Consider the following 115,343-nt stretch of genomic DNA (forward strand, 5'->3'; position numbering starts at 1 on the left):
CGCGGCGCGCCAGCCGCACGAGGTGCTGCGCATGCTGATGGCCATTCCGGATCGTTCCTCCCGAAACACCGCTCCCCAGGCGCCGGCCCGTCAGGACTTCGCAGCATGAGCAAACCGTCAGGCGTCGCCAGCATCCCGGATTCCAGGCAGGCACCTGACGCAGGCGCAATTTCCAGGCAGGCGCCTGACACGGGCGCAGTTTCCACGAAGACGCCAGACGCAGGCGCGGTTCCCGACGCGGGGGACATTCTCAACGTCATGCCGGCGCCGATCATGACCGTCGGTCCGGGCAACCGCGTGCTGTATGTCAATGTGGCTGCGGAGGATTTCTTCGAGCAGAGTCGCGCCGTGCTGCAACGCCGCACGCTGAACCAGGTGTTTCCATTCGGCTCGCCAGTTCTGGCGATTGTCGAGGATGCGCGCCAGCGCAAGACCAGCGTTAACAGCTATGGCGTGGCCATTGAGCGGCCCTGGTCGCCCCGGGTGCGGGTGAGCGATATTTTCGCAGCGCCGATGCCGGACAATGATGAAAATATCATCATTGTGCTTCAGGAGCGGACAATTGCCGAAAAATTGGACAGGCAATTGACCACGCGCAGCGCAGGGCGCTCGATGAGCGTGCTGGGATCAATGCTGGCGCATGAAATCAAGAACCCGCTTTCTGGCATTCGCGGCGCGGCGCAACTTCTCGAACAGTCGGCAAGCGAAGAGGACCAGGAGCTGACCCGCCTGATCTGCGACGAGGCTGATCGCATCGTCAAGCTGGTCGAGCGCATGGAGTTTTTCAGCGACGAGCACCCGGCCAGCCGTGAGCCGGTCAATATTCACGGCGTGCTCGACCATGTGCGCAAGCTGGCGCTGAGCGGGTTTGCCCGCCACATCCGCATCAACTGCCACTACGATCCGTCGCTGCCGCCCGTCTACGCCAACCGGGACCAGCTGATTCAGGTGTTCCTCAACCTGGTCAAGAACGCCGCCGAGGCCATTGGCCGGGACGCGCAGGACGGCGAGATCAACCTGACCACGGCCTTCCGCGCCGGCATTCACATCCAGACGCCGGGATCACGGCAGAAAACCAGCCTGCCGCTGGAATTCTGCGTCACCGACAATGGTCCGGGCGTGCCGCCCGACATGCTGCCAGACCTGTTTGATCCCTTTGTCACCACCAAGATGCAGGGAAGTGGCCTGGGTCTTGCATTGGTGGCGAGGATCATCGGCGACCATGGAGGCGTCGTTGAATGTGAATCGGTGGCGCACAGGACCGTGTTTCGTGTCCTGATGCCCATGTACTCGGCCCATGACGGCCGGGGGACGGAGGCTTGAACCCATGGCTCGCGGACAAATCCTGCTCGCTGACGACGACGCCGCAATCAGGACCGTGCTGAACCAGGCGCTGACGCGGGCGGGCTACGAGGTGCGCGCCACCGGCCAGGCCTCGACCCTGTGGCGCTGGGTGGAGCAGGGCGACGGCGATCTCATCATCACCGACGTGGTGATGCCGGACGAGAACGCCCTAGACGTGCTGCCGCGCATCAAGAAGCTGCGGCCGGACATGCCGATCATCGTCATGAGCGCCCAGAACACCTTCATGACGGCGGTGCGCGCCTCCGAGCGCGGCGCCTATGAATATCTGCCGAAGCCTTTCGACCTGAAAGAGCTTGTCGCCATTGTCGGCCGGGCCATTTCGCGGCCGCGCGGCCAGGGCCTGGCGACCCAGAACCAGGATGGCGACGACATTCCGCTGATCGGCCGCTCCGCCGCCATGCAGGAAATCTACCGCGTGCTGGCGCGGCTGATGGCCACCGACCTCACCGTGATGATCACCGGCGAATCCGGCACCGGCAAGGAATTGGTGGCGCGGGCGCTCCACGACTACGGCAAGCGCAAGGGCGGCCCGTTCGTCGCCGTCAACATGGCGGCGATCCCGCGCGACCTGATCGAGGCCGAACTGTTCGGTCACGAGAAAGGCGCCTTCACCGGCGCCGCCCAGCGCAGCGCCGGCCGCTTCGAGCAGGCCGAGGGCGGCACGCTGTTCCTCGACGAGATTGGCGACATGCCAATGGAGGCGCAGACCCGCCTGCTCAGGGTGCTGCAGCAGGGCGAATACACCACTGTCGGCGGCCGCACGCCGATCCGCGCCAATGTCCGCATCGTCGCCGCCACCAACAAGGATCTGCGCGGCTCAATCCAGTCCGGCCATTTCCGCGAGGACCTGTATTTCCGCCTGAACGTGGTGCCCCTGCGCCTGCCGCCGCTGCGCGAGCGTCTTGAGGACATTCCGGACCTGATGCGGCACTTCTTCTCGCTGGTGGAGAAGGAAGGGCTGCCGCGCAAGCAGATCGACGCCGAAGCCATGGACCGGCTGAAGCGCTACCGCTGGCCCGGCAACGTGCGCGAACTTGAAAACCTGGTGCGGCGCCTGGCGGCGCTGTATCCACAGGACATCATCACCGCGCCGATCATCCAGGCGGAGCTTGAGCCGACGCCAGCGGCCACGGCAGGCGCTCCGGCCCCGCAGCACCAGCAGGCGCCGGTCATGTCGGCCCCCGCCATTGTCGCCACCGTTGGCGGGGACAATCTGTCGGCCTCGGTGGAGCAGCACCTGGTCAATTATTTCTCGGGGTTCCGTGATGGATTGCCGCCGCCTGGCCTCTATCACCGCATCCTGCGCGAAGTCGAAGGACCACTGATCGGCGCGGCGCTCTCCGCCACGCGCGGCAACCAGATCAAAGCCGCCGAATTGCTGGGCCTCAATCGCAATACCCTGCGCAAGAAGATCCGTGATCTGGACCTGCAACTGGTTCGCTCTGCGCGGGTGCGCTAGGGCTGGCGCCGCCGCCGGGGAAGGGGTGGCTGGCGGCAAAATGGTCAACCCGTTGTCAGAGGGCGGGACGGATGTTCCCGCTGCCTCCAGAATGTCGTATTTCAACAACACTGTGATGATTGTGCCGACACACTGATTCCGCCGGCCGCATCGGCGGCGCGGCGGTCTGTCTGTCTGTCGTGTTTTCCGGCGCAAGGCTGGGGAGTGGCTGTCGCGCCTGTCCAGATCGCCATGCCTGTCCAGGTTGCCATGCCTGTCCAGGTCGTCGCGTGGGTGTTGCTGAAGGGGCGTGCTTGAGCATCGACAATACGGCGCATACGGACATCGCCGCGGGCGCGCGGCAGACTGCCTCGCGCGGATCTGAGCCGGGGCAGCGCGTTTCCGGCGTGCTTGGCGTCATCCTCGTTGTCTGTGCGCTGACCTGCGCCTTTTCCACCTTCCTTGTTCTGGCCGGCATGACGCCGATCCTGCCCACCCATGTGGTGGTGGCGTGGATGCTGGGCGTCAATGCGGCGCTCGTGGTGGCGCTGCTGGTTGTCGTGCTGGCCCAGACCGTCAGCCTGTGGCGGGCCCGGCGGCGCGGCGCGGCGGGCGCCGGGCTGCATGTCCACATCGTCAGCCTGTTCTGTTTCGTCGCGGCCGTTCCGGTGATTCTCGTGGCCGTGGTGGCCTCGATCACCCTGGAGCGTGGGCTCGACCCCTGGTTCATCAGCTCGATCAAGGCGCTGATGTCCAATACGGTGGAGATCGCCAAGGAGTATCGCGACGCCCAGTGCCGGACCGTGGTGCGCGAAGCCAATCTGATGGCTGGCGACCTGAACCGGGCCCGGGTGCTCTACGACGCCGACCGGAAGCTGTTTCACGACTTTCTGCAATCACGCTCGGCTTTTCTCGGTTTCCCGATCACCATCCTGATGACTGTGGACGGCTCGGTGGTGGAGCGCTTCGACAGCGGCCAGATTCTCAATGTTCCCTTGCCGACGCGCGAGGATCTGCAGAACGCCACCGACAGCGACGCCACCTGCCTGATCCCTGGCAACCGCAATGTGTTCGGCGCGGTTCAGAAAGTGCCGGAACTGAACGGCATGGTTCTGTTCGTCGCCCGCACCGTCGACCCCAAGGCCGTCGCCTTTTTGCCCATGGCCGAGGCGGGCGTCGCCTATTACCAGGTGCTTGAAGAGAAGAAGCTCGGCATCCAGATCGCTTTCGCCTCGATGTTCGCGCTGGTGGCGCTGATCGTGCTGCTGTCGGCGCTGTGGTTCGGCATGAGCTTCGCCAACCGGCTGGTGACGCCGGTGCGCCGGCTGATCCACGCCGCCGACCAGGTGGCGAGCGGCAACTATTACGTCCAGGTGCCGGCGCAGAAGTCTGGCGACGATCTTGGGCACCTTGGCGAAACCTTCAACAAGATGACCGGGCAGTTGCGTCGTCAGCACGATGGGCTGGTTTCCGCCACCGAGGTGATGGACCGCCGCCGCCGTTTCATGGAGGCGGTGCTGGCGGGCGTGTCGCCCGGCGTGGTCGGCGTCGACGCCGCCGGCGTCATCACCATCGTCAACCCCTCGGCGGAGGCGTTGCTGCGGGCCGGCGCCGGTGAACTGGTTGGCCAGCCGATCCGCCAGGTTCTGCCCGAGGTGAGCGGACTGTTGCAGGAGGTGGGCGAGGGCCGCAGGCTGGTCCAGCGCCAGATCGCCATTGACCGCGACCAGCGCGAGCGCATGCTGAACGTGCGCGTCACTTCCGAGCAGGGCGATGTCAGCAGCGGCGGCGTTGTGGTGACGCTTGATGACATCACCGATCTGGTCAATGCCCAGCGCACGTCCGCCTGGGCGGACGTGGCGCGGCGCATCGCCCACGAAATCAAGAACCCGCTGACGCCGATCCAGCTTTCGGCCGAGCGGATTCGCCGGAAATATGGCAAGGTGATCGTGACCGATCGCGAGGTCTTCGACCAGTGCACGGCGACGATCATCCGTCAGGTCGATGACCTCAAGCAGATGGTCGACGAGTTCTCTTCATTCGCCCGCATGCCGGCTCCGACGATTGATGAGGATGATATTGCCTCGACCATCCGCGAGGTCGTGTTCCTCATGCGGGTGGGCAATCCGGACATCAAATTTGTCGAGGACATGCCGGCCGGGGCGCTCAGGGTGCGCTATGATCGGCGGCTGGTCTCGCAGGCGGTGCAGAATATCGTCAAGAACGCCACGGAAGGCATCAAGGGCATGGCTGATCCGGATGACCGGGCGGCCGGCAAGGTGGAGATCTCCCTGCGCGAGGAGGGAGGCAAGATCGTGATCGACGTCACGGACAATGGCGTGGGCTTTCCCCGTGAGCACCGTAGCCGGCTGCTCGAGCCTTACCAGACGTCGCGCGAGGGCGGCACGGGCCTTGGCCTGCCGATCGTCCTGAAGATCTTTGAGGAGCATGGCGGCGGGCTTGAGTTGCTCGACGCACCCGCGGTCGCCGAAGGCGGCCACGGCGCCCGCGTGCGGTTGTGGTTCCCGCTTGAGGGGGCCGGCGCACGCGCCAGTGAGAAAGCACAAACAGGGAGCCAGACAATATGAGCGCCGACATTCTCGTCGTAGACGATGAAGGCGATATCCGCGATCTGGTGGCGGGCCTTCTGGAGGACGAAGGCTATCGTTGCCGCACGGCGGCGAATTCCGATGAGGCGCTGGCGCTGCTTGAGGCGCGCCGTCCCTCGCTGGTGTTTCTGGATATCTGGATTCAGGGCAGCCGCCTTGATGGCCTGCAACTGCTCGACATCATCAAGGAGCAGCACCCTGAATTGCCGGTGGTGATGATCTCTGGCCACGGCAATATCGAAACCGCCGTCACCGCCATCAAGCGCGGCGCCTATGATTTCATCGAGAAGCCGTTCAAGGCGGATCGCCTGATCCTCGTCGCCGACCGGGCGCTGGAAGCCTCGCGGCTGAAGCGTGAGGTGAAGGAGCTGCGCTCCCATTCGGTGCAGGCCAGCCGGATCGTTGGCAAGTCCGCGCCGGTGAATCATTTGCGACAGGTCGTCGAGCGCGTCGCGCCCACCAATGCCCGGGTGATGATTCTCGGCGCGCCTGGGGTGGGCAAGGAGCTGGCGGCCCGCACCCTGCACCAGCTTTCCGGCCGCGCCTCCGGGCCGTTCGTGGTGGTGAATTCCGCCACGATCACGCCGGAGAACATGGAGAGCGAACTGTTCGGCGTCGAGGGGCAGGACGGGCGCGGGCGCCGCGTCGGCGCCCTCGAGGAGGCGCATGGCGGCACGCTGTATTTCGACGAGATCGCCGACATGCCGATGGAGACGCAGGGGCGCATCCTGAGGGTTCTGGTGGACCAGAACTTCCAGCGCGTTGGCGGCTCCACCCGGGTCAATGTCGATGTGCGGATCATCTCCTCGTCCAGCCGCGATCTGAATGCGGAAATTGCCGCCGGCCGCCTGCGGGAGGATCTCTACCACCGGCTTGGCGTGGTGCCGATCCGCGTGCCGGCCCTGTCCGAACGGCGCGAGGACGTGCCGGAGCTGATCGGCTTCTTCATGGAGCAGATCTCTGTCACCACGGGTCTGCCGAAGCGGGTGATCGCCGAAGACGCCATGGCGGTGCTGCAGTCGCACGACTGGCCAGGCAACGTGCGCCAGCTGCGCAACAATGTGGAGCGTCTGATGATCCTGGCCGGCGGCGACGCCGGAACGGAAGTGGACGCCTCGATGCTGCCGGCGGAAATCGGCTCGCTGGTGCCGAGCACGCCCAATGGCGCGGGCGGTGAAAAGCTGATGGGGCTGGCGCTGCGCGAAGCGCGCGAAATCTTCGAGCGGGAATACCTCACGGCCCAGATCAACCGCTTCTCCGGCAATATCTCCCGCACGGCCGAGTTCATTGGCATGGAGCGCTCGGCCCTGCACCGGAAGCTCAAGTCGCTGGGCATTGGATCTTGAGCCGGGTCGCGTGGGTTAACGGACGTTTCCGCCCGCGTCCGCAGGCGGCCGTCTCGATTGATGATCGCGCCGTGCTGTTCGCGGACAGCGTCTATGAGGTGTGTGAGGTGTTTGGCGGGGCGCTGGTCGACCTCACCGCGCACCTCGAACGGCTTGACCGCTCGTTGTGTGAACTGGCGATGGCCGCGCCGATGGGGCGCCGGGCGCTGACCGTGGTGATGCGCGAGACGGCGCGCCGCAACCGCGTGCGCGACGGCATGGTGTATGTCCAGGTCTCGCGGGGGGCCGCGCCGCGCGATTTCCTGTTCCCGGATCCGCCGGCGAAGCCGACGCTGATTGTCACCGCCCGCAGCATTGACCGCGCCGCGGCTGAGGCGCGCGCCGTCCAGGGCATGGCGGTGATCACCGCGCCAGACATCCGCTGGGGCCGCGTTGACATCAAGACCACCGGCCTGCTGCCCAATGTTCTGGCCAAGGAAGCGGCCCGCGTCCGGGGCGCCCGCGAAGCGTGGCTGACGGATCGCGACGGCTTCATCACCGAAGGCGGTTCCAGCAACGCCTGGATCATCACCCAGGCCGGCGCGCTGGTAACCCGCCCGGCGGACGGCGGCATCCTGCGCGGGGTGACCCGGGGTACGCTGCTGCGCCTGGCGCAGGAGATGGGGCTGGCCGTGGAGGAGCGCCCGTTCACTCGTGTGGAAGCGCTGGCTGCGCGCGAAGCCTTTGTCACAGCCGCGACGACGCTGGTGGCGCCGGTGATCCGCATCGACGATGAGCCGGTTGGCGACGGCAGGCCCGGCGCGCTGACGCTTGAGCTGCGCCGGCGGCTGCATGACGTCGCCGAGATCTCCGCATGATCGTAAAATGGCGCGGGACAGGCGGCGTTATTCTCGCATAATTCTCCCATAATCCCTGCATAACCCTTGCAATTCAAGGCGTTCTGCCTTGTAATACGGAAACCGGTCGAGCCTCCTCCGCAAGCTGATCTGCGGGGCAACAATAAGCTGTAGTCCGTTGCATGGCCGGTTGCGACGCACTCACGAGGTAGAACAATGGCGGGCGATCGCGCGCAGAACCTCCAGGACACTTTTCTTAATCACGTACGCAAGAGCAAAATTCCGCTGACCATCTTTCTGGTCAATGGCGTGAAACTGCAAGGTGTTGTGACGTGGTTCGACAACTTCTGCGTCCTGTTGCGCCGGGACGGTCATTCCCAGCTTGTCTACAAGCACGCCATTTCGACCATCATGCCGGGCCATCCCGTGCAATTGTTTGAACCCGCGGATGAGGCCGACAAGGCCTGACATCTGTCGCGCCTGACGATTTGGCCGGCCGGGGCGAACTGGCGCCGGCGCCGCGGGTTTTGCCCTCCATGGGCTTCGCGCTCCATAGGCTCCGTGCTCCAGGCGCTTCATGCTCCAAGGGCTTCGCGTTTTCGGTCGGGCGCTACGTCCGGTCCGGATGACGGGGGCTCTGTGGCCAGGGCGGGGTGATGCATGGACGTGGCGCGGCTGGTCATTATGTGCAGGACATGACGTGCTGGACGCGGCGTGACTTGGGGTGACTTGGGCGTGGTGATGTTGGCGCCGCTTTGGGGAGTGGCCGGATATCCCGGCGTCAATGCGCCAGGCTTTGCGCTCCTGAATGGCGTTCTTTCTGGAATGGCCTTCACCCGGAAATAATCCGGAGAACTTCGCCCCGCTGCCTCGCCCCCGGCGGCGGCCGCTATTGGCCGTACCCTTCCGCGCGCCCGCATCATTGCGCTGATCCCCACATTGCGTTGATCCAGATATGGAGCCAGCGCGACGTGTTCGCGTAAGGCGCGCAGTCCGGAACCCGACATGGCGCGCCGTCGGCGCACTGCCCCAGCGCTGGCCTCCAGGGCGCCGCCATGGGGGATGGCGGAATAGCGGGGCGCTGGCAGCTGGCGCGCGCCGTCACATTTTCTGTCGCATTGTCATTTCAGGGTGATGCGACGGCGTTTACATTCGCCTTTGCAGCCCCCATCTGATGGCAAGGAAGCAAGGCTTCCCCAAAGGGTTCCCATGTTGCGTCCCGACGGCCGCGTCTGTTGCGGCGAAGGGGCGCGGGAACCAGGAACCGCTCAAATCAGGGAGTTCAGCCACGACCGAGCTGACGAAAGGCCCCGACGCCAAGGCGTTCGAGGCGGAAAAAATCATCGCCGCCCAGGCGCGGACCCTCGTGATCGGCCCTTATCAGAGTGACCGGGCCCGACTGGCGCGGGCTTCCGCAGCGCAAGGCCAGCCGGGCGGCGCGGTCGCTGGCGTGGTGCTGCGCGAGAACGCGGCGCGCCTTGAGGAAGCTGTGGGACTGGCGGCTGCGATCGATCTGACGATCGTGAAGTCGATGATCGCCACCGTGTCGGAGGTGCGGCCCGCCACCTGGTTTGGCAAGGGCAAGATTGCCGAACTGGCGCAGATCATCGCCGATGAGCACATAAGCCTGGTGGTGATGGATTGCGCCCTGTCGCCCGTGCAGCAACGCAATCTGGAGCGTGAGCTGCGCTGCAAGGTCATCGACCGCACCGGCCTGATTCTGGAGATTTTCGGCCGGCGGGCGCATACGCGCGAAGGCGCGCTGCAGGTTGAGCTGGCGCATCTGGAATACCAGCGCAGCCGCCTGGTGCGGTCATGGACTCACCTTGAGCGGCAGCGCGGCGGCTTCGGCTTCCTCGGCGGTCCTGGCGAAACCCAGATCGAGGCTGACCGCCGGCAGATTCGCGACCGCATGGCGCGCATCCAGCGCGATCTCGACCAGGTGCGCCGCACCCGCGGGTTGCACCGGCAGAACCGCAAGCGGGCGCCCTGGCCGACCGTTGCCCTTGTCGGCTACACCAATGCCGGGAAATCGACCCTGTTCAACCGGCTGACCCGCGCCCAGGTGATGGCCGAGGACATGCTGTTCGCCACCCTGGACCCGACGGCGCGCCTGGTTGAGCTGCCGCGCGGCGCCCGGGCAATCCTCTCCGATACGGTCGGCTTCATTTCCGAACTGCCAACCATGCTGGTGGCGGCGTTCCGCGCCACGCTGGAGGATGTGATCGAGGCTGACATCATTCTGCACGTGCGCGACATTTCCCATGAGGACAGCGCCGCCCAGGCCGCCGACGTCATCGCCATCATGGCCGAGCTTGGCGTTGGCGCTCAGGAGACGTCGCGCATCATCGAGGTGTGGAACAAGGCAGACCTGCTGTCGCCGGACGAGCGTCTGCGCCTCGAAACCCTGGCGGCGAACCAGCCGGACGGCGAGCGCCCCGTGCTGGTCTCCGGCGAAACCGGCGAGGGCGTCGAGCGTCTGCTGGCGGCCATCGAGGATCGCATGGCTGGCCGTCGGGCGGTTTATCGCGTCACCCTCGATCCGGCGCGGGGCGCTGACATCAGCTGGCTGCATGAGGAGGCGGAAGTGCTGGACCGGCGGATGGATGAGGACGGCCAGATGGTCATGGCCGTGCGCATCGCCGCCGAGAAGGAGCCGCGCCTGCTGCGCCGCATCAATAACGCCCGCCTCATTCGCGGCGCCGCCGCCCACGCGCCGCGCAACGAGGGCGACGCCAACGCCAGCGAGGAAGAGGTTCAGCGCAAGGGCGACCTGAAGCCCTGGCGCGGCGCGCAGTCCGCCTGAGCGGCTTCGCGCCTGGCAGGCCGTTTGGCCGGCATTTGAGCCGGTTGCGTGAAGGCAATCTCTGCCCATAACAGAAAACGCGGCGCTTTGGGCGCCGCGTTTTCTGTTTGATGGGGCGTGCTTTCAGGCTGCCTGGTCCAGCCCGCGCTTGGCCAGCAGCGCCTGCGGATCGGCCTCACGGCCGCGAAAGCCCAGCCAGGCTTCGCGCGGATCACGCAAATTGCCGGCGGCGTAAACGAAATCACGCAGACGCCGCGCCAGCTCCGGATTGAAGATGTCGCCGCTGTCGCGGAAGGCGGCGAAGCCGTCGGCATCCAGCACTTCGGACCAGAGATAGCTGTAATAGGCCGAGGAATAGCCGTCGCCGGCGAACACATGCAGGAAATGCCCCGGCCGGTGGCGCATGATGATGGCGCGCGGCATGCCGATGTCGTCCAGCGTCGCGCGCTCAAAGGCGTCGATATCGAAGCCTTCGAAATCCGTCTGCTGATGCAGGCGCAGGTCAACCAGCGCCGAGGCGGCGTATTCCACGGTCGCGAAACCCTGGCCTTCATTGCGGCCATCGAGCAGGCGGCGCAGCATCGGCTCCGGCATCGGCTCGACCGTGCGCCAGTGGGTGGCGAAGGCCTGCAACACTTCGGGCTGTTCCAGCCAGTGCTCGTAAAGCTGCGACGGGAATTCGACGAAATCGCGCGCCACGCTGGTTCCCGCAAGGGAAGGATAGGTGACGTTCGAGAGCATGCCGTGCAGGGCGTGGCCGAATTCGTGGAACAGGGTGCGGGCGTCGTCGAAGGACAGCAGGGCGGGCTGTCCGTCCGCCGGCCGTGCGAAATTCATCACGTTGACCACGACCGGCCGCACCTCGCCGTCAAGATTCTGCTGGCTGCGGAACGAACTCATCCAGGCGCCGCTGCGCTTGGACGGGCGGTTGAAATAGTCGCCGTAGAAGACGGCGACCAGCCGGTCGTTGCGATCCGTCACCTCAAAGGCGCGCACGTCATCGCGCCACCGGGGCAGGTCGGCCCGCTCTCGGAAGGTCAGGCCAAACAGGCGCCGCGCCACGTCAAAGGCCGCCGCGATCATCCGGTCGAGCTGGAGATAGGGCTTGAGCCGGGTTTCGTCGAAATCCGACTCGCTCTGGCGGCGACGGGCGGCGTAGTGGCGCCAGTCCCACGGCTCCAGTTCGCCATTGTGGCCATCGGCGATGAACAGCTCCTGCAACCCCTGCTGATCGGCCAGGGCGCGGGCGCGCGCCGGCTTCCACACGGACTGCAACAGCTTGGCCACCGCGTCCGGCGTTTTGGCCATTGAGTCGTCGAGACGGAAGGCGGCGAAACTGTCATAGCCAAGCAGCCGGGCCTTCTCGGCCCGCAGCGCCATGGTCTCGGCAATGATCGCCCGGTTGTCGTGGGCGTCGCCATTGGCGCCCCGCGCGGCGAAGGCGCGAAACGCGCGCTCGCGCAGGTCGCGCCGGGTCGAAAATTGCAAAAAAGGCTCCAGCAGGGAGCGGGACAGGGTGATGACGTAACGGCCCGGCTGGCCACGCTCATTGGCCGCCTGGGCGGCGGCGTTGCGCAGATCGTCCGGCAAACCAGCGAGATCAGCCTCGTCCAGCGCCATTTCCCAGGCGCTTTCATCCGCCAGCACATTCTGGGCGAAGCTGGCGCCGAGGGTGGCCAGCCGGGCGGCGATATCGGAGAGGCGCGCCATGGTTTCCGGCGGCAGACCGGCGCCGGCGCGGCGGAAGCCGGTCTTTTCGCGCTCCAGCAGGCGCGCCTGCTCCGGCGTCAGGCCGGCTTCCGGCACGGCGAGAACACGGGCGAACAGGGCGGGGTCAAGGGCGATGGCGTTATAATGGCGCGCCAGCACCGGAGCCATCTCGCGCTCGATCGCCTGAATCTCCGGCGACGTGTCGGCGCTGGACAGATTGAAGAACAGGTTCGACACACGCGTCAGCTTCGCGCCCGCGCGCTCCATGGCGGCGATGACGTTATCGAAGTTCGCGGGCTCCGGATCGCCGGCTATGGCAGCGATTTCGGCCTTGTGCTCCGTCAGCGCCGCCGCGAACGCGGGGCTGAAGTCGGCGGGTGCGAAGGCGCCGAATGGCGGAACCCCGTGAGGCGTTGTCCAGGGCTGCAGCAGCGCGCCAGGATTGTCGGGCGAGGCGGTGGCGGCGCCCACAGCATGACTGCCAGCGTCGCTGACGGCGGATTTGGGTGTGGTCATGTCCGGGTCCTGAAGCGGTTGCGGCGCGATGGGTAAAGCTACGACGCCAGGAAGTATGAGGCATATGCCGACGCGGCGGTTTCGCACACGATTCGGCTGGCATGTCCGGTCTGTTTGCCCCAGCAATTGCCTGAAGCCATCTTCCTGGAACAGACCGCCGGAGGCGCGCTGAGCCAGCAAGCCTGGGAAGTGATCGGGAATGAACTGCCAGGGAAGATGGGACGCGGGAGCGGGTGGAACTGCCGCGACGGCGTGTTCGGGGAGGCCCCGCCGCACGTAGCCGGGGGGCTCCGGCTCCCGAACGCATGTTTCCGCGCGAAATGGCTGACCGGCGCGCTGCGGGGGCGGCTAGCTGCGGACGCCCCAGGGGCGCACCCAACGGGCGACGGTTACCTGGCGGCCGAGCACCAGCCGGCCCACCAGCGCCGCAACGAGCGCCACCGCGATGAAAAGCAGCATCAACGGCACCAGAATCACCAGCGCTGCGATGATCGCCATGGTGATCAGCAGCTTCCGGCCCAGACCCGCAGCGTTTGTCCCCCAAACCGGTTCAGGCTCCGGTGGCGCAACATGGACACTGTCGCCGACAATCTCGCCTTCAAGTATCACGCCCCCGGCGTCATCGTTTCGCCGGGGCGCGCCTCGAGCGGAGGCATCGGCATCATGGTTGTCAAAGTTGCGCATATTCCTTCCTTTTGTGGGCCGGCATGAGGTTTCGCAAGCATCGCGCTTCGCGGGCCGGCCCCGCGTCACCATAAAATGGTGATTGTCCAATGCGAACGCAATGGCGGCGTCCAGACCAGTGGGCGCGGGGCCGCTGCAAATTCCCGCGCACCCAAATCCTGCTCGATTTCGAATCGATCTTGCGTCGATATGTAATGAGGCATGGCGGCGTCTGCGTGGCGGCGCAGGCGGTCACGCAACGCCGCCCGTCCAATTTGGCCATGACGGGAGCCGGCCTTCCGGGAGAAGCATGATGATGTCCGCACAAGAACTGTTGTCTGGCTGGTTTGCCGGAAGCCGCATGGGCCTTGGCGTTCTGGCGCTGACGCTGGCGTCGCCCGCCGTTGCAGCGCCATGGGGAGGGGTGTTGGGAACGCCGGCGCCTGGCGCCGCGCCAGAAACGCATCTGGCCCAGTTCGTCTGCGATACAAGCGGTTGCGGCCCCGGTTCCGGACGCGCCGGGCCTTCAGGCGGCTATATCGGCCGGCCTTATTACGGGCGGAATGCTGAAGAGCGTCGGGCGCTTGAGGAGCGCGACCGCATGCGCCGCGAGCGGGCGGAAAGGAGCGGCGGTAGCCGGAGTGGCGGAAGCCGATAAGGCGTTTCCCGGCCAGACGGAGCCGTCTGGCCGATCAGAATTCGCGCAAGGCAGGGGAACTGGAGCAGCTCCAGGTCCATATCGGCCGGACATTGTTTCACCGCGCCGCAGCGCGGATCACGGCTCTGCCGTCTCACAGTGCGGATCACGTCTGGCGACGCAAAATGTCCCGGATCGCGTCATGTCGCAAAACTCCGCCGGCCGGCGTGTTGTGACATGACGCTCCAGGGCATCGGCTCAGGCGCCGGAACGGGTGGGCCCGACGCCAGCTTCTGGAGAAGGCGCCCTCCACTTTCTCAGGCGCTTTCGGCCAGCGCCGCCTGTTATTGCGGCGCGCCGAATTTGGCGAGGAGGCGCACAAGGGTCGTGTAATTGTTCTGTCCGCCGAACTCCTCAAGGCACGCCTTGCGGTGCGTTGCGGCGAGTTCACAGGCGCTGGCCAGCGTGCGCTCGCCTTCGAAGGTCAGGTGCATGGCGTGCGAGCGCCGGTCGCTCGCGGCGGGGCGTCGTTCGACCAGCTTGCGATCCTCCAGCTGGTCGAGCAGCCGCACCAGGCGCGCGCGCTCGATGCCCAGGGCGCTGGCGAGGGAAATCTGGGACAGACCAGGATTGTGGTGAATGATCACCAGCACCGAAAATTGGGCCGGGCGCAAATCAACCGGCGCCATGGTGCGGATCAGGTCCTGGAAAACCCACAATTGCGCGCGACGCAATACGTACCCAAGATCATGTTCAAGATACCCATAGTCAATCATTGACTCTGGCACGTTAATTTTTCTGACAATGGCGTTCATGATGGTCATCACTTTTATAATGACCCCCCAGTATTGTATTTAATAATTATCGAAGTGTGGTTTTTTATTTTATCTGCTCTCCCTTAGCAAGGGCGCCGGCCGATTTTCTGTCGAAATCTCCAGGGCAGGCGCTGCCGGCTTGCAAGGCGGAAGCGGGCGTGCGGCGTCATCGCCCGCAGACTGCCGCGATGAGAGGCTGGACACCGCGCCTGGGTGGGCCCATATTCCGCGCGTTTTCTGTCGCCAGGAGTTTGGCCTTGAAGAGATTGCTTCAGCTCGTTTTTACCTGGTGGAACGGCGCCACAGCTGGCACGTTGCTGACCACCGCGCGCTCAGGGCAATTTGTTGGCGAAGACGAGTTCGGCAACCGCTACTATCGCAAGCCTGGCAAGGACCGCACCATTGGCGTCGAGCGCCGTTGGGTGATCTACAAGGGGGAGGCTGATGGCTCCGCCGTGCCGCCCGGCTGGAAGGGCTGGCTGAACCAGACCGCAGCGGTTCCGCCGTCGGAAGAAAAGTATCAGCCGCGCGAATGGCAGAAGCGGCATCTGCCGAACCAGACCGGCACGCCCGACGCGCATCGGCCGCAGGGATCGATCTTGCGCGCTGGCGAGCGTCCCGCCGCGACGGGCGACTACCAGGCCTGGACGCCCTGAGGAGCCGCTTTCCGGCTCTTCGTGTGGTGCTTTTGTTCAGTTTTTTCGCCGGGATACCTAAAAGCCGCCGATCGTGATCGGCGGCTTTGCTGTCGGTGCGGAAATCCGCCGCGCCCAAAATCCGGCAGTGCGATAAATCCGGCAGCGCACCCTGGGCCGGGCGCGCATGCAGGCAGCCTCGCCAGCCGGCGCGGGCGGGCCTTACAACACCATTTGGGTTTGCGTCACCACCGCGACCAGTTTGCCGGCGCCATTGGTGATGCGGGTCTGCCAGACCTGGGTGCGCCGGCCGCGATGGATCGGCGTGGTTTCGCCACGGACAGTATCGCCAGCCGGCGCCGGTGAAACAAAATTGGTTTTGCTTTCCAGGGTTGTGGTTCCCTGGCCCTCCCGAAGGTTGACGATGGTGGCGACCGCGCCCAACGTGTCGGCGAAAGCCATTACGGCGCCGCCGTGTATCGTTGGCGGGGTGGTGCAATATTCCGGCTTCACATCCATTTCCGCCACCACGCGATTTGGCGTCGCCAGCAACACCCGTATGCCGAGATGCTCGCTGAATGGCGGAAGCCGTTCGTTGATCATGGCGGACATGTCATTTGCATCAGTGGTCATTTGCGCCTCCCTGTTGCGCTGGTTGTCATCGCAGCTGCGACGTCCGGAATCAGCCGCGGGGTCTGATCGCCGGTTGTTCGACAGACCAAGCATGACGCCGCAATCTGCCTGGCGCCATGACCTTGAAGGTAATATTTTCTCATTCCATTGGCTTGTAACGGGCCAATGCAGACGTGGCTGCTGTAACCGGCCGGCGCCGGGCCATCCGCCGCCGGGCAGGCGCGGTTAGGCATTGTAAAATCGGTCAGGAAATCATGCGCGCCGTTTCGCGGCGACCCAATGCGTGATAACCCCCAGAAGGGGCGCGACAGGATTGCGCCGCAGGTCAGATGAAAGAGACATGTCGCAACAGCTGATCCGCCGCCCATTCGCCTCCAGGCCGCGCCGTCGCGCCCGGTCCGTGCTGGCGTCACTGGCTGCCCTTGCGCTGGTTGGCGCGCTGGCTCCCGCAAGCGGCGCGCTGGCGGAGCCAATACGTAATCCGCTCGCCGTATTCTCTGGCCTGGACAAGATCACCGGCCGGATCATCTCGTTTGAGGTGGCGATAAACGAGACGGTGCAGTTTGGCGCGCTGCAATTGACGCCGCGCGCCTGCAATACGCGCCCGGCGACGGAAGCGCCAAGCACCACGGCGTTCGTGGAAGTTTACGAGATCAATTTCCAGAGCGAGCGCAAGCGCCTGTTCGAAGGCTGGATGTTCGCGGCCAGCCCCGGCCTGCATGGCGTGGAACACCCGGTCTATGACATATGGCTGACGAATTGTAAGGGGGGCGCCGAACCGCGCGCGCCCGTCGCGATCGACGACCAACCCGCCAGCTCGGCAACGCCAGGTCGTCGCGCCCGTTAACGGTCGTCGCGTCCGCTGACACGCGATCCGGATGCGTCAAAACCTGTGACGACCTGTTGCCAGATGGTTGCGGAGGAGGCTGGCCTCGGGCGGGGAAACACTCAGGGGCTGTCCGGAATCACCGGAAAGACCAGTTCTGGCGCTGCATGCTTCGCCGGCCGTTTCGCCTTGTCGCGTCGGCTTTCGAACCAGCCTGCTGATGCAGGCGGCGACATTGCATAGGCCAGTAGCGAATTTGCCAGACGTGAATTTGTCAGGAATGAATTCGCCAGCACGCCAGCACGCCAGCACGCCAGCACGCCAGCACGCCAGCACCCTCGCGAGATCCTTATCATCAAAGGCGCGGTTGCGCCCCGGGGGGATAAGGGCGTGCATTGCGATGAAGCGGGTTCAGCTGAGACTGCCGCTGGCCAGCCGCCTGTGGGCCGGCCCCTGCATCTGACGCCGTAAAGGGTTCTGGCGCATCCGCGCGACCAGGAATGTCAAGCCTGCTCAGGCCGCGCCTTCACTTCGCACCAGTTGCTTGGCTTCGCGCCAGTGTTCTTCCATTTCATCAAGGGATGCCTCCCTCAGCGTCTTTCCTGATTTGTGAACGGACTTCTCGATGTAATTGAAACGGCTGGAAAATTTCTGATTTGCACTGGCCAGCGCCTGTTCTGGATCAATAGCCGTGTGGCGCGCCAGATTGACGAGAGCAAACAGGGCGTCGCCGATCTCCGATGCCAGGTCAGCGCGCGCCTGCGGCGTCGGTTCTGATGATGAGCCAGATGTAGATACTTTTTCAAGTTCCTGTTTTATTTCATTAATTTCTTCATCAACCTTGTCCATGACCTGGGCTGCGTCGGGCCAGTCGAAGCCGACTGTCGCCGCACGTTGCTGCAGCTTCAGGGCGCGACTGAGCGGCGGCAGGCCAGCTGGGACATCGGAGAGCAGACCAGCTTCCCCGTCCTGCCCCGCGGCCGCGCGACGGGCGCGCCGCGCCGCTTTCTCGGCCGCCTTGATCCGCTGCCAGGCGTGGCCGATCGCCTCTGGAGACCGGTCAGGTGATTCGCCAAACACATGAGGGTGCCGGCGAACCATCTTGGCGGTGATGGCCTCGACGACATCGGCGAAGGTAAACGCGCCAGCTTCTTCGGCGATGCGGGCATGGAACACGACCTGAAGCAGCAGATCGCCCAACTCCTCGCACAGGTCCTCCAGATCGTTGCGCTGGATGGCGTCCGCAACCTCGTGCGCTTCTTCGATGGTGTAAGGCGCGATTGTCGCGAAACTCTGGGCAACATCCCAGGCGCAACCAGTCTCCGGATCGCGCAGCCGGGCCATGATCGCGAGCAGATTGGTGATGTCGCGGCCCGTCGTGGCCAGATTTCCGGCGCCCGCGCCGGAGCTGTCGTCAAAACCCACAGATTGTCTCCGTTGCAGTGGCCGCCCCCGGACGTGAACAAGACGTGGGGGCAATGAAAAATCCGCGCTGGCGCGCCGGCCAGCGCGCTAAGTCACTCGGCTGCTTTCCGGCTTTGCGGACGGATCGGCCGGCGGGCCAGCACCTCCGCAAGGAAGCGTCCGGTGTGGCTCGCAGGATTGGCGGCAATGTCCTCTGGCGTGCCCTCGGCGACAATCTGTCCGCCGCCGTCGCCGCCCTCCGGTCCCAGATCAAGCACCCAGTCGGCGGTCTTGATGACTTCGAGGTTGTGCTCGATGACGATGACGGTGTTGCCCTGCTCGACAAGCTCATGCAGCACTTCCAGCAGCTTGGCCACGTCGTGGAAATGCAGACCGGTGGTCGGCTCATCAAGAATGTACAGGGTGCGGCCAGTGGCCCGCCGCGACAGTTCCTTCGACAACTTGACGCGCTGCGCTTCGCCGCCCGACAGGGTGGTGGCCTGCTGGCCGACTTTCACATAGCCGAGGCCAACCCGCGACAGGGTTTCCATCCGGTCGCGAATCGTCGGCACCGCGTGGAACAGTTCGGCTGCTTCATCGACGGTCATGTCGAGCACGTCGGCGATGGATTTTTCCCGGTAACGCACCTCAAGCGTTTCGCGGTCGTAACGCTTGCCCTTGCAGACATCGCAGGTGACGTAGACGTCTGGCAGGAAGTGCATCTCGATCTTGATGACGCCGTCGCCCTGACAGGCCTCGCACCGGCCGCCCTTGACGTTGAAGGAGAAGCGACCCGGCTGGTAGCCGCGCGCCTTGGCCTCCGGCAGGCCGGCGAACCAGTCGCGAATCGGGGTGAAGGCGCCGGTGTAGGTGGCCGGGTTGGAGCGCGGGGTGCGGCCAATGGGCGACTGGTCAATGTCGATGACCTTGTCGAGATGCTCCAGCCCTTCGATGCGCTCGAACGGGGCGGGGTGCTCCAGCGCTCCGTTGAGCCGCCGCGCCACGGCCCGGTACAGGGTGTCGATAATCAGGGTTGACTTGCCGCCGCCGGAAACGCCGGTGATCGCCGTGAACGCGCCCAATGGAATATCGGCGGTGACGCCCTTCAGATTGTTGCCGCTGGCGCCGACCAGCTTCAGGTGACGGCTCTTGCTGGCCTTGCGCCGTTTCGCTGGCGTTGGCACCGACAGCTTGCCCGAGAGATACTGGCCGGTGAGGGAGTTGGGATCCTGCAGGATATGCGCGGGCGAGCCCTGGGAAACGATCTCCCCGCCATGCACGCCGGCGCCCGGGCCAACGTCGACGACGTAGTCCGCCTGCAGGATGGCGTCCTCGTCGTGCTCGACGACAATTACCGAATTTCCGAGGTCGCGCAGGCGCTTGAGCGTCTGCAGCAAGCGTTCGTTGTCGCGCTGGTGCAGGCCGATCGACGGCTCGTCCAGCACATACAGCACGCCGGTCAGGCCGGAGCCAATCTGCGAAGCGAGGCGGATGCGCTGGCTTTCGCCGCCGGACAGGGTGCCAGAGGACCGCGCCAGGGTCAGATAGTCCAGCCCCACGTCGAGCAAAAAGGTCAGGCGGTCGACGATTTCCTTCAGAATGCGCCGGGCGATCTCATTTTGCTTGTCGTTCAGCGCGTTCGGCAACGCCTCGAACCAGCTTCTGGCCGCGCCAACCGACAGCGCTGTGATGTTGCCGATGTGGCGGCTGTCGATTTTGACGGCCAGCGCTTCCGGCTTCAGACGATAGCCCTGGCAGGCCGGACAGGGCGTTTCTGCCATGAAGCGGGAGATTTCCTCCCGCACCCAGTCGCTGTCGGTCTCGCGGAAACGGCGCTCCAGATTGGTGATGACGCCTTCAAACGGCTTCTGCACCTCGTAAGCGCGCACCCCATCCTTGTAAGCGATGCGCACTTTCTCTGAGCCGGTTCCGAACAGGATGACGCTTTGGACGTTGGCGGGGAGTTTGTCCCACGGGGTCTTCAGGTCGAAACCGAAATGGGCGGCCAGCGCTTCAAGCGTCTGGCCATAATAGGGCGATGTGGACTTCGCCCAGGGCGCAATGGCCCCGCGCGCCAGCGTCAGGCTGGCGTCGGGCACGACAAGATCAGCGGAGACCTGCTTTTGTGAACCCAGGCCATCGCAGGTGGGGCAGGCGCCGTAAGGATTGTTGAACGAAAACAGCCGCGGCTCGATTTCCGGGATGGTGAAGCCGGATACCGGGCAGGCGAATTTCTGCGAAAAGATGATGCGGCGCGGGCCATCCTTGCCGACTTCCTCACCGGAATCGGCGAATTCGATCACGGCGATTCCGTCAGTCAGTTCCAGCGCTGTTTCGAAACTGTCCGCCAGGCGCGCGGCCATGTCGGGACGCACCACGATCCGGTCTATCACCACGTCGATATCGTGCTTCAGCTTCTTGTCGAGGGCGGGCGCGTCATCGATCTCGTAATAGACGCCGTCGATCTTGACCCGCTGGAATCCGCGCCGCTGGAAGTCGGCCAGCTCCTTGCGATACTCACCCTTGCGGCCGCGCACCACGGGAGCCAGCAGGAACAGCCGGCTCCGTTCTGGCAATGCCAGAACCCGATCAACCATCTGGCTGACGGTCTGGCTTTCAATTGGCAGGCCTGTTGCCGGCGAATAGGGCACGCCGACGCGCGCCCACAGCAGGCGCATGTAGTCGTAAATTTCCGTGACGGTGCCGACCGTCGAGCGTGGATTCTTCGATGTGGTCTTCTGCTCGATGGAGATCGCCGGCGACAGGCCTTCAATTTGGTCGACGTCGGGCTTCTGCATCATCTCCAGAAACTGCCGGGCGTATGCGGAAAGCGATTCCACGTAACGACGCTGGCCCTCGGCGTAAATCGTATCGAAGGCGAGCGACGATTTGCCGGAGCCGGAGAGGCCGGTGAACACCACCAGTTCATCGCGGGGGATTGTCAGGTCGACGTTCTTCAGGTTGTGCTCGCGGGCGCCGCGAATGGCGATGACCCGCCGGTCGACATGGCCAGGGGGGCGCTCGCCAGCGCCAGAGCCTGGCGCATTGCCATCTCTGCGGGTGTTGCCGCCACTTTTCCTGCTGCTTTTGCGTCCGCCGGCTTTGCCGGCCTGGCCCCCAGCGGCGCCGTCGAAAAGTTCATCAAGAGAAGCCATGGTCGCTCGCAGTGAAAGTCAGGCCCCGAAGCCTGAGAAATATCGCCGTCAATGTCGGCAGGCGACAGACGCCGTCTGGATGCGGGCAAAACACCCCCGCCAGACAGTGGCGTCAGCCCCCGCCAGGGAGTTTGAGCACAGCGCCCCTGCACGAAGCCGCACAGGTCACGCGGAAGATTGCGCGCTCCCAAAATCGCTCGCGCTCATCTTCCCGCCAGCACGCCGCGCCAGAAAGCCGGCCAGCGTCCGGCGGGCCTTGACTTGCCAGAGGCGTGGAACAAAAATAGAACAACTGGGCAGGGCCCGCAAGCGCCTGTTCAGGCGGAAATATCAGGGCGACGCCCCGCGCCGCGTCGACGGCGCGCATGTTGCCTGCATGTGGGGCTGGCCGGCTGGCGCGTCGTCTGACAGGTGGGGAGCCGCCGCTGACGTTTCCAGAAGCAGGCGGCGTCTGGCGGGATTTTCCTGGTGAGCGTGGCGTCAGCCCGGCGGCGCCGGGTTGCAGCGCGGCGGGGCGCGAGTCACTAGTGGCGGCGCGTATCGCTGTGGTCATCCGGCCTGGCGCATTGTCGACGAAGTGGCGCTGATGCGCTGGAAGATGCTTTAATCGCGTGGGACAAATCCGCTCATCCTGAGCGGGGTTTGTTTTGCCCAGTTGTTTTGTGCGTTTTCCTGACAGAAGCGGCGGTCGCTTCGCGGGAAAATGCTTCAGGGGCGCCAGATGCTGACCGGGCGGTCGGCGCCAATCATTGAGGAGGGCCGCATGGCCGGTAGCGTCAACAAGGTGATTCTCGTCGGCAATCTGGGCCGTGACCCGGAGACGCGGCGCATGCCTTCCGGCGAGCCCGTCGTGAACCTGCGGGTGGCGACGTCGGAAACCTGGCGCGACAAGAATAGCGGGGAACGGCGCGAGCGCACTGAGTGGCACGCCGTGGTGATCTTTAATGAAAACCTCGCCAAGGTGGCGGAGCAGTATCTGCGCAAGGGCTCGAAGGTCTATCTGGAAGGCCAGTTGCAGACCCGCAAATGGACCGACCAGAATGGTCAGGAACGCTACTCCACCGAAGTGGTGCTGCAGCGCTTCCGCGGCGAACTGACGATCCTTGACAGTCGCGGCGCTGGCGGCGGCGAATATGGCGATGAGGGCGGCGGCCGCAGCATCGGTAGCAGTGGTGGCGGTCGTGGCGGCGATTTCGGGCGCTCCTCTCCGATGGAGCGGCCGGCGGAGCGTTCGGGCGGCGGCGGTTTCGGCGGTGGTTCGGGCCTCGACGACGATATCCCGTTCTGATCAGCCATCGTGTGTCGGTGATGGCGTGCGCTGCCGGCGCACGCCATTCAGTGGCGACGGACTGTGCGTCTCACCCCGGTTGGGCCGGTGGCGCCGGGATACGCTGGAACAGGGCGTATTGCAGGCTTCGGGCGATCAGCTCCGCCTTGTCAACAAACAGTTGCGCGTCCTCCGGCGCGAACATTGCCCGTGCGGTTTGCCGCCACAGGGCGAGCCAGCGCAGGAACAGTTCTGGCGTGATCCGGTCGCGATGACGGAAATGCGCCGGCACGGGGCGCCCCTGGTAACGGCGCGCGCCCAGCATCACCGAGCTCCAGAAATCGGTCAGGGTTTGCAGATGCTCTGGCCAGTCGTGAACCGCGTCATTGAACACCGGCCCGAGATCGGGGTCCTGCCGCACCTGGGCATAGAAGGCCTGCACCAGCTGGCCGATGCTCCCGTCATTGATCGTCGTTGCGGGCGACCAGTTTTTGATGACGCTGCTCATGGTGGCATCCCAAAGTTTCCGAAGTCGCTGGCCCACCGCCAACGGGCGCTGTCCATGTCCAAACGGCGCCTGTAAGGAGCCTTTTGCAGGAACCCTGGCGCGCCCCGATCGGTCCACGCCTGTCCGCGCGCCTGCAAAGATCTCCTGATCGGGCAGGCTTTGCACCGCATAAAATATGGCCCGCGCCGCCGCCTGAACAGGGTGCAATGCATGGCTGTGGCGGCATGCCCCAGGCCGTTCGCCCGGGGGCTGCGCGTCCGGGCCGCGATGGTTCGCCGGATGCTCCGGGCCGGAAGCGTGGGCCTCTGCGACCGGGGCCGGAATGCAGGCTACGCCAGCGCCCAGGGCATGTCGCGGCTGTTGGGACAGACGTTCGTCATATGGATTACTTGGTCACCACCATGCCCTGCAGCCCGATCCTGCGGGCGCCGGCGCTCGCCCGTCATTGGCGCGGCGGCGCCACATGGATGATTTTTAAGGCATTTCCTGCTTTTCCTCGCCCCGCTTCAGGGTTGGCTATTGTCGCCTGAATCGGTTAAAGCGGAGGCTTGTTGATCAGGATCGGCAGGATCGGAAAGTACCTTGGCGGAAGACGACCAGCAGGGGCCCGGCGCTCCCGACGAGCTCCCCGGAAGTGACATCAAGGCGGTTTCGCTGACCGACGAGATGCGCCGCTCATATCTCGATTACGCCATGAGCGTGATCGTGAGCCGCGCGCTTCCCGACGTTCGCGATGGCCTCAAGCCCGTGCACCGGCGCATCCTGTTCTCGATGTACGAGAGCAATTACACGCCGGAGCGGCCGTACAACAAATCGGCCCGCGTCACCGGCGAAACCATGGGTAAGTATCACCCGCACAGTGGTCCGGCGATTTACGACGCGCTCGTGCGACTGGCCCAGGATTTCTCGCTGCGTCTGCCGCTGGTCGACGGCCAGGGCAATTTTGGCTCCATCGACGGCGATCCGGCGGCGGCTGAACGTTACACCGAGGTGCGTCTGGCGCGTCCGGCGGTGCTGCTGCTCGACGATCTCGACAAGAGCACCATCGATTTCCAGCCGAACTACGACGGGCGCGAGAAGGAGCCGGTGGTTCTGCCGGCCAAGTTCCCGAACCTGCTGGTCAATGGCGCCGGCGGCATCGCCGTGGGCATGGCCACCAATATTCCGCCGCACAATCTGGGCGAGGTCATCGACGGCTGTCTCGCCTACATCAACGATCCGGCGATCGGCATTGACGATCTGATCGAGATCATTCCGGGGCCGGACTTCCCCACCGGCGCGGCCATCCTTGGCCGGGCTGGCATCCGCTCCGCCTACCATACCGGGCGCGGCTCCATCGTCATGCGCGGCGTCTGCACGGTCGAGGAAATCCGCAAGGATCGCGAGGCGATCATTTTCACGGAGATCCCTTACCAGCTCAACAAGGCGTCTCTCATCGAGAAAATCGCCGAACTGGTGCGCGACAAGAAGCTCGAGGGCATTTCCGACCTGCGCGACGAGTCCGATCGCGACGGCATGCGCATCGTCATCGAACTGAAGCGCGACGCCGTTGCGGATGTGGTGAAGAACCAGCTATTCCGCTTCACGCCCCTGCAGTCTACCTTCGGCGCCAATATGGTTGCGCTGAACGGCGGCCGTCCGGAAACCATGAACCTCAAGGACATGATCGGCGCCTTCGTCGATTTCCGTGAGGACGTGGTGTCGCGGCGCACCAAGTTCCTGCTGAACAAGGCGCGCGACCGGGCCCATGTGCTGGTGGGCCTTGGCATTGCCGTCGCCAATATTGATGAGGTCATCAACCTCATCCGCACGGCGCCGGACCCGAACGCGGCCCGCGAGGCGCTGATGACCCGGCGTTGGCCGGCGATGGACATGGCCCCGCTCATCGCGCTGATCGATGATCCGCGTCACCGCCTGGAGGACGATAACACCTATCGTCTGTCCGAGGCGCAGGCCCGCGCCATTCTGGAGCTGCGCCTGCAGCGTCTGACCGCGCTTGGCCGCGATGAAATCGGCGATGAGCTGAAGGCGATCTCGACGGAAATCGCCGAATATCTCGCCATCCTGTCGTCGCGCGAGCGGATCATGGGCATCGTTGCCAATGAGCTGATCGAGGCCAGGGCGTCCTTCGCCACGCCGCGCCGCACGCGCATCGACGACTGGGCCTCGGATGTGGACGATGAGGACCTGATCCAGCGTGAGGACATGGTCGTGACCGTGTCGCACGCCGGTTACATCAAGCGCGTGCCGCTCTCGACCTACCGGGCGCAGCGTCGCGGCGGCAAGGGGCGCTCCGGCATGAACACCCGCGACGAGGATTTCGTCACGCGCCTGTTCGTCGCCTCCACCCACACGCCGATCCTGTTCTTCTCCTCGCGCGGCCAGGTCTATCGCGAGAAGGTATGGCGGCTGCCGCTGGCGCCGCCGCAGGGACGCGGCAAGGCGCTCATCAACATGCTGCCGCTCCAGGAGGGCGAGCGCATCACCACCATCATGCCGCTGCCCGAGGACGAAGCCAGCTGGGCTAACCTGGACGTGATGTTCGGCACGGTGAGCGGCGGCGTGCGCCGCAACAAGCTGTCCGACTTCACCAACGTCAACCGGGCCGGCAAAATCGCCATGAAGCTCGATGAGGGCGACGCCATCGTTGGCGTGCAGACCTGCACCGAGCATGACGACGTGTTGCTGACCACGGCGGAAGGGCAGTGCATCCGCTTCCCGGTTACCGACGTGCGCGTGTTCAAGGGGCGTGATTCCACCGGCGTGCGCGGCGTCAGCCTGGCTGATGGCGATCGCGTCATCTCCATGGCCGTGCTGCGCCATGTGGAGGCCGCCGCCGAGGAGCGCGGCCTGTACCTGAAGCAGGCCGGCGCGGCGCGCCGCGCCGCCATGGGCGAGCAGGAAGACGCTGCGGAGGCGGTGGAGCTTGAGGCTGAGGGCATCGGCGGCGAGGGCGGCCTTGATCCGGAGCGTTACGCCGAGCTTGGCGCCAATGAGCAGTTCCTGCTGACCCTGTCGGAGAACGGTTACGGCAAGCGTTCGTCCGCCTACGAATACCGGGTCACCGGGCGCGGCGGCAAGGGCATCGCCGCCATGGCGGTCAACGGCCGTAACGGACGCCTGGTCGATTCGTTCCCGGTGGATGAAACCGACCAGATCATGCTGGTTACCGACGGCGGCCAGCTGATCCGCGTGCCGGTCGACGGCATCCGCATCATCGGCCGCAGCAGCCAGGGCGTGATCGTGTTCAACACGGCGGACGGCGAGCGGGTCGTCTCGGTCGAACGCATCACCGATGACGGCGACGAGGCCGGGGACGCCGCGATTGCCGGAGAGAACGGCCAGGGCGATGATGCTGGAGACGCTGGCGACGCCGGGGAAAATTGAGGCTTGCCGGGCGGAGGGGGCGTGGCTCCCTCCTGCGCATCATGCCGGGGCCCTGTCTACGCGGGGCATTTGATCGACCGACGCGCCTTTGACGAAGCGGGCAGCCCGTGAAAATGCGAGCGCGCGCTTGCCTGCAGGCGGTGCTTGCGTTGCCTTCCGGGGTTCCATCGCTATATACCGCCTGACAGAAGTTCGGAGACGGCGGGGAAATGGACTGGCATCGCGCGCCTTGCGGCGACCGGGCTGTTTTCTCCCCATAATTTGGAGCGCCACTTACGTGATTACGCCCGCATTCGCCCAGTCCGGCGCAGCCTCCCCTGGCGGCAGCGATATGTTGCTGCAGTTCCTGCCGTTTATCCTGATCTTCGTGATCATGTACTTCCTGATCCTGCGGCCGCAGCAGCGGCGGGCCAAGGCCCATCAGGAGCTGGTGAAGAACCTGCGACGCGGCGATACGGTCATCACTTCTGGCGGCCTGATCGGCCGGGTGACCAAGGTGGTCGATGATTCTCCGGAAGTTGAGGTCGAGATCGCCGAAAACGTGCGCGTCCGCATCGTGCGCAGCATGGTCACCGAGGTGCGCAGCAAGGCCGAGCCGGTCAAGGCCTGAAGCCAGACCTGCTGAAAAGAACCTTCCGGCGCCCGCCGGGAGGTTGTTTTTACGGGAGGCGCCGCAGGGCGTCCCCCGTCCAGGCCGTCGCCTGATCGCATATGCTCCAATGCGGGCGCTTTCTCCCCGTGGGCGTGGCCCCGCGGGGCTTTTCGCCCAGACCCTGGAAAGCTTCTGATCGATGCTCCGCTACTCGACCGGCAAGATCGTCTCCATCCTCCTGCTGACCGTGCTCGGCTTTCTTTACGCCGCGCCGAACCTGATGACGCCGGAGACGCGCAAGGCAATCGAGGCGAGCGCGCCGTCATGGTTCCCGGGCTGGTTGCTCCCCCACAAGGCCATCGTGCTCGGCCTTGATCTTCAGGGCGGCTCGCATGTGCTGCTCGAAGTTGACGCCAATGATCTGGTGCGAACCCAGGTCGCGACCCTGCGCGATGACGTCCGCCGGGTGCTGCGTGAGAACCGGGTGACGCCGCAGGGCGGCATTACCGTTCTGCCGCGCGGCGTTCAGATCCGCTTCGCGGACGCTGCTGACAAGGACAAGGCGCTGCCGCGCCTGCGCGAGCTGTCCCAGCCGATCGGCAATGCCCTGCTGGGAACCGGCGGCAGCCAGACCCTGGACATTGTGACGACGCCTGAAGGCGCGCTGCAGATGACGCTTTCCGAGGCGGGCGTGCGCGATCGCGTGGGCCGCGCCATCAACCAGGCCATTGAGGTGCTGCGCAAGCGCGTCGACGCGCTGGGCACCACCGAGCCGAACATCCAGCGCCAGGGCGCCGACCGTATTCTGGTCCAGGTGCCGGGCCTGCAAGACCCCCAGCGCCTGAAGGATCTGCTCGGCAAGACCGCCAAGCTGCAGTTCCGCTTCGTGGCGGAAGGCGGCGGCGCCCGCGGTGAGGTCGACATGTTGCCGTCGCGGGATGCCGGCGGCGCCCTGACGCCGGTGGAAAAGCGCGTCATCGTCGAGGGCGAGGACCTGGTCGACGCCCAGCCGTCGTTTGACCAGCGCACCTCGGAGCCGATCGTCAATTTCCGTTTCAACATGAAGGGCGCCCAGCGTTTCGGCCAGGCGACGACGGAAAATGTCGGCCGGCCGCTGGCCATCGTGCTCGACAACGAGATCGTATCGGCCCCGCGCATCATCAATCCGATTACCGGCGGCTCGGGCCAGATTTCCGGCCGCTTCACCGTCCAGCAGGCCAATGACCTGGCCCTGCTGCTGCGCGCCGGCGCGCTGCCCGCCAAGCTGACCGTGGTGGAAGAGCGAACCGTGGGCCCTGGCCTCGGCAAGGATTCAATCAACGCCGGCCTCAAGGCCACCTATGTGGCGGCGATCTTTGTCGTGCTGTTCATGTTCGTGACCTATGGCCTGTTCGGCCTGTTCGCCAACATCGCCCTGATCGTCCACGTGGTGTTCATTCTGGCGCTGATGTCGCTGCTGGGCGCCACCATGACCTTGCCCGGCATCGCCGGCATCGTGTTGACCATCGGCACCGCCGTCGACTCCAACGTGCTCATCTACGAGCGCATACGGGAAGAGGCCAAGGCGGGGAGATCGATCATATCGGCGATTGACGCCGGCTTTACCCGCGCGTTCGCGACGATTTTCGACTCGAACAGCACCATGGCCATCGCCGCCATTATCCTGTTCCTGCTCGGCACGGGCCCGGTGCGCGGCTTCGCCGTGGTGTTTATCCTCGGCATCCTGACCACGGTCATCACCGCCGTCACCATGACGCGCATGATGATCGCGCTCTGGTACAGGGTGGCCCGGCCGAAGGCGCTGCCGTTCTGAGTTCTTGATCCGGGAGTGGATCCCGGAACCTTTACGCGGATGGCCCCGTTTCTGGTGGTTCGCGTAAGGTTTTTAAAATCATCATGTTACAGCGGATTTCTTCCGGGACGGTTGAAATCTGGTATGTTCCCCGGGGCGCTGCCAGCTTCGCCGGAACGCCGTGAAAGGGTTACCGATCGTGCGTTTGCTCCGTATCGTTCCTGACAACACCCGGATCAAATTCGTCCGGCGTCGTGTGTTCAGCTTCCCGTTCTCGGCGCTGGTTTCTGTCGCGACGGCCGTGTTGCTGCTGGTCTGGGGTCTGCACTTCGGCATCGATTTCACCGGCGGCACGCTGATTGAAATGCAGGCCCGCAACGGCCAGGCCAATGTGTCGCTTGTGCGCCAGGGGGCCAACGCCATCAGCGTCGGCGAGGTGGAGGTGCAGGAGTTTGGCTCCGGCGGCGTCTCGATCCGCGTGCCGGTGCAGCCCGGCGGAGAGAGCGCCCAGGGTGAAGTCGTGACGAAGGCGCGTGCTGCCTTCGAGAAGGACTACGAGTTCCGCCGCGTCGAGACGGTGGGGCCGCGCGTTTCCGGCGAGCTGGTGCAATCCGGCACATTGGGCGTCGTCCTGTCGATCCTCGCGGTGATGGTTTACCTGTGGTTCCGCTTCGAGTTGCAGTTCGCTATCGGCGCCATCATCGGCACCATGCACGACATCGTGCTGACCGTCGGCTTTTTCGTCATCACCCAGATCGAGTTCAACATGACCTCGATCGCGGCCATCCTGACCATCGTCGGCTATTCGCTGAATGAAACCGTGGTGGTGTTTGACCGGACCCGCGAACTGATGCGCCGCTACAAGACAATGCCGCTGGACGAGTTGCTGGACCTTTCCGTCAACACCACCCTGTCGCGCACCGCCATGACGGCGACGACGACGGCGCTGTCGCTGCTGGCGCTGGTGCTGTTTGGCGGTGAGGCCATTCGTGGCTTTGCCGTGGTGATGCTGTTCGGCGTGGTGATCTGCACCTATTCGGCCATGTTCGTCTCGACGCCAGCGCTGCTCTATCTGGGCGTGCGCAGCGGCCGTCTGGCCGATGAACCGGCCGACATGTCGGTTCCCGTGGCCGTTCAGGAAACGGGCAAGGCGTGAACCCGCGCGATGAGGTTGCGGCCGTGAGGCATGGGGCATGAGCGGAGAAGAGCGGTTTTTGCCCGGCCATCACGAACTGGACGCTTACGGCAACCACGGCTTTCGTTTTGGCGGCATGTCGCACCGTGGTTCGATCCTGACCACGCCTTCCGGCATACGCGCCTGGCCGGTTGAGGCTGTCGCCGGGATCAGCGTCGAGACCCTGGCTCCGGCCATTGCAGAAGCCGCCAGCATCGACCTGCTGCTGATCGGCACGGGGGAGGCCCTGACGCCGCTGGCCCCGGAACTGCTGGCGGCATTGCGGGCGGCGGGGCTGCGCATCGACGTGATGAGCACGGCGACAGCGGCGCGCACCTATAATTTTCTGGTTTCGGAAGGTCGCCAGGCGGCTGCGGCGCTGATCGCGGTGCCTTGACCGGATGGCGGCGCTGCCTCAGGCGATTTGTTCCGCTGGCGCCATTTACTCAGGACAGTGACAGCGATGGCTGACAGCAGCCCCGACGCGCGTCTGGCTGACGCCTACCAGTATTGCCAGCAGTTGACCCGCTCTGGCGAAAGCGACCGCTATCTGGCGACGTTGCTGGCGCCGCAGCCGGCGCAGCCGGCGCTGTTCGCGCTTTACGCGTTTGCCCATGAAGTCGGGCGGATTCGCGATGTGGTGAAGCAGCCGCTGGCCGGTGAGATCCGGCTGCAATGGTGGCGCGACGTGGTCATGGGCGAGGGGCGGGGCGATGTCTCGGGCAACCCCGTGGCGGCGGCCCTGCTCGACGTGATTGCCCGCTACCGGTTGCCTCAGAAGGTGTTCCTCGACCTGCTCGACGCCCGCACCTTCGACCTCTACGACGATCCCATGCCCTCGGTATCCAGCCTCGAAGGTTATTGCGGCGAGACGTCATCCGTTCTGCTGCGGCTCGCCAGCCTGATTGTCGCCGATGGCGGCGATAGCGGCGGCGGCGATGCGCCGGGTCATGGCGGCGTCGCCCTTGGCGTGGCCGGCCTGTTACGGTCGTTGCCGTGGAGCGCGCGGCTTGGCCAGGTTTTCGTTCCCGCCGATCTGCTGGCGCGGCATGGGGCCAGCCGGGAGGATATCGTCCAGGGGCGCGATACGCCGGCCGTGCGGGCGGCCCTGGCCGACATGCGTGGGCTGGCGCAGAAGCACTATGACGCCTTCCGCCATGCGCTCGCCGCCAGCCCCAAGACGGTGCGCGCGGCGTTTCTGCCCGTGGCGACGACGCCGCTGTACCTGCGCCGCGTGGGCCAGCCGGGCTGGCAACCATTCACCGAGGTGCTGGAGCCGCCGCAATGGCGGCGGCAATGGCGCATCTGGCGGGCTTCGCGCGGCGCCTGGGGGCGCTAGCCCAGGGTTGGCGTCAGGGCCAGCATCGGGGCCGGCGACACAGGTTAGGCGTCACACATGCCCACGCGCGATCCAGGCGGCAAGGTCGGCCCTTGCCCGGTCGGTTAGCGCCTGCTTCCTGGCGGCCGCCTTCTCCTTGCCGCGCATACGTTTGCCGCTGGTATTGCGCAGCGGTTCGGTCAGCGGTGGAAACAGTCCGAAATTGACATTCATCGGCTGGAAGGAGCGCGGCGCGCCTTCCTCATCGGCGGCGATATGTCCGCCGGTAATGTGGCCAACCAGGGCGCCCAGGGCCGTGGTTGACGGCGGCGGCGCGAAGTCCTGGCCCAGGCGCGCGGCGGCGGCGGCCATGCCGGTGAAAATGCCGATGGCGGCGCTTTCCACATAGCCCTCGCAGCCAGTGATTTGCCCGGCGAAACGCAGGCGTGGCTGCGCCTTGAGGCGAAGCTGGCCGTCGAGCAGGCGCGGCGAATTGAGATAAGTGTTGCGGTGCAGGCCGCCGAGGCGGGCGAATTCAGCGTTCTCCAGCCCCGGAATGGTGCGAAACAGGGCCGTCTGGGCGCCATGCTTCAGCTTGGTCTGGAAGCCGACGAGATTGTAGAGCGTGCCGAGGGCGTTGTCCTGACGGAGCTGGACGATGGCGTAGGGCTTGACGGTGGGGTTATGGGCGTTGGTCAGGCCAACAGGCTTCATCGGCCCATGGCGCAGGGTCTCGCGGCCGCGCTCGGCCATGACCTCGATTGGCAGGCAGCCGTCAAAATAGGGGGTGTTGGCCTCCCATTCCTTGAACGAGGTTTTCTCACCATTGACCAGGCCGTCGATGAAGGCGTTGTACTGGTCCTGATCCATCGGGCAGTTGATGTAATCGGCGCCGGTGCCGCCAGGGCCTGCCTTGTCGTAGCGCGACTGGAACCAGGCCTTGTCCATGTCGATGCTGTCGCGATGCACGATGGGGGCGATGGCGTCAAAAAAGGCGAGGGATTCAGCGCCAGACAGCTCCCGGATGGCTTCGGCCAGCGCCGGGGAAGTCAGCGGGCCGGTGGCGACGATTACGTCGTCCCACTCAGCCGGAGGCAGGCCGGCGATTTCGCCGCGCTGCACGGTGATGAGCGGGTGGGCCATGATCTGTGCGGTGACCCGGGCGGCGAAGCCGTCGCGATCCACCGCCAGTGCGCCGCCGGCCGGCACCATGTGGGCGTCGGCGGCGGCCATGACCAGCGAGCCAAGCGTGCGCATTTCCTGGTGGAGCAGGCCAACGGCGTTGGCGTTGGCGTCGTCGGAGCGGAACGAGTTTGAGCAGACCAGCTCCGCAAGCTGCTCGGTGTGATGGGCGTCGGTGCCGCGCTCCGGGCGCATCTCGTGCAGCACGACCGGCACGCCGGCATTGGCCAGGCGCCAGGCGGCTTCGCTGCCGGCAAGGCCGCCGCCAATGACATGAACGGGACGGGGCGCCGTTGGCGCGGGCGAAACGGAAGCGGTCATTCGGATGGTGCGCCTGATCTCAAACTCTGAAAAAGGGGCGGGCCGGGACGGTTCGCCTGTCCCGCGCGCGCGTTCAGCACGCCATAGCACATTCGCCGCCTTGCGCCGCCCCTTTGCGCGCCCTTGGGGCGGCCTGCAGGTCATCCCCTTTTTGGGCTGCTTGCGGCTGTTTGCTGTCTCCCCTGGACGAAGCGCCCCTGGTTTCCTATCTTGAGGGATGCGCGGGGGCTCGCGTTCCCGCCGCCCGCGCAGGCAAAGGTTCAGAAAAGATGGCCAGTACCGCTTCGCCCATGCAGATTATGAAGATTTCCGACGCCGCGGCGGCGCGCGTGCGCGAGATCATGGCCAATTCATCTGATCCTATCGCCGGGGTGCGGGTTGGCGTGCGCAAGGGCGGTTGCGCCGGCATGGAATACACCATGGACTATGCCCGCGACATCAACCCCAAAGATGAGATGGTTGAGGACAAGGGCGTGCGCATCTTTGTCGATCCCGGCGCAGTCATGTTCCTGCTGGGGACCGAGATGGATTTCAAAACCGACCGTTTGTCATCGCAGTTTGTCTTCAATAATCCGAATCAGATCTCAGCCTGTGGGTGCGGCGAATCGGTGTCCATCGTCCCGGCTGGCGCGGCGGGTCAGGCGGGCGCGGCCCGCTAGGAAGGGTCGCGGCGCTGGCGTGAGCCAGCCATGCGGAAAAAGCGCGGGCTGGGTCGTTTTCATGCCGGCAGTACCGTTGCGTACCTGCCGAAAACCGGCAATCCTGATGTCATGACGACATCAAACTCACCCAACAAATCCCACGATGCGGCGCTGCTGAAGACGCTCGAAGGCGGCGGACCGTCCCGGTTCCGCAAGGCGGCGACGGTCGTGCTGTTGCGCGATCGTCCCGACGGCGTTGAAACCTTCATGGTCGTGCGCCATCACCAGATCGATTTCGCCTCTGGCGCCCTGGTTTTCCCGGGCGGCAGTCTGGACAAGGCTGATGAGGCCGTCGCCGCCAATTCCGGGCTGTACGCGCCCTGCGGCGTCAGCGACGTGGAATTGCTGGCCTTCCGCATCGCGGCAATCCGTGAATCGTTCGAGGAGTGCGGCGTGCTGCTGGCCCGCCGCCCAGGCGCGGCCGGTTTGCTGCCGGCGGCTGAGCTGGCCCCGATCGAGCAGAAATGGCGCGCGGGCCTCAACGATGGCTCGCTGTCGTTCCACGATCTGCTGTTGCAGGAAGGTCTGGTGCTGGCGACGGACGTCATGATTCCGTATGCGCACTGGATCACGCCGGAAGGCATGCCCAAGCGTTTCGACACCTGGTTCTTCCTCGCGGTCGCGCCGGATGACCAGCTTGCCCTGCACGATGGGCATGAGGCAGTCGATTCTGTGTGGCTGACGGCTCAGGAGGCGCTGGATGGCGCGGCTTCCGGCAAGTACACGGTGATCTTCCCGACCGAACGCAACCTGTTCAAGATGGCCAGATACCGGAGCGCCGACGAGGCCTTCGCCGCCACGCGCGCCGACAATATTGTTACGGTGCTGCCAGTGTTGAAGAAATCCGATGAAGGCGTGCACCTGCATATCCCAGAGGAAGCCGGCTACGGCGGCTCGCGGTTCAGCGTTTCTTCCTGAGCGCGTTCCAGGGAACGGACTGATGTTGATGCCCGCAGCTTTGCGGGCATCTGCATTTTTGGGGGATCAGGGATCCGGAGGTCGGTCCACATCCGGCTCCAGGAGGTGCGGTGGCTGATCGCGCCCTGCGGCGCTCCCGGGCCGTATCCGGCGGCTTTGCGGCCAGATAGCTGCGCAGAGTTGCCTGCATGGGAATACGTGCAAAAAAAAGCCGCCCGGTATGCGCCGGGCGGCTTTCTTGTCGGAAAGAGCGAGACGACCGCCGGGGCGGTGGCCTTTTCGTAATCAGACGTCAGCATCCTCGCCCGCCGGGGAATCGGCGCCACGGGACGCGCGGGCGCTGCGGCGGGTGCGGGTGCGCGCCGGGCGCGCCGTCTTTGCGCCGTCCGTTTCGACGCCGGCCGCTGGTTCTGGGGCCGCTGCTTCAGTGGCTTCAGCCTCGACCACCGCCTTCTTGCGCGACGTCGTTTTCCTGGGGGCCGGAGCCTTGCTGTCGGCAGTCGTGTCGGCGGCGGCCTTGCTGTCTGCAGCGGCCTTGCGCGGCGCCCGCTTCTTCACAGGGGCTGCTTCGGCAGCCGGCGACGCATCGACGGCAGGGGCGTCCACAACCGCCGCTGCAGCAACATCCTGTGCGATCGCCGTCTTGCGGCTGCGTGCGCGGCCCGGTTTGGGGGCGGGCGTTTCGGCTTCAGCCGTGGCGGCGGCGGTCATCCCGACGTCAGATGCGGCTTCTGGCGCGTTTTCCGCGGTCTTGGGGGCAGCCTTGCGGGGCGCGCGCTTGCGCTTCGGCTTCTCCTCAGTCGCCTCAGCTTCAGCTGTCTTCGCCGCCGTGGGTTCTACCACAGCTGGCGCGGCTGCCGGAGCAGCTGCAACCTGCGTTACTGCTGCTGCCGGAGCTTCCGCGACGGCGGGAGCTTCAGGCTGGGCAACAACCGCGTTGGCGTCAGCCGCCGCGTCGGCGACGTCCGTCGCCGGCCCATTGTCCTTGCGGCCGCCGCGACGCCGGCGATCACGCCGCTTGCGCTCGCCGCGCTCTCCAGTTTGGGCGTCCTGGATCCGGTTATCCTGGGTCCGGGTATCCTGATCCTGGGCTTTCTGGGAGCGCGCTTCCTCGCGCGGCTCTTTCGCCGCAGCCTGCAGGCTGGTTGCAGGCATGATCGCCACGGGCGTGACCGGCCCGGCCTCACGTCGGGGCTCAGCTACCTGCGCTTCAGCCGGCTTGCCGGCGCGACGTTTGGTCGTTGCCTTCACCAACATGAACGCTGGCGTATGTTCGCCGAAACCGGGCGGCGACGGCTCGTCGCGTTCCTGGCGGTTGCGTCCGCGACGGTCGTCGCGCTGGCCATTGCGGCCGGCGTTGCGTGCGTCGCGCCGCGCATCCCCATGATAGTCTCGCGCGGCGTCCTGGTTCCGCGAGCTATCCTGGCGCGGCTCCTGCTGCCGGTTGTCCTGCCGACGCGGCTCCTGCCGCTCATCTGGCTGCCGCTCCTGCGGCGGGCGCTCGTCACGTTGCCGCTCTTCACGCGGCGCATGCTGCCGGGCAGCCTGCGGCTCGTCAGCCTCGCCCTCGCGGCGGCGACCGTCGCGGCCGCGCTTGCCGTCCCTGCTGTCCTTGCCGCGCCGGCGGTCGTGGCGACGGTCGCGTGAACCGCCGTCGTCCTCGCTGGCGATTCCGGATTCCTCAAGCGAGAGGCCCAGCCACTCGAAGTCCTTGCCCGTCATGGCGACGATTGCGGCGGCGCTCTTCGAGTCATCGGGGGTGATGATGGTGTAAGCGGTGCCCTTGCGGCCGGCGCGGCCGGTGCGACCGATGCGGTGGACATAGTCCTCGGCGTGATGCGGCGTGTCATAGTTGAACACGTGGCTCACGTCAGGGATGTCGAGGCCGCGTGCGGCGACATCGCTGGCGACCAGCAATTGCACGTTATTGTTGCGGAAACGGTCCAGCGCCTGCATGCGCGAGCGCTGGTCCATGTCGCCGTGCAGGGCGACGACGGAAAAGCCGTGCTTCTCCAGCGAGCGCTGCACCACGGCGACGTCGCGCTTGCGGTTGCAGAAGATGATGCCGTTTTTCAGCTCGTCGGCGTCGCGAATCAAGCGGCGCAGGGTCTTGCGCTTCTGCGGCGCATCGGAGCCGGAGGCCACGGCCAGCTGGGTGATGGTGCTGGCGGTGGAGGAGGCGCGGGCCACCTCGACGCGCGCCGGATTGCTGAGGAAATTGTCGACAAGGTTCTGGATTTCCGGCGGCATGGTGGCCGAGAAAAACAGGGTCTGCCGGGTGAACGGCACCATTTTGCAGATGCGTTCGATATCCGGGATGAAGCCCATGTCGAGCATGCGGTCGGCTTCATCGATGACCAGCACCTCAATGCCGCTCAACAGCAGTTTGCCGCGCTCGAAATGGTCGAGCAAACGGCCAGGCGTGGCGATCAGCACGTCAACGCCGCGGGTAATCTTGGCGTCCTGATCGGCGAAGGACACGCCGCCAATCAGCAGCGCGACGTTCAGCTTGTGGTGGACGCCGTATTTGATGAAGCTCTCCTCCACCTGCGCCGCCAGCTCGCGCGTCGGCTCCAGGATGAGGGTGCGCGGCATGCGCGCGCGGGCCCGGCCGGTTTCCAGCAGGGTGAGCATGGGCAGGGTGAACGCCGCCGTTTTTCCCGTTCCGGTCTGGGCGATGCCGAGCACATCGCGGCGCGCCAGAACATGCGGGATGGCCTCAGCCTGAATGGGCGTTGGCTCTGTATAGCCGGAGCTTTCAACCGCTTGAAGGACTTTGCCGCTGAGGCCGAGGTCAGAAAATGCCATGGGTCCGTTGAGAGCGTCTGCGGGCCGTCAAAATGACAGGCGCGAAAAGGAGATCGCTGGCCGGATGCCAGCAACCCAAAGGGGCGCAGCGTCTTGCGGACTATGGTATGAACCCGTGTCTTGTCAACGGATATCGCAAAACAGCGGCCCAGTTTGGCAATATTCGCGGCCTGATGGTCACATCCGGTCAATTGCGCGAACAAGGAAACGGCGGCGTGCGCCGCCGTCAGTCGTCATGCGTCATCTGTCCGACGCGGAGGCAGCGCTTTCAGCCGGACGTCGAAAAGCCCACGTGATTGCCTGCCGGAGCAGGCAGGGCGGCTGGTCCGCGCGCTTTCCTGGCTGTCAGATGTCGAGGCCCGCTTCATCAGCGAAGGCGGCGCGCTCCTGGATAAAGGCGAAACGCGCCTCGGGCTTGTTGCCCATCAGCCGGTCGATGGCGTCCGAGGTCTGTGGACGGCCCGCGTCTTCCACCTGAACCCGCAGCAGCGTGCGTCGGGCCGGGTCCATGGTGGTTTCCTTCAACTGGGCCGCCATCATCTCGCCAAGGCCCTTGAACCGGCCGACATCCACCTTCTTGCCCTTGAAATCGCGGGCGATGACCCGGTCTCGCTCCGCTTCGTCGCGGGCATAGAGCGTCTTGTTGCCGGAGGTGATGCGGTAGAGCGGCGGCACCGCCAGGTAGAGATGGCCGTTGTCGATCAGCTTCGGCATCTGCCGGTAGAAGAAGGTGATCAGCAGCGATGCGATGTGGGCGCCGTCAACGTCCGCGTCGGTCATGATGATGACCTTGTCGTAACGCAGTTCGCTGTCGCGATACTGCGCGCCCACGGCGCAGCCGAGCGCCTGGGACAGGTCCGACAGTTGCTGGTTCGCCGCAAGCTTGTCGCGGCCGGCGGAGGCCACGTTGAGAATTTTGCCGCGCAACGGCAGCACCGCCTGGGTGCGCCGGTCGCGCGCCTGCTTGGCGCTGCCGCCAGCCGAGTCGCCCTCGACAATGAACAGTTCGGAGCCAGCCGCGCCGGCCAGGGTGCAATCGGCGAGCTTGCCTGGCAGGCGCAGGCGGCGGGTGGCGCTTTTGCGGGCGACCTCCTTCTCCTGCCGGCGCCGCATCCGCTCTTCCGAGCGCTCGATGGTCCATTCCAGCAGGCGCAACGCCTGCTGCGGCGCCGCCGCCAGCCAGTGATCAAAGGCGTCGCGCACGGCGGTTTCGACGATGCGGACCGCCTCGCTGGTCGCCAGCTTGTCCTTGGTCTGTCCCTGGAATTCCGGCTCGCGGACGAACACCGAGAGCAGGGCGGCGCAGGTGGCCATGATGTCGTCGGCGGTGAGGTTGGCGGCGCGCTTCTGCTGGCCAATGCGCTCGGCGTGCTCGCGCAGGCCGCGCAGCAGCGCCATGCGCAGCCCCTGCTCGTGGGTGCCGCCTTCGGGGGTCGGAATGGTATTGCAGTATGAGTGGATGAAGCCGTCCTGGTCAGCCAGCCACGACACCGCCCATTCGACCGAGCCGTGGCCGCCGTCCTTCTCGATCTTGCCGGAGAACAGCTGGTCGGCCACCTGGGAGGCCCCGTCGATCTCGCGCGCCAGATAGTCCTTCAGACCGCCGGGGAAGCGGAAGATCGCTTCACCAGGGACGTTTTCAGCGCCCTCCAGCAGCGCCGGCGCGCATTTCCAGCGCACCTCGACGCCGCCAAACAGATAGGCCTTGGAGCGGGCCATCTTGAACAGACGACGCGGGCTGAACTGGACATCCGGGCCAAAGATCTCCGCATCGGGATGGAAGCGGACGGTTGTGCCGCGACGGTTCTGGACGCGGCCAACGGTGATCAGGTCGGTCTGGGGGAGGCCGCGGCTGTAGGTCTGGCGATAAAGCGTCTGCCCGCGCGCCACCTCGATCTCCAGCACGTCGGAGAGCGCGTTGACCACCGACACGCCGACGCCGTGCAGGCCGCCGGAGGTTTCGTAAACCTTCGAATCAAACTTGCCGCCAGCGTGCAGGATGGTGAGAATCACCTCCAGCGCCGACTTGCCCGGAAATTTGGGGTGCGGATCGATCGGGATGCCGCGGCCATTGTCGGTGACGCGGATGAAGCCGCCGGCCTCCAGCTCCACCTCAATGAACGACGCGTGGCCGGCGACGGCCTCGTCCATGGCGTTGTCGATGACCTCGGCGAACAGGTGATGCAGGGCCTTCTCATCGGTGCCGCCGATATACATGCCGGGGCGGCGGCGAACGGGCTCCAGCCCTTCCAGCACCTCGATCGCGGCGGCGGTGTAGCCGGCTTCATCCGGTGTGCCGGCCTTGACGGATTGCGCCAGTTTCGCCGCCTGGGCTTCCTGCCGGGCGCCTCTGGCGCCGCTGCCCTTGCCGCCAGCCGGTTTGCGCGCCAGCGCGCCGCCGCCGAAAAGATCATCCCTGTCCGACATATATCTGATCTGATCCCGATTCGTTCTCATGACAATATGCCAGCATTTCGCCTGACGACGAAAGCGGCGATACCCGGCTTGCGCCAGAATTCACCGGGACCCCCATTCACCGGGATCCCCGCGCAAGCCTGATCCAGCCGCCAACCTGGTCCAACAGCAACGACATGGTGGAAATCGCGTACCGGCGGGAGCGCCGGAATGGCCGGAACATAGCATGCCTGGCGGTCCGGGCCAAAACGCCGGATGTCGCGCGCGCCCTGCGCCAGTCGCCGGGAGCCATGCGTTTCCAATGGGCTTCCAGAAAGCAGAAAGGCCGGGACGGGCCCGGCCTTTCCGTTCGCGTCACCCGTTGGGATCAGCAGGAGTAGTACATCTCGAACTCGACCGGATGCGGGGTCATCTCGAAACGCATCACCTCGGCCATCTTCAGCTCGATGAAGCTGTCGATGAAGTCCTGGGTGAAGACGTCGCCGGCCTTGAGGAAGGCGTTGTCCTTGCGCAGGGAGTCCAGGGCCTCGCGCAGCGAACCGCAGACGGTCGGGATCTTCTTCAGCTCGCGCGGCGGCAGGTCGTAGAGGTCCTTGTCCATCGCCGGGCCGGGATCGATCTTGTTGATGATGCCGTCGAGGCCGGCCATCAGCAGGGCGGAGAACGCCAGGTAAGGGTTGGCGGTCGGATCGGGGAAGCGAACCTCGACGCGCTTGGCCTTCGGGTTGTTGGTCCACGGAATACGGCAGGAGGCCGAACGGTTGCGGGCCGAATAGGCCAGCAGCACCGGCGCTTCATAACCAGGGACCAGACGCTTGTAGGAGTTGGTCGACGGGTTGGTGAAGGCGTTCAGGGCCTTGGCGTGCTTGATGATGCCGCCGATGAACCACAGGCATTCCTGGCTGAGGTCAGCGTATTTGTTGCCGGCGAACACCGGCTTGCCGTCCTTCCAGATCGACAGGTGGACGTGCATGCCCGAACCATTGTCGCCGAACACGGGCTTCGGCATGAAGGTCGCGGTCTTGCCGTAGCTGTTGGCCACGTTGTGGATGCAGTACTTGTAAATCTGCATCTCGTCGCCGGTCTGGGTCAGCGTGTTGAACTTGGTGCCAAGTTCATGCTGGGCCGAGGCGACTTCGTGGTGGTGCTTCTCGACGGTGACGCCCATCGACTGGATGGCGGCGAGCATTTCGCCGCGCATGTCCTGGCAGCTGTCCAGCGGCGGCACGGGGAAGTAACCGCCCTTGGTGGGGATGCGGTGCCCCATGTTGCCGCCTTCATACTCCCGGTCGCCGTTGGTCGGCAGTTCCGAGGAGTCGAGCTTGAAGCCGGTGTTGTACGGGTCGGCCTTGAAGCGGACGTCGTCGAAGACGAAGAATTCGGCTTCAGGACCGATGAACACCGTGTCGCCAATGCCGGTGGAGGCGAGGAAGGCCTCTGCCTTGCGGGCGATGCCGCGCGGGTCGCGGCTGTAGGATTCGCCGGTGCCAGGCTCAAGCACGTCGCAGACGATCGACAGGGTCGGGGCGGCGAAGAAGGGATCGAGCTGGGCGGTGGACGGGTCGGGCATCAGCACCATGTCCGACTCATTGATCGCCTTCCAGCCGGCGATCGACGAGCCGTCGAACATGGTGCCGTCGGCGAACATGTCCTCATCGACCATCGACACGTCGAAGGTCACATGCTGCCACTTGCCGCGCGGATCCGTAAAGCGGAAGTCGACATACTTGATGTCTTCTTCCTTGATGGTCTTGAGCACATCCTGAGCGCTCTTCGTCATCATGAGTCCCCTATCCTGCAACTGGAGCGACAGACCCGTTCCGTGGTCCGCGCGATACAATGTGGAGCCCGTCGCCGTCCGGCGCCGGGCCAAAATCTGGCGTCAGACAGCGTCGGCGCCGGTTTCGCCGGTGCGGATGCGAATGGCTTCCTCGATGGTCGAAACGAAAATCTTGCCGTCGCCGATGCGGCCGGTCTGGGCGGCGTTGCGGATTGCCTCCACAGCGCGTTCGACCTGGTCGTCGTTGAGGACGATCTCGATCTTCACCTTGGGAAGAAAATCGACGACATACTCGGCTCCGCGATAAAGCTCGGTGTGACCTTTCTGCCGGCCGAAGCCCTTCGCTTCAATGACGGTGATGCCCTGCAGGCCGATGTCCTGCAGCGCTTCCTTCACCTCATCGAGCTTGAAGGGCTTGATGATCGCCTCGATCTTCTTCATGAGCCTCGCTCCTTGGCGCCGGGTCCGGGCTGCAAAACTGGCCGTGTCTGGCTGTCCAGGGCTTTATGCCCCGGCAGGCGTCCGAATGAAACGGGCTTGTTGACCTGCTTCAGTCCTGGGCGCCGCTTTCGTGGGCGTTTTGCGCCTAAAAAATAGTCAATTTCGCACGAACGGCTTCGTGGGTCCGCATGGTGGCCCAGACGCCGTCCCGGGAACGTCTTTCTGGCGCGCATGGCGCCTTTTTGGGCGTTCCCGGACGCCTGTGGCCGTCTTCGCAGGCGTTTTCGGGTGAAACACTGCGCGGAGGCGCACGTTTGCGCAAGGCGTCCCGCTTATGATGCGGGCAGAATCGTAACGGGAGGGGCCAATGCCGGGCCAGTCAGGAGAGCATCTGCTGCGGGCGTCGTGGATGGCGGAAGCTGACAGGATCACCATCGCCAGCGGCGTGCCGGGCTACGAACTGATGTTGCGGGCCGGGCGCGGCGTTGCCGCGGCGGCGCGCCGCATGGCGGCGCCCGGGGCGCGGATTCTGGTGGTCTGCGGGACCGGCAACAATGGCGGCGACGGCTATGTGGCGGCGCGGCTGTTGCAGGCGGAGGGGCGGGACGTCGACGTGATGGCGCCGCTGGGGCCTCCGGTCGCCGCCGACGCCATTCAGGCGGCCACAGACTGGGCCAGTGGCAATGGAGTGGCGGTCGCCGCGGACGCCTGCCTTGCTGGTTATGGCCTGGTGATCGAGGCGCTGTTCGGCGCCGGGCTCAACCGGCCGCTCGCGGGCGCGGCGCTTGCCATGGCGCAACGCATTAATGCGGCCGGCTGCCCGGTTCTGGCTGTTGATGTTCCTGGTGGGCTTGACGCCGACAGCGGCCAGGCGATGGGGGCCAGCGTGAGCGCCGCCGCCACCGTGACGTTCGCAGCCCGCAAGCCGGGGCATCTGTTGCTGCCCGGGCGGGTGCTGTCCGGCGCGGTGAGCTGTATTGATATTGGCATCGCGCCGGAAACCATCGCCCGTGTGGCGGGCGGGATTTTCCGCAATTCGCCGGATCTGTGGCGGGCGTATTTTCCGGCGCCGTCGCTGGAGGCGCACAAGTACCGGCGCGGCCATGTGCTGTGCGGTTCCGGCGGCCCGTTGTCGACGGGCGCGATCCGGCTCGCCGCCCGCAGCGCCCTGCGCGTCGGCGCCGGGCTGGTGACAGTCGCGGCCGGGCCTGAGGCATGCCGGGTGCACGCGGCGCATCTCACCGCCGTCATGATCCGCGAGGCGGAAAGCGCCGGCGATTTCGCGCGGCTGCTGGACGATGCCCGCTTCAATGCGGTGATCCTCGGCCCGGCGGGCGGCGTGGGGCCAGAGCTGGCGGCGCGGGTGGAGGCGACGCTGCTGCGGCGGCGGGCGCTGGTTATTGACGCCGACGCCATCAGCTGTTTCGCCGGCGCCCCGGAGCGACTGGCGGCTGTGGTTGCGGCGGGCGGCGGCGCGCCCGTGGTGATGACGCCGCACGATGGTGAATTCGCCCGGGTGTTCGGCGATGTGGCGGGGGTGATGGACGCCGGCGCGAAATATGAGCGGGCCGTGGCGGCGGCGCGCCTGGTCGGCTCCGTCCTCGTGCTTAAGGGGGCTGATACGGTGATTGCCGCGCCGGATGGGCGGGTGGCCATCAACGACAATGCGCCGCCCTGGCTTGGCACCGCCGGTTCTGGCGATGTGCTCTCCGGGCTCGTGGGCGGTTTGCTGGCCCAGGGAATGCCGGGCTTTGAGGCCGCGGCGGCGGCGGTGTGGATTCATGGGGCGGCGGCGCAGACATTCGGACCGGGCCTGATTGCCGAGGATCTGCCAGAACAGGTTCCCGCGGTGCTGCAGCGGTTGCCGCCACAGGCGCATCTGGCCTGAGCAGCCCGCGGATGTGCGTTTGCACACATTGATGCCTCCCCGCCGCGTGGATGGCGAATGCCTGAAAATGGCTTGCGGCCAGTGCTTTTGGCGACAGCCGGCGCTGGCCGCCACCGGCGCGACATTGCTGGCGCAAGGCGCGGTGGCCATGGCCGGGCTGGTCGGGAGCGCCATTTTCGCGCTATTCTCCTGACACATTGATTGAGTTGAACGCGGCGGTTGGGTTCCGCCGGCCGTGCTGGCGCGCCGGTAAGGTCTGGCGTTCGTTGATCTGCGGCCATTCAGGATGGCGCGTGGCGGCCAGCGCGGAGTTCAGGAGCTGGGTATGTCTATTTCCAAGTATGTTCGCGGCTATGTTCGCGGCCTGTCCACGGTCACCGTTGCGGTTGGCGTGCTGGCGCTGGCGCCGGCCGCGTTCGCGCAGCAAGTTCCGGCCACTCCTGACTGGGAGGCTCCGGCGGATGTCAAGCCGTCGCCAAAAGCCAAAGGCGGCGCAAGGGCCGCCACCCGGTCTACTGGCGCCACGGGTGGCCTCAATGCGCCCATGCGCAAGATCGAGCGGGACGATATCGACATGACCGGCGTGGGACGCGAAGTGCGCAACTTCGGCACCGGCGTGCGGCCAATGATGAACGGTAGCGGCGGCATGGGGGTTGGCGGCGGCTTCTGACGCGCCCGGAGGCAGCCGTTGCGCGACGCAGCGCTGGCCGGCGGGGAAAGTCCCCGGCAGGCAGCGCCCTGATTCTTCGAAAGGCTGGCCCGGCGCCAGCCTTTCTGCTGTGCGCTGAATGGCGGGGGAAGGGTCAGGTCACCTCAAACCATGTGGCCATGCCGCCATCGAGCCGTTCGGCGTTGGACGAGCCAATCAGCCATCTGCCGGCCTCGCCAGCGACAAACGCCACGCGCGACGTCTGGTTGGCGGGGATGGCGATGACGTCGAGCCAGTACGGCTCCCAGCCATCATCCAGATTGTGTAGCCGCCGCACATGGCTCCCGTGGATATGCAGGGTCTGCATCCAGGGCGTCGCATTTTTCAGTTCGAGCGTCACGGGGCGACCCGAGCGGACGCTGAACGCCGGTTTGCGCCCGGCGTCGGGCCAGGAGACGCCATTGATGGTCCAGATGCGCCCTGGGTCCGTGAAGCGCGCGCCGGTTTCCGACGCGCCAGGAGTGGCGCCGCCGGCCAGCGTCAGGGTGGCGCGCGCCGCATCCTGTAGCCGGATTGCTTCCGGCAGATCGCTGGCGGGCAGGGCGGCGACAGGCCCCGCGGCAGGTGCGGGCGGCGCATCTGTCGCCGACACGACCAGCAATGGCGCGCCCGCATTGGCCTGGCCAAGCAGCACCCGCAAGACGCCTTCAGCGCCTGCCTGCGCCGGCGCCTCGACGATCAGGTCATAGCGCCCGCCCGGCAGCAGGGTCAGGCTGTCGCGGGCGGGCGTGAACAGGGCTGACGGGCGGCCGTCGACGCCGATGACATGCACGGCGAGGCCGCTGAAGTGCAGGGCGAATGTGCGGGCGTTGGCGGCGTTCAGCAGGCGCAGGCGCAGCCGCGCGCCTGGCGCGACGCTGACGCGCCCGGGCGGCGCGGAAGAGTTGAGCGTAAGCCAGTTGCCGAGACGCCCGGCGCCGGCGCGGGCGGCGACCGCGTCGAAATCCGGCCGGAGCTGGCCCCCGTCGGTCAGGGCCCAGTCATCAAGGGTGAGCAGGAGGTCCTTCGCGACCGCCGGAGGGTCGGGTTCGTCAACGATCAGCGCGCCATAGAGGCCGCTTTCCGTCTGGCGGCCGACAGCGCCGATGCGCATGGGCCGGTACCAGGACAGGCCGGCGTGGCGCGCCGTGAAGCTGAGGGTCCGGGTTTCGCCCGGCGCAATTGCCGGCCCGGTAAGCCCTGCGACGCCGTCGAGGGCGTTGGGCGCGCCCGCGCCATGCCAGTGCAGAGAAAGCGGCTCGTCCAGGGCGTTTGACAGTTCGACGGCGAGCGTTTCGCCCTGGCGCGCCCGCAGCAGGGGGCCGGGGACAAGGTCATTGAAACCGAGTATTGCCGTTTCCGTAGCTGGCTCCGGCTTCAGCCGCAGCTTGCCAGGGGCGGCGCGCAGCCGGATTGCCGCCTTCGCCGTCGCCAGCTCCCTGTTCTGTGTCTGTGCGCCCGCCGGCGAAGCGGCGCATGGAATCGCCAGCAGGGTGGCGGCGAAGCCAGCGCAAAACCGGCGGCGGCCTGGGTCTGACGGGCGTCGGGAGAAAGCGTTGGACATCCTGTTGCCTGCCTGTGCGGGTCTGGAGGTTCGAAACAGACGCATAATCGCAAAAAAGGGCGGCTTGCAGAACACGGAGTGGTTCACAGGGCGCTTTATGTGGATTAGAGATCGGGGCATCCGGCGTCAGGCTGTCCGCAGCCCGGCGGCAGGGTATTTTTTTGGTGCGTTATCCGCAACGCGTGATATAGAGCCGCGACCTCGGCCTGAGAGGGCGGCCTTTCATGGCGTGTCGCGGGCGGGCGTGGCGGAATTGGTAGACGCGCTGGATTTAGGTTCCAGTGACTAACCTCGTGGGGGTTCGAGTCCCTCCGCCCGCACCATGCGCTTTATAACCCAACAGGCCGGAATCCGATTCACGGGCGACAGGACAGCAGAGTTTCAACATGCAGGCGACCCAAACCAACTCCGAAGGACTGAAGCGCGAATTCAAGGTGGTCGTGCCCGCTTCCGAGCTCGAAACCCGGCTTGTCAACGAGCTGAACGAGCTGAAGGACAAGGTCCGCATCAACGGCTTCCGTCCGGGCAAGGTGCCGATGACGCACATGCGCCGCACCTACGGTCGCCAGGTCATGGTTGACATCGTGCAGAACGCCGTCAACGAGGCCAACCAGCAGATCGTTTCCGAGAACAACCTGCGTCTCGCCATGGAGCCGAAGGTCAATCTGCCGGAAGCCCGTGAGGACGTGGACGCGGTCATCGACGCGAAGGCCGACCTGTCCTACACCGTCGCGCTGGAAATTCTGCCGACCTTCGAAGTGGCCGACGTGTCCGGCGTCGAGCTGGAGCGTGAGGTCGCCGAGGTGACCGACGCCGAACTGGACGATGCGCTGACCCGCATGGCGAAGCAGAATCGCACCTTCACCGCCCGCGCCGAAGGCGAAGCGGCTGAGGACGGCGACCGCGTCACCATCAACTTCGTCGGCAAGATCGACGGCGAGGCCTTCCCGGGTGGTTCGGGCGACGGCGTGCCGGTTGAAATCGGCTCCGGCTCGTTCATTCCGGGCTTCGAGGAGCAGCTCGTTGGCGTCAAGGCCGGCGAAGAGAAGGTCGTTACCGCGACGTTCCCCGAGGACTACCAGGCTGCGCATCTGGCCGGCAAGACCGCTGAATTCGACGTGAAGGTCATCTCGGTCGAGGCCGGCGGCGAGGCGCTGGTCAATGACGAGCTGGGCAAGTCGTTCGGCATGGATGATCTGGAAGCCCTGCGCACCGCCCTGCGCGAGCGCATCGGCGTTGACTTCCAGGCGCAGTCGCGCCGCAAGGTGAAGCGCAAGCTGCTTGACGCGCTCGACAAGCTGTACAGCTTCGAGCTGCCGCCGACCCTGGTGCAGCAGGAGTTCGACGGCGTGTGGCAGGGCGTGACCGCCGAGATGGCCCAGGCCAGCCGCAGCTTCGAGGACGAAGGCACCACCGAGGAAGCCGCCCGCGCGGAATACAAGGGCATCGCCGAGCGTCGCGTGCGCCTTGGCCTGGTGCTGGCCGAGATCGGCGACAAGGCCGAGATCAAGATCTCCGAGGACGAGCTGACCCGCGCGCTGATTGACCGCGCCCGCCAGTTCCCCGGCCAGGAGAAGATGGTGTGGGACTTCTATCAGAAGAACCCCCAGGCGCTGGCCGAGCTGCGCGCCCCGATCTTCGAGGAGAAGGTGGTTGATCACCTGCTCGGTCAGGCCAAGGTTGTGGACAAGACCGTCAGCAAGGAAGATCTGTTCAAGGAAGACGAGGAAGACGGCGACAAGGCCTGATTTCCTGTTGCGCGGTTGCGGCCGCGCCCTGATGTTGCGGCGGCCAGGGGTTCCCCTGGCCGCTTTTTGCTGTCTGGCCGGCGCTGCCGCGTCAGCAGGGGCGCGTTGGGGCCTTGCGGTGGCGGTGGGCAGCGCATAACTGCGGAGAACGCCGGTTTCAGGCGGGGAGCGCCTTCCCATCCCGCGTTTCCGCAAGCGACTATGAGAAAGCGATGACAGGGCTTGCCTCCGCCACAATGGCGGGGAAGAGTCGCAATCCAGATTCTGGCGCCGGAGCGAACGTGATTCCCGGCCGGCGCGTTTTCTTCGCCAGACAGGTTGGTCTGGCGCCGTTCCGTTCGCGAAAGCGGCGACGGAGCCGCCACGGGGCGATATCTGGTCCAGGCTGGACCAGTGTGGCGTCCTGTGGCTTTGCCCTGAGGCATTTTCTTTATGCGCGGCGTCGGCTTCGCCTGAAAATGCTCCCGAAAATGACCGCCCCCGCGCGGCCGCCTGGAGTATGAGACATGAGAGATCCGTTGGACGTTTACGCCAACACGCTGGTGCCGATGGTTATCGAGACGTCCAACCGGGGAGAGCGGGCGTTCGACATCTATTCGCGTCTGCTGCGCGAACGGATCATCTTTCTGACCGGCCCGGTGGAAGACCATTCCGCCTCGCTGATCGTGGCGCAGCTGCTGTTCCTGGAAGCGGAGAATCCAAAGAAGGAAATTTCCTTCTACATCAATTCTCCCGGCGGCGTGGTGACGTCCGGCCTGTCGATCTATGACACCATGCAGTTCATCCGCTGCCCGGTATCGACGCTTGTGGTCGGCCAGGCCGCCTCGATGGGCTCCCTGCTCATGGCGGCGGGCGAGAAGGGGCAGCGCTTCGCGTTGCCGAACGCCCGCATCATGGTGCACCAGCCTTCCGGCGGATATCAGGGCCAGGCGACGGACATCCTGATCCACGCGCGCGAGATCGAGGCGCTGAAGCGCCGGCTGAACGAGATCTACGTCACGCATAGCGGTCAATCGCTGGAGGCAATCGAAAACGCCCTGGAGCGCGACAATTTCATGACCGCCGACAAGGCGAAGGAATTCGGGCTGATCGACCAGGTGCTGGAGAAGCGCCCCGACCTGCCGGCCTGATCGCGCGCGACGGGCGGGCTGGACGGGCGGGCGTCCGCGACAAACGGCCCCGCTCGCATTGACGGACGGCGTCCCCCATGTTTGGGTGACGTTTTATGTTCGCGTCGTGCGCCGGTAGCGGGCGACGTTAACCTGTTGTTACGGGTCAGGTTCGATCCTGATGCGCAGGCAGCGGATCAGGCGCGGGGAGCGCTGCGGGCCCTTGGGGTCGCAGTTCTCACGCATCGGACAGCCGCACGCGCTCTGGCCGTCATTGCGGCCATGCAGGGCGCGTCGTGCAACCTGATCCGGCAAGGATTTGACATGACCGCCGGCGTAATTCCGGCCGGTCGCAGTGGAGACGGACCATGAGCAAGGCCACAGGCAGCGAAAGCAAGAGCACGCTTTACTGCTCTTTCTGCGGCAAAAGCCAGCATGAGGTCCGCAAGCTGATCGCTGGACCGACGGTGTTCATCTGCGATGAATGCGTCGAGCTGTGCATGGACATCATCCGCGAGGAATCGAAGTCGTCGCTGGTGAAGTCGCGCGACGGCGTGCCGACGCCGCGTGAGATCAGCAAGGTGCTGGAAGACTATGTCATCGGCCAGGAGCACGCGAAGAAGGTGCTCTCCGTCGCCGTGCACAATCATTACAAGCGGCTCAGCCACGCGCTGAAGAACAACGACGTCGAACTGGCCAAGTCCAACATCCTGCTCGTCGGCCCCACTGGCTCGGGCAAGACGCTGCTGGCCCAGACGCTGGCGCGCATTCTTGACGTGCCGTTCACCATGGCCGACGCGACGACGCTGACTGAAGCCGGCTACGTGGGTGAGGACGTCGAGAACATCATCCTGAAGCTGCTGCAGGCCGCGGACTACAATGTGGAGCGGGCCCAGCGCGGCATCGTCTACATCGACGAGATCGACAAGATTTCCCGCAAGTCGGACAATCCGTCGATCACCCGCGACGTGTCGGGCGAAGGCGTGCAGCAGGCGCTGCTGAAGATCATGGAAGGCACGGTCGCCAGCGTGCCGCCGCAGGGCGGTCGCAAGCATCCCCAGCAGGAGTTCCTGCAGGTGGACACGACCAATATCCTGTTCATTTGCGGCGGCGCCTTTGCCGGGCTGGAGCGCATCATCACCGCGCGCGGCAAGGGCACGTCGATTGGCTTCGGCGCCACCGTGCACGCGCCCGAAGATCGCCGCACCGGCGAGATTTTCCGTGAGGTGGAGCCCGAGGATCTGCTGAAGTTCGGCCTGATCCCCGAGTTTATCGGCCGGTTGCCGGTGATCGCCACCCTCGAGGACCTTGATGAGGTCGCGCTCAAGAAGATTCTCCAGGAGCCGAAGAACGCCCTGGTGCGCCAGTACCAGCGCCTGTTCGAGATGGAGAATGTGGAGCTGACCTTCCACGAGGACGCGCTGACGCTGATCGCCCGCAAGGCCATCGAGCGCAAGACCGGCGCCCGCGGCCTGCGCTCCATCCTGGAGGGGATCCTGCTCGAGACCATGTACGAACTGCCGGGGCTTGAGGGCGTCGAGCAGGTCGTCATTGGCCCCGAGGTGGTCGAGGGCAAGGCGCGGCCGCTGTTCATCTACGCCGATCGCGCTGAAAGTAACGCGACGGCCTCGGCCTGAGCTCCAGACACGAAGATATCCGGCATGGCAGGCGCCCGTTGGGCGCCTGTTCTGCGTCAGGGGATGGGATCAGCGTGGCCATGGCCAGGCGGTCATGCGCGACATGCAGGCCAGACCCTCAAATCATCTGTGCTCCGGGCCTGTCACCGACTTGAAACAAAAGTCACCCGGAACCACTTTCTGTTCATCGTCTTTGTCGCGCGCTCATCAGGAGGCGCGGCGAGCGTCGCCTTCGGTGTATGCTCCCATGGAGTTGAGCGCCGGAGGCAATCCGTCCGCTCCGCCTGCCGCTCCAAGGGGGAGGGCGGACGATAGTGAAAGGACAAGGGCCACATGACTACCATGAAGCCTCGCCAGCCCGCGGCTCCGGGAACCGTTTCGGACTATCCCGTCCTGCCCCTGCGCGACATTGTCGTGTTCCCGCACATGATCGTCCCGCTCTTCGTCGGGCGCGAGAAGTCGATCCGCGCCCTGGAGGAGGTGGTCAAGACTGACCGGCACATTCTGCTGGCCACGCAGATGAACGCCGCCGACGATGATCCGGAAACCTCTGCCATCCACGAGATTGGCGCGATCGCCAGCGTGCTGCAGCTTCTCAAGCTGCCCGACGGCACCGTGAAGGTGCTGGTTGAAGGCGCTGGTCGCGCGCGCGTGCATTCCTATCTGCGCACCGACGAATTTTATGAGGCGACCGCCGAGGTGCTCGGCGACGAGACAGGCGACAAGGTCGAAGCCGAGGCCCTGGCCCGCTCGGTCGTGACCGAATTCGAGAGCTATGTGAAGCTCAACAAGAAGGTCTCGCCGGAGGTGGTCGCCGCCGTCACGCAGATCGAGGATCCCTCGCGTCTGGCCGACACGGTTGCCTCGCATCTGGCCGTGAAGATCGCCGACAAGCAGGCGCTGCTTGAGACGGTCTCGATCCCGGCGCGGCTCGAGAAGATTCTCGGCATGATGGAGAGCGAGATCTCGGTCCTCCAGGTCGAGAAGCGCATCCGCACGCGCGTCAAGCGGCAGATGGAGAAGACCCAGCGCGAGTACTATCTGAATGAGCAGATGAAGGCCATTCAGAAGGAACTGGGCGACGAGGACGGTCGCGACGAGCTGGCGGAGCTGGAAGAGAAGATCAACCAGACCAAGCTGTCTCGCGAGGCCCGCGACAAGGCGATGGCCGAGCTGAAGAAGCTGCGGCAGATGTCGCCGATGTCGGCGGAAGCCACCGTCGTGCGCAACTATCTCGACTGGATGCTCGGCATTCCGTGGAACAAGCGTTCGCGGGTGAAGAAGGATCTCGGCGAGGCGCAAAAGGTGCTGGACGCCGATCACTTCGGCCTGGACAAGGTCAAGGATCGCATCGTCGAATACCTGGCGGTGCAGCAGCGCGCCAACAAGCTGTCGGGGCCGATCCTGTGCCTCGTTGGCCCTCCTGGCGTCGGCAAGACCTCGCTTGGCAAGTCCATCGCCAGGGCGACGGGGCGCGAGTTCGTCCGCGTGTCGCTTGGCGGCGTGCGCGACGAAGCCGAGATCCGTGGTCACCGGAGGACCTATATCGGCTCCATGCCTGGCAAGATTATCCAGGCGATGCGGAAGGCGAAGACCTCCAATCCGCTCATCCTGCTCGATGAGATCGACAAGATGGGTCAGGACTATCGGGGTGATCCGTCCGCCGCACTGCTTGAGGTGCTGGACCCTGAACAGAACAAGGCGTTCAACGACCATTATCTGGAAGTCGATTACGACCTCTCCAGCGTGATGTTCGTGACCACCGCCAACACGCTGAACATTCCTGGTCCGTTGCTCGACCGTATGGAGACCATCCGGCTCGCCGGCTATACGGAAGAGGAAAAGACGGAGATCGCCCGTCGCCACCTGATCCCGGAGGCTGTCGTCAAGCACGGCCTGTCGGAGAAGGAATGGACGATCACCGACGATGCCCTGCTGCTGCTGGTGCGCCGCTACACCCGGGAATCGGGCGTGCGTAACCTCGAGCGCGAGATTTCGAACCTGATCCGCAAGGCGGTGAAGGAGATCGTGCTCGGCAAGGCGGAGACGGTGGAGGTGACGACCGCGACGCTGGAAAGCTTCCTCGGCGCGCCGAAGTATCGCTACGGCGAGATCGAGGCGGAGGACCAGGTTGGCGTGGTGACGGGGCTGGCCTGGACCGAGGTGGGCGGCGAATTGCTGACCATCGAGGGCGTCATGATGCCTGGCAAGGGCAAGATGACGGTGACGGGCAATCTGCGCGACGTCATGAAGGAGTCGATCTCGGCGGCCGCCTCCTATGTGCGGGCGCGGTCGGTGTCGATGGGCATCAAGCCGCCGCTGTTCGATGCGCGTGACATCCACGTGCACGTTCCGGAGGGCGCGACGCCCAAGGACGGCCCGTCCGCCGGCATCGCCATGGCGACGGCCATCGTTTCGGTGATGACCGGGGTGCCGGTCCGCAGGGACGTGGCCATGACCGGCGAGGTGACGCTGCGCGGCCGGGTTCTGCCGATCGGCGGCCTGAAGGAGAAGCTGCTGGCCGCCCTGCGCGGCGGTATCCGCACGGTTCTCATTCCGGAGGACAACGTCAAGGATCTGACGGAGATTCCGGACAGCGTGAAGAACGGGCTGGAGATCATCCCGGTGTCGCGCATGGGCCAGGTGCTGGAGCATGCGCTGGTTCGCAAGCTCGAAGCCATCGAGTGGACCCCGCCTGGCGATGAGCCGGTAGCTCCGCCGCGGGTTGAAGGTGAGTCGGGCGGCGTGATCGCTCACTGATCAGCAATCATCATGAGAGGCCCCGGCGCGCCGCCGGGGCCTTTTTTCTTCACGAAACGGAAAAATTTGTTTTATTGCCGTGATTTCTCTCCGCCAGGGCCTTGCGCTTCGGGGCTTATCAGGCAAAACCAAAAGATGGGACGGTGAGAGCTGTGGGTTTTCACCGTAACACGAGCTGGGCTATGGGCCAGGTTTCTTGTAACCGACATGGCAGGCTGGAGTATTGAACCCGACGAATGCGCGCTGAGGAGCGTCATTCGCATCTGGAGGACGATTGATGAACAAAGGCGATCTTGTTGCTGCCGTCGCTGATCAGGCCGACCTGAGCCGCGCTCAGGCGGGCGAGGCCGTTGAGGCTGTGTTCGCCGCCATCACGGACGCCCTCAAGAAGGGCGATGAGGTCAAGCTTGTTGGCTTCGGCACCTTCTCGGTGGCTGACCGCGCCGCCGGCACCGCGCGGAACCCCCGCACGGGCGAGACCATCAATGTTCCTGCTTCCAAGGCTCCCAAGTTCAAGGCTGGCCAGGGCCTCAAGGATTCCGTCAACGGGAAGTAAGGCGGTCTTCCCGCGCCGACCAGCGCCGTCGCTTCAGCCGGCATGGCGGAGGCGACGCGGGTCGCCTGGATTGCATGCGTTCGGGGAGCCCGGGTCGAAGGACCCGGGCTTTCTTGTATTTGCACGCCGCATGGAGGGGGGCGCCCGGGCGTGATCCGTATCTTCGGCAGCCCGGCTGGACCGGCCGCCCGGATCCCCCGGGACAGGTTTGTCCCCTGAGCGGGTTTGCCCTGGACCGGATCTCTCCGGCGGAAGGGATCGATCGCGGTCGACGTCAAGCCGGGCGGCGGGCCTTGCGCCTTGTGCGCCTCCGCCTGGCGGCGCGGCGCTTGTGCGGCGTCACTGGCCCATGGGGAGCTCCCCGCCCACTGGCTTGCGAATCGCGTGTTCTGCTGCGATTGCGCGGCGCTGGCGGGGCCATGCGATTGGCGGGCGACGGGCCCGGGCAAGGGCAATGCGCGCCACGGCCGGCGAGGGATCCGCGGCAGGGGGAAGGGCGGGCGAGACATGGTGTCGGCGAGACACGGGGTGGGATTGTCAACAGGCGCCGGAGCGGGGCTGTCTGTTGGGGGTAATCAGACGACGGATGGACTGGCGTTCGGCGTCGCCATGCTGTAGAGCAGGCTCCAGTTGCTTCTGTGGTCTGGCGTCTGGCCCGTGCGCCATCGCGCGTCGGCCTGAACCTGATGATACAGGGGCAGGCGCTGCCCCGGATCCCCGGCTATTCCGGATGGCGGCTGCGTCAGGGCGGTTAGCTCAGTTGGTAGAGCATCTCGTTTACACCGAGAGGGTCGGCGGTTCGAGCCCGTCACCGCCCACCAGACGCGTCGCGCCTGCCAGGTTGGGCATGCCTGCTGCTTCTTCAGATCATCTTCAGACAGGCTGGACTGCCACGCTGGCGAGCGCCGACGTTCCGGCAATTGCCGGCGGCTTTGTCTGCGGCGCTGCGCCCAGGCATCGCCGGGGTCCGCGAGACGCGCTCCGTACAGACGTATATTCAATCGTTCCGGGTGGATGATAGTTGGCCGGCGGCGCCATCAGGCTTTTGGAAACGCCAGTTCTTTCGCAGGGGTCTTCCGGATGCCGTCAGGCGGTCGTTGCTGCTTGATCTGCCCGCAAGCCATCAGACGTTCGAGCCAGATTGGCGTTCCGCCAATAAAAAAGCGCGGCCAGGCCGCGCTTTGTATCAACCGTGTCTGGGTGGCGAGAGTGACGGGACTCGAACCCGCGACCTCCGGCGTGACAGGCCGGCGCTCTAACCAACTGAGCTACACCCCCAAACCCGGGACACTGAACCCCACAGAGCCTGAGCTCCTGATCCAGATACTGGCGCCAAATCCTTCCACCATCCCCTAAAGGAAAGTGGCGAGAGTGACGGGACTCGAACCCGCGACCTCCGGCGTGACAGGCCGGCGCTCTAACCAACTGAGCTACACCCCCGAACAGGCGTCTTGGCCGCCGGTGATGCGGGGTTTAAGGTTCGCCCCTTGCGGTGTCAAGCGAGCATTGGCCGCAATCTGCGCCGGCTGCTGTGGATAGAAGGATGAATGTGGGGCGCCCCATGTATTTACCGCCGGGATAGCTGTTCCCAGGCCAGGGTCGCGCGTTCGGGTCACAGGCAGGGCGCGCGCGTCTGGAAACATCCGGGCGCTCACCGGTGGGCGCTGAATCGGCTTCGACCGCAAGTTTCGGGCTGGCGGAAAGTCGCCGGCATCGAAGGCAATGCGTTCGTGGCCGGAGCCAGGGCGTTTCGTGATGGCGTCCGGCGGGGCCGTAGCTGCGTGACGGGGCAAGGGCAGGGGGCAGGGGCAGGGCAAGGACTGGGACAACGCGGTTGCCGCCTGCATGATGCGGAGGCGGTCCATGGCGGCGCCTCGCGGCGTCGGCTGTGTTCCGCTCAGGCCTGGAGATGTGAGGGGTGTTTCACGGTTCGATATCTGAAGCAGGCGGGGCGCTATCATGGCCGCTGCGCAGTTCGTTCCGGCAGGGGCGACTCAAGCGTGACGGGAGGGGATGATCCGGTTGCATGCCGGCGCTGACATTATGAGGCAGGCATGCATGCGGCATTGGGCTGCGGCGGGGTCAGGGCTGCGGGCAGGTTCGGGGCTGGCTGGGGCGCGAGGGCTGGAGGGGCGCAGGCCAGAACAGGGATTGTCCTGCGCCAGGGGAATGCCCTGAGTTGCATGGCGTTGAGACAATTCTCGCAGGCAATTGCCGGAATGAGCCCATCGCAGGAAGGGGAAGCCGGCAGAAAGGTCCCGTTTATGTTGCATTTGCAACAATACGAACTTTTCAAGGCGAGGCTTGCACGGCTCTGGCCCCTGGGTTAAGCCTGCCCTCGCAGCTACGAACTGTTCCAAGGTGCGGGCCATTGACGGCCCCTTTTCAGGGAGCGGGTCGCAGCGGAATCTGCCGGGTGAAAGCGACGCGTGAGCGGCGCAGGCGGCCGCGAAGGATTGGGTGCAGAATGCACAGCTTGCTGAACGACTATCTTCCCCTCGTGGTGTTCATAGGCGTCTCGCTTGTCATTGGACTGGCGCTGCTTGTCGCGCCGTTCCTGGTGGCCTTCCGGAACCCTGATCCGGAAAAGCTGTCGGCGTATGAGTGCGGTTTTAACGCGTTCGACGACGCCCGCATGAAGTTCGACATCCGCTTCTATCTCGTCGCCATTCTCTTCATCATCTTTGACCTTGAGGTCGCTTACCTGTTCCCCTGGGCCATCGGCTTCAAGGAGGTGGGTACGTTCGGTTTCTGGTCGATGATGACGTTTCTTGCGGTGCTGACGGTCGGTTTCGTCTATGAATGGCGCAAGGGAGCCCTCGAATGGGATTGATTGGCGACTCCACCCCGGCGATCGCGCCGGCTCCGCGTGGAATCATTGATCCGGCGACTGGCAAGCCGGTCGGCTCCAATGATCCGTTCTTTACCGGCATCAATGACGAGCTGGCCGACAAGGGTTTCCTCGTCACCTCCACTGACGAGCTGATCCAGTGGGCCCGGACCGGCTCGCTGATGTGGATGACCTTTGGTCTGGCCTGTTGCGCCGTGGAGATGATGCAGGCGTCGATGCCGCGTTACGACGTTGAGCGTTTCGGCTTTGCTCCCCGCGCCAGCCCGCGCCAGTCGGACGTGATGATCGTGGCCGGCACCCTGTGCAACAAGATGGCCCCGGCGCTGCGCAAGGTCTACGACCAGATGCCGGAGCCGCGTTACGTCATTTCCATGGGGTCGTGCGCCAACGGCGGCGGCTATTATCATTACTCCTATTCTGTGGTGCGTGGCTGCGATCGGGTTGTGCCGGTCGACATTTACGTGCCGGGCTGCCCGCCCACGGCCGAGGCGCTTCTGTACGGCATCCTGCTGTTGCAGAAGAAGATCCGCCGTACGGGCACGATCGAGCGCTGAACTTACGACCACGGCCGGTGGCTGAGCCCCGGCCCGGCAACGCGGCGGGAGGCGGCTTCAGTCTCCGGTCGTAACCGGTTGCAGGTGTGATTGGACGGATGATGGCAGAGGCAAGCCTCAATCAGACAGTCGGGGGCCAGGCGGGAGGCGATCCCGAGGCTCTCGGCGCGCGGATTCTTCAGCTGACCGGCAGCGACGGCGTATCGGCCCGCACAGCGTTCGGCGAGCTGACGCTTGACGTGGATGTGACCCGCATCGCCGACGTGGCGCTGAAGCTGCGCGATGCGGACGGCCTGCGCTTCGTTTGCCTGATCGACATATGCGGCGTGGATTATCCGGAGCGCGAGAAGCGCTTCGACGTGGTGTATCACCTGCTGTCGCCGACCCTGAATGCGCGGGTCCGCCTCGCTGTCCAGTCCGATGCTCAGACGCCGGTTCCGTCGCTGGTCGATGTGTTTCCCGCCGCCAACTGGTATGAGCGCGAAACCTGGGACATGTATGGCGTGGTCTTCTCCGGACACCCGGATTTGCGCCGCCTGCTGACCGACTATGGTTTCGAGGGGCATCCGCTGCGCAAGGATTTTCCGCTCAGCGGCTTCGTCGAGGTGCGTTACGACGATGCGCAGAAGCGCGTGGTCTACGAGCCGGTAGCCCTGCGCCAGGAGTTTCGCCGTTTCGACTTCCTGTCGCCGTGGGAGGGCGTGGATTACGTCCTGCCGGGTGACGAGAAGGCTTCAGGGCAGAAGGATTCGGGGAAGACGCCATGAGCGAACATCAGCTCCGCAATTTTTCGATCAACTTCGGCCCCCAGCATCCGGCAGCCCACGGCGTGCTGCGCATGGTGCTGGAGCTTGACGGCGAGGTGGTCGAGCGCGCCGACCCGCATATCGGCCTGCTGCACCGTGGCACCGAAAAGCTGATTGAATACAAGACCTACGCCCAGGCAACGCCCTATTTCGACCGCCTCGATTATGTGGCGCCGATGAACCAGGAGCACGCCTTCGCCCTCGCGGTGGAGAAGCTGCTGGGCATTGAGGTTCCCCGGCGCGGCCAGTTGATCCGGGTGCTCTATTCGGAAATCGGCCGCATCCTGTCGCATCTGCTCAACGTCACCACCTTCGCGATGGACGTTGGCGCGCTCACGCCGCCGCTATGGGGCTTTGAAGAGCGCGAAAAGCTGATGATCTTCTACGAGCGGGCCTGCGGCGCGCGCATGCACGCCAATTACTTCCGCGTCGGCGGCGTGCATCAGGACCTGCCGCCAGATCTGATCGACGATATCGAGGCGTTCTGCGATCCGTTCCTGAAAACCATTGACGATCTCAACCGTCTGGTCACCGGCAACCGCATTTTCAAGCAGCGCACTGTCGACATCTCGCCCACCACGCTGGATGAGTGCTGGGCGCATGGCTTCTCCGGCGTGCTGGTGCGCGCCGCCGGCGCCGAGTGGGACCTGCGCAAGGCGCAGCCCTACGAGTGCTACGAGGAGATGGATTTCGACATCCCCGTTGGCAAGCACGGCGACTGCTTCGACCGCTACTGCGTGCGCATGGAAGAGATGGTGCAGTCCGTCCGCATCATGCGCCAGTGCGTCGACAAGCTGCGCGCGCCGGACGGGCAGGGGCCGGTGCTGACCCAGGACCACAAGGTGACGCCGCCGAAGCGTGGCGACATGAAGCGGTCGATGGAAGCGCTGATCCATCATTTCAAGCTGTACACCGAGGGTTATCACGTCCCGGCGGGCGAGGTGTACGCTGCGGTCGAAGCTCCCAAGGGCGAGTTCGGCGTCTATCTCGTGGCGGATGGCGGCAACATGCCGTACCGCTGCAAGATCAGGGCCCCGGGCTTCGCCCATCTGGCGGCCATGGATCACCTGTCGCGCGGCTACATGCTGGCCGACGTCTCGGCGATCTTGGGTTCGATCGACATCGTGTTTGGCGAGGTGGACCGGTGACCGGCCCGCGTCCTGAAAGCCAGGTTGCTGGCGTCAGCAAGGGATTTGCGTAAGTCATGAGCGTACGTCGTCTGGCCCCGCCCGAAGTACAGCCGGCAGAATTCGTCTTCACGCCGGAGAACGCCGCGTGGGCGAGCCAACAGATCGCCAAATACCCGGAGGGCCGGCAGGCTTCCGCCGTGATTCCGCTGTTGTGGCGGGCCCAGGCGCAGGCCGGCGGCTGGCTGCCGCAGCGCGCCATTGAGCACGTCGCCGGCATTCTCGGCATGAACTACATTCGCGTGCTCGAGATCGCCACCTTCTACACCATGTTCGCGCTGGAGCCGGTTGGGCGTTTCTTCGTCCAGCTGTGCGGCACCACGCACTGCATGGTCTGCGGCGCCTATGATCTGCGCGAGGCCCTGCGCGGTTTCGTCGGGCCGGAGCGCACGGTTTCCGCCGACGGCAATTTCTCCTGGCTCGAAGTTGAGTGCCTTGGCGCCTGCTGCAACGCGCCGATGGTGCAGATCAACGACGATTATTACGAAGATCTGACGCCGGAGATCCTCATCAACCTGTTGAAGGATCTTGCCGCGGGCCGTCCGGTGAAGCCGGGTCCGCAGCAGGGCCGTCACGCGGCGGAGCCGGCCGGCGGCAAGCTGACCTCCCTGACGGATCCGTCGCTGTATGACGGCTCGGTCGTCGGCGCCTGGCGCGCCAGGTTCGCGCAGAAGGACTGAGGCCATGCTGTCGGACAAGGATCGCATCTTCACCAACGTCTACGGCCTGCAGCCGGCGAGCCTTCAGGCCGCCCAGCGCCGCGGCGCGTGGGACGGCACCAAATTCCTGCTGGAACAGGGACGCGACTGGATCATCGACGAGATGAAAAAGTCCAACCTGCGCGGCCGTGGCGGCGCGGGTTTCCCGACGGGCCTGAAATGGTCGTTCATGCCGAAGCAGACGGGCGACCGTCCGCATTATCTGGTCATCAACGGCGACGAGTCCGAGCCTGGCACCTGCAAGGACCGCGAGATCCTGCGTCACGATCCGCATCTGCTGATCGAAGGCGCGATGATCGCCTCCTTCGCCATGGGCGCCCACGCGGCCTACATCTACATTCGCGGCGAGTTCATCGCCGAGCGTGAGGCGCTGCAACGCGCTGTTGATGAAGCCTATGCGGCGCGGCTCATCGGCCAGAATAACATCAACGGCTATCCGTTTGATTTTTATGTGCATCACGGCGCCGGCGCCTACATCTGCGGCGAGGAAACCGCGCTGCTGGAGAGCCTTGAGGGCAAGAAGGGCATGCCGCGGCTGAAGCCGCCGTTCCCGGCCAACATGGGGCTCTACGGCTGCCCCACCACGGTGAACAACGTGGAGTCGATCGCCGTCGCCGGCACGATCCTGCGTCGCGGCGCCGACTGGTTCAACGGCATTGGCCGCCCCAACAACGTCGGCACCAAGCTGTTCGGCATCTCCGGCCACGTCGGCACGCCCTGCGTGGTGGAGGAGTCGATGGGCATTCCCTTCCGTGAGCTGATCGAGCGTCACGGCGGCGGCGTGCGCGGCGGCTGGGACAATCTGCTGGGCATCATTCCTGGCGGCGCCTCGTGCCCGATCATTCCCGCGCATCTGTGCGAAGACCTGATCATGGACTTCGACGGTTGCCGCGCCGCCACCTCCAGCTTCGGCACCGCCGGCGTGCTGGTGATGGACAAGTCGACCGACGTGATCCGCGCCATCGCCCGTCTGTCCTACTTCTTCAAGCATGAGAGCTGCGGCCAGTGCACGCCGTGCCGCGAGGGCACGGGCTGGATGTGGCGCGTCATCAATCGCATGGCCGAAGGCCGCGCCCAGAAGCGCGAGATCGACATGCTGCTGGACGTGACCAAGCAGATCGAAGGCCACACCATCTGCGCCCTCGGCGACGCTGCGGCCTGGCCGATCCAGGGGCTCATCCGTCATTTCCGCCCGGAAATCGAGAAGCGCATCGACCAGTATGCGGCCAACCCGCATATCGATCCGGTTCCGGTGGCCGCGGAGTAACGGGCTGAACATTTCGCGCCGACCTGCTGGCCGGCGCAATCATCCAGGCGATATCCCGAAGGCAGGCTCTGCCAAGGGAAATCGCGGAACCAAAAAGATCAGGGCGCAATCCCGGCAACCCGGAGCGCTCCCACGGCCCAACGTCGCCTGAGACGGAAGGAAGCCATGCCGAAGCTGATTGTCGACGGAAAAGAGATCGAGGTCCCGCCGGAGTACACCATACTCCAGGCCTGTGAGGCCGCTGGCGCCGAGATCCCGCGCTTCTGCTATCACGAGCGGCTGTCCATCGCCGGCAACTGCCGCATGTGCCTCGTTGAGGTGCAGGGCGGTCCGCCGAAGCCGGTGGCTTCCTGCGCCATGGGCGTGCGCGACCTGCGTCCGGGGCCCAACGGCGAGCCGCCGGTGGTCTTCACCAAATCGCCGATGGTCAAGAAGGCCCGCGAGGGCGTGATGGAGTTCCTGCTGGTCAACCACCCGCTGGACTGCCCGATTTGCGACCAGGGCGGCGAGTGCGACCTGCAGGACCAGGCCATGGCTTATGGCGTGGACTCCAGCCGTTTCCATGAAAACAAGCGCGCCGTGGAAGACAAGTACATCGGCCCGCTGGTTCGCACTTCCATGAACCGCTGCATCCATTGCACCCGCTGCGTGCGCTTCACCAATGAGGTGGCGGGCGTTGGCGACCTGGGCGCCATTGGCCGCGGCGAGGACATGGAGATCACTACCTATCTTGAACACGCGATGGGTTCGGAGCTGCAGGGCAATGTCATCGACCTGTGCCCGGTCGGCGCGCTGACGTCGAAGCCGTACGCTTTCAAGGCCCGCCCGTGGGAACTGATCAAGACCGAATCCGTCGATGTGATGGACGCGGCTGGTTCGGCCATCCGCGTCGATACGCGTGGTCGTGAGGTGATGCGCATCCTGCCGATCGTCAATGAAGACGTGAACCAGGAGTGGATTTCGGACAAGAGCCGCTTCATCTGGGACGGTCTCAAGACCCAGCGGCTGGACCGGCCTTACGTCCGTGAGAACGGCCGTCTGCGCCCGGCGTCGTGGAGCGAGGCTTTCGCGCTGATCGCAGCGAAGGTGAAGGCGACGCAGCCAGCGCGTATTGGCGCGATCGCCGGCGACCTGAATGCCGTGGAGGAGATCTTCGCCCTGCGTCAGTTGATGCAGGCGCTGGGTTCGCCGAACCTTGACTGTCGCCAGGATGGCGCCCAGCTCGATCCGGCCTTTGGCCGCAGCAGCTATCTGTTCAACGCTACGATTGCGGGCATTGAGGACGCGGACGCCGTCCTGCTGATTGGCTCCAATCCGCGTCGCGAAGCTCCGGTGATTAATGCCCGTATCCGCAAGCGCTGGCTGGCTGGCAATCTGCCGGTCGCCTACGTTGGCGAGGCGATGGATCTGACCTACCGGGCCGAGCAGCTTGGCGCCGGAGCCCAGACGCTGGTCGATCTGGCCAATGGCGCGCACGGATTCGTCGAGGTGCTGCGCCAGGCGCAGCGGCCGCTCATCATCATCGGCCAGGGCGCCCTGGCGCGCGCCGACGGCGCGGCCGTGCTGGCTGCCGCCACGCGACTGGCGGTTGACGTCGGCGCTGTTGGCGAGGACTGGAACGGTCTCAGCATCCTGCACACGGCGGCGGCGCGCGTTGGCGCGCTCGACGTGGGCTTCTTCCCGGGCGAGGGCGGATTGACGGCGCGGCAGATGGCGGAAGCCGGTGCGCTCGACGTGGTTTACCTGCTCGGCGCCGACGAGATCGAAGTGGCGCCAGGCGCCTTCGTCATCTACCAGGGCAGCCACGGCGACAATGGCGCGCACCGCGCCGACGTCATCCTGCCGGGCGCGGCTTATCCGGAGAAGTCCGGCACTTACCTCAACACGGAGGGCAGGGTGCAGGTGGCTGACCGGGCCTCGTTCCCGCCGGGCGACGCCCGCGAGGACTGGGCGATCATCCGCGCTTTGTCAGACGCGCTGGGGCATCGCCTTGGCTATGACAATCTCGGCGCGTTGCGCGCGGCGCTTGAGGCCGAGGTTCCGCACATGGCTGATCGCAACCAGATTGCCGTGGGCGCGCTGGACCTGCCGGCTATCGCCGCGGCCATTGCCCAGATGGGACCGGCGCCGTTCGCCAGCCCGATCACTGATTTCTATCTGACCAATCCGATCGCCCGCGCCTCGGCCGTCATGGCCGAATGTTCAGCGCTGGCGCGCGGCGCCGTCGCCCAGGCTGCTGAGTAAGGGGAGCCGTGATGTCTTTCTGGGATGGTCTCCTGCACGTCCTGCTCATCGCCTTGCAGAGCGTTGTGCTGCTGGTGGCGCTGCTGCTGTTCACAGCCTATTACCTGCTCGCTGACCGCAAGATCTGGGCTGCGGTGCAGCTGCGTCGCGGCCCCAACGTGGTGGGCGCATTCGGCCTGTTGCAATCATTCGCCGACCTGCTGAAGTTCGTGCTGAAGGAGCCGGTGATACCGGCGGGCTCCAACAAGGGCCTGTTCCTGCTGGCGCCGCTGATCACTGGCGTGCTGGCGCTGTCGGCCTGGGCCGTGGTGCCTGTGAACGCCGGCTGGGTGGTTGCGGACATCAACGTCGGCGTCCTGTTCATCCTGGCGATCTCGTCGCTGATGGTCTACGGCACCATCATGGCCGGCTGGGCGTCGAACTCGAAGTATCCGTTCCTGTCGGCCCTGCGCGCCACGGCGCAGATGGTCAGCTACGAAGTCTCGATCGGCTTCGTCATTGTCACGGTGCTGCTCTGCGCCGGCACGCTGAACCTGTCGGGCATTGTCGAGGCGCAGCAGACGCGCGGTCTGGCTTCACTGCTGGGCGTGCCGCAGCTCACCTTCCTGAACTGGTACATCATTCCGCTGTTCCCGATGTTCGTGGTCTTCCTGATCTCGACCCTCGCGGAAACCAACCGTCCGCCCTTCGATCTGGCCGAGGCCGAGTCCGAGCTGGTGGCCGGCTTCATGGTTGAATATTCGTCCACGCCGTACCTGCTGTTCATGCTGGGCGAGTACATCGCCATCCTGACCATGTGCGCCATGGGCGCCATCCTGTTCATGGGCGGATGGTCCGCGCCGGTTGATCTGCCGCCGTTCACCTGGGTGCCGGGCGTTGTCTGGTTTATCCTCAAGCTGTCGTTCTTCTTCTTCCTGATCGCGATGGCCAAGGCGATGGTTCCCCGTTACCGCTACGACCAGCTGATGCGTCTGGGCTGGAAGGTGTTCCTGCCGATTTCGCTGTTCATGGTGGTTCTGGTGGCGTTCTTCCTGCACTTCACCGGGTTCGCTCCGGGCGCATGATGCAGCTGCTGACGCCGGCGGCCATCGCCGGCGCCGCCATCGGCCTGACGATGGCGGTTGTGCAAATTCTGGTCGCCCGGGCGCTGATCCGCCGGGCGATCGACCAGGAGACGGAGGCGGAAGGTCCGTCTCCCGATGAACCGGAGTTCCAGAAGCGCCTGGCGACGATCCGCCGGATGGTCTGGTCCTCCCTTGTGGTCCTGCCGCTTGCCGGTTTCGCGCTTGGCGTGGCGGTCAGCAGGGGCCTTTGAATGAATGTGCTTTCGGGGAGGCCTGGCAATGCCGGCCTTGCAGGAAAGCGCTCCAGGCGGCCCGTTCCGGTCAAGGGGCAGGCTGCTGGCGTAAGCTGGTTGCGCGGGGCTGGTTTCCGGTTCGCGCAGCGTTGACGGAGTAAGATCATGGCGATCGGCCAGGCGGTGTCGTCGTTGTTTCTGAAGGAGTTCGTGTCGGCGTTCGCGCTGTCGATGCGCTATTTCTTCCGGCCCAAGGCGACCCTCAACTATCCCTTCGAGAAGGGCCAGTTGTCGCCGCGTTTCCGCGGTGAACACGCGTTGCGCCGTTATCCGAACGGTGAGGAGCGGTGCATCGCCTGCAAGCTGTGCGAAGCCATCTGCCCGGCCCAGGCCATCACCATCGAGGCCGGGCCGCGTCGCAACGACGGCACGCGCCGCACCACCCGTTACGACATCGACATGGTGAAGTGCATCTATTGCGGCATGTGCCAGGAGGCCTGCCCGGTCGACGCCATCGTCGAGGGTCCGAATTATGAATTCGCGGTCGAGACGCGCGAGGAGCTCTACTACGACAAGCAGAAGCTCCTCGATAACGGCGACCGGTGGGAGCGTGAAATTGCGCGCAACATCGCGATGGACGCGCCCTACCGTTAATTGAGTTCAACTCCACGTCCTGTCCGGCGCCAGCGCCCGGGCAGGGCAGTCACCGCAGCAGGACCCGTTCGTTCCGGACCGGAGTTTTGCGCCATGTTTTGAATTGATGCGCTTTTCAGAGGCAGGGCCGCATACGCTTTGCTGAAAAACGCTCCAGGACGGGTTGAGGGCCTCACCGGGACCTGAACCGCAACCGACGCCGGGCAGGCTGTCAAGGACGCAGACGGATGATCGCCGCAGCAGTCTTCTTCTATCTCTTCTCAGCAGTGGCCGTCGCTTCGGCGCTCATGGTGATCGCCTCGCGCAATCCCGTGCATTCGGTGCTGTTTCTGATCCTGACGTTCGCCAACGTCACCGGGCTGTTCATTCTGCTGGGCGCCGAATTCCTCGGCCTGCTGCTCATCATCGTTTATGTGGGCGCGGTGGCGGTGCTGTTCCTGTTCGTCGTGATGATGCTGGACGTGGACTTCGCCGAGCTGAAGAAGGGCGCGCTGCAGTACATGCCGGTGGGCGCGCTGGTTGGCCTGGTGCTGCTGGCCGAGCTGGTGATGATCATCGGCGCCCGGCTGGCTCCCGCCGGCATTCCGCGCACCGTGGCCGCGCCGATCCCGCCGGCGAACCAGCTCACCAATACCGAGGCGCTGGCCCGGGTGCTCTACACCGACTTCGTCTTCTACTTCCAGGCGGCTGGCCTGGTGCTGCTTGTGGCCATGATCGGCGCCATCGTGCTGACCCTGCGCCACAAGCCCAATGTGCGCCGCCAGGACGTCAGCCGTCAGGTGGCCCGCACCAAGGAAGATGTTATCGAACTGCGGAAGGTTCCCTTCCGTCGCGGCCTCTGAGGGAGATCAGCCAGATGATTATCGGACTTGGCCATTACCTCACCGTCGCCGCCATCCTGTTCACGCTCGGCGTCTTCGGTATCTTCCTCAACCGCAAGAATGTCATCGTCATCCTGATGTCCATCGAGCTGATCCTGCTCTCGGTGAACCTGAATTTCGTGGCCTTCTCGAGCTTCCTCGGCGACATGATGGGCCAGGTGTTCGCCCTGATGGTGCTCACCGTCGCCGCCGCCGAAACCGCCATTGGCCTCGCTATCCTGGTGGTGTTCTTCCGCAACCGCGGCTCCATCGCGGTGGAGGACGTCAATACGCTGAAGGGCTGACGCCCGCCGCCGGCCCACTGCCGGCGGAACTACGGATCCGCTGCGTCGCGCCTCTGGTGCGATGCGGCTCCAGAGCCGGAACCGCGAGCGCCTGACATCCGTCGGGCAGGGGATCTTCCCCGCGAGCGGCGCCGAAACAAGCCACAGGACGGCGGGGCGCAAGCTGCGGCCGTCCACATGCACGAACGGCCGTCATGTATCACGCGATCGTCTTTCTTCCGCTTGCCGGATTTCTGATTGCAGGCCTCTTTGGCCGCATCATTGGGGCGCGCGCCAGCGAAATCGTCACCACGTCGCTGCTGTTCGTTTCAGCGGCGCTGTCGTGGGTGGTGTTTTGGCAGGTGGCGTACCAGTCCGGTCCCGTCCATGTGACGATCGTCAACTGGATGACCTCTGGCGGGCTGGTTGCCGACTGGGCGCTGAAGATCGACACGCTGACCGCCGTGATGCTGGTGGTGGTCAACACCGTGTCGGCGCTCGTGCATCTGTATTCGATTGGCTACATGCATGAAGACCCGGCCCGGCCGCGGTTCTTCGCCTATCTGTCGCTGTTCACCTTCGCCATGCTGATGCTGGTGACGGCTGACAATCTGGTGCAGATGTTCTTCGGCTGGGAAGGCGTCGGTCTGGCTTCCTACCTGCTGATCGGCTTCTGGTATGAGAAGCCCTCGGCTAACGCCGCCGCCATGAAGGCGTTTATCGTCAACCGCGTTGGCGACTTCGGCTTCCTGATCGGTATTTTCATCGTCTTCGTGATGACGGGTTCGGTCGCCTTCGACCAGATCTTCCCGAAGGCCGCCGAGATGGCTGGCAAGACGTTCCACTTCCTGGGGTATGACTGGAACGCCATGACCATCGCCTGCCTCATGCTGTTCATGGGCGCGATGGGCAAGTCGGCGCAATTCCTGCTGCACACCTGGCTGCCGGACGCCATGGAGGGCCCGACCCCGGTGTCGGCGCTCATTCACGCCGCCACCATGGTGACCGCCGGCGTGTTCATGGTCGCCCGCCTGACGCCGCTGTTCGAACTGGCTCCCACGGCGCTCGTGGTGATGACGGTCGTCGGCGCCACCACGGCTTTCTTCGCCGCGACCGTCGGCCTGGTGCAGAACGACATCAAGCGCGTCATCGCCTATTCGACCTGCTCGCAGCTCGGCTACATGTTCGTGGCCCTGGGCGTCGGCGCCTTCGGGGCGGGCGTGTTCCACCTGTTCACCCACGCCTTCTTCAAGGCCCTGCTGTTCCTTGGCGCCGGCTCGGTCATCCACGCCTGCCACCATGAGCAGGACATGCGGAACATGGGCGGGCTGCGGAAGTACATTCCGTACACCATGACCGCCATGCTGATCGGCAATCTGGCGCTGACCGGCTTCCCGTTCACGGCTGGGTACTATTCGAAGGACGCGATCATTGAATCGGCCTTCGCCTCGCACTCGCCGGCGGCTACCTACGCTTTCCTTTGCGTGGTCATCGCAGCCCTGTTCACATCCTTCTACTCCTGGCGCCTCTTCTTCATGACCTTCTTCGGCGAGCCGCGCTGGAAGCAGCATGACGCGCACGGTCATGACGATCACGCGCACGCCGCCCATGGCCATGATGACCATGGTCACGCCGGTCATGGCCATGGTGATCACACGCCGCACGAGAGCCCGATGGTCATGATGATCCCGCTGGCCGTGCTGTCGGTTGGCGCGCTGGTCGCGGGCGCGGCGTTCGCCGGTTCGTTCATTGGCGACAATTACGAGCACTTCTGGAAGGGCGCGCTCTTCACGGCGAAGGACAACCATATCCTGCACGACATCCACAACGTGCCGCTGTGGGTGAAGCTGTCGCCGATGCTCATGATGATCCTGGGCTTCGTTATCGCCTGGTGGTTCTACGTCAAGAACCCGGCCCTGCCGAAGCAGCTCGCCGCCGACCAGCCCATCCTGTACCGCTTCCTGCTCAACAAGTGGTACTTCGACGAGATCTACGACTTCCTGTTCGTGCGTCCGGCGAAGTGGCTCGGCAGCTTCCTCTGGAAGAAGGGCGATGGCTGGCTGATTGACGGCTTCGGGCCCGACGGCGTGTCAGCCCGCGTGGTCGACGTGGCCAACCGGGCGGTGCGGCTGCAGTCCGGCTACCTCTATCACTATGCGTTCGCCATGCTGATTGGCGTTGCAATCCTCGTTACCTGGTACCTCGTTGGAGGGGCCCACTGATGTTCGGCTTTGGCATCCTCTCTGGCCTGGTCGCCGTTCCGGTTGTCGGCGCGCTGCTGATCCTGGCGCTGCGCGGGGCAAAGGAATCTGTCGCCGCCAATGCGCGCTGGATCGCGCTGGCGACCACAATCGCGACGTTCATCCTGTCGCTGGTCGCCTGGCATCGTTTCGACACGGCCAGCGCCACGTTCCAGCTGGTCGAAAGCCATGCCTGGATCGCGGAAACCATCCGCTTCAAGCTTGGCGTCGACGGCTTCTCGCTGCCGTTCATCGTGCTGACGGCGTTCCTGATGCCGTTCTGCGTGCTGGCGTCGTGGAATTCGGTCGAGCACCGGGTGCGCGAATATTTCATCGCCTTCCTCATTCTGGAAGCGACGATGATCGGCGTGTTCGCCGCCCTCGACCTGGTGCTGTTCTACCTGTTCTTCGAAGCCGGCCTGATCCCGATGTTCCTCATCATTGGCATCTGGGGTCATGACCGGCGCATCTACGCCAGCTTCAAGTTCTTCCTCTATACGCTGCTCGGCTCGGTGCTGATGCTGCTGGCGATCATGGCCATGTACTGGCAGGCCGGCACCACCGACATTCCGACCTTGCTGCAGCACAAGTTTGGCGCGCAGTTGCAAACCTGGCTGTGGCTGGCCTTCTTCGCGTCGTTCGCGGTGAAGATGCCGATGTGGCCGGTGCACACCTGGCTGCCCGACGCCCACGTGGAGGCGCCGACCGCCGGTTCGGTGATCCTGGCCGGCATCCTGCTGAAGATGGGCGGCTACGGCTTCATCCGCTTCTCCCTGCCCATGTTCCCCGACGCGTCGGCGTATTTCGCGCCGCTGGTCTACGCCATGTCGGTGATCGCGATCATCTACACCTCGCTGGTCGCGCTGATGCAGGAGAACATCAAGAAGCTGATCGCCTATTCGTCGGTCGCCCACATGGGCTTCGTGACCATGGGCATCTTCTCGATGACCGAGCAGGGCGTTCAGGGCGCCATGTTCCAGATGGTGTCGCACGGCCTGGTGTCCGGCGCGCTTTTCCTTGGCGTCGGCGTCATCTATGACCGCCTGCACACCTTGCGCATCGACGCCTATGGCGGCCTTGTCTCGCGCATGCCGAAATACGCCATCGTCATGCTGATCCTGACCATGGCCAACGTCGGCCTCCCGGGCACCTCGGGCTTCGTTGGCGAGTTCCTGACGCTGCTTGGCGCCTTCCGGGCCAACCCGTGGGTGGCGTTCTTCGCCTGCACCGGCGTGATCCTGTCGGCGGCTTACGCCCTGTGGCTGTTCCGCCGGGTGGTGTTCGGCCCGATGGAGAAGGACTCCCTGCGCAAGATGACCGATCTCGACGTGCGCGAGGTGGTGATCTTCGTTCCGCTGATCCTGCTGATCATCTGGTATGGCGTGCAGCCGGGCCAGATCCTCGACGTGTTCGCCGCGCCGACCGCAGAACTTCTCAAGCACACCCAGGCAGCGCTTTCCGCCGTGAAAACGGCCGCGCTCGCGACCCATTGAGGCAAGCATGACCGCCGCAGCGATTTTTCCAGCGCTTCCGTTGTTCCTGCCCGAGCTGCTGCTCGCGGGGAGCGCGCTTGCGCTGCTGCTCATCGGCGCTTTCGCCGGTCCCCGGTCCACGGCTTTCGTCAATGGCGTGACGCTGCTGGTGCTGATCGTCGTGGGCGCCCTGGTCGCGATGCAGCCGGAAGGGCGGACCGTCGCCTTTAACGGCGCCTTTGTGGTCGATGGTTTTGGTCGCTTCATGAAGGTGCTGGCGCTGGTCGGCGCCGCCGGCGCGCTGATGCTGTCGTTCGACGATTTCCGCCAGCGGGGTCTCAGCGCCTTCGAGTATCCGGTTCTGGTGCTGCTCTCCGTCACCGGCATGATGGTGATGATCTCGGCCGGCGACCTCATCGCGCTGTATATCGGCCTGGAGCTGCAGTCGCTGGCGATCTATGTCATCTGCGCCTTCGACCGCGACAGCACCCGCTCGACGGAGGCCGGCCTGAAGTATTTCGTGCTCGGCGCCCTGTCCTCCGGCATGCTGCTGTATGGCGCTTCGCTGATCTACGGCTTCACCGGCACTGTGTCGTTCGCCGGCATTGCCACTGCCGTCACCGGCGCGCCCCATAGCGGCGTGATCTTCGGCTTGGCCTTCCTTGCCGCCGGTCTGGCGTTCAAGATGAGCGCCGTGCCGTTCCACATGTGGACGCCGGACGTTTACGAGGGTGCGCCGACGCCGGTCACCGCCTTCCTCGCCAGCGCTCCCAAGGTCGCCGCCGTCGCCATCACCGTGCGCGTGCTGGTTGGCGCCTTCCCGGGCATCACCGGCCAGTGGCAGCAGATCATTGTGTTCGTGTCGTTTGCCTCGATGGCGCTGGGCGCCTTCGCCGCCATCGGCCAGCACAACATCAAGCGCCTGATGGCCTATTCTTCGATCGGCCACATGGGCTTCGCCCTGGTCGGCCTTGCCGCCGGCACGGAGCAGGGCGTCTATGGCGTGCTGCTGTACATGGCGATCTATGTGGCGATGACCCTTGGCGTGTTCGCCTGCATCGTCACCATGCGCCGCAACGGCCAGCCGGTGGAGCAGATCAGCGATCTCGCCGGCCTGTCGAAGCAGAACCCGGCGATGGCCTATCTGTTCGCCCTGCTGATGTTCTCGCTGGCCGGCATTCCGCCGCTGGCCGGCTTCTTCGCCAAGTTCTATGTGTTCGCCGCCGCTATTCAGGCCAAGCTGACGCTGCTGGCGGTGTTCGGCATCCTGACCAGCGTGGTCGGCGCCTTCTACTACCTGCGCATCGTCAAGGTGATGTTCTTCGACGAGCCGAAAGAAGCGCTGGATCCGATGCCGGTTGCGGCGAAGGTGGTTCTTGCCCTGTCAACCGTGGTGACGGTTGGCTATTGGGTGGCGCCGGCGCTGCTCAATGTGGTGGCGGGCGCCGCGGCGAAGACCCTGTTCTGACAGGGGGGCGGATCAGGTCCCGGGGCCTGGCTCAAGGGTTTGTCCCAGAAGGCTCGATCTGGGGCTCGATCTGGGGCTGGATCAGGGCAGGAATTGGAAGGCGCGGCGTTGTTTGACGCCGCGCTTTTTTTGACGGTCGTCGCGGGCGCGGCGGCCCGGCGGTATCCTGTCATTTTTGCCTGCCGGGTCAGGCAATACAGATGTAGCGTTGGCCCGGCGGCTCTGGCATACACGGGGAGATGCCCGGGATTGTTGACGCCGCCGTTTCCTCTGACGCTGCGGGCCTGTCGTTTCACGGGCGCCACGAAGCGCGACATCGCCATAACCCGATGGAGGCAGGCAGCGCTGCGCAAGCCGGAAAGGGCGTCTACATACATGCGGTTTTCACTGGCGCCTCAGGCGGAAGCGACGGGCTACAGGCTTCTGGCCTTTGACGTGGTGGAAGGCTCCACGAACACTGACGCCATGGAGCGCGCGCGCGCTGGCGCCGGGTCCAATTTGTGGGTGGTGACGTCGCAGCAGCGCGGCGGTCGCGGCCGGCGCGGCCGCAGTTGGGAAGGGCCGCGCGGCAATCTGGCGGCCTCTTTGCTGGTTGAGCCCCAGTGTGAGCCGGGCATGACCGCCACCATCGGGTTCGTCGCTGGCGTCGCGCTGCACGAGGCGGTCCGGATCTGTGCGCCGCACCTGGCGGGCGGCCTTCGGGTCAAGTGGCCCAATGATCTGCTGATCAATGGCGGCAAGGCATCCGGCATGTTGCTGGAGAGCGAGGTGCTCCCGCGCGGCAGGCGCGTGGTGGTGATTGGCATTGGCGTCAATGTGGTGGCGGCGCCAGAAGGCGCGCCTTATGCCGTGGCATCGTTGCAACAGGCTGGCGCGCACGTGTGTGCTGCTTCAGTTTTTGAAGCATTGTCAGCTACATGGCTTGAATATTTCGCGTTATGGGATAACGCGCGCGGCATGGCGCGCATCCGCGATGAGTGGCTGGCCAGGGCGCATGGCGTTGGTGGTCCGGTTGCCATCCAGTTTGGCGAAGAAATTATTCGCGGCGTCTTTGAGACGATCGACGCCGCTGGACAACTGGTCGTGCGCCTGCCCACGGGCGCGGTGCGGACGATTACCGCGGGCGACGTCCATTTTGGCGACGTGGGTTCATTCAGGGGGGGAGCTGCGGCTGCGCGCCCACAAGATGAGGCGTTGCAGAACGCTGCAAGGATTTGATGCACATGACACAGCCGGTTGAGGAACTCGTTTTTGCGCCGCTTGGCGGGCTGGGCGAGATTGGCATGAACGCGGCCCTGTACGGTTTCGGGCCGCGCAAGAGCCGGCAGTGGATTCTGGTGGATCTGGGCGTCAGCTTCGCCCAGGCAGACCTGACCCCCGGCATTGATCTGGTGTATCCGGATCTGCAGTTCATCCAGTCGATCCGCAACAATCTGCTTGGCCTGGTGGTGACGCACGCCCACGAGGACCATATCGGCGCCATCGCCCAATTGTGGCCCCAGCTCGGCGTGCCGGTCTACGGCACCCGCTTCTCGCTGGGTCTGCTGGAGTCGCGTCGGCTTTCGGAATTCAACGCCCCCAAAATTCCGCTGCGCGAGGTGAAACAGGGCGGCGTGCTGACCCTGGGCCCCTTCAGCATCGAGTTCGTGCCGGTGTCGCATTCGATCCCGGAGGCGAACGCGCTGTGCATTCGCACGCCCGCCGGCACGGTGTTGCACACCGGCGACTGGAAGCTGGACGCCACGCCGGTGGTTGGCCGCGCGACGGACGTGGAGCGCCTGAAGGCGATTGGCGATGAGGGCGTGCTGGCCCTGGTGTGTGATTCCACCAATGTGGTCCGCGCCGGCTCCAGCCCCAGCGAGGCGGATGTCTCACATACCCTGAAGGACCTGATCGCCAGCGCCAGCAACCGCGTGTGCGTCACCGCCTTTGCCTCCAACGTGGCGCGCATCCGTTCGGTGGCTGAGGCTGCGGCGGCGTGCGGGCGTGAGGTGGTTGTGGTTGGTCGCGGCATGGACCGGGTGATCCAGGTGGCCGATGAGTGCGGCTATCTCGGCGGCCTGCCGCCATTCCGCGCGCCGGATGCGCTGGCGCGCCTGCCGCGTAACAAGGTGGTGGCGCTGCTCACCGGCAGCCAGGGCGAACCGCGGGCCGCCATGTCGCGCATCGCCCGCGATGACCATCCCGCGCTGAAGATTTCGCCTGGCGACCGGGTGATTTTCTCATCACGCACCATTCCGGGCAACGAGCGCGCCGTCGGCGAGATCATCAACCGGCTGATGCTGAAGGATGTCGAGGTCCTGACCGACCGCGATCATCTGGTCCACGTCTCGGGCCACCCACGGCGTGGCGAGCTGGAGCAGCTCTACAGCTGGATCCGCCCGAAGATCGCCATTCCGGCCCATGGCGAGCCGCTGCACCTCACCGAACATGCGGCTTTCGCCCGCGCCCAGGGCGTGCCGACGGTTATTCGCGCCCTCAATGGCGATGTGGTTGCGATTGCCGAAGATGCTGCCGGCGTGGTGGGCAAGATTCCGTCCGGCGTCCAGTACAAGGACGGCGATATCGTTGTGCCGTCCACCGAGCCGGCGATTGCCGAGCGCCGTCGGCTGTCCTTCGCCGGCGTGGTCTCGGTTGCCATTGCCGTGGATGATTCTGGCAATGTGATCGGCGAAGCCGAGGTGCAGATCGCGGGCGTGCCGGCAAAATCGCCGCAGGGCGAGGAGCTGGCGGGGTTGATCGGCGATATTGTCGACGAAACCATCGACAATATCCCGCCGCGCAAACGGCGCGATTCCGGGGCGTTCGCCAATGCCGTGGAGCGCGCGGTGCGCAATGAGCTGCGCAATCTCTGGGGCAAGAAGCCAGTCTGCCATGTGCTGATCGTCGGCGTCTGACCGGAGGGTGGGCCGCTCTGGCGCCAACGGGCCGCATGGACAGGCGGCGCGCGGCGTGGGATGCGCAACTGGCGTTGCTTTGCCGCGCTCTGCTTTTCGTGGCGCGGCCTTGCGCGGCCTGGCGCCGACGCCGTCCGCTACCGGGGCCATGCGCCCCGGGGGACTGGTGGGGCCGGATCAGAAACCTGATTCAACAGTCTGTTTTGGCGCATTTCTGGCTGCGCAATCGCATGCCGCCGGAAATGCCGCAGTCGGGGAGAGAACACTATGATCGGTCGGCTCAATCACGTGGCGATTGCCGTCAAGGACATCGAAGCGGCGACCCGCGTTTACAAGGAGACGCTTGGCGCAACGGTCTCCGCCAAGGTACCGCAGCCGGAGCACGGCGTTTATACGGTCTTCGTCGAACTGCCCAACACCAAGATCGAGCTGCTTGAGCCGCTGGGCGACGACTCGACCATCCAGAAGTTCGTTGACAAAAATCCGGACGGCGGCATCCACCACGTTTGCTACGAGGTCGAGGACATTATTGCCGCCCGCGACCAGCTGGTGGCCAAGGGAGCCCGCGTGCTCGGCGGCGGCGAGCCGAAAATCGGCGCGCACGGCAAGCCAGTGCTGTTCCTGCATCCGAAGGACTTCTGCGGCACGCTTGTCGAGCTCGAGCAGGTCTGATCCAGCCAACGGGCAGGCGTTCGCGCTGTTGCGGCTCCTGCCCCCGACATGGTTCCGGGCGATCCCGTCAGCGGGGGCGGCCGGAAGCCGCGGCGCGGGTTTTCACATTGGCGCGGCCTGGCCCGCCCGTCTGATGTGATGCATTTCCCCGGGCGATGACGGCCAGCCCGCCGGCCGCCGCCCATCCGGGCATGACGCTTTTACGCGGAACATGCCCCAGCGCAGGAAGCCATTGCCGGCATGAGTCTGACCCTGTCCGTCGCCATATATTTCGTGACGTGGTGGATCACGCTGTTCGCGATCCTGCCGTTTGGCGTGCGCAGCCAGCATGAGAGCGGCGAGGTGGTGGAGGGTTCCGAACCCGGCGCGCCGTTGCGGCCGCAGCTGTGGTGGAAGGTGCTGTGGACGACCGTCGTTTCCGCCGTGCTGTTCGCCTGCTTCTATGCCGCCCTTCCTTATCTCTCGCTCTGAGCCGGCAAAACGCGCCGCGGCGATGCCGTCGTCGCAGCCCGCGCCGCGCCCCGGCGACAAATCATGTATGGTCACGGCGTTGCCGGCGCTTGTCTTCCGCGTCGCGCGCGTGTGATGTTTCCAGCGATTCTCACCCGTTTCCAGCCTGTCCGGAGCTGTCATGCGTCTCAGCCGTTATTTCCTTCCGATCCTGAAGGAGAATCCCAAGGAAGCCGAGATCGTCTCGCACCGGCTGATGCTGCGCGCTGGCATGGTCCGGCAGGAGACGGCGGGCATCTACGCCTGGCTGCCGCTGGGGCTGCGCGTGCTCAACAAGGTGACGGGCATCATCCGTGAGGAGCAGAACCGCGCCGGGGCCATCGAGCTGCTGATGCCGACGATCCAGCCGGCGGACCTGTGGCGGGAATCCGGCCGTTACGACGCTTATGGCAAGGAGATGCTGCGCATCACCGATCGACACGATCGCGAGATGCTGTATGGCCCCACCAACGAGGAAATGATCACCGAGATCTTCCGGGGCTATGTGCGTTCCTACAAGGATCTGCCGCTGAACCTGTACCATCTCCAGTGGAAGTTCCGCGACGAGATCCGGCCGCGCTTCGGCACGATGCGTTCGCGTGAGTTCCTGATGAAGGACGCCTATTCCTTCGATCTGGACAAGGAGGGCGCCCGCCACTCCTACAACGCCATGTTCACCGCTTATCTGCGCACCTTCGCCCGCATGGGGCTGAAGGCGGTGCCCATGAAGGCCGACACCGGGCCGATTGGCGGCGATCTCAGCCATGAGTTCATCATCCTGGCCGACACCGGCGAGAGCGCGGTGTTCTGCGACAGCGACTATCTGTCGTTCGACACCCCCGCCGCGGATACGGATTTCGGCGACCGCGCCGGCCTGCAGCAACTGGTCGACAAATGGACCTCGCTGTACGCGGCGACGGAAGAAATGCACGATGAGGCGGGTTTCGCCGCCGTTCCTGAGGGCAAGCGCCTGGCGGCGCGCGGCATCGAGGTCGGGCACATCTTCTATTTCGGCACGAAGTATTCCGAGCCGATGAACGCCGTCGTCACCGGGCCGGACGGGCAGTTGCGTCCGGTGCACATGGGATCCTATGGCATTGGTCCGAGTCGTCTTGTCGCCGCCCTGATCGAGGCGAACCATGACGAGGCCGGCATTATCTGGCCGGACGCCGTGGCGCCGTTCAACGTGGCGATTCTCGACCTCAAGGCGGGCGATTCGGCAACCGGCGCCGCCTGCGAGGAGCTCTATCGCCAGCTTTCCGCCCGGGGTCTGGATGTGCTGCTGGACGATCGCGACGAGCGCGCTGGCGGCAAGTTCGCCACCGCCGATCTGATCGGCGCGCCCTGGCAGGTTCTGGTGGGTCCGAAGGGACTGGCCAACGGGCAGGTGGAGCTGAAGCGCCGCGCCACGGGTGAACGCGAGCTGCTTTCGCCGGCCGACGCCGTGGCCCGCATCTGCGGCTGAGGCGCGGGCGGTGCGTCCAGGGCGGCTGGCGAGCATCCCTGCCCATAAAACAGAAGTCGCCCGGCGGTCCGGGCGGCCTGCTCCGGCGTGAGGCGGGCGGTATATCCCCGGCGCACGGCTGGATCAGCAAATTTTAAGCATATTTGGCTTTATTGTCGCGACGTCAGCGCCCGGACCTTGCTGCATGGGCAACCGTTCGTGTGGCGGGGCGGGCGCGCATGACGTTCGGCGCGCCGGTCTGGCGCGACGTCGGGGCGCTTCCTCATTGGTGTGTGGAAGCGCTTTGTCCTTTTTTGTTTGTCGCGATTTCGGCCGCATGTGGCGGCGGCTTCGCCGGAATTGCATCGGCTGGTCTGGCGCGGGGCAACAGCGCCGCACCGTCCGTCACCGGAGGCGCAACGTATGACCAGCCCTGCAGGCATATTGGATCAGGACAGGTTCGCCGGGCCGCCGGAAGGGCGCGCCACCCGGCCGTTTTCCGCCTTCGAATGGCTGATCGCCGGTCGTTACCTGCGCGCCCGGCGCAAGGAAGGCTTCATTTCGGTTATCGCCGGCTTTTCGTTCCTTGGCGTCATGCTTGGGGTGGCGACGCTGATTGTCGTCATGTCGGTGATGAACGGCTTTCGTCAGGAGTTGCTGTCGAAAATTGTCGGCGTCAACGGCCACATTTTCATCCAGCCCATCGACAGGCCGCTGGACGACTACCGCGACCTCACCCGCCGCCTCGACGCCATGAAGGGGATTTCCTTCGCGCTTCCGATGGTCGAGGGGCAGGCGCTGGCGTCCTCGAAGGGCGGGCCGTCCAGCGGCGTGCTGGTGCGCGGCGTGCGCGGCGAGGACCTGTCGCGGGTCAGTTTCATCGCCAAAAATATCCGCGAAGGCACGCTGGACGGCTTCGACGCCAAGGAAGGCGTGGTGATCGGCAGCCGGCTGGCGATAAACCTCGGCCTGCATGCCGGGGACACCCTGACCCTGGTGGCGCCCCAGGGCGCCTCGACGCCGTTCGGCACGGCGCCGCGGATCAAGTCCTATACGGTGACGGCGATTTTCGAGATTGGCATGTCGGAGTTCGACGCCAGCTTCGTCTACATGCCGCTGGCGGAGGCCCAGGCCTACTTCAACAAGGGCGATGAGGTGAGCGTGATTGAGGTGTTCCTCAAGAACGCCGACGCCGTCGACGCCGCCCGTGAGGTGATCGACGCCAATATCGGCCGGCCGGTGATGCTGACCGACTGGCGCATCCGCAACCAGACCTTCTTCAACGCCCTGCAGGTTGAGCGGAACGTCATGTTCCTCATCCTGCTGCTCATCGTGCTGGTCGCGGCGCTGAATATTGTTTCCGGCCTCATCATGCTGGTGAAGGACAAGGCGCAGGACATCGCCATTTTGCGCACCATGGGCATGTCGCGCGGCGCGGTCATGCGCATCTTCCTGATCACTGGCGCGGCGATCGGCGTTGTCGGCACCGTGACGGGCGCCCTGCTTGGCGTGACGCTGGCGTGGAACGTCGAGGCGATCCGCACCTTCCTGAACCGGGCGCTGAATTCCAACATGTTCCCGGCCGAACTGTATTTTCTGAGCCGGCTGCCGGCGGTGATCGACCCCGTCGAGGTCACGGTCATCGTCATCACCGCATTCGTGCTGTCGCTGCTGGCCACGCTTTATCCAAGCTGGCGCGCCGCCCGGCTCGATCCTGTCGAAACCCTTCGCTACGGCTGATTCTGGAGCATCCGGACATGAGTGAGCCTCCCGCGCTTTATCTGACCGGCATCATGCGCAGCTATGCCCAGGGCGAGCGCTCCCTGGACATTCTGCGCGGCGCCGAACTGGCGATCTGGCCAGGTGAAATCGTAGCTCTGGTGGCGCCTTCCGGCACCGGCAAGTCGACGTTGCTGCATGTTGCAGGGTTGCTGGAAAAGCCCGACGCCGGCGAAATTTATGTGGGCGGGGAGCCCACCTCGCTGCTCGACGACCGCGGGCGCACGGGCTTGCGCCGCACGCACATCGGCTTCGTCTATCAGTCGCACCATCTGCTGCCCGAGTTTTCCGCGCTGGAAAACGTCGTGTTGCCGCAACTCGTCGCCGGCCTGAAGCAGAGGGAGGCGGAGCGCCGCGCCTCGGAGCTTCTGGGATTTCTGGGGCTTGGCGAGCGTTTGAAGCACCGGCCGGCCGAACTGTCCGGCGGTGAGCAGCAACGCGTGGCGCTTGCCCGCGCCGTGGCCAATGCGCCGCATGTGCTGCTGGCCGACGAACCGACCGGCAACCTCGATCCGGAAACGGCCGAGCATGTGTTCGGCACCCTGGTGACCCTGGTGCGGGCCACGGGCCTTGCGGCGCTGATCGCCACGCACAACCTGTCGCTGGCGGCGCGCATGGACCGGCGCCTGACGCTGCTTGACGGGCGCATTGTCGATATGGACGAAGCTGCGGCGCGCCAGTAATTCCCGGACAGGTTGGCGTGACGATTCGCGCAGGCGAAGCGTGGCTGGCGGAGGGGCGCGGGCATGAATGACAGACTGCGTGGCGATGGCGCCGCGGGCGCGGCGCGCCTCGCGAAGGAGCGGATTGGCAAACCAGGCCGGGCAGGGCTCGGCGCCGTGCGGCGCGATTTCGCGCCGTGGGCCGATCCGGCGGCCACGCCCCTCATCCACTTCGAAGGCGTATGCAAGCGGTTTGGCGACGCCATCGCTATCGACAACCTCGATCTGTCGATTTACCGCGGCGAATTCTTCTGCCTGCTGGGCCCCTCCGGCTGTGGCAAGAGCACGCTGATGCGCATGCTCGCCGGTTTCGAGCAGCCCGACGCCGGTCGCATTCTGCTTGATGGCGTCGATCAGGCTGAGATCGCGCCCCACAGCCGGCCCGTGAACATGATGTTCCAGAGTTATGCCCTGTTTCCGCACATGAGCGTGGAGCAGAACATCGCCTTTGGCCTGCGGCAGCTTGGCCTGCCGAAGGCCGAGATCCAGGCCCGTGTCGACGAAATGCTGGCCATGGTGCAGCTCACGCCGCTGGCCCGGCGCAAGCCGCACCAGCTTTCGGGCGGCCAGCGCCAGCGCGTCGCGCTGGCCAGGGCCCTGGCCCGGCGGCCGCAGGTGCTGCTGCTCGACGAACCCCTGGGCGCCCTGGACAAAAAGTTGCGGGAAGAAACCCAGTTCGAGCTGATGGATATCCAGGAGGAGCTGGGGGCGACATTTCTTGTGGTCACTCACGACCAGGAGGAAGCCATGGTGATGGCCGACCGCATCGCCGTGATGAACCAGGGGCGCATTGCCCAGCTTGATGCGCCCGGCCGCATCTATGAGGAGCCGGCGAGCCGTTACGTGGCGGATTTCATCGGCGATGTGAACCTGCTGGAGGGCGCGGCGCTGGGCCGGGAAGACGGTCTGTGGCGCATTGCCTGCCCGGCGACGGGCGGCGAAATCCTCGTCGCTTCCGACGCGGCGCTGGCGGTGGGGCAACAGGTGGCTGTCGCCGTGCGGCCGGAGAAAATCCGTATCGACCGCGCCCGGCCGGCGGGCGTCGCCAATGTCATTTCCGGCGAAGTCTGGGATATCGGCTATCTGGGCGACTGGACGACTTATGTGCTGAAACTGCCAGGTGGCGACACCCTCAAAACCTCCCGGGCCAATGTGTCGCGGCATGTGGCCGAGCCGGTGACCTGGGAAGAAAACGTGTTCGCCAGTTTCGCTCCTGACGCGGCGGTGCTTCTGACAGGCTGACGCCAGCGCATGATCAGGATGAACGGCAGCGGCCTGTCCGCCAAACACCATGCGAAACCGAAAAATTGGGGCGGAGGCGCGGTTTAACCTGAGCGCATCCCGCCCCCAGGGGCGCCGGCTTTCGCCAGCGATGGCGCGCCTGGTTGAAACCGCGACCGTTTCATGAACAGGGTCATGTCACGCCGCTTTCCGTTCGCCGCACAGTTCCGGTAGCCGCCGCATGACGATGTTTCCAGATCACAATCGGTTCGCGCCAACGTCTGGTCGCAGATGGCCGGGAGCGCGCCCGTGAGCCGGCGCGGCTATCGCGCCCCGGGCGCGCAGCGTCTGGTGCGCTGGGCTCCGGCGATCTGGCTGACGCTATTCTTCGCCACGCCGTTTCTGCTGGTGTTGCGCCTGAGTTTTTCGGAGGCGGCGACTGCCCAGCCGCCCTATCGTCCGGTTGTCGACTGGAGCGAGGGGCTGGCCGGCGTCTGGGCCGCCCTGCGCGGCCTGCGGCTGGACAATTACGCCCTGCTGCTGTCGGACCCGCTTTATCTCGCCTCGGCGCTGACCTCGTTGCAATACGCGGGCGTCGCGACCGTGTTGCTGCTGCTCATTGGCTTCCCCATTGCCCATGCTCTGGCGCGCCAGCCGGAGGGACGGCGCGAACTGTTGCTCCTTCTTGTGATCTTGCCGTTCTGGACCAGCTTTCTGATCCGGGTCTACGCCTGGATCGGCATTCTGAAGCCGGAAGGATTGCTGAACGCGGCGCTGCTCTGGCTCGGGCTGATTTCGACGCCGCTGCAAATCATGAACACGGGCGTCGCGGTGATGATCGGCCTTGTATACTCCTATCTGCCATTCATGGTGCTGCCGCTCTACGCCACGCTGATCAAGCTGGACCATAGCCTGCTGGAAGCCGCGCAGGACCTTGGCGCGACGCCGGCCCGGGCCTTCTGGAGCATCACGCTGCCGCTTTCTGCCCCAGGCGTGGCTGCAGGCGCATTGCTCTGCTTCATCCCGATGATGGGCGAATTCGTCATTCCCGACCTGCTTGGCGGCTCCGACACCCTGATGATCGGCCGCACCCTGTGGAGTGAATTTTTCAGCAACCGGGATTGGCCCATGGCGTCTGCCATCGCCGTTGTGCTGCTTGCGGTGCTGCTGGCGCCGATCCTGGCCTGGCGGCGGCTCGAAGAGCGGGCGGCCGAGGCGGAGGCGGGACAATGATGGGCCTGCGTCGCGCGGCGTCGCCGCTCATTCTTGGCCTTGGCCTGTTCTTTCTGTACGCGCCAATTGTGCTGCTGGTGCTGTGGTCGTTCAATGATTCGCGCCTGGTCACGGTCTGGGGCGGCTTCTCGCTGCGCTGGTACACGGCGCTGTTCAGCAATGCGGCGTTGATGGAAGCCGCCTGGGTCAGCGTGCGGATCGCCGTGGTTTCGGCGGCGCTGGCCACCATTCTGGGCACAATGGCGGCCTTGACGTTGACCCGGCATGGCCGTTTCGCCGGCCGGACGGCCTTCACCGGCATGGCTTACGCGCCGCTGGTCATGCCGGAAGTGATGATTGGCCTCGCTTTGCTGCTGTTGTTCGTCGGGCTGGGCGTTGATCGCGGCTTCTGGACTGTGGTGATTGCGCATACGACAGTCACCATGTGTTTCGCGACGGTGATTATCCGCGCGCGATTGACGGATTTCGACATCAGCCTGGAAGAGGCGGCCATGGACCTGGGAGCGACGCCTGTTCGGGCGTTTTTCCTGGTCACCGCGCCACTGATCGCGCCCTCCATGGCGGCCGCCTTTCTTCTGGCGTTCACCATGTCCATGGACGATCTGGTTATCGCCAGTTTCGTTTCGGGGCCGGGCGCCACCACCTTGCCGATGCGGATCTACAGCCAGGTGCGCCTTGGCGTGACCCCCGAGATCAACGCCGCCTCTTCCGTGCTGATCGCATTGGTGGTCATTGGGCTTGGTTGCGCCTTTGTATTGATGCGTCGCAGAAAGCCTGCGTCGCGCTGATTTTCGATCTCCCTGTTGTGCTGTCTCCCCATGCGCGCCGGTCTCCATGTTTTTCATGGCAAAATCGGTGATTTGTACACTGATGAATCAAAAGTAATTCAAAGTATATATGTGTTGTGCTGTCGCATCAGAAAAATATATCTTCGAAAAAATATCAAGAATAATACTTGAAACTCATAATTATTATTCTGATACTTCTGTCGTCGCGCAACAGCGCGAGCGACGAGGTGAGCGATGTTCAACTTTCGGACGAGCGGCTGGCGCCGGCACACGGACCGGGTGGACGAAGCAGCGGCCCAGTATTCTGAAGCTGACCCCGAAGCAGGGGGTGAGGCAAAGCAGCTCGCCGTCACCCATGAGGCGGCGGGACGTGCGCAGGAGGTGATCCGGGCGCAGCTCGCGGATTTGTCCCAGCGGCACCTGGTTTTGCGGCAGGCGGGCGAAACCCTGGAGGGACTTGAGCGCTCCGTGATGCAGCTGCTGTCTGACCACCAGCGCGTACGGCTGAATTCGGATGCAACGCATGGCGAGCTGGAGGCGGAGCGGGAGCAACATACGCGTTTGCGGCATGAATTCGCCAGGCTGCAGGAAGAAACTCACGGCCACAAGCAGGCGCGGTTGCACCTCGAAACCTCGCTCGACAATTTGCAGCACAGCGTTCAGGGGCTTGGCGGCGAACTGGCCGACGCCAGGCGCGAGCACGCCGCCCTGCAGGGGGAAGCCGGCCAATTGCGCGGCAACCTTGCCGATGCCCTGGCCCGGGCGGGCGACGCCGAGGACAAGGTGGCCTTCTACCGGAACAAGTTCGAGGAGCGGCAATCGCAGATCGGGACGCTGGATGCCTCCCTGAAGAAGGAATTGCAGCAGAACGCGGTATTGAGCGAGGAAGCCCGGGCGCTACAGGAAAGCCTGGAAAATCTGAACCGGACGCTGGCGCGCCGCGATCGCGAGCACGCGGCGGCGCAACTGGCGCTGGAGCAGGCGGCCGAGCGGCGCAAGGAACTGGAAAACGGCCTTGCCGAGGCGGATCGCAAGCACAAGGGCGCTGAGGAAGAACTGCGCGAGGCGCTTGAGAGCACGCGGGCCACCTCCGGCTCAACGGCGAACCGGCTGGAGGCGATGGCGTCGCGTTTGCAGGTTACCGAGAACCTCCTCGCCCAGGCGCGGGAGGAGATCACCGCCCGGACTGAAGAACACTCGGGCGCCCAGCGCCAGGTGTTGCAGATCACGCTGGAGAAGAACTCGCTGGAAAAGCGCGTGGAGGAAACCCGACGGGAGCGGGATCGCGCCGATCGTCTGGCGCGCGAGACCAGCGAAATCAACGCGCGCCTGGCCGAAAGAAGTCATGCCCTCGTCGCGAGCCTGAAAACGCGGGAACGCGAGCACGAAGTCGCCAAGCAGAAATTGATATCGCTGACCGAGGAGTTGTCGCACATCAAGGAAGCGATGCGTGTTTCGGAGCAGCAGTTCCAGTCGCACGTTGCGGAGCTGAACGCTCAGGTGGCCCATGAGCGCAGCAGCCGGCAGATGGCCGACGGCTCCCTTGAGGCGGCCCGCGGCACCATTGACAATTTACGACAGGAAATCGCCCGGATGCGTCCTGGAGGCATGATTGCCGACCCCGGCGAGCATGAGGCGCGGGAGGCGACGGCGAGAATGCCCGTCGCGGCGCGGATGATTACCCGCGATGACCTCGATAGCGAGGAGGATGTGCCGGCGTCCACCGGCGATGGCGCCATGGCTGCGGAGGCGACGGATGAAAAGCCGGGAAAGCTGGCCAGCGGCGGTGGCGCGCCCCGCCGTAACGGCGCCCGGATGCCCATGGTCGTGGTGCAGGCGGAAGACAATGATCGTTTTCACAATTGAGGGCTGCAGGACCGGGTAGCGCATGGGGCGCAATCCCCCGGCGCCCCTGCTGATCCGCGATGCGCTGCGGCGTCTGTTTCGCCGCGCCGGCAGTGACGCCTGTCCGCGCGTAACATCAGTCCAAACATACTTTGCCAATATCAACGCCGATATCAACACGGAGTATTGTCGTGTGGCCGTCGTTTGAAAGCCCCTTGCATTTAATCCGCCATCTGAGCGTTTTGCAGAGTCATACCATCCGGATTGGAGCCAACGGATCTGAGCCTGCCAATGTGCGGCCGCTCGCCATGTTTTTGCGACTGTTCGCAACCCATGATTGCACGATCTGCCTTGAAGATGTGGATGGCAGCCGTCGCCAGCTGGATGTGGGCGCGCGGCAGGCCTGGTTTGTGCTGGCTGATGGCATTTCTCAGGTCCAGGCGGCTCCCGGCAAAACTTCCGGCCGTCTCTATGTCAATGAGTTTGGCTGAGAACGGCGCGCCAGGCCCTGGCGCATGGTCCGTTGCCGGAGCCCGAAGCTGCTACGCATCCGCGACCGCATGACCTGAATGCGCGCGGCATGTCCTTGCGCGGCTTGCCCTTGCGGGGCATGCCGCACGCGGTTCATGCCTCGCCAGGCCGGACGCGCCGCATCCTTTCGAATCAGGGCATCGCGCCTGCCGCCCCATTCCTGAATGGCGTCCCTTGTCTGGCCGGGCGATACGTCCGCCTCGCCTGACGGTGCGTTGTTCAGGTGAGTGTGCTGTTCAGGTCCGGCGCCGTTCAGGGGGAGGCGTTGTCCGGTTTGGGGGCGGCTGGGGGAAGCGGGGCGATCGTTGGCGTCTTCCAGGGACCCGTGATCTGGAACTGCGCGGTTTCAGCCCCCGTCCCGGAAGGGATGGAGCCAGCCAGCGCCAGAATGCCATTGGCGTCCAGGGAGCCCGTAAGGCGGAGGCTTGCGAGGCTTCCCTGAATGAGGGCTTCGTCAATGAGGACGCGGCCGCCGTTCAGCATCCAGTTGACCCTCAGGCTGGAGAATTTGGTTCTGCCGCGCAACCCGGCCAGTTCGGCGGAGCGTTTTTTCAGGTCGGCCAGACCTGTGAGGCTGATGCCGGTCAATTCGCCTTCGCCCATCTGCAGGTGGCCGCGGCCATCCATCCTCTGCCGCAGTTCCGTCGCCGTGACGCCACGGGTTTCCAGCATGAAGGCGCCGGATACGTTGCCGGCGATGCGCTCTGTCCCGGCGACGAGGGTGGAAAGCTGGCTGGCGGAAATGCCATCCCCTGACGCCTGGGCGCGGATCTCCACCCCGTTCCCACTGGCGGGGACGATGGTCATGCGCCCCTTCAGGCGACCGTCAAAAGCCTCCGCGATGCCGAGGACGGCCTCCAGCCTGCCGTTGCGCAGGAGCATGCTGGCGGCGACATTCCGGGCGGCAATTTTATCGGGGAGTTGCAGCCGTCCGGCTGAAAGTCTGAGGTCAATATCCCATGCGCGCCAGCGATCCGGCGACATCATGGCGACGCCAAGCTGCCGGGAGAATTCCGGGGCGGCTCCCACATCCAGGTCATCGGTCGCCAGCGTGCCGCTGAGGCTCAACCCGTTTGCGCCGCCGCGCAGGCTGAGCGCTCCCTCAAGGGCATTGTCATTGATGTTCAGGGCCGCCGAGGTCAGGGCCACTCCCCTGGAGGTCAGGCTGCAGGTGGCGTCGATCGACAGGGTTGTGGCGGCGCCGGTCAGCGGCAGGCGCAGGTCCAGCCAGTCATTCACCCGGGAGAGACTGTCGGCGGCGATCCGGGTTTTGCCGTCAAAGCGGCGGCCGCCATCGGTTAGGGCGCCGCGCAGTTCAATGTTGAGGGACTCGCTGGCAAGCCGGGCGGTGAGGTCGGTGTCGCCGCCGCTGGCGATGGCGCGCGGCGCGAGGCCGCCCAGGCTGAACTGCACCGCCTGGCCGTTGAAGACGGCGTTGCCGGACAATGACAGGGGGGCCTCGGGCGAGGTCCAGGCAAGCGTGGCGTTGATATTCTCAGCCTGCGGCCGCTTTGCGTCCGCTTCCGTCAACGCGCCGCCGATCACCGTCAGACGGTTGAGGTGCGGGGCGCCGCCGCTGGCGCGACGATAGGCGCTGGCGAGCGCAGCCAGCGCGCCTGTCCAGATATTCTCTCCGGAAACAGACCCGGCGCCCGCGCGGACCGCCGGATCGACCAGCGTTGCATCCGCCAGCACGAAACGTCCGGAGAGCAGCGGCGCCAGTTGCAACTGCCCGCGCAGCTGCCGCGCCGTCACGCGCGTCGCTCCGTCTGCTGTCGCCAGGACGATATCTTCAAACTTGATCCGCGGCGCCGGAAGAATCGCGAGGGTGACCGGACCCCGGACATCGAGCCCGAGGCCTGTGAGCGCATTCACATGCTTGCTGATCTGCCGGGTGGCATGATCGTCGGCCAGGGTCCATGGCGCCATGCCGACGCCAATGGCCGCCAGGCCGACGGCTGTCAGAATCAGAACGCTGCGTCGGCGCATGAGCCTTCCTGGAACATCTTACCCGATACGTGGATATCATGTTCCTGAAGGAAAATGCGTCAACACGGAGGTCAGGGAGAAAAATCTGGCGCGCGGGCCGATGTTTTGCCCCATATCCCCAAAGTTAAGGGCCGCCCCGGCGGCGCCTGGGCGGCCGCCCAAGGCCCAATGGCGCGCCTGGGCGTCATGCTCATTCCCGGTCAGTGACCACCCGGACCATGCGCTTGCCGCGATTCTCGCCGGCCAGAAGGCCGATCAGCGCTGCCGGGAGGTTTTCCAGACCGTCAATGATGTCTTCCTGGACCTTGAGCTGGCCTGACGCGGCCCAGGCGCGCAGATCGGCGAGGGCGGCGGGCGCGTCGTCGTAGAAGTCATGGACAATGAAGCCTTCCATGCGCAGGCGGCGGACGACAATCAGGCCCGGCACCCCGCGCACGCCGCGTGGCGAGGCCGTGTCGTACTGGGAGACCGCGCCGCAGCAGGCGATGCGGCCGCGCTCGTTCATGCGGAACAGCATGGCCTCCAGCACATCGCCGCCGACATTATCGAAATAGACGTCGACGCCATCCGGGGTCGCGGCCTTGAGCGCCTTGTGGAAGTCGCCAGCCTTGTAGTCGACCGCGGCATCGAAGCCGAGTTCACGAACCAGCCAGTCGCATTTTTCAGCGCCGCCGGCGACGCCAACAACCCGGCAACCGTGGATTTTCGCGATCTGGCCCACAAGCGAACCCACGGAGCCGGCGGCGGCGGAGACAACCACGGTTTCGCCGGGCTTCGGCTGACCGACCCTGAGCAGGCCGAAATACGCAGTGAGGCCGGGGATTGTGTAGAGGCTGATGAGATGGCTGAGCGGTCCCGAGCGCTCCAGCCGGGTCAGGCCGCTGGCTGGAACGGCGGCGTATTCCTGCCAGCCGGTGTCAGCGAAAACCAGGTCGCCAGGCTTGAAGCCGTCAGCACGCGATTCGACCACCTCCGCCAGCGCGCCGCCGGCCATGACCGCGCCCGCGCCCAACTCGGAGCGATAGGTGGCCGCCTGCATCCACGCCCGGTTCGCCGCATCGAGCGAGACGATCAGCACGCGCAGCAGCACCTCGCCGTTTTCCGGACTGGGGACCTTGCCGTCGACCAGCCCGAAATGGTGGGGGGCCAGCTTTCCTGTCGGCTTCTCAAGCAACAGAATCTGGCGATTGGCGGCTGGCGTCGGCGACATGGCTGGTTTCCTCCCGATTTTTTTATGGGTGTGCCATTGGCGCGATGGAACGGGTTCAGGTCAAGTCGGCGGCAGAGCTCCTGGCGTGAGAGGTTGCCAGGGAAAGGTCGACGAACAATTCACATTATATATATAAAACAAATTATTATTGGAGAAATTTAATCTGAATCCTGACATCCCGTGGGGCTGGGTGACTTCAATGGACCTGGAAGGCCGGTTGGCGGGATGTTGTCATGTTCTGGATAAAAATTTCATGACAAGTGTATGAAAAAAATAAAGGACGCCGGATAGTTCCGGCGTCCCGCTCCATCCGCGAAGGATGGGTGTAGTCAGAGGCGCTCGACGATGGTGACGTTGGCGAGACCGCCGCCTTCACACATGGTCTGGAGGCCGTAGCGCTTGCCGCGCGCCTGCAGGGCGTGCAGCAGCGTGGTCATCAGCTTGGCGCCCGAGCCGCCGAGCGGGTGGCCGAGGGCGATGGCGCCGCCATTGACGTTCAGACGCTCCGGATCGGCGCCAAGCTCCTTCAGCCACGCCATCGGCACGGAAGCGAAGGCTTCGTTCACTTCGTACAGGTCGATGTCGTTGATCGACATGCCGGCCTTCTTCAGGGCGACGCGGGTCGCTTCGATCGGGGCCTCGAGCATGATGACCGGGTCGCCGCCAACCACGGTGAGGTGGTGCACGCGGGCGATCGGGGTCAGGTTATGCTCTTTGAGCGCCTTTTCGTTGACCACCAGCAGGGCGGCTGCGCCGTCGCAGATCTGGCTGGACGTGGCGGCGGTGATGCGGCCGCCTTCCTGGAGCAGCTTCACGCCCTTCACGCCATCGAGCGTGACGTCGTAGCGGATGCCCTCGTCGATTTCGTGCACGATCTTCGAACCGTCATCGAGGGTGACTTCGACCGGAACGATTTCTTTCTTGAAGGCGCCTTCCTTGGCGGCGCGGATCGCCTTGAGCTGCGAGTTGTAGCCAAATTCGTCCATGGCGTCCTTGGTCAGGCCGTGCTTGATGGCGATGGCTTCGGCGCCGGCGAACTGGCTGAACTGCACGCCCGGATAGCGGGCTTCCATGCGCGGGCTCTTGTAGATGCCGAAGCCGTTCTTCATCGGCAGGATCGCCGGAAGACCCATCGGCACGCGCGACATCGACTCAACGCCGCCGGCGATAACCATGTCCTGGGTGCCGGACATCACCGCCTGGGCGGCGAAGTGCAGGGCCTGCTGCGAAGAGCCGCACTGACGGTCAACCGAGGTGGCCGGAACGCTTTCCGGAAGGCGCGAGGCCGAAACGGTGTTGCGGGCGACGTTGGTGGCCTGTTCGCCAGCCTGGCCGACGCAGCCCCAGATCACGTCGTCGACGCGGCTCGGATCAATGCCGGTGCGGTCGAGGAGGGCGTTGATGACTTCCGAGCCCAGATCCACCGGATGCCAGTCCTTCAGACGACCAGCCTTGCGACCGCCGGCCACGCGCGCCGCTGCAACGATATAAGCTTCTGCCATTTTCTCACTCCCACGGACCTGTCTGGCCCTTGTCTGCGCCATACGGCCGACGCCGCTGGGTCAGGATTTGTTGCCGCGCGGACCGCACGTCAAGGCGCCCCGGGGGCGCCATGCGGCCAGGCCCCACGGAAGGGCAGGCGGCAGCACGCCAGAAACGCAAAACGACGCCGGCGGTCTGTTCACAGCCCGCCGCCCGGCATTCGCAGTTCCTTGCATATACACACTTGAAATTCTAACGATCGTTTGGTCAATGTTGTCAAGCTCCGCCGGCATCATCCTTCGGCCAGGGCAAAAAAATGCGACGGCGGCCTCCTGGCGCTGCGCCTTTCATGGCGCTGGGGCAAGGGGCCAGATCTGTGGCCATATGAGCGCCCGCTCGGGCGCATGGGAGGAAGGCGGCGCAACGCTTGCGTCGCCTGAGGAGGAAAAAGGTATGGATTTCAACATTCCGGCCGACATCAAGGCGTATCTGGACGTGCTCGACAAGTTCATCGAGGACGAGATCAAGCCGATCGAGAACTCCGACGACAACATTCGCTTCTTCGATCATCGTCGCGAGTATGCCCGCACCGATTTCGAGAACCAGGGCCTGCCGCGCCATGAGTGGGAAGAGCTGCTGACCCGCGTCAAGCGTCTGGCCGACAAGGCTGGCCACTTCCGTTACGCCCTGCCGAAGGAGTTCGGCGGTCAGGACGGCACCAACCTCGGCATGGCGATCATTCGCGAGCACTTCGCCTCCAAGGGCCTGGGCCTGCACAACGACCTGCAGAACGAGCACTCCATCGTCGGCAACCAGCCGATCGTGCTGATCCTGCGCGACTTTGGCACCCATGAGCAGAAGCAGGACCTGATTCCCAAGCTGCTCGACGGCCGCGCCCGCATCACCTTCGGCCTGACCGACCGTCACCACGGCTCTGACGCCACCCACATGGAAACGCATGCGGTTGCCGAAACCCGCGACGGCGTCGCCGGCTGGCGCATCGACGGCGAAAAGATGTGGATCACCGGCATGCATGTGGCGACCCACTGCATGATGTTCGCCCGCAGCCACGGCAAGGATGGCGACGCCTCCGGCATCACCGCCTTCCTGGTTCCGGCCAACGATCCGGGCATCACCATCGACGAGTACATGTGGACGTTCAACATGCCGACGGATCATCCGCGCATGACGATCCGCAATGTCTGGGTGCCGGAGAGCGCCATTCTTGGCCCGGTGGGCGGCGGCCTCGCCCTTGCCCAGCACTTCGTGCACGAAAACCGCATCCGCCAGGCGGCGTCATCGCTCGGCGCGGCTGTCTACTGCATCAACGAGAGCGTCAAATACGCCCGCCAGCGCCAGCCGTTCGGCGAAGCGCTCTCCACCAACCAGGCCATCCAGTTCCCGCTGGTGGAACTGGCCACCCAGGCTGAAGGCCTGCGCCAGCTGATCCGCAAGACCGCGTGGGAAATGGACCAGATGCCGAAGCCGGAAGTGGCCAAGGTGCTCTCGGACAAGGTCTCCATGTGCAACTACTGGGCCAACCGCCTGTGCTGCGAAGCCGCTGACCGCGCCATGCAGGTGCACGGCGGCATGGGTTACTCCCGCCACAAGCCGTTCGAGCACATCTACCGCCACCACCGCCGCTACCGCATCACCGAGGGTTCGGAAGAGATCCAGATGCGCAAGGTCGCCGGCTACCTGTTCGGCTACATGGGCCCGAGGAAGGCGGAATTCACCAAGATCGAGGCCGACGCCCGTCGCCCGACCAACAAGTGAAACGGTAGCAACGTCTCATGACCTCCAACGCGCCTTTTTCGCAGGCGGAGCTCGCTGAACGGCTTGGGCGCGTTGTCGCCCGCCGTATCGGCGGCGCCGGCGAAATCCTTGAGTTGCGTCGCCTGACTGGCGGCGCAACCAAACAGACCTGGGCATTCTCGTCTGTCGTCGATGGCGACAGGCGCGACTACATCCTGCAGATGGTCGGTGAATTGCCTTCCGTGGACAGCGACCATCCGCGCGCCGGCATGCCGCGCGTCGCTGGCCGCAATGAAACCCTGCTCATGCTGGCCGGCATGTCCGCCGGCGTGCCCACGCCGCCGGTGCGCGTCGCCTTCGATGCCGGCGATGGCCTTGGCGCGGGCCACATCACCGATTTCGTGCCTGGCGAAACCATTGCCCGCAAGCTGCTGCGCGAGCCGGAATACGCGGAGTTGCGCGGCAAGTTTGCGTATCAGTGCGGGGAGGCGGTCGGCAAACTGCACCGCATCGATCCAGCCAGCCTGCCATTCCTCGTGTCCTTTGGGGCGGAAGTGCAGGTGGCGAAGTACAAGCAGATCTATCACGGCTTCGGCTATCCGATTCCGGCGCTGGACGTCGCCTTCGCCTGGGCCGAGGCCAACCTGCCGCGCGGCGTTCCTGATTCAGTGGTCCATGGCGACTTCCGCATGGGCAATATCATCTGTGGCCCGGAAGGCATTCGCGCCGTGCTCGACTGGGAGCTGGCCTGCGTCGGCGATCCCATCGCCGATCTTGGCTGGCTGTGCACCAACACCTGGCGCTTCGGCGGCAAGCACCCGGTCGGCGGCGTGGGAACGCGCGAGGATCTGGTGGCCGGCTACGAGGCCGCCAGCGGGCGCAAGGTTGATCCGGCCCATCTGGAGTTCTGGGAAGCCTGGGGCTCGGTGAAATGGGCGGTGATGTGCCTGCTGAAGGGCCAGGCGCACAAGCGCGACGCCTCCGAGCGCACGGTTGAGGCTTTCGCCATCGGCCGCCGCATGGAAGAGCCGCTGTATGATTTCTACCAGTATCTGACACGGAGGGGCTGAGATGCCGTCCAGTCTGCCGCAATCTTCCGATCTGGTGGCTGTCGTGCGTGAGTTTCTCGAGCGGGAAATCCTGCCCGAGTCCACTGGCGCGCGCTGGTTCAATGTCAGGGTCGCCGCTAACGTGCTGGCGATGGTCGAGCGCGAGTTGCTGCTCGGCAAGGATCTTGACGCTGCGGAGGCCGGGCGCCTGAAGCAGTTCGTTGCCGGCGACAGCCGCGAGGCGATGGAACTGGCGTTGTCCGACGCGATCCGCGAGGGCGTGCTCGACTGGCGCACGGAGGGGCTGGCGCAGCACCTGCGCGAGACCTGCGAAGGCGCCCTGCAGATCAACAATCCAAAGTGGGTCCGCTGAAGCTGGCCAGTTCTGGCGCGGTGCGTGACCCGGCAAATACCTCAGGAGAACAGCATGACGACTGAAGCAACTGGCCCGCTCAAGGGTGTCCGCATCGTTGAGTTCGCCGGCATTGGTCCGGGTCCGTTCGCCGCCGGCATGTTCGGCGACATGGGCGCGGACGTGATCCGTCTCGACCGCGTGGGCTCGAAGTTCACCGCCCAGAAGTTCAGCGCCCGCGGCCGCCGCGTCGTCGACGTCGATCTGAAGAACGCCGAGAGCATCGAGGGCGTCCTGGAGCTGCTGGACAGCGCCGATGCGCTGATCGAAGGCTTCCGTCCAGGCGTCATGGAGCGTCTGGGTCTCGGGCCGGACGTTGTGCTGGCGCGCAACCCGAAGCTGGTCTACGGCCGTATGACCGGCTGGGGTCAGGAAGGCCCGCTGGCCCAGGCCGCCGGCCATGACCTCAACTATATCGCGATCACCGGCGCCCTGGCCGCCATCGGCCCGAAGGATGGCCGCCCGGTGCCCCCGCTCAACCTGGTCGGCGATTTCGGCGGCGGCGCCCTGTATCTGGTGGTCGGCGTTCTCGCCGCTGTCATCAACGCCCGCGCCACCGGCAAGGGCCAGGTGGTCGACACCGCCATGTGCGACGGCGCCGTGTCGCTGATGAGCATGTTCTACGAATTCCGCGCCCAGAAGATGTGGAAGGAAGAGCGCGAGTCCAACTTCCTCGATGGCGGCGCGCCGTTCTACGGAGCCTACGAGACCAGCGACGGCGAGTATGTCTCGATCGGTTCGATCGAGCCGCAGTTCTACGCGCTGCTGCGCGAGAAGGCCGGCCTGTCCGAACAGGTGTTCGACGCCCAGCAGGACCAGTCGAAATGGGCCGAGCAGAAGGCCAAAATCGCCGCGGTGTTCAAGACAAAGACCCGCGCCGAGTGGAACGCCATCATGGAAGGCACCGACATCTGCTATGGCCCGGTGCTGACCATGTCGGAAGCGATCGAGCATCCGCACCTCAAGGCGCGCCAGACGTTCGTGGAAGTCGGCGGCGTCGTGCAGCCGGCTCCGGCCCCGCGCTTCTCGGCGACGCCCTCCAACGTGCGCCCGGTGGGCGCCGCGAAGCTGGCCGACGTCGTCGCTGAGTGGAAGAAGTGATCTGAGGCCCAGGAACGCGTGACATTCCAGAACGCGTGACATTCCAGAACGCGCGACGTTCCAGCCTGTGATGCAAACGGCCCCGACGGATCAACCGTTGGGGCTTTTGTCTGCGCCGATGGCAGTGTTCGCGCCGGATCTGGCGCGCTCCAGCCGTTGCGGCGGATAGGCTTCGGCTGCCGTTGTCATGGGAGGCGGGCGTGAGCGGGGTTCGCGGTTCGCCCGGCAAATGCCGTGTGGCTGGCATCCGGAACGCGCGCCATGCCATGAGGGCAGGATAAACACGCGCCGCCTGGAGCGGATATTGTTTCAGGCCCTTGTTCTGAAACGGTTGGTGCCGGCGTCTTTCGCCTACCGTTTCGCGGCCTCCACATAAGCGGCGAAGGCGCGCTTGGTGGCGTCGTCGATCATGGGCGCGGAGTCCCGGGCCAGGTCAGCCAGGGTCTGGCCGCGCAGGGAGTCGCGCCAGAGCTTCTCGGCCTGCAGCATGCGCACCTTGATCAGGCAGCTCTTTTTGTAATTGCAGGGCTCCTTGCTGGCGACCGGCCCACATTGCCGGACCTCCTTGCACACGAACGCCGGGCCGGGGCCATCAATGGCCTCCACCACATCCAGCATGGTGATGTCGGCCGGTTTGCGGGCCAGCCGGTAGCCGCCGCGCGGCCCTGGGGTCGCCTCGGTGACGCCGGCGGCGGTCAGCGCGCGAAGATGTTTCAGCAAATAGCTTTCGGACAGATCGTACAGCACGGCCAGGTCTCGCCCCGACATCACCGCGCCGTCCGGCAGCGCTCCCAGCACCAGGGCGCAATGCATGGCCGCTTCAACTCCGTCTCCCAACCGTCGCACCAGAGATCCTCCCCGCGCTTGACAGGGATATTATAGCCTGTTTTTATCATGGATACAAAATATCGACGATTAACGCGGCGGACGCGCCATCCCTGACGCGGCGTCGGGCATGGCGTCTGGCGCGATCCCTGAAAGGAGCGGAACATGCAGCAACGGATGAACATCGCCACGGCGGCTCCGGCGCTTTACAAGGCCGTCTATGGGCTTGAGGTCGCGGTCCTGAACTCGGGGTTCGACAGGGACCTGTTGCACCTGATCAAGATCAGGGCCTCGCAGCTCAATGGCTGCGCCTATTGCGTCGACATGCATGTGAAGGAGGCGCTCGCCGCCGGGCTGCCGGACCGGAAACTGCATCTGGTCTCCGTCTGGCGGGAATCGCCGCTGTTCGACGCCAGGGAGCGGGCGGCGCTGGAATGGACGGAAAGCGTTACGCTTGTTGCGCAGACCGGCGTTCCGGATGCGGTATACGACCAGGCGCGCGGCGTGTTTTCCGACGAGGATCTGGCGCGCCTGACCGTGGCCATTGGGACCATCAACGTCTGGAACCGGATCGCCGTGAGTTCGCGCCTGATCCATCCGCTGGACTGAGGGTCAGCCGGAAACAAAAATGGCCGGGATAACCCGGCCATTGTCATGTTCGCGTCAGGGCTGCGACAGGGGGCTGCTGGGGCGGAAGCGGGTCCTGCCCCCTGGTTGCCCTGCGAAACTGAATCAGCCCGCCATCTGGTCAGTCGGCCATCGTCACGCGCAGTTCGCGCTTCAGCAGCTTGCCGGCGGTATTGCGCGGCAAATTGTCGACGAAGACCACGCGCTTCGGCACCTTGAACGGGGCGAGCTTCTCGCGGGCGTGGGCGATCAGGGCCTGCTCGTCGCCGGCCTGGCCGTCGCGCAGCACCACCACCGCCGTCACCGCCTCGATCCATTTCGGATCTGGCAGGCCAATCACCGCCACTTCCGAGACGCTCGGGTGGGTGAACAGCACTTCCTCGACCTCGCGGCTCGCCACCATGGAGCCGCCGGACTTGATGATGTCCTTCACGCGATCGACCACGTAGAGGTAGCCTTCCTCGTCCAGCACGCCGATGTCGCCGGAGTGGAACCAGCCGCCTTCGAAGGCTTCCGCCGTCTCCTCCGGCTTGTCCCAATAGCCCAGCAGCAGCTGCGGCGAGCGGTGGACAATCTCCCCCTGAACGCCAGGCGCCACGTCGTTCATGTTCTCGTCGACGACGCGGGTCTGGACGTTCAGCACCGGCCGGCCGGCGGATGCCGGGCGGGCGTCATGCTCCTCGGGCCGCAGCACGGTCGCCAGCGGGCCGATCTCGCTCTGGCCATAGCAGTTGAAGGCGCGGGCGCCGTTGAGGCGCTGGCGCAGTTCCTGCAGCACCGGCACCGGCATGATCGAGGCGCCATAATAGACGTTCCTGAGCTGGCCGAGATCGCGCGTCGCGAAGTCCGGGTTGCGCAACAGGCTGATCCACACGGTGGGCGGGGCGAAGAAAGAGGTGATGCGATGGCGTTCGATCAACTCCAGCACCTGCTCGGGAACCGGGGTCTCGATCAGCACGGTGAAGGCGCCAAGCATCAGCGCCGGCACTGTGAAGCAGTGCATTTGCGCCGTGTGATACAGGGGCAGGGCGGCGAGCCAGCGGTCGCCGCGCGACAGCTCCAGATCGTTGATGCAGCTGAAATATTCATACATCTGGGCGCGATGGGTCATCATCGCGCCCTTGGGCATGGCGGTGGTGCCGGAGGTATAGGTGATCTGCGCCAGGTCGTTTTCGTCCTGCTCGACGTCGACCGGATCGATGACCGCGCTGTCCGTCGCCAGCGCCAGAACGTCGATGTCGCCCCCGTCAGCGAACGTGCCGATAAAGTCGAGGCCGGGCCTGCCCCGCATCTTCTCCGCGTTGCTGGCCAGGAAGCTGTCATAGATCAGCGTGCGGACGCCGGCCTGCCCGACGATATAGGCAAGCTCAGTCTCGGTGAGCGCGTAATTGATCGGCACATGCACCACGCCAGCGCGGGCGCAGGCGAGAAACAGGATCAGATAGGCGTCGGAATTGCGGCCGTAGGCGCCAACGCGCTCGCCGCGCTTCAGGCCAAGCCCGAGCAGGCGGTCCGCGACCCTGTCGATGGCCTGATCCAGGCTACGGAAGCTCCAGGTCCTGTCGGAAAACGTGAGCGCCGGCGCGTCGCCCATGCGCAGGGCGGAGCGGCGAATGGCGTCAGAAATGGTGTTGCGGCGCGCGCGCGCGCCATGAATTGTGTCGACGCTCAAGGGGAACCTCCCGGGCAGTGTCTTGTCGCCGCGCGCCTGGTCGCCGTTACGGTCATGCCAGCCGCACATAAACTCTGGAAACAGGGTTGTACCGCGCCGGGGTTCCGGGCGCCATATCGGCCCAGCGCCTGTTCAGGATTGATCCGGCGCGCCCCAGGCCGGGCGTCCGAACGCCCCGTCCAGATAGAGCAGCGGCTGGCCGGCCTCCGCTGAACTGGCGGCGCGCGCGCGGCCGGTGATGATTGAATGGGTGCCGGCCGTGACGATGGTGTCGACCGTGCACTGCACCCAGGCCTGGGCGCCGTCCAGCGCGAGCGCCGGCGCGGGCTGGCCGTTGATGTGCGGCCGGAACCAGCGGCCGGTGGCGAAGCGGCTGTGGCCGGCTCCGCGCCTGGCGAATGCTTCGCCGATATCCTGCTGGGAGGCGTCGAGGATGTTCAGGCAAAAGCCATCGCCATGGACCAGCGGATCGTGCAGCGAGGCGGTGGTGTTGATGACCACCAGCACCATCGGCGGATCGAGCGACACGGAGCTGAAAGCCGTGACGGTCATGCCGTGATCGACCCCATTCAGCCGGGTGGTGACGACCGCCACGCTGCTGGCGACGCGGCGCATCGCCTGCCGCAACGCCTCGGCGGGAGGGGCGGGGGATACCGCGCCGGCGGCAGGGGACGACGGGGGCTTCGCGCTGTTTGCCATGGCCGCCTGCATGTCCCGTTCAGGCGCGGGGCGCAATGGAAAAATCGAGCGGCGGCAGACCGTCGATGCGCGCCGCCACAACGTCGCCGGGCAACAGGGGCCCCACGCCCGCCGGGGTGCCGGTGAAGATGAGATCGCCAGGCGCCAGACGCATGGCGCTGGAAACATTGGCGATGATCTCGGGGAGGGACCAGATCATGTCCGCAATCACGCCGGTTTGCCGCAACTGGCCATTGACCGTCAGGGCAAGCCGGGCGTCCGGGGCTGCGCGGCCGCCGGCGCTGACTGGGGACAGTGGGCCGCACGGGGCGGAAAAGTCGAAGGCCTTGCCCCATTCCCATGGCCGGCCGGCGGATTTCGCGGCGTTCTGGAGGTCGCGCCGGGTCAGATCAACGCCAACGCCATAGCCGTAAACCAGCGCCAGCGCCTCGCTGGGGGCGACATGGTCGCCAGGCGCGCCAATGGCCGCCACCAGTTCAACCTCGTAATGCAGATTGCCGGTGAGCGGCGGGTAGGGAATGACGCCGCCGTCCGTCACCGCGTCGGCTGGCTTCATGAAGAAAAACGGGGGCTCACGATCCGGGTCGCTGCCCATCTCGCGGGCATGATCCGCATAGTTGCGGCCAACGCAGATGATGCGGCGCACCGGAAAGCGGTCAGACATGCCGGCAACGGCGATACTTGCCTGCGGCGGCGGATCAATGACGAAGCGGCTCATAACGTCTGGCAACTGATGCCTCCCCTAAGGTGAGAGTCTCCAGCCTCGGCCCGTTCGTAGCCGTCCCGGCCCGGCGCTGCAACCGCAAGCGGCGTGGCGAAGCGGCCCTGTGATTCAGTCTGGCGATGCGGCCGGCGGCAGGGGCGCGCCGATCGCGCGGCGGCGTTTCTTCCGCCCGGGGCGCGGATGTCAACAATGCGCGCCGGGAGATTGATGGCGATCTGGCTTGCGCTATATTCAATACAGTTATGTCGCAATCGCATTGGCCGGTGTTTTCCGGTCGATCTGGAAGGGAAAATGCTGAGCGATTCCGCCCTTCTCGTCACTGGCGCTGCGTTCGCCGCAATTCTTGGCGGCGCCTGGTATTTGCATCGTCGGGCGCTGGGGGAGACGCGCGCCCCTGCGCCTACTGCCCCGGTCGTGGTCAGGGAGCCGGCCGCATCTGTTGCGCCGGCCGTTGCTCCTTTGACAGGAGGCCCGGTCAGGCCAGGCGTCGCGGGCCAGTCAAAAATTGAGACGCTGGTTCTGAAAGCGGCGCTTGAGGATGCGCTTGAGCACCTTGCCGAAGTGTATGGACAGGAGTATCTCGACGCCTTTCACGCCCGGCGCATGGGGCGCAATGTCGAGCCATATCGCAAACTGATGGCGGCTGTTGATGATCCCGCCATGGCGGGGCAGGGGTTGCGCCAGGCGCAGGAAGCTGAGGATGCGCTGAACGCGGTTATCGCGGCGGTGCGCAAAAGTCCGGGCGTCATGCAGGCCTGACGCGATCGCACCATGCCAGATGCAACGATTGGCGCGGCTGTATTATTGCCCGGGCCGTCGTTGTCATATTTTTACTTGTAAATATTTGTTACTTTACTATTTTACGTGCGTTATTTGAATGCGATTCGATTTTTTGTGGCAGGCCCGGCGCGTCGTTGCGCTGGTGGGCCGGGCGCAGGTCAGATGGCGGCTTTTGGCCTCTCCCCAGCCATCGTTCCGGCTTTCATATTTGTTGGCGAGCGGCCACAGTTTGGGCTGGTATCTGTGAGATGGGCGTCAGGTTGTGATTTGTGTCTGATTGGTTGCTGGCCGGTCAGCGGGTTTATGGCGTGAGCGGCGCTGGTTCGCGCGCCAGACGTGGGAAAGGAGGGGAGATTGAAGCGTACGGAAGGTTCTCAGGTCGCCGCTCTTCCTTATCGTCGCCTGGTCGATGGTTCCCTGCAAATCATGCTGATCACCTCGCGCGAGACGGGGCGTTGGGTTATCCCGAAAGGCTGGCCCATGAAGCGCCGGACCGCGCCGCAGGCAGCGGCGCAGGAAGCGTTTGAGGAAGCCGGTTTGCGCGGGCGCATGGGCGAGCAGCCATTGGGCGTCTATGGATATGTCAAACGGCGCAAGAATGGGCAGCTGCAGCAATGCACGGTAACGGTCTACCCTTTGCTGGTTCGCGGCCAGGAGGCTGACTGGCCGGAGCAGGGGCAGCGTCATTGCGTCTGGCATGCTCAGGACAATGCGGCGGCGCAGGTGGCTGAGCCTGAGCTGGCGGAAATTATCGAAACGCTGGACGAGCGGTTGCTGGGCGCGTTGCCGCGGTCGCGCCCGCGCGCGCGGCTGCCCATGTTGGGCGGCGACGCGTATTTGTCAGGCGTTCGGGAGGCGCCGTCGCTTTCGACTGGCAATGACGCCTCTGCGGTGGAAGCCGCGGATCTGGTCCAGGACTGAGGCAGGGCGCGGGCTGGCGCTTGGCGCCGGCATGGGTGGACATCCCTTTCGCAAATCAGGTGCTTTAAGAGGCCGCTCGCAGGCCGGTTCATGATGGGCAAGATCACGGCGCCCGCCGCGCGGCCTGATCATGACGCGCCTGGTGAGCATGGGCGCAGGTCTGCGATCGCGCGATCGTCGTGCTGTATATTCCTTCGGAATTAGGTTGCACCCGCCTGTACAGCCCCTCCCGGCAACCGGTCTTTTGGCTCCCGGCCGACGCGACCTCGCGCATCGATCTCGTGCATCGATGCAGATTGAGCGCGTTTTCGGGGTTGTTGTGCTTGCCGGCAGCCGTACATTTCACGCATGCCCCGCGAAACCGTTCCCCTCACTCGGGCCCGGAAGTATTTACGCGCGTTGCTTGAGGCGGGAGCCCAATTGACCTGGCGCATCCAGCTCCGGTCAGGCCGGCCAGCGCCTGCATGGCTTGCAGGGGGCTGCGTCACGCCGGTTTGAGCTTTGCAGGTCGCGGATGGAGGAAGCAGGCCGGCGGCGGCGTGTTTCTGCCGGCATGGCGCATTTGGCGGCGCGTAAAGGATTCGCGCGAGATTTCGTCCAGACAGACCGACTTCGCGGCCCGCCTTTCGAGAGGCTGCTGACGGGGGCATTCAGCCGATGTCATCCAGCAGATTTTTTGCCGATGACGTTTGCCGATGACGTCGCGGCCAGTTTTCCACCGGGTCCCCGGACCGCGGAGGGATGGGCGTCTGCTGCCGCTCCAGTCTCGCCTAAAAGTCGCGTGCGCCAGGCGATTGTTATCAATTATCTTTTTTTATCAAACGTCCTGCGCGACGGTTGATGCGGCTGGCTGTTCATGGCCATGCGCCGGTTTATTTCGCGCTTGCGAGAGCTGGCGGTGACTATGCTATGGTCGTTGACATAATAATTTGGGGAGAAATGCTTTGAAGAGTGGCAGGCGCGCCTTGTTGGCCGGCATTTGTCTGGCTTCCGTCCTGGGTCTTGCGACGGTTTTCCCGGCTCACGCCGAAAAGAAATATAGCCGGGGGGCCAGCGATACGGAGATCGTCGTTGGCAATTTCGTCCCCTATAGCGGCCCGGCTTCCGCCTATGGCGTCGTCGGCAAGACCGCCGCGGCCTATTTCAACATGATCAACGAGCAGGGCGGCGTGAATGGCCGCAAGATCCGCTTCCTGAGCTATGACGATGCTTACAGCCCGCCGAAGGCTGTTGAGCAAACGCGCAAGCTGGTGGAGAGCGACGGCATTCTGGCGTTGTTCGGCACGGTCGGCACGCCATCGAACACGGCGATCATGAAATACATGAATGCCAAGAAGACGCCGCACCTGCTCCTGGCTTCCGGCGGCACGCGGTTTGGCGATGATCCAGCCCAGTTCCCGTGGACCATGCCGTTCAATGCGTCCTACAACTCGGAAGGGCGCGCCTACGCCAAGCTGATCAAGACGCGCTATCCCAATGCCAAAATCGGCGTTCTGGTGCAGAATGATGACTACGGCAAGGATATCTACAAGGGCGTGAAGGACGGTCTGGGCGACAAGACGTCGATGATCGTGGCTGAAGCGCATTACGATCTGTCGGATGCGACGGTCGATTCCCAGATGGTGAAGCTGAAGGCCTCCGGCGCGGATCTGTTCCTCAACCTGTCGACGCCGAAGTTCGCCGCGCAGGCAACGCGTAAACTGGGCGAAATGAAGTGGCGTCCGGTGCACATCCTCAACAATGTCGCGGCCCAGGTTGGCGCGGTGATCATCCCGGCCGGGATTGAAAACGCCCAGGGCGCCATCACGGCGACCTATATCAAGGATCCGACTGATCCTGCCTTCGTGAATGACGCGGATATGAAGGCTTTCAAGGCGTTCATGGCCAAATACATGCCGGATGGCGATCTTAACAATTCGCTTTATGCCTATGGTTACGCCATCAGCAGTGCGCTCGTGCACCTGCTGAAGGAAGCGGGCGACGAACTCACCCATGAGAACGTCATGAAAGTCGCGACCAGCATGAAGGGATACAAGGCGGATCTGCTGTATGAGGGCATCAAGATGACCACGTCGCCGACCGACCATTTCCCGATCGAAGACTTGCAGATGATGGTGTTCAAGGGCGACCGCTGGGTCCCCGAAGGGGGCGTGATCAACGCTCGCGAAAACCGCTAGGCCCTTGCCCGGCAGACGCCTGACGCTCCGCGCCCATTGTGGAGCGTCTTTTCGGCGCGTCCTTCCCAGGCCGGCCCGCAGCGGCGGGCCTGGTTGGTCTCCCGTGCTGTGAAAGACTTGCCGTCTGGCGCGATTGAGGCTTGCCATCAGCCTGTCGCGACGGCAAAAGGTCACGTGGAATTGGCCGGCGCATCGCCGGATTCCACGTGGCGTAACGGTCGTTGTCCCGACCGTGCTGACGCGCCTGCTGGATGGGTGGCCGAGTGGTTTAAGGCAGCGGTCTTGAAAACCGCCGTGCGGGCAACCGTACCGTGAGTTCGAATCTCACCCCATCCGCCATTCCCCAGGGGTGGCCGGCATTCGTCACAGCCGCATCATTCTGGCATCAGGATATGTGAATCCTGCGCAATTGATGACCGTATGGTCATAACGCGCGGTAACGTGTTTGAGCGGCTGGGGCAGCGCCCCGCCCGCCTGAGCCGGCAGCCCCCAAAATGTCTGTTCCCGCCTGACCTGATGCCGGACGGCCTCAAACCGGATCCCGATCGGACGGATCTGGACTGGTCGTGGTTCTGGACAGGGCCGGGGGTGACGTCGGGCGAATTTGCAACATTCGCATCTCCGGGCGCGGCAGGGCTCGGCCGGAGCCTGTGGGCTCCCGATGAAATCTGGTTGATTGAAAGCGTTATATATTTTCGCTTTGATGTACTTAATTTACGATGGTCGGAATTCGTTTTTTCCCGGTATGGTTCAGTCTTTGCGGTCGGGAGCGAGCGCGTTGCAAAAACAGCAAACTCTGGCGGGTGAATGCGAAAAATCTATATGGGCGTCCGCCTGCGGCGGTTGCGCGAAGAGCGGAGCCTGAAGCAGGTTGAGCTTGCCGCTGCGTTGGGCATTTCTCCCAGTTATCTCAATCAGATCGAGCAGAACCAGCGCCCGCTCACCGTGGCGGTGTTGCTGCGGATCAACGCCATTTTTGGCGTCGACATGCAGCTCTTCTCGGAGGATGGGGAAGGGCGGCTGATCACTGAATTGCGCGACGTCGCATCCGACGGACCGGAAGCCATTTCCATGGCGGAAATCCGTGAGCTGGCGATGAACATGCCCGTGGTGGGGCGGACGCTGGTCGCCTTGCATCGCCGTTACCGCGAGGCTGTCGAGCAGAGCGAGGCTCTCGCGGCCCAACTGGGCGACGAATGGATTGCCGGGGGACCGGCGCGGGCGCCATTCGAGCAGGTGCGGGACTTTTTCTATGCCCGTCGCAACCATGTGGCTGCGCTGGATGAGGCCGCCGAGCGCCTTAATCGCGATGCAGGCCTGGGGCCTCTGTCGGTGCATCCGGGACTTGTGTCCTGGCTCCGCGACCGGCACGGCGTCGCGGTGGTGGTGACCGGCAGCGACGATGACCAGCGCCGTTTCGATCCTGATACCCGCACCCTGTTCATTTCCGCTGATCTCAAGCTTGGCCAGCAGGCGTTCCAGATGGCCGCCCAGATCGCCTTTCTCGAACTCGGCCCGGTCATCGATCGCCTGGCGGATGATCCCGTCCTGACCAGCCCAGACGCGCGGCGGCTGGTGCGGGTGGGGCTGGCCAATTACTTTGCCGGCGCGCTGGTGTTGCCTTACGGGGATTTTCTGGCTGCCGCTGAAGCTGAGGCCTACGACATCGAGAAACTGGGACGGCGCTACGGCGTGGGGTTTGAAACCGTGTGCCATCGCCTGTCGACCCTGCAGCGGCCTGGCGCGCGCGGCGTGCCGTTCTTTTTTGTGCGCGTGGACCGCGCCGGCAATATTTCCAAGCGCCAGTCCGCCACCGACTTTCATTTTTCCCGCGTCGGCGGCAGTTGCCCGCTGTGGAATGTTTACGAGGCGTTCACCCAGCCCGGCCGGGTTCTGACCCAGATCGCCCGTATGCCGGACGGTCGCGCTTATCTGTGGATCGCCCGCACGGTGGGGCGGGGCATCGCCGGCTTTGGCGCCCCCGGCAAAACATTCGCCGTTGGCATTGGCTGCGATATCCGCCACGCCAGCCGGCTGATCTATGCGCGGGGGCTCGATCTTGACAATCCGGAAGCCGCGACGCCCATCGGGGCCGGATGCAAGGTCTGTGAACGCCCCGCATGTCCCCAGCGCGCCTTTCCGCCCGTTGGGCGGACGCTGGCGGTGGATGAAAACCGCAGCGCGCTTGCGCCTTATCCGGTGGCCTGAACCTCGCGGCGCGAACTTGACGGTTGCGCTCCCAAAGTGCGCGGGAGCGTAAAAGCCAAAATCACAGGTTACGCCGGAAATTCAGCAAATTGCTGGCTGCCCACCTGATGCCTGCATTCGGGCCACCAGATGGGCGCGTCCCGCGATCAGCCCTTTTTCCGCAGCTTGATCACCGTGATCTGCCCATTGACGCGATCGGCGTCGAACAGGATCCGGTCGCCGGCCTTCAGGCCCTCGAGCATCGCCGGCTCGCCGGCGCGAAACACCATGGTCATGCCGTCCATATCCAGATTGCGGATCGGACCATGATCGATGGTGAGCTTGCCCTGGGCCCTGTCGATTTTGGTGACCACGCCGCTGACGGATTGCGCTGCCGCCGGCAAAGCGAAAGCGATGAAAGCAAGGGTGACTGCTGTTCTGAACATCCTGGTCCCTTTCGTGTGATGCCAGACCCAATGCGCCTGGCGTGTGGATGGTTGAGACGCCCGGGCTTTTCAGCTCATGGCGGCGGAACTGGCCGGGCCTGGTGAAAATCCGGATGGGGCCGGCGTGACGTTGGCGCCGATGCTGGCGACAGTGATTTCACCGGGCAGAAAGTCGCCATGTCAGTGGCCGGAGTGCGGGTGGCCGCCAGGCGGCCGCGGCTGGCCGTCGGCGCCCGTCGCCGGCTTGCGCGGATCCTTGACCCGCCACGCCGGCGCGCCGGCGCCGGTTGCCGGCGGCGCGGCGCGCGCCGGCGCGGGCGGCTGGCCCTGGTATTCAAAGGCCACCGTTCCCTCGGGGTTTTTGTACCAGCCGGGGTCCTTGTAGTCGGTCCTCGCCAGCCCCTCGCGAACTTTCACCACGGAGAACATGCCGCCCATCTCCACCGGGCCGAACTGGGCGAAGCCGGTCATCATCGGCAGGGTGTTGTCGGGCAGGGGCATTTCCATGGAGCCCATTTCGCCCATGCCGGTCGCGCCCATGGGCATGTAGCCCGGCGTGAGTTTGCGGATGCGTTTGGCCAGCTCTTTCTGGTCGACGCCGATGTAGGTTTTCACGGAGTGGCCCATGGCGTTCATGGTGTGGTGCGATTTGTGGCAGTGGATCGCCCAGTCGCCGGGCTCGTCGGCGACGAAGTCGAAGGCGCGCATCTGGCCGACGGCGCAATCGATGCTCACCTCGTCCCAGGCGGCGGCGGGATCGACCCAGCCGCCGTCGGTGCAGGAGACCTTGAACTCATAGCCATGCATGTGGATGGGATGGTTGGTCATGGTCAGGTTGCCAAAGCGCACCCTGACCTTGTCATTCCTGCCGACAACGAGCGGATCAATGCCCGGGAACACCCTGCTGTTCCAGCACCACAGGTTGAAGTCCAGCATGGTGTTGACCTTGGGCACATAGGCGCCAGGCTCAATGTCGAAAGCGTTGAGCAGGAAGACGAAATCGCGATCGACGCGCCTGAAGGCCGGGTCCTTCGGATGCACCACGAAGAAGCCCATCATGCCCATGGCCATCTGCACCATCTCGTCGGAATGCGGGTGGTACATGAAGGTGCCCGAGCGCCGGAGCTGGAACTCGTAGACGAAGGTTTTTCCCGGCGGAATATGCGGCTGGGTCAGGCCGCCAACCCCGTCCATGCCATTGGGCAGACGCTGGCCATGCCAGTGGATGGTCGTGTGCTCCGGCAGTTTGTTGGTGACATAGATGCGCACCCTGTCGCCTTCGACCGCCTCGATGGTCGGACCTGGCGACTGGCCGTTGTAGCCCCACAGATAGGCTTTCATGCCAGGCGCCAGCTCCCGCTCGACCGGCTCCGCCACCAGATGAAACTCTTTCCAGTCGCCGTTCATCCGCCACGGTAGCGACCAGCCGTTCAGGGTCGCGACGGGCTGGTAGTCCGGGCCGGTGGTGGGGGCGAGCGGCGGCTGGGTCGCGGCGTCCGCCATGGTGGGCGCCTCGGGAACGCTGGCGAAGGCCGCGCGGCCGGAAACCGCGCCAGCCGTCAGGCCGCTCGCCAGGGCCAGCCCCGATGAGCCGAGAAATCCCCTGCGGGACAGATTGGTCATGGCTGGGCTCCTTCAATGGCCGGCGGCGCCGGCGGTGGCGACGGCGGTTTCGGACGCCCCGCCGCCGCTTCCCACGCCGCCGCCAATGAGGGCGTGCCTGAAATTGGTGTGAGCGATCCAGAAATCCCGCTGGGCGTTGATGGCGGCGACATTGGACAGGATGCGGTTGCGGGCGTCGGTCAGCAGCTCGGTGACATCGGTCAGCATGCCGTTGTATTGCAACAGGGATTCGTCCTGGATGATTTTGCGCAGCGGCAGGATGTTGTTCTGGTATTGCCGGACGATGTCGTGGCTGGCGCGATAGGTTGCATAGGCCTCCCGGGCTTCAGAGCGGATGTTGACGGCCTTCTCCGCCAGCCGGTTGGCCGCCTGCATGTAGGTCTGCTCCGCCATGGCCACCTTCGATTGTCCGAAGTCGAAGATGGGGATCTCGATATCCAGCTCCAGCGTCGTGCTGCGCGCGGTTTCTCGCTGGACCGAACCAGGCCCGGTGATGTCGCGGCCGCGGTCGTATGTCCTCCGACTCAGCAATTCAACGTCGTTGACGAAGCGCACGGCCTGGGTCAGCCCCAGCGAGCGCGCCAGCATGGCCAGTTCGTCGCGGGCGATCCGCATGTCGACGCGCTGGCGCAGGGCTTCCGCCTCAATGGCTTTCGCGGTCTGGGGGCGCGGCGCCGGCGGCAGGGCCGAGGGCAGCCGCAAGCTGGCGTCGGCGCCCCACAGGCCGAGCTGCCGCACCAGGCGCTCGCGCTCCTCGCCCTGGCGGCGGCGCGCCTCCGCGAGTTGCACTGTGAGCTCCGCGTCGAAGGCAAATTCGCGCGCCTGGTCGATCTTGTTGACGCCGCCGCTTTCGCCGAGGCGCCGGAACAGCTCAGTCGTCGCCGTCGAGGCGGCCCTGGCCTGCTGGTAGAACGCGACCTGGGCGTTGGCGGCGACGGCGCGCCAGTATTGCCGGCGGGTATCCGCCGCCAGTTTCAGCACGGCCTCGGCCGTTTGCTGCTGGGCAATGCGGAACTGGTCGCGGGCGATTTCCGCCCGCGCCGGCAGGGTGGCGATCGCCAGCAGGTTGCCGACGATCTGCCGTTCGATCTCCACCTCAAAGCGGCCCGAGAGTTTCGATATGCCAAAGCGGGGATTGGGAGGCAGGCTGGCGGCGACCATCTGCGCCTCGGCGGCGCCAAGGCGGTTGAAGGCTGCCTGCAGGCCCCGGTTATTCAGCAGCGCCACCTGCACCGCCGCGTCGGAGGTCAGTTTCTGGCGCAGCAGTCGGTCGACCCTCTCCTTTGCCATGGAGGCAGTCTGGTCGTCGCTGATGCGGACCACGTCCTTGCCGATGCTGGCGCTGGAGCCGCTGACCACGCTCGCCATGCCGCCGTCGCCGGAAAAACCGACGCAGCCGGCCAGCAGCAACGCGGCCCCCGAAACCAGGCCATGGACCAGGCCGCGCCGGAGCAGGTTTTGCATGCGGCCGCCGGCGCTGGAATCAGCGCCTGCCTGGCCGGAAAGGGCATTGCCCGGGAGGGAGGAACTGGGGCGGCCGGTCATGTGGCGGGTCCCTTCTGCGGGGTCACCCGGCGGTTGATTTCGCGCCAGTTCAAGGGACCAGTGGGGCGCAACGTCGCCGCGCCAGCGGTGACGCTGTGGTAGGCAGGCGGCGGGACCGGCGCGTCGGGATTGGCGGGGCGGGCGAGGCTGTCGGGAATCGTTGGCGCCGTGCAGGCGCCGAGCGCCAGCAACGCGACCGGCAAAGCCGCCCTGGAGCTGCGCGCGACCAGGGTAGAGGCAGGTTTTGCGTCAGGTGTCTGATTTGACGGATCTTTTTGACGGGAAGCGGCAGTTGCTTCGCTGAAAACTGCTCTGGCGGCGCGCACGCTTCTGTCCCTCCCGGCGGTGTTTCGGCTGGCGCGGGCGTGAAAACCGCTGCGCCGTCCTGACTGCTGCAATGGGTAGCAATCCGCCGCGCCGTGCGTCCGTTACAAATTGTTTCAAACCGGCGCGGGCCGCGGACGGCGCGGCGCGCTATGGTCCGCCGGACAGGATGAGCCGCATCCTTGCGGCCTGATGTTCCGGCGGCCGGCAGGCAAGGGCGCGATACTGGAGCGCCAGGCGCGCAAGAGGCCTGCTCGGGAAGCCTGCGCAAGCAATCTGCGCAAGCGATGCGTGCAAGAGACGCGTGCAAGAGACGCGTGCAAGAGACGTGTGAAGAGCGATGCAACAGCCAGAACGGCCGGCGGCGCCCGGCGCGGATTACACTGGAGAAGATCAGGCGCGGGAGCGACATGCGCCTGAGGCGGCGGAACGCGATTCCAGCCTGGACTCCGGGCTGGACTATGGGCGCGTGCTTGTTGTTGATGATGATCCGGAAATCAGGCTGCTGGTGGCGCGTTTTCTGCAACGCCATGGCTATCAGGTCGCTGGCGCGGCCGATGGCGTTGCCATGATGGCGGCGCTGGCCCAGGGCGGCGTTGACCTGGTGATTCTGGATCTGATGCTGCCCGGCCGCTCCGGTTTCGATTTGTGCCGCGACGTGCGCGCCGTCTCGCAATTGCCAATCGTCATGCTGACGGCGCGCGGTGATGAGGCGGATCGCATCCGGGGCCTGGAAGGCGGGGCCGATGACTACATTGCCAAGCCGTTCAGCCCCCGCGAACTGCTGGCGCGCGTGCGCGCCGTGCTGCGGCGGGCGCGTGCGGCGCGTTCCGGCGGAAGCCCGGGCGCTGACAGTGCGCTGGTGACGTTCGACGGCTGGACCATGGACCTGCGGCGGCGCGAGTTGCTCTCGCCTTCCGGCGTGCTGATCGACCTGTCGACAGGCGAGTTCGACCTGCTGGCGGTTTTCGTGGAGCACGCCAACCGCGTGCTGTCGCGCGAGGCGCTGATGCAGTTCGCCAAGACGCGGACCAGCGACGATCCCTTCGACCGGACGATTGACGTGCAGATCAGTCGTCTGCGCCGCAAGCTCGGCGCCGACGCCAGCGGCGGCCAGCTCATCAAGACGGTGCGCGGCGCTGGCTACATGCTGGCCGCGCAGGCGCGACGCCAGCCCGGAGACGTTTAATGAAGGCGATGCTCCGCAGGCTCTGGCCCGATACGGTCGCCAGCCGGGCCATCCTGGTGCTGATCGCGGCGCTGTTGGGCTTCCATGCGCTGGGATACTGGGCCTGGCGGGTGGGCGCCGACACGCTCGCGGCCTCAGCCTCTGACAGGGCGCTGGCGGCGCGCATGTTGTCCATCAGCCGGGCCGTAGCGGGCGTCTCCGGCGATGCGGAGCGCAGCCGGGTGGCCCACGACCTGTCTGACGCCAGTCTGGAGGCGCACTGGAGCAGGGCCGGCCTGTCACTGGACGCGGGGACCGCGGACAAGGGGACGGCGAACGAGCGCGCCATGACGATGGCGGCGGGCTTGCGGGAGCTGGCGCCAGGACTTGCGCCGGACGCGTTGCAGATTGGCTTCGCCCAGGCCGGAGCTCATGATCACGGCGCTGGCGCCGTCTGGCGACATATGATGCTGGCCTCGCTGCGGCTGGACGACGGCTCCTGGGTCAACTTCTCCATCTCCACGCTGGAGCCTGGCTCATACGAGGGCTGGGGCGTTTTCGCGATGCTGATTTGCGTCGGCGTCGCCATCATTGGCGTGGCGGTGTTGCTGTTGCGCTGGGCGACCTGGCCGTTGCGCGAACTGGCCCTCGCGGCGGAGCGGTTCAGCATTGATCAGGCGCCGCAGCCGCTGGCCGAAACCGGGCCTGTCGAGGTGCGGCGCGCGGCGCGGGCGTTCAACACCATGCAGGAACGCATCCAGCGGCTCGTGACCGAGCGCATGCAGGCCATGGCGGCGGTTTCCCACGACCTGCGAACCCCCATCACCCGGCTGCGGTTGCGTTCGGAATTGCTCGAGGACGAGGCAACCCGCCGTCAGGTCGACGCCGATCTGGACGAGATGGAGACGATGATCGACTCGACCCTCGCGTATCTGCGCGGCGGCCGGTCGGATGAACGCATGCGGCCGGTCGATCTTGCCCCCGTGGTGGAAACCATCGTCGATGAATTTCAGGATCAGGGCCGCGACGTTTCCCTTGGCGGCGTTGGCTCCGCCCCGGTGCTCGGGCAGGCGCCGTCACTGAAGCGCGCCTTCTCCAATCTGATCGGCAACGCCCTGAAATATGGCGATGTGGCGCGGGTGAGCGTCGCGACGGCGGGCGATCACCATATCGTCACGGTTGAGGACGAGGGGCCCGGGATTCCGCCAGAGGCCCGGCAGCGGGTCTTTGAGCCTTTCGTCCGGCTGGAAGAATCACGCAGCCGCGAAACCGGCGGCTCGGGCCTTGGGCTCACCATCGCACGGGCTGTGGTTGTGGCCCATGGCGGTCAGATCACTCTGGATGACCGGCCTGGTGGGGGGCTGCGCGTGACGGTGTCGATCCCGAACCAGGGCAGACAGACCGGCCATGCCGGCGGTTTCCGATGATCGCGGGTTCTGGCTGCAAATTCACCGGAAACGCGCATTCCTTCTGACGCAGCGCAACTGCGCGCAATGGGCGCGCGGCCCGGGCGAAAAGCGTCGCTGGCGGGCGGCGCTTTCCCCATGCAGGCTCTCAGGAGCGCGTCAGCACGGTTTTGATGACCCCGGCCTCGCGCGCCTCGAACATGCGGTAGGCTTCGGCGCCAGCCTCAAGAGGCAGGCGGTGGCTGATGTAACGCTCCGGGCGCAGGCGGCCCGACTGCACCAGCGGGAACAGGGCCGGCAATTCCTCCGGCACCGAGCAGGTGCCGATGCGGAATGTCAGGCCGGCGGCGAAGGCGCGCTCAAGCGGGAAGGCATAGCGGCGCGACTGCTGGACGCCGATGACGGAAACCGTTCCCCGGCGGGTCACGAGGCGCAGCGCCAGATCGACGGTCGCGTCGAGACCCACGGCCTCGATCACGCAATCCACCTTGCGACCGCGCGTGGCTTCGCGCACGGCGTCGACAGCCTCATCTGGCGACAGGGCGATGGCTCCGGATTGCCGCGCCAGTTCGCGCCGCTCCGCCACCGGGTCGATGGCGTAGACCACATGGGCGCCCATGACGAAGGCGCTGTCCACCGCCATCAACCCGATCGGGCCAAGGCCGATGACGGCGACGCTGGAGCCGGGCCGGATGTCGGCGTTGCGGGCGCCGAACCACGCGGTGGACAAAGCGTCGGTCATCATCAACGCCTGCTCGGCGCTGACGCCCTCCGGGATCTTTACCGCGTTCATGTCGGCTGCGGGCACGCGGAATGCCTCGGCCTGCACGCCCTGGAGCTTCGCCGACAATCCGTAGCAGGCGCCGGCGCCAAACTCACAATGGATCACGTTTCCGGCGAGGCAGGACCGGCAGGCGCCGCAGCCAACGGCCGCCGGCATCATCACCTTGTCGCCCACCTTGAGCCGCTGCACGGCGCGGCCGGTTTCCACCACCTCGCCAACGGCCTCGTGGCCAACGCAAAAGCCCACGTCGGCCGAAAAGCCGTGGCCGTGATAGATATGCAGGTCGCTGCCGCAGATCGAACAGGCTTCCATCTGCACGATGACGTCACGATCGGACTGGAGCGCCGGATCATCCATGGAATCGCAGCGGATGTCGCGCGGTCCGAAATATCGCAAGGCCTTCATGGTCGTTTCCTGCTGTTTTTTGTCTCGTCATTGCTGCGGCGCGAAGCCCCGGGCGCGCTGGCCGCAAACGCAATTACGACTCTTTGAGTATGTTCGCCAGAGCGGATCGCCACCATTGGTGGAGGGCGCCAGTTCATTAACCCCGAATACCTTTGGGTGCGGGAGACCGCCAGGTCTTAACCAGCTGTTTTCGCCATCGCTTGCAACTTTCCGGTCCATGCAGGGTGCGGAGGCGCACGCCGGCCGGGAGGGTTTTTGCGCATGGTTCTGTGCAGGGAATGACCGATCAGACAGGAGGGCGCCATGTCCATTGTTTTCGCAGTCATCGCAGGGGTGTTTGTCGCTGGCTCCGTGGGCGCCGCTGAATGGTTCAGCGCCAGCCGGCGCGTGCGGGGCTGAGACATTTCCCCGAATGAGGAGCCCGCTTTCGGGGCGAAAGCGCGTAAAGTTAAAGGGGTATGGCATTTGGGGGGAACCGGATTTCCCCTGAATGCTCCAGTTGCTTTTGTCTTGGGCGAATCCTGACCGACCGGATGATTGCATCTGGCGGGGAGGCGCTCCAGGGCGTCGCGGCGCTTTCGCGCGCAGCTCATTCGGCTGCCTGGCGCAGCGGATATTGCTGGCGTGCGATATCGGCGTTGACCATGTCGCGCATGGTGTCCGCCGCGCTGAAGCGGGGTTTCCACCCAAGCAGCGCCTGGGCCTTGCTGGCGTCGCCAAGCAGGGCGTTGACCTCGGCCGGACGCAGCAGGGCCGGGTCGTGCGTCACATGCCGCTCCATGTCGAGCCCGGCGTGGGCAAAGGCAATCCGGCAGATGTCGCGAACGCTCATGCTGGTTCCGGTGGCGATGACCAGATCGACGGGTTCGGGTTGTTGCAACATCAGCCACATGGCTTCCACATAGTCGCGGGCGTGCCCCCAGTCACGCCGCGCCTCCATGCAGCCAAGCGACAGCTTCTCCTGCGCGCCGCAACGGATCGCCGCGACGGCGCGACTGATGCGGCGCGTCACGAATTCCGCGCCGCGCAGGGGTGATTCATGGTTGAACAGAATGCCGCAACTGGCGTGCAAGCCAAAGCTTTCCCGATAATTCACCGTCATCCAGTGCGCATAAAGCTTGGCGGCCGCATAGGGCGAGCGCGGCTGGAATGGCGTTGCTTCATTCTGCATGGCGGTCGCGGCCTGGCCGAACATTTCCGATGATGAGGCCTGGTAGAAGCGGGCGGACGGGCAGGCAATGCGCATGGCCTCCAGCATGTTGGCCGCGCCCAACGCCGTGACGGAGCCGGTGAGAAGCGGCTGCCGCCACGAAGTCATCACATAAGACTGCGCCGCCAGATTGTAGATCTCGTCCGGCCTGGCGTCCTGCATGGCGCGCAACAGGCTTGAAAGATCAAGCAGATCTCCTTCAAGTATTGTGATGTCCCGCGTGACGCCGAGCCAGTCCAGCCGTTCGGCGGAGAAAGCGCCTGATCCTGAACGGCGGGCCAGCCCGAACACCTCATAGTTCCTGGAGAGCAACAATTTTGCCAGCCAGGCGCCGTCCTGTCCTGTGATGCCGGTGATAAGGGCGCGTTTGGCCATCCAGATTGCATCCATCAGCTGGTTGCTTGATTTTGAATATTAATTACATATTATTATTTTAATCAACATGTGATTTATTTGTGGTTGCTTGCGAGAGCGGTCGCGGGGACCGAGGCGCCTGGCGCGCGTACGCTGGATGGGGGGCGCAGGCGGGAGCGTTAAACGCGCGTGATTTTGAGGAAAAGCCGTCGAAGGGTTAACGGCCCGTTGTGATTGTGGCGATTGTCGGGCGCGGGTGGGAGCGGTTGACGTCTGGCGGCTCATGGCCTCGGAAAAAATGTTTCGCTGCTTGAGGTTCACGCGAAGGAATGCCGGCAGGGGCAGCGTCCATCCGGCGTCGAATTGGCGCCGTTTTGACAAATATGCCCACCCAGGCCAGGTTCTGTGCGCGATCGGGTTGGTTCATTTTGATCCATCGCATCCTGAATTTGAGCATTGCATTAAGGCTTTGTTAACGCGCTGGGCCGGAAATGCAGTTTCAATCCTGTGACCAGGCGAACTGTTGCGCCTCTACAGAAGCGAGCCCAAGCTGGCCATGCCCGAATGCTATTCCCTGCAATCCATCCGCACTTCCGCCAGGTCAGCGCGTCCGTGTGACAGCCGGTGGGGAGACTGCGGGGAGCAGGGGCGCGCGCGGAGCGCCGGCGTTGTCGCCCTGCGTCTGGCGGGGGTCGCGGCGACGGCGCTGCTCGTGGCCAATTGCGCCGGGCAGGTGGAGCGCCAGGGCGGGCAGCAGGACCGGTTCAATAAAAAATATGGCGTCAGCTCCAGCCCGCGCGTGGTGCGCCCGGGTGATCCGGTGCCCAAGGGCGGCGGCCGGGCCATGGTGGGCAAGACCTATACGGTCGCCGGCAAGCGTTATACGCCCGTAGAAAATCCGCATTATTCGACCAAAGGCGTGGCTTCCTGGTATGGCATGAATTTTCATGGCCGCCTGACCGCCAATGGCGAGGTGTTCGACAAGGAATCCATCGC

89 protein-coding genes, 5 tRNA genes and 2 pseudogenes (2 of these 96 cut by a window edge) are annotated in these 115,343 nt (G+C 65.1%); 69 read left to right on the forward strand and 27 right to left on the reverse strand.

Features of this window, described 5'->3' with window-relative positions; translation table 11 throughout:
• The 8 genes from dusB to hflX all read left to right on the forward strand — a co-directional run.
• A protein-coding gene (gene dusB / locus ACERNI_RS00850) for a tRNA dihydrouridine synthase DusB (protein ID WP_448831786.1) crosses the window boundary here: on the forward strand, window positions 1-109 show its final stretch. It extends 848 nt beyond the left edge of the window; 109 of the gene's 957 nt are visible here — the last part of the coding sequence; the start codon falls outside the window, past its left edge; it ends in the stop codon at window positions 107-109.
• Window positions 110-258: 149 nt separating this feature from the next.
• Window positions 259-1,323 carry a two-component system sensor histidine kinase NtrB gene (locus tag ACERNI_RS00855; RefSeq protein ID WP_448831787.1) on the forward strand — a complete coding sequence of 355 codons (1,065 nt, stop codon included), beginning with the start codon at window positions 259-261 and terminating at the stop codon, window positions 1,321-1,323.
• 4 nt (window positions 1,324-1,327) lie between these two features.
• Window positions 1,328-2,824, forward strand: a complete 1,497-nt coding sequence (ntrC, locus tag ACERNI_RS00860; protein ID WP_448831386.1) for a nitrogen regulation protein NR(I) — start codon at window positions 1,328-1,330, stop codon at window positions 2,822-2,824.
• Window positions 2,825-3,117: 293 nt separating this feature from the next.
• Window positions 3,118-5,391, forward strand: coding sequence for an ATP-binding protein (locus tag ACERNI_RS00865; RefSeq protein ID WP_448831387.1), 2,274 nt, complete (start codon window positions 3,118-3,120; stop codon window positions 5,389-5,391).
• The gene (gene ntrX, locus ACERNI_RS00870; RefSeq protein WP_448831388.1) at window positions 5,388-6,758 is read left to right on the forward strand and encodes a nitrogen assimilation response regulator NtrX; all 1,371 of its coding nucleotides are present in this window, start codon (window positions 5,388-5,390) and stop codon (window positions 6,756-6,758) included. Before ACERNI_RS00865 ends, ntrX begins: the two co-directional genes overlap by 4 nt.
• Complete coding sequence (locus ACERNI_RS00875) at window positions 6,755-7,615, forward strand: D-amino-acid transaminase (RefSeq protein ID WP_448831389.1); 861 nt, start codon at window positions 6,755-6,757, stop codon at window positions 7,613-7,615. The genes ntrX and ACERNI_RS00875 overlap by 4 nt, the downstream gene beginning before the upstream one ends.
• A gap of 195 nt (window positions 7,616-7,810) precedes the next feature.
• Window positions 7,811-8,062 carry an RNA chaperone Hfq gene (gene hfq / locus ACERNI_RS00880; protein WP_448831390.1) on the forward strand — a complete coding sequence of 84 codons (252 nt, stop codon included), beginning with the start codon at window positions 7,811-7,813 and terminating at the stop codon, window positions 8,060-8,062.
• Between the two features lie 898 nt (window positions 8,063-8,960).
• Window positions 8,961-10,400, forward strand: a complete 1,440-nt coding sequence (gene hflX, locus ACERNI_RS00885; protein ID WP_448831391.1) for a GTPase HflX — start codon at window positions 8,961-8,963, stop codon at window positions 10,398-10,400.
• Window positions 10,401-10,523: 123 nt separating this feature from the next.
• Here hflX and ACERNI_RS00890 read toward each other — a convergent pair whose 3' ends face one another.
• A complete protein-coding gene (locus ACERNI_RS00890; protein ID WP_448831392.1) occupies window positions 10,524-12,626 on the reverse strand; it encodes a M3 family metallopeptidase in 2,103 nt (700 codons plus the stop codon).
• 348 nt (window positions 12,627-12,974) lie between these two features.
• Window positions 12,975-13,124: a hypothetical protein gene (locus tag ACERNI_RS00895; RefSeq protein ID WP_448831393.1), complete on the reverse strand. Its 150-nt coding sequence runs from the start codon at window positions 13,122-13,124 to the stop codon at window positions 12,975-12,977.
• A gap of 72 nt (window positions 13,125-13,196) precedes the next feature.
• Between ACERNI_RS00895 and ACERNI_RS00900 the strand changes: the two genes are divergently transcribed.
• Window positions 13,197-13,337, forward strand: a complete 141-nt coding sequence (locus ACERNI_RS00900) for a hypothetical protein (RefSeq protein WP_448831394.1) — start codon at window positions 13,197-13,199, stop codon at window positions 13,335-13,337.
• A 933-nt stretch (window positions 13,338-14,270) separates the two neighbouring features.
• Here the strand turns inward: ACERNI_RS00900 and ACERNI_RS00905 are convergent.
• Complete coding sequence (locus ACERNI_RS00905; RefSeq protein ID WP_448831395.1) at window positions 14,271-14,714, reverse strand: MarR family winged helix-turn-helix transcriptional regulator; 444 nt, start codon at window positions 14,712-14,714, stop codon at window positions 14,271-14,273.
• A gap of 278 nt (window positions 14,715-14,992) precedes the next feature.
• Here ACERNI_RS00905 and ACERNI_RS00910 point away from each other — a divergent pair, with 278 nt between their 5' ends.
• Complete coding sequence (locus ACERNI_RS00910) at window positions 14,993-15,397, forward strand: NADH:ubiquinone oxidoreductase subunit NDUFA12 (protein ID WP_448831396.1); 405 nt, start codon at window positions 14,993-14,995, stop codon at window positions 15,395-15,397.
• Between the two features lie 201 nt (window positions 15,398-15,598).
• On the opposite strand, the gene ACERNI_RS00915 is transcribed toward ACERNI_RS00910, so the two are convergent.
• A complete protein-coding gene (locus ACERNI_RS00915; protein WP_448831397.1) occupies window positions 15,599-16,009 on the reverse strand; it encodes a PaaI family thioesterase in 411 nt (136 codons plus the stop codon).
• Between the two features lie 340 nt (window positions 16,010-16,349).
• On the opposite strand from ACERNI_RS00915, the gene ACERNI_RS00920 reads away from it, so the two are divergent.
• Complete coding sequence (locus tag ACERNI_RS00920) at window positions 16,350-16,856, forward strand: DUF2155 domain-containing protein (protein ID WP_448831398.1); 507 nt, start codon at window positions 16,350-16,352, stop codon at window positions 16,854-16,856.
• A gap of 492 nt (window positions 16,857-17,348) precedes the next feature.
• On the opposite strand, the gene mazG is transcribed toward ACERNI_RS00920, so the two are convergent.
• Window positions 17,349-18,221 (reverse strand): nucleoside triphosphate pyrophosphohydrolase, encoded by an 873-nt coding sequence (mazG, locus tag ACERNI_RS00925; protein WP_448831788.1) that lies wholly within the window; start codon window positions 18,219-18,221, stop codon window positions 17,349-17,351.
• A 131-nt stretch (window positions 18,222-18,352) separates the two neighbouring features.
• The gene (gene uvrA / locus ACERNI_RS00930) at window positions 18,353-21,394 is read right to left on the reverse strand and encodes an excinuclease ABC subunit UvrA (RefSeq protein ID WP_448831399.1); all 3,042 of its coding nucleotides are present in this window, start codon (window positions 21,392-21,394) and stop codon (window positions 18,353-18,355) included.
• Window positions 21,395-22,157: 763 nt separating this feature from the next.
• On the opposite strand from uvrA, the gene ssb reads away from it, so the two are divergent.
• The gene (gene ssb / locus ACERNI_RS00935; RefSeq protein ID WP_448831400.1) at window positions 22,158-22,682 is read left to right on the forward strand and encodes a single-stranded DNA-binding protein; all 525 of its coding nucleotides are present in this window, start codon (window positions 22,158-22,160) and stop codon (window positions 22,680-22,682) included.
• A 70-nt stretch (window positions 22,683-22,752) separates the two neighbouring features.
• Here the strand turns inward: ssb and ACERNI_RS00940 are convergent, their stop codons facing one another.
• Window positions 22,753-23,169 (reverse strand): group III truncated hemoglobin, encoded by a 417-nt coding sequence (locus tag ACERNI_RS00940; RefSeq protein ID WP_448831401.1) that lies wholly within the window; start codon window positions 23,167-23,169, stop codon window positions 22,753-22,755.
• Between the two features lie 582 nt (window positions 23,170-23,751).
• On the opposite strand from ACERNI_RS00940, the gene gyrA reads away from it, so the two are divergent.
• The 6 genes from gyrA (at window position 23,752) to ACERNI_RS00970 (ending at window position 31,453) form a co-directional block, all read left to right on the forward strand.
• Window positions 23,752-26,556 (forward strand): DNA gyrase subunit A, encoded by a 2,805-nt coding sequence (gene gyrA / locus ACERNI_RS00945; RefSeq protein WP_448831402.1) that lies wholly within the window; start codon window positions 23,752-23,754, stop codon window positions 26,554-26,556.
• A gap of 277 nt (window positions 26,557-26,833) precedes the next feature.
• The gene (yajC, locus tag ACERNI_RS00950; protein ID WP_448831403.1) at window positions 26,834-27,166 is read left to right on the forward strand and encodes a preprotein translocase subunit YajC; all 333 of its coding nucleotides are present in this window, start codon (window positions 26,834-26,836) and stop codon (window positions 27,164-27,166) included.
• A 181-nt stretch (window positions 27,167-27,347) separates the two neighbouring features.
• On the forward strand, window positions 27,348-28,961 hold the full coding sequence (secD, locus tag ACERNI_RS00955) for a protein translocase subunit SecD (protein ID WP_448831404.1): 1,614 nt from the start codon (window positions 27,348-27,350) through the stop codon (window positions 28,959-28,961).
• A 178-nt stretch (window positions 28,962-29,139) separates the two neighbouring features.
• The gene (gene secF, locus ACERNI_RS00960) at window positions 29,140-30,096 is read left to right on the forward strand and encodes a protein translocase subunit SecF (protein ID WP_448831405.1); all 957 of its coding nucleotides are present in this window, start codon (window positions 29,140-29,142) and stop codon (window positions 30,094-30,096) included.
• A 37-nt stretch (window positions 30,097-30,133) separates the two neighbouring features.
• Entirely contained in the window at window positions 30,134-30,511 is a 378-nt protein-coding gene (locus tag ACERNI_RS00965) for an Mth938-like domain-containing protein (protein ID WP_448831406.1), read from the forward strand.
• Window positions 30,512-30,577: 66 nt separating this feature from the next.
• Entirely contained in the window at window positions 30,578-31,453 is an 876-nt protein-coding gene (locus tag ACERNI_RS00970; protein ID WP_448831407.1) for a phytoene/squalene synthase family protein, read from the forward strand.
• Between the two features lie 51 nt (window positions 31,454-31,504).
• Here the strand turns inward: ACERNI_RS00970 and trmFO are convergent, their stop codons facing one another.
• The gene (trmFO, locus tag ACERNI_RS00975) at window positions 31,505-32,935 is read right to left on the reverse strand and encodes a methylenetetrahydrofolate--tRNA-(uracil(54)-C(5))-methyltransferase (FADH(2)-oxidizing) TrmFO (protein WP_448831408.1); all 1,431 of its coding nucleotides are present in this window, start codon (window positions 32,933-32,935) and stop codon (window positions 31,505-31,507) included.
• A 269-nt stretch (window positions 32,936-33,204) separates the two neighbouring features.
• Between trmFO and ACERNI_RS00980 the strand changes: the two genes are divergently transcribed.
• Both ACERNI_RS00980 and ACERNI_RS00985 read left to right on the forward strand, forming a co-directional pair.
• Complete coding sequence (locus tag ACERNI_RS00980) at window positions 33,205-33,594, forward strand: HesB/IscA family protein (protein WP_448831409.1); 390 nt, start codon at window positions 33,205-33,207, stop codon at window positions 33,592-33,594.
• Between the two features lie 111 nt (window positions 33,595-33,705).
• Window positions 33,706-34,554: an NUDIX hydrolase gene (locus ACERNI_RS00985; protein ID WP_448831410.1), complete on the forward strand. Its 849-nt coding sequence runs from the start codon at window positions 33,706-33,708 to the stop codon at window positions 34,552-34,554.
• Window positions 34,555-36,320: 1,766 nt separating this feature from the next.
• On the opposite strand, the pseudogene ACERNI_RS00990 reads toward ACERNI_RS00985, so the two are convergent.
• From ACERNI_RS00990 to ACERNI_RS01005, 4 genes and pseudogenes are all read right to left on the reverse strand, one after another.
• Window positions 36,321-37,362, reverse strand: a pseudogene (locus ACERNI_RS00990) (DEAD/DEAH box helicase); the annotation flags it as partial.
• A gap of 345 nt (window positions 37,363-37,707) precedes the next feature.
• Window positions 37,708-39,789, reverse strand: coding sequence for a DNA topoisomerase IV subunit B (gene parE, locus ACERNI_RS00995; protein ID WP_448831411.1), 2,082 nt, complete (start codon window positions 39,787-39,789; stop codon window positions 37,708-37,710).
• A gap of 355 nt (window positions 39,790-40,144) precedes the next feature.
• Window positions 40,145-41,557, reverse strand: a complete 1,413-nt coding sequence (gene glnA / locus ACERNI_RS01000; RefSeq protein ID WP_448831789.1) for a type I glutamate--ammonia ligase — start codon at window positions 41,555-41,557, stop codon at window positions 40,145-40,147.
• A gap of 102 nt (window positions 41,558-41,659) precedes the next feature.
• The gene (locus tag ACERNI_RS01005) at window positions 41,660-41,998 is read right to left on the reverse strand and encodes a P-II family nitrogen regulator (RefSeq protein ID WP_132005645.1); all 339 of its coding nucleotides are present in this window, start codon (window positions 41,996-41,998) and stop codon (window positions 41,660-41,662) included.
• A 367-nt stretch (window positions 41,999-42,365) separates the two neighbouring features.
• Here ACERNI_RS01005 and ACERNI_RS01010 point away from each other — a divergent pair, with 367 nt between their 5' ends.
• A complete protein-coding gene (locus ACERNI_RS01010; RefSeq protein WP_448831412.1) occupies window positions 42,366-43,886 on the forward strand; it encodes an NAD(P)H-hydrate dehydratase in 1,521 nt (506 codons plus the stop codon).
• 325 nt (window positions 43,887-44,211) lie between these two features.
• The gene (locus ACERNI_RS01015; protein WP_448831413.1) at window positions 44,212-44,556 is read left to right on the forward strand and encodes a hypothetical protein; all 345 of its coding nucleotides are present in this window, start codon (window positions 44,212-44,214) and stop codon (window positions 44,554-44,556) included.
• 133 nt (window positions 44,557-44,689) lie between these two features.
• Here the strand turns inward: ACERNI_RS01015 and ACERNI_RS01020 are convergent, their stop codons facing one another.
• The gene (locus tag ACERNI_RS01020; RefSeq protein ID WP_448831414.1) at window positions 44,690-46,138 is read right to left on the reverse strand and encodes a multicopper oxidase family protein; all 1,449 of its coding nucleotides are present in this window, start codon (window positions 46,136-46,138) and stop codon (window positions 44,690-44,692) included.
• A 238-nt stretch (window positions 46,139-46,376) separates the two neighbouring features.
• Here ACERNI_RS01020 and ACERNI_RS01025 point away from each other — a divergent pair.
• The 7 genes from ACERNI_RS01025 to ACERNI_RS01055 all read left to right on the forward strand — a co-directional run bounded on the left by ACERNI_RS01025 (window position 46,377) and on the right by ACERNI_RS01055 (window position 54,769).
• Window positions 46,377-46,461 (forward strand) — tRNA-Leu (locus ACERNI_RS01025).
• A gap of 63 nt (window positions 46,462-46,524) precedes the next feature.
• Window positions 46,525-47,886: a trigger factor gene (gene tig, locus ACERNI_RS01030; protein WP_448831415.1), complete on the forward strand. Its 1,362-nt coding sequence runs from the start codon at window positions 46,525-46,527 to the stop codon at window positions 47,884-47,886.
• Between the two features lie 506 nt (window positions 47,887-48,392).
• On the forward strand, window positions 48,393-49,016 hold the full coding sequence (locus tag ACERNI_RS01035; RefSeq protein WP_448831416.1) for an ATP-dependent Clp protease proteolytic subunit: 624 nt from the start codon (window positions 48,393-48,395) through the stop codon (window positions 49,014-49,016).
• A 347-nt stretch (window positions 49,017-49,363) separates the two neighbouring features.
• Window positions 49,364-50,632 carry an ATP-dependent Clp protease ATP-binding subunit ClpX gene (gene clpX / locus ACERNI_RS01040; RefSeq protein ID WP_132005628.1) on the forward strand — a complete coding sequence of 423 codons (1,269 nt, stop codon included), beginning with the start codon at window positions 49,364-49,366 and terminating at the stop codon, window positions 50,630-50,632.
• 333 nt (window positions 50,633-50,965) lie between these two features.
• Window positions 50,966-53,392, forward strand: a complete 2,427-nt coding sequence (gene lon / locus ACERNI_RS01045) for an endopeptidase La (RefSeq protein WP_448831417.1) — start codon at window positions 50,966-50,968, stop codon at window positions 53,390-53,392.
• A 277-nt stretch (window positions 53,393-53,669) separates the two neighbouring features.
• Window positions 53,670-53,948 carry an HU family DNA-binding protein gene (locus tag ACERNI_RS01050; protein WP_191318973.1) on the forward strand — a complete coding sequence of 93 codons (279 nt, stop codon included), beginning with the start codon at window positions 53,670-53,672 and terminating at the stop codon, window positions 53,946-53,948.
• A gap of 745 nt (window positions 53,949-54,693) precedes the next feature.
• A tRNA-Val gene (locus ACERNI_RS01055) sits at window positions 54,694-54,769 on the forward strand.
• A 380-nt stretch (window positions 54,770-55,149) separates the two neighbouring features.
• On the opposite strand, the gene ACERNI_RS01060 is transcribed toward ACERNI_RS01055, so the two are convergent.
• Window positions 55,150-55,226 (reverse strand) — tRNA-Asp (locus tag ACERNI_RS01060).
• Between the two features lie 85 nt (window positions 55,227-55,311).
• Window positions 55,312-55,388: transfer RNA gene (locus ACERNI_RS01065), tRNA-Asp, on the reverse strand.
• 1,027 nt (window positions 55,389-56,415) lie between these two features.
• On the opposite strand from ACERNI_RS01065, the gene ACERNI_RS01070 reads away from it, so the two are divergent.
• The 27 genes and pseudogenes from ACERNI_RS01070 to ACERNI_RS01200 all read left to right on the forward strand — a co-directional run bounded on the left by ACERNI_RS01070 (window position 56,416) and on the right by ACERNI_RS01200 (window position 85,432).
• Window positions 56,416-56,781: an NADH-quinone oxidoreductase subunit A gene (locus tag ACERNI_RS01070; RefSeq protein ID WP_448831418.1), complete on the forward strand. Its 366-nt coding sequence runs from the start codon at window positions 56,416-56,418 to the stop codon at window positions 56,779-56,781.
• A complete protein-coding gene (locus tag ACERNI_RS01075) occupies window positions 56,772-57,353 on the forward strand; it encodes a NuoB/complex I 20 kDa subunit family protein (RefSeq protein WP_448831419.1) in 582 nt (193 codons plus the stop codon). Before ACERNI_RS01070 ends, ACERNI_RS01075 begins: the two co-directional genes overlap by 10 nt.
• Before the next feature lie 101 nt (window positions 57,354-57,454).
• A complete protein-coding gene (locus ACERNI_RS01080; RefSeq protein ID WP_448831790.1) occupies window positions 57,455-58,120 on the forward strand; it encodes an NADH-quinone oxidoreductase subunit C in 666 nt (221 codons plus the stop codon).
• Entirely contained in the window at window positions 58,117-59,307 is a 1,191-nt protein-coding gene (locus ACERNI_RS01085) for an NADH-quinone oxidoreductase subunit D (protein ID WP_448831420.1), read from the forward strand. Before ACERNI_RS01080 ends, ACERNI_RS01085 begins: the two co-directional genes overlap by 4 nt.
• A 56-nt stretch (window positions 59,308-59,363) precedes the next feature.
• Window positions 59,364-60,023 (forward strand): annotated as a pseudogene (nuoE, locus tag ACERNI_RS01090) (NADH-quinone oxidoreductase subunit NuoE); the annotation flags it as partial.
• A 7-nt stretch (window positions 60,024-60,030) separates the two neighbouring features.
• Window positions 60,031-61,332, forward strand: coding sequence for an NADH-quinone oxidoreductase subunit NuoF (gene nuoF, locus ACERNI_RS01095; RefSeq protein WP_448831421.1), 1,302 nt, complete (start codon window positions 60,031-60,033; stop codon window positions 61,330-61,332).
• A 165-nt stretch (window positions 61,333-61,497) separates the two neighbouring features.
• Window positions 61,498-63,576 (forward strand): NADH-quinone oxidoreductase subunit NuoG, encoded by a 2,079-nt coding sequence (nuoG, locus tag ACERNI_RS01100; RefSeq protein ID WP_448831422.1) that lies wholly within the window; start codon window positions 61,498-61,500, stop codon window positions 63,574-63,576.
• 11 nt (window positions 63,577-63,587) lie between these two features.
• A complete protein-coding gene (nuoH, locus tag ACERNI_RS01105) occupies window positions 63,588-64,640 on the forward strand; it encodes an NADH-quinone oxidoreductase subunit NuoH (protein WP_448831423.1) in 1,053 nt (350 codons plus the stop codon).
• Window positions 64,637-64,891, forward strand: coding sequence for a hypothetical protein (locus ACERNI_RS01110; RefSeq protein ID WP_448831424.1), 255 nt, complete (start codon window positions 64,637-64,639; stop codon window positions 64,889-64,891). The genes nuoH and ACERNI_RS01110 overlap by 4 nt, the downstream gene beginning before the upstream one ends.
• A gap of 147 nt (window positions 64,892-65,038) precedes the next feature.
• A complete protein-coding gene (nuoI, locus tag ACERNI_RS01115; RefSeq protein ID WP_448831425.1) occupies window positions 65,039-65,527 on the forward strand; it encodes an NADH-quinone oxidoreductase subunit NuoI in 489 nt (162 codons plus the stop codon).
• A gap of 227 nt (window positions 65,528-65,754) precedes the next feature.
• A complete protein-coding gene (locus ACERNI_RS01120; RefSeq protein ID WP_448831426.1) occupies window positions 65,755-66,369 on the forward strand; it encodes an NADH-quinone oxidoreductase subunit J in 615 nt (204 codons plus the stop codon).
• A 14-nt stretch (window positions 66,370-66,383) separates the two neighbouring features.
• Window positions 66,384-66,692, forward strand: coding sequence for an NADH-quinone oxidoreductase subunit NuoK (nuoK, locus tag ACERNI_RS01125; protein WP_132005589.1), 309 nt, complete (start codon window positions 66,384-66,386; stop codon window positions 66,690-66,692).
• Between the two features lie 194 nt (window positions 66,693-66,886).
• Window positions 66,887-68,893: an NADH-quinone oxidoreductase subunit L gene (nuoL, locus tag ACERNI_RS01130; protein ID WP_448831427.1), complete on the forward strand. Its 2,007-nt coding sequence runs from the start codon at window positions 66,887-66,889 to the stop codon at window positions 68,891-68,893.
• Window positions 68,893-70,404 (forward strand): NADH-quinone oxidoreductase subunit M, encoded by a 1,512-nt coding sequence (locus ACERNI_RS01135; RefSeq protein WP_448831428.1) that lies wholly within the window; start codon window positions 68,893-68,895, stop codon window positions 70,402-70,404. The genes nuoL and ACERNI_RS01135 overlap by 1 nt, the downstream gene beginning before the upstream one ends.
• Before the next feature lie 7 nt (window positions 70,405-70,411).
• Window positions 70,412-71,851 carry an NADH-quinone oxidoreductase subunit NuoN gene (gene nuoN, locus ACERNI_RS01140; RefSeq protein WP_448831429.1) on the forward strand — a complete coding sequence of 480 codons (1,440 nt, stop codon included), beginning with the start codon at window positions 70,412-70,414 and terminating at the stop codon, window positions 71,849-71,851.
• 375 nt (window positions 71,852-72,226) lie between these two features.
• A complete protein-coding gene (locus ACERNI_RS01145; RefSeq protein ID WP_448831430.1) occupies window positions 72,227-73,069 on the forward strand; it encodes a biotin--[acetyl-CoA-carboxylase] ligase in 843 nt (280 codons plus the stop codon).
• A 5-nt stretch (window positions 73,070-73,074) separates the two neighbouring features.
• Entirely contained in the window at window positions 73,075-74,748 is a 1,674-nt protein-coding gene (locus ACERNI_RS01150) for a ribonuclease J (RefSeq protein WP_448831431.1), read from the forward strand.
• Window positions 74,749-75,015: 267 nt separating this feature from the next.
• Complete coding sequence (mce, locus tag ACERNI_RS01155; protein ID WP_448831432.1) at window positions 75,016-75,420, forward strand: methylmalonyl-CoA epimerase; 405 nt, start codon at window positions 75,016-75,018, stop codon at window positions 75,418-75,420.
• A gap of 240 nt (window positions 75,421-75,660) precedes the next feature.
• Window positions 75,661-75,891 (forward strand): DUF1467 family protein, encoded by a 231-nt coding sequence (locus ACERNI_RS01160; protein WP_448831433.1) that lies wholly within the window; start codon window positions 75,661-75,663, stop codon window positions 75,889-75,891.
• A gap of 160 nt (window positions 75,892-76,051) precedes the next feature.
• Window positions 76,052-77,374 (forward strand): proline--tRNA ligase, encoded by a 1,323-nt coding sequence (gene proS / locus ACERNI_RS01165; RefSeq protein WP_448831434.1) that lies wholly within the window; start codon window positions 76,052-76,054, stop codon window positions 77,372-77,374.
• Window positions 77,375-77,776: 402 nt separating this feature from the next.
• Window positions 77,777-79,093 (forward strand): lipoprotein-releasing ABC transporter permease subunit, encoded by a 1,317-nt coding sequence (locus tag ACERNI_RS01170; protein WP_448831435.1) that lies wholly within the window; start codon window positions 77,777-77,779, stop codon window positions 79,091-79,093.
• A gap of 17 nt (window positions 79,094-79,110) precedes the next feature.
• Window positions 79,111-79,815 (forward strand): ABC transporter ATP-binding protein, encoded by a 705-nt coding sequence (locus ACERNI_RS01175; RefSeq protein ID WP_448831436.1) that lies wholly within the window; start codon window positions 79,111-79,113, stop codon window positions 79,813-79,815.
• 63 nt (window positions 79,816-79,878) lie between these two features.
• Window positions 79,879-81,096: an ABC transporter ATP-binding protein gene (locus tag ACERNI_RS01180; RefSeq protein ID WP_448831437.1), complete on the forward strand. Its 1,218-nt coding sequence runs from the start codon at window positions 79,879-79,881 to the stop codon at window positions 81,094-81,096.
• 270 nt (window positions 81,097-81,366) lie between these two features.
• On the forward strand, window positions 81,367-82,308 hold the full coding sequence (locus ACERNI_RS01185; protein WP_448831438.1) for an ABC transporter permease subunit: 942 nt from the start codon (window positions 81,367-81,369) through the stop codon (window positions 82,306-82,308).
• Entirely contained in the window at window positions 82,308-83,096 is a 789-nt protein-coding gene (locus ACERNI_RS01190; RefSeq protein ID WP_448831791.1) for an ABC transporter permease, read from the forward strand. The genes ACERNI_RS01185 and ACERNI_RS01190 overlap by 1 nt, the downstream gene beginning before the upstream one ends.
• A 234-nt stretch (window positions 83,097-83,330) precedes the next feature.
• Window positions 83,331-84,962: a hypothetical protein gene (locus ACERNI_RS01195; protein WP_448831439.1), complete on the forward strand. Its 1,632-nt coding sequence runs from the start codon at window positions 83,331-83,333 to the stop codon at window positions 84,960-84,962.
• A 170-nt stretch (window positions 84,963-85,132) separates the two neighbouring features.
• On the forward strand, window positions 85,133-85,432 hold the full coding sequence (locus tag ACERNI_RS01200; RefSeq protein WP_448831440.1) for a hypothetical protein: 300 nt from the start codon (window positions 85,133-85,135) through the stop codon (window positions 85,430-85,432).
• Window positions 85,433-85,724: 292 nt separating this feature from the next.
• Here the strand turns inward: ACERNI_RS01200 and ACERNI_RS01205 are convergent, their stop codons facing one another.
• The 3 genes from ACERNI_RS01205 to ACERNI_RS01215 form a co-directional block, all read right to left on the reverse strand.
• The gene (locus tag ACERNI_RS01205) at window positions 85,725-87,461 is read right to left on the reverse strand and encodes an AsmA family protein (RefSeq protein WP_448831441.1); all 1,737 of its coding nucleotides are present in this window, start codon (window positions 87,459-87,461) and stop codon (window positions 85,725-85,727) included.
• A gap of 190 nt (window positions 87,462-87,651) precedes the next feature.
• On the reverse strand, window positions 87,652-88,671 hold the full coding sequence (locus ACERNI_RS01210; protein ID WP_448831442.1) for an NADP-dependent oxidoreductase: 1,020 nt from the start codon (window positions 88,669-88,671) through the stop codon (window positions 87,652-87,654).
• A gap of 329 nt (window positions 88,672-89,000) precedes the next feature.
• Window positions 89,001-90,173 (reverse strand): acetyl-CoA C-acetyltransferase, encoded by a 1,173-nt coding sequence (locus tag ACERNI_RS01215; protein WP_448831443.1) that lies wholly within the window; start codon window positions 90,171-90,173, stop codon window positions 89,001-89,003.
• 433 nt (window positions 90,174-90,606) lie between these two features.
• Between ACERNI_RS01215 and ACERNI_RS01220 the strand changes: the two genes are divergently transcribed.
• Genes ACERNI_RS01220 through ACERNI_RS01235 form a run of 4 tightly spaced genes read left to right on the forward strand, consistent with a single transcriptional unit; the run spans window position 90,607 to window position 94,470 of the window.
• Window positions 90,607-91,929 (forward strand): acyl-CoA dehydrogenase family protein, encoded by a 1,323-nt coding sequence (locus ACERNI_RS01220; protein ID WP_448831444.1) that lies wholly within the window; start codon window positions 90,607-90,609, stop codon window positions 91,927-91,929.
• A 17-nt stretch (window positions 91,930-91,946) separates the two neighbouring features.
• Window positions 91,947-92,978 carry a phosphotransferase family protein gene (locus ACERNI_RS01225; RefSeq protein ID WP_448831445.1) on the forward strand — a complete coding sequence of 344 codons (1,032 nt, stop codon included), beginning with the start codon at window positions 91,947-91,949 and terminating at the stop codon, window positions 92,976-92,978.
• Between the two features lies 1 nt (window position 92,979).
• On the forward strand, window positions 92,980-93,330 hold the full coding sequence (locus ACERNI_RS01230) for a DUF6285 domain-containing protein (RefSeq protein ID WP_448831446.1): 351 nt from the start codon (window positions 92,980-92,982) through the stop codon (window positions 93,328-93,330).
• A gap of 54 nt (window positions 93,331-93,384) precedes the next feature.
• Window positions 93,385-94,470: a CaiB/BaiF CoA transferase family protein gene (locus tag ACERNI_RS01235; protein ID WP_448831447.1), complete on the forward strand. Its 1,086-nt coding sequence runs from the start codon at window positions 93,385-93,387 to the stop codon at window positions 94,468-94,470.
• 351 nt (window positions 94,471-94,821) lie between these two features.
• On the opposite strand, the gene ACERNI_RS01240 is transcribed toward ACERNI_RS01235, so the two are convergent.
• Window positions 94,822-95,316: an RrF2 family transcriptional regulator gene (locus ACERNI_RS01240; protein WP_448831448.1), complete on the reverse strand. Its 495-nt coding sequence runs from the start codon at window positions 95,314-95,316 to the stop codon at window positions 94,822-94,824.
• Between the two features lie 144 nt (window positions 95,317-95,460).
• On the opposite strand from ACERNI_RS01240, the gene ACERNI_RS01245 reads away from it, so the two are divergent.
• A complete protein-coding gene (locus ACERNI_RS01245) occupies window positions 95,461-95,904 on the forward strand; it encodes a carboxymuconolactone decarboxylase family protein (RefSeq protein WP_448831449.1) in 444 nt (147 codons plus the stop codon).
• A 139-nt stretch (window positions 95,905-96,043) separates the two neighbouring features.
• Here the strand turns inward: ACERNI_RS01245 and ACERNI_RS01250 are convergent, their stop codons facing one another.
• The 3 genes from ACERNI_RS01250 to ACERNI_RS01260 form a co-directional block, all read right to left on the reverse strand.
• Window positions 96,044-97,594, reverse strand: coding sequence for an acyl-CoA synthetase (locus ACERNI_RS01250; RefSeq protein ID WP_448831450.1), 1,551 nt, complete (start codon window positions 97,592-97,594; stop codon window positions 96,044-96,046).
• A gap of 132 nt (window positions 97,595-97,726) precedes the next feature.
• Window positions 97,727-98,293 carry a flavin reductase family protein gene (locus ACERNI_RS01255; protein WP_448831451.1) on the reverse strand — a complete coding sequence of 189 codons (567 nt, stop codon included), beginning with the start codon at window positions 98,291-98,293 and terminating at the stop codon, window positions 97,727-97,729.
• Between the two features lie 19 nt (window positions 98,294-98,312).
• The gene (locus ACERNI_RS01260) at window positions 98,313-99,011 is read right to left on the reverse strand and encodes a fumarylacetoacetate hydrolase family protein (protein WP_448831792.1); all 699 of its coding nucleotides are present in this window, start codon (window positions 99,009-99,011) and stop codon (window positions 98,313-98,315) included.
• A 297-nt stretch (window positions 99,012-99,308) separates the two neighbouring features.
• Between ACERNI_RS01260 and ACERNI_RS01265 the strand changes: the two genes are divergently transcribed.
• The 5 genes from ACERNI_RS01265 (at window position 99,309) to ACERNI_RS01285 (ending at window position 105,103) form a co-directional block, all read left to right on the forward strand.
• Entirely contained in the window at window positions 99,309-99,776 is a 468-nt protein-coding gene (locus ACERNI_RS01265; RefSeq protein ID WP_448831452.1) for a hypothetical protein, read from the forward strand.
• A gap of 375 nt (window positions 99,777-100,151) precedes the next feature.
• The gene (locus ACERNI_RS01270) at window positions 100,152-100,718 is read left to right on the forward strand and encodes an NUDIX hydrolase (protein ID WP_448831453.1); all 567 of its coding nucleotides are present in this window, start codon (window positions 100,152-100,154) and stop codon (window positions 100,716-100,718) included.
• 968 nt (window positions 100,719-101,686) lie between these two features.
• A complete protein-coding gene (locus tag ACERNI_RS01275; RefSeq protein WP_448831454.1) occupies window positions 101,687-102,895 on the forward strand; it encodes an ABC transporter substrate-binding protein in 1,209 nt (402 codons plus the stop codon).
• A gap of 249 nt (window positions 102,896-103,144) precedes the next feature.
• Window positions 103,145-103,234 (forward strand) — tRNA-Ser (locus tag ACERNI_RS01280).
• A 468-nt stretch (window positions 103,235-103,702) separates the two neighbouring features.
• Window positions 103,703-105,103, forward strand: coding sequence for a short-chain fatty acyl-CoA regulator family protein (locus ACERNI_RS01285; protein WP_448831455.1), 1,401 nt, complete (start codon window positions 103,703-103,705; stop codon window positions 105,101-105,103).
• 146 nt (window positions 105,104-105,249) lie between these two features.
• Here the strand turns inward: ACERNI_RS01285 and ACERNI_RS01290 are convergent, their stop codons facing one another.
• The 3 genes from ACERNI_RS01290 to ACERNI_RS01300 all read right to left on the reverse strand — a co-directional run bounded on the left by ACERNI_RS01290 (window position 105,250) and on the right by ACERNI_RS01300 (window position 108,615).
• A complete protein-coding gene (locus ACERNI_RS01290) occupies window positions 105,250-105,528 on the reverse strand; it encodes a copper-binding protein (protein WP_448831456.1) in 279 nt (92 codons plus the stop codon).
• Between the two features lie 180 nt (window positions 105,529-105,708).
• Window positions 105,709-107,151: a multicopper oxidase domain-containing protein gene (locus ACERNI_RS01295; RefSeq protein WP_448831457.1), complete on the reverse strand. Its 1,443-nt coding sequence runs from the start codon at window positions 107,149-107,151 to the stop codon at window positions 105,709-105,711.
• Window positions 107,152-107,163: 12 nt separating this feature from the next.
• Window positions 107,164-108,615 (reverse strand): TolC family protein, encoded by a 1,452-nt coding sequence (locus tag ACERNI_RS01300; protein ID WP_448831458.1) that lies wholly within the window; start codon window positions 108,613-108,615, stop codon window positions 107,164-107,166.
• A gap of 745 nt (window positions 108,616-109,360) precedes the next feature.
• Here ACERNI_RS01300 and ACERNI_RS01305 point away from each other — a divergent pair.
• Together ACERNI_RS01305 and ACERNI_RS01310 are read left to right on the forward strand one after the other, a co-directional pair.
• Window positions 109,361-110,209: a response regulator gene (locus ACERNI_RS01305; RefSeq protein ID WP_448831459.1), complete on the forward strand. Its 849-nt coding sequence runs from the start codon at window positions 109,361-109,363 to the stop codon at window positions 110,207-110,209.
• Window positions 110,209-111,615, forward strand: coding sequence for an ATP-binding protein (locus tag ACERNI_RS01310; RefSeq protein ID WP_448831460.1), 1,407 nt, complete (start codon window positions 110,209-110,211; stop codon window positions 111,613-111,615). Before ACERNI_RS01305 ends, ACERNI_RS01310 begins: the two co-directional genes overlap by 1 nt.
• 127 nt (window positions 111,616-111,742) lie before the next feature.
• On the opposite strand, the gene ACERNI_RS01315 is transcribed toward ACERNI_RS01310, so the two are convergent.
• Window positions 111,743-112,783, reverse strand: a complete 1,041-nt coding sequence (locus tag ACERNI_RS01315; RefSeq protein WP_448831461.1) for an alcohol dehydrogenase family protein — start codon at window positions 112,781-112,783, stop codon at window positions 111,743-111,745.
• A 589-nt stretch (window positions 112,784-113,372) separates the two neighbouring features.
• On the reverse strand, window positions 113,373-114,368 hold the full coding sequence (locus ACERNI_RS01320; protein ID WP_448831462.1) for a GDP-mannose 4,6-dehydratase: 996 nt from the start codon (window positions 114,366-114,368) through the stop codon (window positions 113,373-113,375).
• Between the two features lie 502 nt (window positions 114,369-114,870).
• Between ACERNI_RS01320 and ACERNI_RS01325 the strand changes: the two genes are divergently transcribed.
• Window positions 114,871-115,343, forward strand: partial view of a septal ring lytic transglycosylase RlpA family protein gene (locus ACERNI_RS01325; RefSeq protein WP_448831463.1) — the start only. It continues 604 nt past the right edge of the window; the window shows 473 of its 1,077 coding nt (coding positions 1-473); its start codon is at window positions 114,871-114,873; the stop codon falls past the right edge of the window.

The organism is Camelimonas sp. ID_303_24 (genome assembly GCF_053543495.1).

Excerpts from the sequence above, each read along its gene's own strand:
- ACERNI_RS01015 (WP_448831413.1), top strand. The coding sequence starts at position 44,212 with ATGTCTATTTCCAAGTATGTTCGCGGCTATGTTCGCGGCCTGTCCACG.
- ACERNI_RS01305 (WP_448831459.1), top strand. The coding sequence starts at position 109,361 with ATGCAACAGCCAGAACGGCCGGCGGCGCCCGGCGCGGATTACACTGGA.
- hfq (WP_448831390.1), top strand. The coding sequence starts at position 7,811 with ATGGCGGGCGATCGCGCGCAGAACCTCCAGGACACTTTTCTTAATCAC.
- ACERNI_RS01190 (WP_448831791.1), top strand. The coding sequence starts at position 82,308 with ATGGGCCTGCGTCGCGCGGCGTCGCCGCTCATTCTTGGCCTTGGCCTG.
- ACERNI_RS01235 (WP_448831447.1), top strand. The coding sequence starts at position 93,385 with ATGACGACTGAAGCAACTGGCCCGCTCAAGGGTGTCCGCATCGTTGAG.
- trmFO (WP_448831408.1), bottom strand. The coding sequence starts at position 32,935 with ATGACCGCTTCCGTTTCGCCCGCGCCAACGGCGCCCCGTCCCGTTCAT.
- ACERNI_RS00920 (WP_448831398.1), top strand. The coding sequence starts at position 16,350 with ATGTCGCAACAGCTGATCCGCCGCCCATTCGCCTCCAGGCCGCGCCGT.
- ACERNI_RS01225 (WP_448831445.1), top strand. The coding sequence starts at position 91,947 with ATGACCTCCAACGCGCCTTTTTCGCAGGCGGAGCTCGCTGAACGGCTT.
- ntrX (WP_448831388.1), top strand. The coding sequence starts at position 5,388 with ATGAGCGCCGACATTCTCGTCGTAGACGATGAAGGCGATATCCGCGAT.
- ACERNI_RS00895 (WP_448831393.1), bottom strand. The coding sequence starts at position 13,124 with ATGGCGATCATCGCAGCGCTGGTGATTCTGGTGCCGTTGATGCTGCTT.
- ACERNI_RS01310 (WP_448831460.1), top strand. The coding sequence starts at position 110,209 with ATGAAGGCGATGCTCCGCAGGCTCTGGCCCGATACGGTCGCCAGCCGG.
- nuoK (WP_132005589.1), top strand. The coding sequence starts at position 66,384 with ATGATTATCGGACTTGGCCATTACCTCACCGTCGCCGCCATCCTGTTC.
- ACERNI_RS01085 (WP_448831420.1), top strand. The coding sequence starts at position 58,117 with ATGAGCGAACATCAGCTCCGCAATTTTTCGATCAACTTCGGCCCCCAG.
- ACERNI_RS01195 (WP_448831439.1), top strand. The coding sequence starts at position 83,331 with ATGTTCAACTTTCGGACGAGCGGCTGGCGCCGGCACACGGACCGGGTG.
- ACERNI_RS00940 (WP_448831401.1), bottom strand. The coding sequence starts at position 23,169 with ATGAGCAGCGTCATCAAAAACTGGTCGCCCGCAACGACGATCAATGAC.
- ACERNI_RS00965 (WP_448831406.1), top strand. The coding sequence starts at position 30,134 with ATGAGCGGAGAAGAGCGGTTTTTGCCCGGCCATCACGAACTGGACGCT.
- parE (WP_448831411.1), bottom strand. The coding sequence starts at position 39,789 with ATGTCGGACAGGGATGATCTTTTCGGCGGCGGCGCGCTGGCGCGCAAA.
- mce (WP_448831432.1), top strand. The coding sequence starts at position 75,016 with ATGATCGGTCGGCTCAATCACGTGGCGATTGCCGTCAAGGACATCGAA.
- nuoF (WP_448831421.1), top strand. The coding sequence starts at position 60,031 with ATGCTGTCGGACAAGGATCGCATCTTCACCAACGTCTACGGCCTGCAG.
- ACERNI_RS01170 (WP_448831435.1), top strand. The coding sequence starts at position 77,777 with ATGACCAGCCCTGCAGGCATATTGGATCAGGACAGGTTCGCCGGGCCG.
- nuoG (WP_448831422.1), top strand. The coding sequence starts at position 61,498 with ATGCCGAAGCTGATTGTCGACGGAAAAGAGATCGAGGTCCCGCCGGAG.
- ACERNI_RS00900 (WP_448831394.1), top strand. The coding sequence starts at position 13,197 with ATGGACACTGTCGCCGACAATCTCGCCTTCAAGTATCACGCCCCCGGC.
- ACERNI_RS01215 (WP_448831443.1), bottom strand. The coding sequence starts at position 90,173 with ATGGCAGAAGCTTATATCGTTGCAGCGGCGCGCGTGGCCGGCGGTCGC.
- nuoL (WP_448831427.1), top strand. The coding sequence starts at position 66,887 with ATGTATCACGCGATCGTCTTTCTTCCGCTTGCCGGATTTCTGATTGCA.
- ACERNI_RS01010 (WP_448831412.1), top strand. The coding sequence starts at position 42,366 with ATGCCGGGCCAGTCAGGAGAGCATCTGCTGCGGGCGTCGTGGATGGCG.
- ACERNI_RS00890 (WP_448831392.1), bottom strand. The coding sequence starts at position 12,626 with ATGACCACACCCAAATCCGCCGTCAGCGACGCTGGCAGTCATGCTGTG.
- ACERNI_RS01295 (WP_448831457.1), bottom strand. The coding sequence starts at position 107,151 with ATGACCAATCTGTCCCGCAGGGGATTTCTCGGCTCATCGGGGCTGGCC.
- glnA (WP_448831789.1), bottom strand. The coding sequence starts at position 41,557 with ATGACGAAGAGCGCTCAGGATGTGCTCAAGACCATCAAGGAAGAAGAC.
- nuoH (WP_448831423.1), top strand. The coding sequence starts at position 63,588 with ATGTCTTTCTGGGATGGTCTCCTGCACGTCCTGCTCATCGCCTTGCAG.
- ACERNI_RS01160 (WP_448831433.1), top strand. The coding sequence starts at position 75,661 with ATGAGTCTGACCCTGTCCGTCGCCATATATTTCGTGACGTGGTGGATC.
- tig (WP_448831415.1), top strand. The coding sequence starts at position 46,525 with ATGCAGGCGACCCAAACCAACTCCGAAGGACTGAAGCGCGAATTCAAG.
- uvrA (WP_448831399.1), bottom strand. The coding sequence starts at position 21,394 with ATGGCTTCTCTTGATGAACTTTTCGACGGCGCCGCTGGGGGCCAGGCC.
- ACERNI_RS01300 (WP_448831458.1), bottom strand. The coding sequence starts at position 108,615 with ATGCAAAACCTGCTCCGGCGCGGCCTGGTCCATGGCCTGGTTTCGGGG.
- ACERNI_RS01205 (WP_448831441.1), bottom strand. The coding sequence starts at position 87,461 with ATGCGCCGACGCAGCGTTCTGATTCTGACAGCCGTCGGCCTGGCGGCC.
- ACERNI_RS01185 (WP_448831438.1), top strand. The coding sequence starts at position 81,367 with ATGGCCGGGAGCGCGCCCGTGAGCCGGCGCGGCTATCGCGCCCCGGGC.
- ntrC (WP_448831386.1), top strand. The coding sequence starts at position 1,328 with ATGGCTCGCGGACAAATCCTGCTCGCTGACGACGACGCCGCAATCAGG.
- secD (WP_448831404.1), top strand. The coding sequence starts at position 27,348 with ATGCTCCGCTACTCGACCGGCAAGATCGTCTCCATCCTCCTGCTGACC.
- ACERNI_RS00985 (WP_448831410.1), top strand. The coding sequence starts at position 33,706 with ATGACGACATCAAACTCACCCAACAAATCCCACGATGCGGCGCTGCTG.
- ACERNI_RS01050 (WP_191318973.1), top strand. The coding sequence starts at position 53,670 with ATGAACAAAGGCGATCTTGTTGCTGCCGTCGCTGATCAGGCCGACCTG.
- proS (WP_448831434.1), top strand. The coding sequence starts at position 76,052 with ATGCGTCTCAGCCGTTATTTCCTTCCGATCCTGAAGGAGAATCCCAAG.
- ACERNI_RS01175 (WP_448831436.1), top strand. The coding sequence starts at position 79,111 with ATGAGTGAGCCTCCCGCGCTTTATCTGACCGGCATCATGCGCAGCTAT.
- ACERNI_RS01075 (WP_448831419.1), top strand. The coding sequence starts at position 56,772 with ATGGGATTGATTGGCGACTCCACCCCGGCGATCGCGCCGGCTCCGCGT.
- ACERNI_RS01150 (WP_448831431.1), top strand. The coding sequence starts at position 73,075 with ATGACACAGCCGGTTGAGGAACTCGTTTTTGCGCCGCTTGGCGGGCTG.
- ACERNI_RS01135 (WP_448831428.1), top strand. The coding sequence starts at position 68,893 with ATGTTCGGCTTTGGCATCCTCTCTGGCCTGGTCGCCGTTCCGGTTGTC.
- nuoN (WP_448831429.1), top strand. The coding sequence starts at position 70,412 with ATGACCGCCGCAGCGATTTTTCCAGCGCTTCCGTTGTTCCTGCCCGAG.
- ACERNI_RS01145 (WP_448831430.1), top strand. The coding sequence starts at position 72,227 with ATGCGGTTTTCACTGGCGCCTCAGGCGGAAGCGACGGGCTACAGGCTT.
- ACERNI_RS01265 (WP_448831452.1), top strand. The coding sequence starts at position 99,309 with ATGCTGAGCGATTCCGCCCTTCTCGTCACTGGCGCTGCGTTCGCCGCA.
- ACERNI_RS01230 (WP_448831446.1), top strand. The coding sequence starts at position 92,980 with ATGCCGTCCAGTCTGCCGCAATCTTCCGATCTGGTGGCTGTCGTGCGT.
- ACERNI_RS01260 (WP_448831792.1), bottom strand. The coding sequence starts at position 99,011 with ATGAGCCGCTTCGTCATTGATCCGCCGCCGCAGGCAAGTATCGCCGTT.
- clpX (WP_132005628.1), top strand. The coding sequence starts at position 49,364 with ATGAGCAAGGCCACAGGCAGCGAAAGCAAGAGCACGCTTTACTGCTCT.
- ACERNI_RS01035 (WP_448831416.1), top strand. The coding sequence starts at position 48,393 with ATGAGAGATCCGTTGGACGTTTACGCCAACACGCTGGTGCCGATGGTT.
- ACERNI_RS01070 (WP_448831418.1), top strand. The coding sequence starts at position 56,416 with ATGCACAGCTTGCTGAACGACTATCTTCCCCTCGTGGTGTTCATAGGC.
- ACERNI_RS01020 (WP_448831414.1), bottom strand. The coding sequence starts at position 46,138 with ATGTCCAACGCTTTCTCCCGACGCCCGTCAGACCCAGGCCGCCGCCGG.
- nuoI (WP_448831425.1), top strand. The coding sequence starts at position 65,039 with ATGGCGATCGGCCAGGCGGTGTCGTCGTTGTTTCTGAAGGAGTTCGTG.
- lon (WP_448831417.1), top strand. The coding sequence starts at position 50,966 with ATGACTACCATGAAGCCTCGCCAGCCCGCGGCTCCGGGAACCGTTTCG.
- ACERNI_RS01110 (WP_448831424.1), top strand. The coding sequence starts at position 64,637 with ATGATGCAGCTGCTGACGCCGGCGGCCATCGCCGGCGCCGCCATCGGC.
- ACERNI_RS01245 (WP_448831449.1), top strand. The coding sequence starts at position 95,461 with ATGCAGCAACGGATGAACATCGCCACGGCGGCTCCGGCGCTTTACAAG.
- ACERNI_RS01320 (WP_448831462.1), bottom strand. The coding sequence starts at position 114,368 with ATGGCCAAACGCGCCCTTATCACCGGCATCACAGGACAGGACGGCGCC.
- ACERNI_RS01220 (WP_448831444.1), top strand. The coding sequence starts at position 90,607 with ATGGATTTCAACATTCCGGCCGACATCAAGGCGTATCTGGACGTGCTC.
- ACERNI_RS01290 (WP_448831456.1), bottom strand. The coding sequence starts at position 105,528 with ATGTTCAGAACAGCAGTCACCCTTGCTTTCATCGCTTTCGCTTTGCCG.
- ACERNI_RS01315 (WP_448831461.1), bottom strand. The coding sequence starts at position 112,783 with ATGAAGGCCTTGCGATATTTCGGACCGCGCGACATCCGCTGCGATTCC.
- ACERNI_RS01255 (WP_448831451.1), bottom strand. The coding sequence starts at position 98,293 with ATGGCAAACAGCGCGAAGCCCCCGTCGTCCCCTGCCGCCGGCGCGGTA.
- ACERNI_RS00970 (WP_448831407.1), top strand. The coding sequence starts at position 30,578 with ATGGCTGACAGCAGCCCCGACGCGCGTCTGGCTGACGCCTACCAGTAT.
- ACERNI_RS01180 (WP_448831437.1), top strand. The coding sequence starts at position 79,879 with ATGAATGACAGACTGCGTGGCGATGGCGCCGCGGGCGCGGCGCGCCTC.
- ACERNI_RS01120 (WP_448831426.1), top strand. The coding sequence starts at position 65,755 with ATGATCGCCGCAGCAGTCTTCTTCTATCTCTTCTCAGCAGTGGCCGTC.
- ACERNI_RS01210 (WP_448831442.1), bottom strand. The coding sequence starts at position 88,671 with ATGTCGCCGACGCCAGCCGCCAATCGCCAGATTCTGTTGCTTGAGAAG.
- ACERNI_RS01080 (WP_448831790.1), top strand. The coding sequence starts at position 57,455 with ATGGCAGAGGCAAGCCTCAATCAGACAGTCGGGGGCCAGGCGGGAGGC.
- ACERNI_RS00915 (WP_448831397.1), bottom strand. The coding sequence starts at position 16,009 with ATGACCACTGATGCAAATGACATGTCCGCCATGATCAACGAACGGCTT.
- ACERNI_RS01285 (WP_448831455.1), top strand. The coding sequence starts at position 103,703 with ATGCGAAAAATCTATATGGGCGTCCGCCTGCGGCGGTTGCGCGAAGAG.
- ACERNI_RS01005 (WP_132005645.1), bottom strand. The coding sequence starts at position 41,998 with ATGAAGAAGATCGAGGCGATCATCAAGCCCTTCAAGCTCGATGAGGTG.
- ssb (WP_448831400.1), top strand. The coding sequence starts at position 22,158 with ATGGCCGGTAGCGTCAACAAGGTGATTCTCGTCGGCAATCTGGGCCGT.
- ACERNI_RS00980 (WP_448831409.1), top strand. The coding sequence starts at position 33,205 with ATGGCCAGTACCGCTTCGCCCATGCAGATTATGAAGATTTCCGACGCC.
- ACERNI_RS00855 (WP_448831787.1), top strand. The coding sequence starts at position 259 with ATGCCGGCGCCGATCATGACCGTCGGTCCGGGCAACCGCGTGCTGTAT.